We start from the raw sequence: 115343 nt of genomic DNA, 5'->3' as shown, positions 1-115343 counted from the left end.
AACAGCTGTTGATCGACTTCGACTGGGCCCAATCCGGCGCCCACAGCGTGGCGCTGCAACACCGCTACCTGCCGCAAAGCACCACGGAATGGCTGGTGGGCGCAGCCATCGACGAGCTGACCATCACCGAAGGCGGCCTGCGTTACCTGATCGACCTGGGCAAAAAGCAGAACAGCGGGCTGTTCCTCGACATGCGCTACGGCCGCAACTGGGTGCGCGAACAGGCCAAGGGCCAGCGCGTGCTCAACCTGTTTGCCTACACCTGCGGCTTCTCGGTCGCGGCCATCGAGGGCGGCGCCAGCCACGTGGTGAACCTGGACATGGCCCGTGGCGCCCTGAGCCGCGGCCGCGATAACCACCGCCTGAACGGTCATGACCTGAGCAAGGTCACCTTCCTCGGCCACGACCTGTTCAAATCCTGGGCCAAGGTCACCCACAGCGGCCCCTACGACCTGGTGATCATCGACCCACCGTCCTTCCAGAAAGGCAGCTTCCTGCTGACCAAGGACTACCAGCGCGTACTGCGTCGCCTGCCGGATTTGCTCACGGCCCAGGGCACTGTCCTGGCGTGCATGAACGACCCGGCCTTCGGCGAAGACTTCCTGATCGACGGCGTCACCCGCGAAGCACCGGGCCTGCGCTTTATTGAACGGCTGCAAAACCCGCCGGAATTTCCGGATATCGACGCGCAAAGCGGACTGAAGGCACTGGTGTTTCGCCAAGGCTGATGCCGAAACGTCCTACGCTTGCTACGCTATGTGATGCGCCGGGCGGTGAACCTTATGACCCCCTTCCCGGTCGATACCTGCATTCCCCGGCCAGACTCGACAGCGTCACGTTGTCGGCTGCCCCGTTTCACCTTTTGGAGAACCGCCCGTGATATCGACCCTGCATGTAGCCAGAATCAAAGCCTGGGGCGCCCACGGCTTTACCGCCACCGGTGTGGTATTGGCCTTCCTGGCCACCCTGGCGCTGCTGGAAAACTCACCCAAGGCCTGCTTGCTCTGGCTGGGCCTGGCCCTGGTGGTAGACGGCGTGGATGGTTCCCTGGCGCGACGGGTGAATGTCAGCACGGTATTGCCCAGCTTTGACGGCTCGGTACTGGACCTGGTGATCGATTACCTCACCTATGTGTTTATTCCGGCACTGTTTATCTACCGCTATATCGACCTGCCGGACTTTACCCACCTGTTCACCGTGTCGGTGATCCTGGTGTCATCGCTGTTCTGCTTCTGCAACGTGAACATGAAGAGCAAAGACAACTACTTCGTCGGCTTCCCCGCCGCCTGGAACGTGGTGGCCTTGTGCGTATACATCATCCAGCCGGACGCCTGGGTCACCTTGCTGACCGTGATCGGCCTGGCCCTGCTGACCGTGACGCCGATGAAGTTCCTGCACCCGTTCCGGGTCAAGCGCTTCATGCCGATCAATATCGCAGTGACCACCATCTGGTTGCTCTGCAGCTTTTTGATGGTGGTGGATTATCCCAACACCAATCCGTGGACGTTTGGGTTGTGGTCGGTGATGTCAGCGTATTTCCTCGGGATTTGTGTGTGGCGCACGGCGCTGGAGTGGATGGGGAATCACAAATAGCCAACTGACAGACCGTGGGCAAAATGTGGGAGGGGGCTTGCTCCCGATGGCGGCCTGACAGCCGACCAGGATGTTGGCGTGGAATGAGTACATATCCGTTGCTGCGGTAACGGCCGCCTATGGTTACGCCCTTACGGCGTGTCACTTTTGGAAAAGCGCCAAAAGTAACCAAAAACGCTTCGCCCCACCACTCGGTACCTCGCCTAGGCTCGGTATGCCCGAACGAAGGCTTGAATCCGTAGGCCGCCGTCATGGGCCATCCTTGGCCCAGGACGGCTAACCCGGCGTCCTGCCGGGTTACCCACGGATTCAAGCCTGCGTTCGGCCAGCGTGGTTAACGGGGCGCCTGAGATCAAGATCAAAAGCCAGAGCCAGAGCCAGAGCAGATCAAAAGATTGCTGACTTCGTCAGCGGTTAAGGAAGTAGAAGCCACACCGCGTACGCTTCAATAATCAGGTCGGCTTTAAGGCCGCCTCGCTTTGTTTTTGATCTGGGATCGCCCCGTCAAACACGCTGGCCGAACGCAGGCTTTGGAGCGTGGGTAACCCGGCAGGACGCCGGGTTAGCCGCGCTGGGCCAAGGATGGCCCATCGCGGCGGCCCACGCTCCAAAGCCGGAGTGAGGGCACACCGAGCCTAGGCGAGGTGCCGAGTGTTGGGGCGAGGACCTTTTGCTTACTTTTGGGTCCCTCCAAAAGTGAGTCGCTGTAAAAGCGAAACCATAAGTGGCCGTTACCGCAGCAACGGATATGTACTCAATCAAAAAGCCGCCCAGCTATCGCAATCCCCACATCCTGAGTCGATCCCCGCCCCCCCAGATCCGGCGTAACCACCCCTTCCGCAATCACCGCCTCAATCGCCCGCAATACCCCATCATGGGCCGCCCGATACCGCCCATCCCCATTGCCCAAGAAGTCCAACATCAACGCCCCCGACCAGATCATCGCAATCGGATTGGCAATGTTCTGCCCGTAAATATCCGGCGCCGATCCATGCACCGGCTCGAACAACGACGGAAACCGCCGCTCCGGATCCAGGTTCGCCGACGGCGCTATCCCGATGGTCCCCGCACACGCCGGCCCCAGGTCCGACAGGATGTCGCCGAACAGATTCGAGGCCACCACCACATCAAAGCGGTCCGGCTGCAACACAAACCGCGCACACAGGATGTCGATGTGCTGCTTGTCCCACGTCACCTCGGGATAGTTCGCCGCCATCAATGCCGTGCGTTCATCCCAGTAAGGCATGCTGATGGAAATCCCATTGGACTTGGTCGCCGCCGTCAGCTTCTTGCGCGGACGAGTCTGGGCCAGGTCGAAGGCGAACTTGAGAATGCGATCAACCCCACGTCGAGTGAACACCGATTCCTGCAGCACGAACTCATGCTCGGTGCCTTCAAACATCTTGCCGCCCACCGAGGAGTATTCGCCCTCGGTGTTTTCGCGGATCACCACAAAGTCGATGTCCCCCGGCGCGCGCCCGGCCAGAGGGCAAGGCACGCCGGGGAACAGCCGCACCGGGCGGATGTTCACGTACTGGTCGAAGTCGCGGCGGAACTTGAGCAGCGAGCCCCACAGGGAAATATGGTCCGGGACTTTGTCCGGCCAGCCCACGGCGCCGAAGTAGATCGCGTCAAAGCCCTTGAGCTGCTCGAACCAGTCCTCGGGCATCATCTGCCCGTGTTCCAGGTAGTAATCGCAGTGGGCCCAGTCGAGCACTTCGATGCTCAGGTTCAGGTCCCAGATCCTGGCGGCCTGTTCCAGTACCCGCAGCCCTTCGGGCAGGACTTCCTTGCCGATGCCATCGCCGGCAATCGCGGCGATTCTGAATGCCTTGCTCATGGTGCATGCCTCGCAAAAATTCAGTTCAAGCCGCCGATATGGAAGGCTTTGACTTCAAGGTATTCGTCCAGGCCGTACTTGCTGCCTTCGCGCCCCAGGCCCGATTGCTTGATGCCGCCGAACGGCGCGACTTCCATCGAGATGATCCCCGTGTTGAGCCCGACCATGCCGAACTCCAGGGCCTCGCCAAAACGCCAGGAGCGCTGCAGGTCCTGGGTGAAATAGTAGGCGCCCAGGCCGTACGGGGTGGCGTTGGCCAGGGCGAGGGCCTGGGCTTCGTCGGTAAAGCGCATCAGCGGTGCCACCGGGCCGAAGGTTTCTTCATTGGCCAGCAACATCCCGGCGAGGGTATCGCCAAGTACCGTGGGCTGCACAAACTGGCTGTCACCGCTGGGGACGGCGCCGCACAGCAACTGGGCGCCCTGGCTCAGGGCGTCGTCGATATGCCGCGCGACTTTGCTCACCGCTGCGGGGTTGATCAGCGGGCCGATGGTCACGCCGTCGTCCAGGCCGTTGCCGACCTTGAGCTTGCCCACCTCCTCCACCAGTCGCGCCGCGAAACGCGCATAGATACCCTCCTGCACCAGGATGCGGTTAGCGCACACGCAGGTTTGCCCGGCGTTGCGAAACTTGCTGAGCATTACCCCGGCCACCGCCTGTTCAAGGTCGGCGTCATCGAACACGATAAACGGCGCATTGCCGCCCAGTTCCAGGCTCAAGCGCTTGATGTGCTCGGCACTCCGGCGCATCAACAGGCGGCCGACGGCGGTGGAGCCGGTAAAGGAAATCTTGCGCACCGCCGGGTTGCCGGTCAGCTCTTCGCCAATGCCGGCGGGTAAGCCGGTGATCACATTGAACACCCCGGCCGGAATGCCGACGCGCTCGGCCAGCACCGCCAGGGCCAGGGCCGACAGCGGCGTGAGGTCCGAGGGTTTGACGATGATCGGGCAACCGGCGGCCAGCGCCGGCGCGCATTTGCGCGTGATCATCGCGTTGGGGAAATTCCATGGGGTGATGGCGGCGCATACGCCCACCGGTTGCTTGAGGGTCAGCAAACGCCGATCACCGCTGGGCGCGGGCATGGTTTCGCCGTAGACCCGGCGCGCTTCCTCGGCGAACCATTTGACGAAACCGGCACCGTAGCGCACTTCGCCACGGGCTTCGTTCAGGGGTTTGCCCTGCTCGCAGGTCATGATCAGCGCCAGGTCATCGAGGTTGTCGATCATCACCTGGTACCAGCGCTCCAGCAGCGCCGCGCGTTCGGCAGCCGGGCGTGCGCGCCAGGCAGGCCAGGCACGCTCGGCGGCTTCGATGGCGCGGCGGGTGTCCACCGCGTCCATGGCCGGCACCTGGGCAATCAAGTGGCCGGTGGCGGGATCGCGGATGTCCAGGGTGGCGCCGCTGTCGGCAGCGATCCACTGGCCATCTACGTAGGCGAGTTCAGCCAGCAGGCTGGGGTCTTTCAAGCGATTCTTGAGCATGGTCGAGTCCTGATCCGAGACACGCTCCAGTCTAGGGAGGTGCCACAAACGAGGATGCCGAAAGCGCGGTTAAAGCAGCGTGCCGTGCTGAAATTCACCCCAGGACGGCAGGCTCTGCTAGGCCGTCAGCGAACCGAGCAAGCCTTGCAAAAAGCGCTCGCCGGCGTCCATCTGGCTGATCTCGATAAACTCGTCGGGCTTGTGCGCCTGCTCGATGGAGCCCGGCCCGCACACCACCACCGGTACGTCCAGGCGCTGCTTGAACAGGCCGCCTTCGGTGCCGAACGAGACCTTGGAGGTGCCGGTGCCCGGCGCGGCGAATTGCTTGAGAAAGTGCACCGCCTCGACACTGGGGTGGGTGTCGAGGCCAGGATAGACGTTGATCGTTTCGATCTCGATGGCCGCCACGCTGGACAGCTTCTGCGCCTCACGCACGATCACCTCGGCGCGCTCGCGCATCTGCTCCAGGAACGCGTCCAGGTCGTCGGCCGGCAGGTTGCGCACTTCGAAGTCCAGGGTGCACAGGTTGGGCACGATATTCAGCGCCTTGCCGCCGATAATCTGGCCCACATGCACGGTGCTGTAGGGCACGTCATAGTCATTGTCCTGGGCACCATGGCGTTGCAACTGCTGCTGGCTGTCACGCAGGGCGGCGATAAAGTCGCAAGCCACGTGGATGGCGTTGACCGAGCGCGGCGCCAGGGATGAATGCGCCTCCTGGCCTCGGCAGTACGTGCGGTAGGACCCCTTGCCCTTGTGTCCGAGGACAAACTGCATGTTGGTCGGCTCGCCGATCACACACAGAAACGGCCGTACCGGCGCCAGGTGCAGCACGTCGAGCAAGCGCCGCACGCCGACGCAGCCGATTTCTTCGTCATGGGACAGGGCCAGTTGCAATGGGCGGTTTAACGTGTGGTCGGCGGCATCCAGCATGGCGTCGATGGCCAGGGCGATAAAGCCCTTCATGTCGCAGCTGCCACGCCCATAAATGCGCCCGTCCTGCACGGTGGCGGCAAAGGCGGGAAAGGTCCAGGCCTGCCCCGCCGCCGGCACCACGTCGGTGTGCCCGGACAGCAGCACACCGGGCTGTTCCCTGGGCCCGGTGCTGGCGAACAGGTTGGCTTTCTTGCCGCTGGGGTCCTTGACGATCAGCGAGTCGATGCCCTTGCCCAGCAGCAGGTCGCGCACATATTCAATCAAGGCCATGTTCGACGCCGATGACACGGTGTCGAAGGCCATCAGCTGTTTCAGAATCTCCAATACGCGGGGTTTCATGAGGCCTGGCTCCGTTGCTCGTCAGGTAGGGCGAACCGGGTGATGGAGAATGGCTCGATCGGGGTACTGGTGCTGCCAGTGGCGAGCAGCTCGGCCATCACATCGCCGACGCCCGGGCCAAGCTGGAAACCGTGGCCGCAAAACCCGAAGGCATAGAACAGCCCGTCAACCGTACCGCTGGGGCCCATCACCGGCAGCGAGTCCGGCAGGTAGCCTTCGATGCCGCTCCACACGCGGATGATGTTCAGGTTGCCGACGCCCGGCAGCAGGCGGCGCATCTGGCTGACCTGGTTGAGGATGCTGCGCGGTTCCACATAGGCGCGGCGGTTGAGCATGTCCGGCTTGCTGCGGTAGCCGCCGCCGATGACGATATTGCCCCGGGGAATCTGGCGGAAGTAGATCACCTCTTCGGGCACCTTGGTGTACACGCCGATCACGGTGGGCAAGGCATAAGGCACCGGCTCGGTCACGGCCATTTGCGGGCCGTGGGTGTCCAGCGGCACCGGTTCGCCGAACTGCGCCGAGAGCTTCTGGCCCCAGGCGCCGGCGGTGATCAACAGTTGCGCGGCGTGGAACTGGCGGCCGTCGGTGGTGGTGACCTGGAAGTCGGCGCCGACCTTCTGCACCTCGGCCACTTCGGTGCGTTCTTCGATCTGCGCGCCCAGGCGCCGGGCGGCACGGGCAAACGCCGGCGCGGCCAGGCGCGGGTTGGCATGGCCATCGTGGGGCGCGTAGGAGCCGCCCTTGACGTCCGGGCCGAGGAAGCCGAAGCGTTGATGCAGTTCGGCGCCACGATAAATCTTCAGGTCCAGTTGTTGCGCTTCCGGTGCGGCGGCGTAGGCCTCCAGCTCGGCAATTTCATCCTCGCGGTAACACACGCGCATATGCCCGCTGGGGATGAATTCCAGGTCGTCGTCGATCAGTTCCGGCAGGCGCTTCCACAGCGCCCACGAGCGGTTGGCCAGGGCCAGTTGGCCGAGGAAACGCCCTTGCCGGCGCACATTGCCAAAGTTCACACCACTGGCGTACTGGCCGATCTGGTCGCGCTCCAGCAGGATCACCGACTGCCCGCGACGGCGCAGAAAAAACGCAGTCGCCGAGCCCATCAGCCCCCCGCCGACAATCACCACATCGGCTTTTTTCACACTCATGACGAGACCTCCTCGGTGATCAGCATCGATAACGGTTTGACCGGCGCCTGGCCGCGCTGGCGCCCGACCGCCTGCACCGGCACGCCGGCAGCGGCGGCGATCACTTCGGCCCCGGCCTGGGAGCAATAACGCCCCTGGCAACGACCCATGCCCACGCGGCTGAACGCCTTGGCGCGATTGACTTCGCAGGCGCCCTTCTCTTTCACCGTGCGCCGCAGCTCGCCAGCGCTGATCATCTCGCAGCGGCACACGATGGCGCTGTCCGGCAACGCCTTGGCCTGTTCGCTCGGCCACGGGAACGCCTGGGCCAGGCCCAGGCGGAATTGATCCATCACCGCCAGGGCCTGCTGTTGCTCATCCCGCAGGCCGGTGTCCACCGGTTGTTGCAGGTCTTCCAGCAGCGCCAGCGCCACCAGGCGCCCGGCATGCTCGGCGGCATCGGCGCCGCGAATTTTCGCACCGTCACCGGCCGCGTACACGCCCTTCACCGAGGTGCGCCCGGCGTCATCCGTGGCCAGCCACCATTGGCTTGATGCCTCATCGAACGCCATGCGACAGCCGGCCAGGTCACCCAGCTGGGTTTCCGGGCGCAGGTGGTAACCCAGCGCAACGGCATCGGCCTGCACCGTGACGGTCTGCCCGTTGCCAGTGGTAAAGCGCACACCGCTTACACCATTGGCCGCGTCGCCCATCACTTGCAGCGGCTTGACCCCCAGGTGCACCGCCACCTTGGCGCGGTACAGTTGCGCCAATAGCTTGATCCCGGTGAACAGCACGCCAGGCCGCGCCAGCAGTTTGGGCAAGGCTTTCAGACGCAGGCTCAGAGGCGAGGTGTCGAGCACCGCCGCCACCTCGGCGCCGGCCTTCACGTACTGGCTGGCGACCAGGTACAGCAACGGCCCGCTGCCCATGAACACCACGCGATGACCGATGGACACGGCCTGGTTTTTCAAGGCGATCTGCGCCCCGCCCAGGCTGTAGGTGCCCGCCAGTTGCCAGCCCTCGATGGGCATCAGGCGGTCGGTGGCGCCGGTGCAGAGGATCAGTGCATCGTAATCCACCGTGGTGTGGCGGCCCTGGCTCACGCAGCACAGTTGCCCCGGCGTGAGGTTCCACACCAGGGTGTCGGGGCGGTAGTCGATGGCGTCGCGCAGGCGGTCGAAACTCTGGTGCAGCGCCTGGGCCTTGGCGGCCTCGCTGCCGTACAGGGTCGCGTAGTCGCGGGTGAAGCCTTCTGGCTGACGCCGATAGATCTGGCCACCGTCGCGGCGGTTTTCATCGATCAGGATCGGTTTGATTCCGGCCGCCAGCAGGGTTTCGGCGCAGCGCGCCCCGGCCGGTCCGGCGCCCACAATAACTACCCGTGCAGTGGCCATGTCGCCTCCGGTTGTGTGGTAACGATGTCCAGCCCGTCACGGACTTCATTGGAACAGGCGCGCAGGCGTTCGCCGCTGCGGGTCCACACCCAGCAATCCTGGCACGCGCCCATCAAGCAGAAACCGGCGCGGCGGCCGCTGTCGAATTCCGACTGGCGCAGCGCGTTGCCCTGGGTCAGCAGCGCGACCATCAAGGTGTCGCCCTGCAGGGCTTGGACGGCGGCGCCATCCACGGTCAGGCTGACCGTCGGCCGGCCCTGTTCGGCCAGCCTCACAAAACGCCCGTTCATGCATAGGCTCCCACAGTGAGGGTGTTGACGCCCTGCTGGGTATCCAGCAAATGGGCGCTGTCGTGGTGGCAAAGGATTTCACCACCGTCGTCAAGGCGGCGGCGCGGCGGCGCGGTGCGGTTGCACAGGCCGTCGACGCGCACCGGGCAGCGATTGAGGAAGGTGCACAGTTCCGGCCCATTGGCCCGCTCGCCGAGCGCTGGCAGCGTGTCGCCTGCAGTACCGCAGGTTTCCAGCCAGCCCTGGCGCAACTCGGGCACCGAGTGAATCAACAGGTCGGTGTAGGGATGGAACGGCGGCTCGGCAAACGCCTGGCGACTGCCGGCCTGGACCTTGCGGCCGCTATACATCACCACAATGTCATCGCACAGCGCGCGCACGGTAGAAATGTCGTGGCTGATAAACAGGTACGACACCCCCAGTTGCTGGCGCAGGTCGCGCAGCAGTTCGAGGATCGCCGCCCCCACCACGGTGTCGAGGGCCGAGGTCACTTCATCGCAGAGGATCAGGTCGGGCTTGGCCGCCAGCGCGCGGGCCAGGTTGACCCGCTGCTTTTGCCCGCCGGACAGCTCATTCGGGCGCCGTTCGGCGAGGTCACGGGGCAGGCGGACCAGGTCGAGCAGTTCGCCGATGCGGGCTTGCAGCGCCGCGCCCTTGAGGCCGAAATACATTTTCAACGGCCGACCGATGATGGCCGCCACGCTGTGCATGGGGTTGAGCGCGGTGTCGGCGTTCTGGAACACCATCTGGATCCGGCGGAATTGTTCCGGGGTGCGCTCGGCGAGGCTGCCGCCCAAGGGTTGCCCGTCGAAGGCCAGGCCGCCGAGGGCCGGGGTCAGCAGCCCAGCCACCACCCGGGCCAGGGTGGACTTGCCCGAGCCCGACTCGCCGATCACGCCGATGGCCTGGCCACGGCGCACGGTGAGGTCGATGTCTTCCAATACCCGAATCGACGGCATGCCGTGCAGGTTCTTGTTGCCGTAGCCGGCGGTGAGGCCGGTGATGGTCAGCAGCGGTACCTCCCCGGCGACGCCGCAGGGCGGGCGAATAGTGGTGTCGGGCCGTGCGGCGGCCAGCAGGCTGCGGGTGTAGGCGTGGGTCGGGGCATTGAGCAGCGGCGCCGTGGCGCTCTGTTCGAGGATCTGCCCGCCGTTGAGCACCACGATCTGGTCGGCCATTTGCGCCACCACTGCGAGGTCGTGGGACACGTACACCGCCGTGGCACCGCGCTCGCGCACCACGCGTTTGAAGGCGCGTAGCACGTCGATCTGGGTGGTCACGTCCAGGGCGGTGGTCGGCTCGTCGAGCACCACCAGCAGCGGGTCGCTGATCAGCGCCATCGCCGCCATCACCCGTTGCAGCTGCCCGCCGGAGACCTGGTGCGGGTAGCGTTGGCCGATGCGTTCCGGGCCCGGCAGCGCCAGGTCGCGGAACAGGCCGATAGCCTTGGCGTGCAGCTCGGCGCGCGTGCCCAGGCCGTGGATCAGTGCGCCTTCGATGACCTGGTCGATGAGTCTTTTCGCCGGGTTGAATGCGGCGGCGGCGCTTTGCGCGATATAGGACACACGGTTGCCGCGCAGGCCCTGCAATTGGTGTTCGCCCAGGGCGAGCATGTCGTGCTCGCCGACCTGCACCACGCCGCCGGACAAGCGACACCCGCGCCGTGCATACCCCAGCAAGGCCAGGGCGATGGTGGTCTTGCCCGAGCCGGACTCGCCGATCAATGCCAGCACTTCACCTTGTTTCAGGGCAAAGCTCACGCCCTTGACGATTTCCACCTCGCCGCGCGCGCCACAGGCGACCACGCGCAGGTCTTCGACGCGAATCAATTCAGTCATTTCAATGGCCTCCCGTGCGTCGACTACGTCGCGACGACAGATAGTCGATCAGCAGATTCACGCCGATGGTCAGCGTGCCGATGGCCAGCGCCGGAAGGATGATGGCCAGCGCGCCCTGGTTGAGGCCGCCGATGTTTTCCCGCACCAGCGAGCCGAGGTCGGCGTCCGGCGGTTGCACGCCCAGGCCAAGAAAACTCATGCCGCTGAGCAACAGCACGATGTAGCCGAAACGCAGGCCCAGGTCGGTCAATACCGGGTTGAGCATGTTCGGCAGGATCTCCACGCACGCCACGTAAAGCCGGCGCTCGCCACGGGTACGCGCGACCTGCACGTACTCCAGGGCTTCAATGTTGACCGCCATGCTGCGGGCGACGCGGAAGGAGCCGGGGATATAACTGATCACTGCCGTACAGATCAGCAACGTCACCGATGAGCCAAAGGCCGAGACCATGATCAACGCAAGCATTTTGCTCGGGATCGAGATGAAGGCGTCCATGATGCGGCTGATGATTTCGTCCAGCCACTTGGGCGAGACCACCGACAACAGCGCACACCCGGTGCCGAAGGTGCTGGCCAGTAACGCTGCCACCAGCGCCAGCCCGACAGTAAAGCGCGCGCCCACCAGCACCCGGCTGAGCATGTCGCGGCCCAGGTAATCGGTGCCGAATGGATGCGCGAGGCTGAAGCCTTCGAAGATGTTATCGGACACCACCTCCCCCACCGGGTGAGGTGCCAGCCACGGGCCGAGCAGCGCCACCAGCAGCCAGGCGACGCACACCACGCCTCCCAACAGCCCCAGCCACGACGGGCCGCTGGACACCTTGGCGAGTGCCAGGGCGGAGGAAACAGGCTTGGATTTCGCAATGAGGTTGTTCATTGGTTTCTCAGCCTCGGATTGGACAGGATCGCGCACAGGTCGGCGAGCAGCACCAGGCCCAGGTAGGCCGCGCAGAACAACATGGTGCACGCCTGCACCAGCGCCATGTCGCGGTTGGTCACGGCATCGACCATCAAGCTGGCAATGCCGGGGTAGTTGAAAATGGTTTCGACAATCACCACCCCGCCCAACAGGTACGACAGGCTCAGGGCGATGGCGTTGGCAATCGGCCCGATCGCATTGGGCAAGGCATGGCGCAGCACGATGCGGATCGGGCTGACGCCTTTGAGGCGGGCCATTTCCACATAGGGGCTGTCGAGCTGGTCGATCACGGCGGCGCGGGTCATGCGCGCCATTTGCGCGACGATCACGCAGCACAGCGTCATCACCGGCAAGGCATAGGTGCGCAGAAATTGCAGCGGTGAGCTGATGTCGCTGGCATAGGAGAGGGCCGACAACCAACCGAGGTTGACCGCAAAAATCAGCACCGCCAGGGTCGCCACCAGGAATTCCGGCACCGCGACCATCGCCAGGGTGATGAAGCTCAGGCAACTGTCGATGCGCCCGCCCCGGCCCATCGCCGAGCCGATGCCGAGCACCAGTGCCACCGGCACCGAGACCAGCGCCGTGGCGCCCGCCAGCATCAGGGTGTTGGGCACCCGGCCCGCCATCAGCTCACCGACCGGCATGGCGTTGGAGACCGACACGCCCATGTCGCCAGTGAGCAGGCTCATCAACCAGTGCAGGTAACGCAACACACCGGGCTGGTCCAACCCCAGTTTCAGGCGCAGGGCCGCCACCTGTTCAGGGGTCGCGAACTGGCCCAGGGATTGTTGCGCCGCGTCCCCCGGCAGTACCGCCGTGATCGCGAACACGACCATGGACACGATCAACAAGGTCAAGGCCCCGGCGCCGAAGCGCCGGCCGATCAACCACAGTGTATTGCTATTCATCCCACCACCCTCCTCAAGCGTCCAACCACACCTGCTCGGCAAACATGTAGCCCATGAAACCGCCCAGTGGGTTGCTGTCGTAGCCTTTGATGCGCTGGTCGACGCCGTCGATATTGCTGATGAACACCGGCACGCCGATGCCGCAGTGGTCGTGCACCAGGACCTGCATGTCGCCATACATCTTGGCGCGCTTGGCGTCGTCGGTTTCGCCACGGGCCAGCATCAGCAACTGGTCGAATTGCTCGTTCTGCCAGCCGGACTCGTTCCACGGCGCCTTGGACTGGAAGAACTGCGAGAACATCACGTCGGCATTCGGCCGCGGGTTGATGTTGCCGAAGCTCAGCGGGTGCTTCATCCAGTGGTTGGACCAGTAGCCGTCGCTCGGCAGGCGGTTCACGTCGAGCTTGAGCCCGGCCTGTTTGGCCGACTGCTGCAACAGCACGGCGATGTCTACCGAGCCGGTGGCGGCAGGCGAGGCCATCACGGGCATGGTGATGCTTTCCATGCCGGCTTTCTTCAGCAGGAACCTGGCTTTTTCCGGATCGTAGACCGTCTGCGGCAAGTCGGTGTTGAAGTAGCGCGAACCCGGCGCAATCGGGTGGTCGTTGCCCACCACCGCAAAGCCACGGAATACGGCGGACTTGACCTGTTCACGGTCGAGCAGCAGCTTCATGGCCTGGGTGAATTCCGGGCTTTTGCCGGGCAGTTGGTCCTGGCGAATGATCAAGTCAGTGTAGTTGCCCGACGGCGCGTCGACCACGCGGTGCTTGGCGCTGGCCTTGATGCGCGTGGTGGAGCGCGGGTTGACCTCGTTGATCATGTGCACGTCGCCCGACAGCAGTGCATTGACCCGCGATGGCTCGTCGGCAATCGCGATGAACTCGATCTCGTCGAGGTACGGCAGGCCCGGTTTCCAGTAGTTCTTGTTGCGCACCGCAATCGAACGCACGCCGGGCTTGAACTCGCCCACGGTGAACGGTCCGGTGCCGATGCCTTTGCTGAAGTCGCTGGTGCCCTCGGGGACGATCAACAGGTGTGACACCGCGAGGATCGACGGCAACTCGGCGTTGGCCGCGCTGAGGCGGATCTGCACTTCGTTCGGCCCGCTGGCCTTGATCTCGGCGAACTGCTCCATCAGCGGCATGACCTTGGAACCGGTCAGCGGGTCTTTGTGGCGGTTCAGGGAGAACACCACGTCGGCGGCGGTCAGGGCCTTGCCGTTGTGGAAGGTCACGTCCTTGCGCAGGGTGATGGTCCAGACGGTGGCGTCGGTGTTGTCGATGCGCTCGGCCAGTTCCAGTTGCGGCACCAGGTGCTTATCGAAGCGGGTCAAACCGTTGTAGAACATGTAGTGGCGCACATAGTCGGTGGACAGCGCGCCCTTGGCCGGGTCGAGGGTATCGGCGGTGGAGCTGGACATGCCGGCCACGCGGATCTTGCCGCCTGGCTTGCCTTTGCCGGCCACGGCGGCCTCGTCGGCGAACAGCTTGCCGGCGGCGCCGAACAGGCTGCCGGCACCGGCGGCGGCGACACCGGCCACGCCCAGCATTTGCAGGGCGTTGCGGCGCGACATGCCACGGTTGAGACGTTCGAACACCCGCAGGCTGTCCTGGCCGGAGATGAGTTCGGGGGTGTTTTTGTTGTCAGTCATAGCAAGGCTACCTGTCGATAATCGGAAGAATCGAGTGCTCACGGATGTCCGGAGCGTCCTGGAAACACAAACGACGGTGACGCAACAACGGCAACTCAGTGCAAATAGTCCTGGAAGCGGTAGTAAGCCCCCACGAACGGCAGGAACCACGGCTTGCCGAAATGCCCGGGAATCGCCGGCCATTCCAGTTCGCGCCAGGGGTTGGCGGCGGTATTGCCGGCCATGACATCGGCCATCACCTGGCCCATGTGCACCGACATCTGCACGCCATGGCCGCTGTAGCCCATGGAGTGGAACACGCCGCCATGCTGGCCGGCGCGGGGCAGGCGGTCGGACGTCATGTCCACCAGGCCGCCCCAGCAGTAGTCGATCTTCACGTGCGCCAACTGCGGGAACATGTTCAGCATCGCCGCTTGCAGTACCTTGCCGCTCTTGGCGTCGGAGACGCTGTCGGACATGGCAAACCGCGCACGCCCGCCAAACAGCAGGCGGTTGTCCGGGGTCAGGCGAAAGTAGTTGCCGATCATGCGGCTGGTCACATAGGCGCGATGTTGCGGCAGCAACTGGTCGATCAGCGTCTGGGGCAAGACTTCGGTGGCAATGACAAAACTGCCCACCGGCACAATCCTGCGGCGGTACCAACCCAGGTCGCCATGCTGGCAGGCACCGGTGGCCAGCAGGACTTGCCCGGCGTGCAGTGAACCCTTGGCGGTGTTGACCTGGTAGCCGCCGGCCTGGGCCTTCCAATCCTTGACGGGGGTGTGCTCGTAGATCATCGCACCACGCCGCGCCGCCGCTTCGGCCAAGCCGACCCCGAAGCGGCCGACATGCATCTGCACGCCGTTGCGCTGCAGCAGGCCGCCATGAAACTGCGCCGAATGGACTTCAGCACGGGTCTGTTCGGCACTGAGCAGCTCGACCTCGGCATCCACCTCCTGGCGGATCAGCTCGCAGGTGCGGGCCAGGCCTTCGTAGTGCATCGGCTTGGCCGCCAGCTTGAGCTTGCCGTTGCGCACCAGGTCGCAGGCAATGCCTTCCTGCTCGACCAGTGACACCACCGTCTGCACGGCACTTTCATAGGCCTGGTAATAGGCGCGTGCCTTGGCGGCACCGAGGCTGGCGTGCAGCCCGGCGTAATCCTGGGCCACCCCGGTGTTGCACTGCCCACCGTTGCGCCCCGAGGCCTCGCCGATCACCCGCCCGGCGTCGAGCACCACCACACTGGCGCCCTTGAGCGCCAACGCCCGCGCCGCCGCCAGGCCGGTGAACCCAGCGCCGACCACAGCCACATCGACCTGCTTGGGCAAGCCGCCCAGCCGGGCACCGGTAAACGCCGGTGCGGTGTCGAGCCAATAGGATTCACTGCCCATGTCTTGCCCTCAGAGGTGTGCGGTTACAGACCGACCAGCGCCGGCAGCCCACCGATATCGGTGATCTGCTGGTAACCGTAGAACGCGTTGCCCGGCACTTCGTGGCCACGGGCAACGAAGGCTTTGTTTTTGATCTTCATGTCATGGGCCGGCATCAGGTCGTAACGGAAGCTGGACGACACATGCAAGATGTCTTCCGGGCCGCAGCCGAGGTTGTCGAGCATGAACTCGAACGCGGCCAGGCGCGGCTTGTAGGCCTGGGCCTGCTCGGCGGTGAACACCTTGTGGAACGGCGCGCCGAGCTTGTCGACGTTGGACATGATCTGGCTGTCGCTGGCATTGGAGAAGATCACCAGGGGAATCTTGTCGGCAATTTTCGACAGCCCGGCCGGCACGTCTGCATGGGGGCCCCAGGTCGGCACGGCGTCGTAATACAGCTGGCCTTCCTCGCGATAGTCGATACCCCAGCGTTTGCAGGTACGGGCCAGGGCGGTCTTGAGGATTTCATCGTAGGGGCGCCAGTCGCCCATGACCTGGTCGAGGCGGTAGGCCGAGAAATCCTTGACGAACTGGTCCATCTGCTCGGGCTTGATGCGATCGGCAAACAGCTCGCGGGTCATGGTGCCCATATGGAAGTTGGTCAGCGTACCGTAGCAGTCGAACGTAATGAATTTGGGACGAAGAAAGCTCATTGAGTGCGGTCCTGGAGTTCGTTGAGTGTGACAAGCGTTCGCTGCCCTGGCGGCGCGTCGGCCTCGTTGCAGCACAGGTTCATTACACCACTGTGAAATCAGCATATGCCGTCTAAAACGACCTGCGCTCAATACAAACCACCGTTTTGGTGGCCGGGCTCAGCAGACTTTGCGGTGCGCGCCAGGCTTGGGCAGGGCCAGTGTTTGTGCGCTTTTAGGGGGCTTTTGGGGGTGCAGAGGCTTAAGCACGGGGGTGGGGGCGGCAGAAAGTGTGGCGGGTTGATGGGGTGTGAACGAAAGCAGGCCGAGGACTACCTGATGTATGCAGATCAAACTGTGGGAGGTGGCTTGTCCTAATGCCAGTCAGTTAAGGCTTTTTGTAGGAGCGAGCTTGCTCGCGAAAAATTCACAGGCGCCGCGTTCATTCAGGAAGCACGCGTTATCGTTGACGTTTTTCGCGAGCAAGCTCGCTCCTACAGGAGGCGACGTACGCTTAACTAGCTGGCATTAGGGCAAGCCCCCGATGGCAGTGGGTCAGCTACAGATGCATCCACTGACACGGCCTCATCGGGAGCAAGCCCCTCCCACATTTTTAACCGTGTACCCCCGCCCTACTCCAGTTGGCTCCAACGCCAACCTCATGGCATTTGCTGCTGCCCCCCAACCCCAATTAAGTAGTAACTGTGGTCTCGCCCCACACACCACGAGGAATCTACCGAATATTCCCGCCCCCCTTGCCAGCCCTCAACCCAGGTGGGATACAAGCACCCTGACGCCACAATTAACAACGCTCCGGAGGCTCGCCATGTCCGCCCTGCCACACCCCACTTATCTCTACCGCCCAATGACCGCAGCCGACCTCCCGGCCGCCCACGATTTGTCGGTGCAACTCAAATGGCCCCACCGCCTGGAAGACTGGGCAATGTTGCAACGGGTCAGCGACGGCTTCGTGGTCATGGATGGCGAGCGGCTGATCGGCAGCGCGTTCACCTGCCCCCAGGGCGACTACGCCACCATCGGCCTGGTGATCGTCAGCAATGACTATCAGGGCCAGGGCATCGGCCGGCGCTTGATGGAGAAGGCCATTGCCGCCTGCGATACGCGCACGCCGGTCCTCAACGCCACCCTCGCCGGCGCGCCGTTGTATGCCAGCCAGGGGTTCGTCGAGTTCGGGCGAGTGCAGCAACACCAGGGCCAGGCGTTGGTGCCCGCCCTGCCGACGCTTGCCGACGGCGAAACCTGCCGGGCGCTTAACGCCGATGACCACGCCAGCCTGCTCGCGCTGGCCAAGGCCGCCAGTGGTATGGACCGTCGTGAAGTGCTGCGTGACCTGCAGGTGGAGCACGCCGTGGGTATCGAACGCGACGGCCGGCTACGCGGCTTCGCCCTGCTGCGGCCGTTTGGGCGTGGGCGTTGCATCGGCCCGGTGGTGGCGGAAAATATCGAGCAGGCCAAGTACCTGATCGCCACCTTGCTGGCCCAGGTGCCGGAAACCTTTGTGCGCATCGACATTCCCGTCGCCTGTGGCCTCAGCGACTGGCTCGAACAGGCCGGCCTGAAGAACATCGACACCGTCGCGCAAATGGCCCTGGGTACGCCGCCCCAGGCCAGCCAAGGCGTACACCCCTTTGCCCTGATCACCCAGGCGATCGGCTGACTTTTCTCCCGGAGCACTCCCCATGTCATCTCCCCGTATCCTGCTGTTGGCACGCGCCGACGGCAGCCGCGTTGCCACGTCTTTCAACAAGGCCGCCTTGAGCGCGCTGGACCCGTTCGGCGACAGCCGCCAACTTGCCTGGATGGGCGACGATGGCGTGTCCGCAGGCTTGGTGTCCTTCAGCGGCGAAGCGGTGATCGAAGATTTCCCTCACAGCGAAACGCTGGTGGTACATGCAGGCCATGTCGTGCTCAGTGCCGCGGAACAGACCTTGGAATTGGACGTCGGCGCCAGCGCCGTAATCGGCTTCGGCACACGCCTCACGGTGCAGGCCAGTGCAGGCAGCGAATGGGCGTTCTGCGCGGTCGACCAGGCCGATGCCCCGGTGTGCCCCGGCCTGACCCTGCTCGATCCGCACACCCTGCTCAACCCCTCCGCCGCGCCGGAACCCCAGATACTGATCGGCCCCACCCCGCAGTGCCGCGCATTCAACCTGTTCGACGATGCCGTGACCGAGCTGCGCGTCGGCATCTGGGACTCGACGCCCTACGCCCGCCACGGCCGCCCGCACAAATTGCACGAACTGATGCACCTGCTCGAAGGCCGCGTCACCCTGCAGGGCAACGAAGGTGGCGAAGTCACGGTGAATACCGGCGATACCGTGTTCGTGGCCAAAGGCGCGCCCTGCGCCTGGACCAGTACGGTGTACGTGCGCAAGGTCTACGCGGTGAAGTGACTCAGGCCTTCAACGCCTCTTCCAGAAACGTCACCAACGCCTGTACGCGCGGGCTGCGCAGTTTGCGCGACGGCACCAGCAGCAGCACCGGTGCGCTGTCAAAGCTCCAGTCCGCCAACACACGTACCAGGCTGCCGCTGGCCACGGCGTCACTCACGTCCCACTGCGAACGCAGCACCAGCCCCAAGCCTTGCTCGGCCCAACGCCGGGCAACGCTGCCATCGTTGCTCAACAACGCAGGTTCCACGCGCAGGGTCTTGCGGCTCTGGCCTTTGCGCAGGTGCCACAGGGTCACGTCCTCATCATTTTCGCGAATGCAGATGCAGCGATGGGACGCCAGCTCATCCGGCGCAGACGGCACGCCGTGGGCGTGCAGGTAGGCCGGGCTGGCGCACAACCAGCGCTCGTTTGGTGTCAGTGGCCGCGCGGTCCACAGGCTGTCATTCAGATGGCCGATGTGAACCACCGCATCACTGTCATGGCGATCGGGCCAGGGCGTCTCGCGCAAATCCAGCTGCAAACACAGCTGCGGGTGCAGTTTGGCAAACCGCGCCAACAGCGGTGCGATGCGCTGGCGGCCATAGCCAAACGGCGCCGCCACCCTCAAGGTGCCCACCAGGGTTTCATCCTGATGCCGGAACGACTCCGGCAGCGCCTCAAGCTGCTCCAGCAACAGCGCGCTCTCCCGCGAAAACCGCTCGCCATCCGCCGTCAGGCTGAGGCGCCGCGCATCGCGATTGGCCAGGCTCAGCCCGAGCAGCGTCTCCAACTTGCGCAGGCGCATGGACAACGCCGGCGGCGACACATTCAGGGTGCGGGCGGCGGCGCTCAGCGACTCCGAGCGGGCCAGGGTCACGGCAAGGCGAAGGTCTTCGATGGAAATCATTCAATTTTACTTAATGATTGATGAGCGCTGATTGAACCACACGTTAACAACAGCTGAGTAGAGTGCAGCCTGTCCCCCGCCACACGAGTTCCGCCATGTCCACGCCGATTGCTTCCCTCGACACGCCCGCCGCGCTCGTCGACATCCCGCAGATGCAGCGCAATATCCAGCGTATGCAACAACGCATGAGCAGCCTGGGCGTGCGTTTGCGCCCGCATATCAAGACCAGCAAGTGCCTGCCGGTGATCCACGCCCAGATCGCCGCCGGGGCCAGCGGTGTGACGGTGTCCACCCTCAAGGAAGCCGAGCATTGTTTCGCCGCCGGTATCCGCGATGTGTTCTACGCCGTGGCGATGGCCCCGGGCAAACTGCCCCAAGCCCTGGCCCTGCGGCGCAAAGGCTGTAACCTCAGCCTGCTCACCGACAGCGTCCCGGGCGCCGAGGCCATCGTCGCTTTCGCACAGCAGCATGACGAACGCTTCGACGTGTGGATCGAAATCGATTGCGATGGCCATCGCTCCGGCCTGGCCGCGCAGGACCCTGTACTGATCGACGTCGCCCGCATCCTCAGCGAGGGCGGCCTGCACCTGCGTGGCGTGATGACCCACGCCGGCTCGAGTTACGAGCTGGACAGCCTTGAACCCCTGCAAGCGCTGGCCGAACAGGAACGCGCACTTTGCGTACGCGCCGCAGACATCCTCCGCGCAGCCGGGCTGGCGTGCCCCGAGGTCAGCATCGGCTCCACCCCCACGGCCCTCTCGGCGCTGAACCTGGACGGCGTCACCGAAGTACGCGCAGGTGTGTATGTGTTCTTCGACCTGGTCATGCGCAACATCGGCGTGTGCCAGGCCGATGAGTTGGCGTTGAGCGTACTGACCACCGTGATCGGCCATCAGCCGGACAAAGGCTGGATTATCACCGACGCCGGTTGGATGGCCATGAGCCGCGACCGTGGCACCCAGCGCCAGCGCCAGGACTTCGGTTACGGCCAAGTGTGCAGCGAAGCGGGCGACTGGATCGACGGCGCGCGGGTCACCGCTGCCAACCAGGAACACGGCATCGTCACCCTGGGCGCTGCCCACAGTGACGCGCTTGTCACGCGCTTCCCCATCGGCAGTCGGCTGCGCATCCTGCCCAACCATGCCTGTGCCACCGGCGCGCAGTTCCCGGATTATCACGCCGTGGAGGCCGATGGCAGCGTGCACACCTGGAGTCGCCTGCATGGCTGGTAATCGCATCCACTCGATTCATAGCACCCACGCGGCACCGCCGGGCGGGCACTATTCCCAGGCAGTGGCACACGGCGGCGTGCTGTATGTATCGGGGCAACTGCCGGTACGCGCCAATGGCGAGCACAGCGCCGGGCAACCGTTCGCAGTGCAAGCCTCGATTGCCTTGGATAACCTGGTGGCGATCCTCGGTGAAGCGGGCCTGAGCCCCGGCGACCTGCTCAAAGTGACGGTGTACGTGGTCGGCATAGAACACTGGCCCGCCTTTGATCAAATTTACGCGCGCTACCTGGGTGAACATAAACCGGCCCGCGCCGTGGTGCCCGTGCCGGTGTTGCACCATGGCTACCTGATCGAAATCGACGCAGTGGCCCGTACCGCACAGGAGCAGCCTGCATGAACCCGCAAAAAAGCGCTGTGCTGATCATCGGCGGCGGCATCATGGGCGCCTCGTCGGCGTTTTTCCTGCGCCGCCACGGCTGCTCGGTCACGCTGCTGGAACGCGACCAGATCGGTCAGTACGCCAGCGGTGTGAACTTCGGCAATGTGCGCCGCCAGGGCCGCTACCTGGGGCAACTGGAACTGGCCAACCGTTCGTGGGCGCTGTGGAAACGCCTGCCGGAGTTGATCGACGACGACCTGGAATTCATCCCCAGCGGCCACATGCGCGTGTGCTATCGCGAAGATGAAATCGCTGAACTGGAGGCCTACGCCGCCGCGCCGGAAGCCGCGCAACTGGACCTGAAAATCTATCGCGGCGCCGAGTTGCACCAGCGTTTCGGTTTCCTCGGCCCCGAGGTGAAAGGCGGCTCCTACGCGCCCCACGACGGCCACGCCAATCCTCGCCTGGCGGCACCGGCATTTGCCCGCGCCGCACAGCGCCTCGGGGCGCGAATCGAGGAAAAAACCGAAGTCGCCGACGTGGAAAAGGTCAACGGCCTGTTCCACGTCACCACCACCGACGGTCAGTTGTTTGTTGCCGAGCAACTGTTGATTACCGCCGGCGCCTGGGCCGCGCGCCTGTCCGAGCGCTTCGGCGAGCCGGTGCCGCTGGAGCCCAACGGCCCGCAGATGTCGGTGACGGAACCGGTGCCCTACGCCTTGCCCACCGTGATCGGCGTGTTCACCAAGATCAAGGAAGAGGTGATCTACTTCCGCCAGATCCCGCGCGGCAACATCATCATCGGTGGCGGTGCCCGCTGCACGCCGGACATGCTCAACCGCCGCGCGTTTTTCAAGCCCGAGAGCCTGCTCAACCAGATGCGCCAGATGAAACGGCTGTTGCCGGGCGCCGAGAAGCTGAACATCATCCGAGTGTGGAGCGGCATCGAAAGCTACACACCCGACTCCCTGCCGGTGATGGGCCCCAGCGGCAGCGTGGACGGGCTGTTTTATGCCTTCGGCTTCTGCGGCCACGGCTTCCAGCTCGGCCCGGGCGTGGGGGATGTGATGGCCGAACTGATCAGCACCGGCAGCACCAGCACCTTGATCAGCCCGTTCGATATCCGGCGCTTTACCCAACCTTCGACGGTGCCGGCAAACGCCCCCACCACAGGAAAACTCATATGAGCCTCACCCGCCTGCCGGATTCAGCAGATTATCCCTTGCAGCGTTGAATAACGGCATCTTTGCGCGGGAGCCTTTTGCTAGCTTATCCGGACACCGGGCCGTGCTGTTTGCAGCGCCTATTACCGCTCCAGGGAGCCAGTTGGATGACCACTCAATCTTCAAACAGCTACAGCGTTGATGCGCAAACGGCTCACCAGTTTTACATCAACGGTCGTTGGACGTTCCCGGCGATCCCGGCGACGCTGCCGGTGGTCAACCCGGCCAATGAAGCCGTGGTTGCCGAGGTGGCACGCGGGTCTGCCGAGGATGTCGACCGGGCCGTTGCGGCGGCACGCGGGGCGTTCGCCGGTTGGTCTGCGACCCCGGCTGCTGCGAGAGCCCAGGTGCTGGGGAAAATCCACGAACTGATCCTTGAGCGCAAAGAGCAACTGGCACAGGCGCTGTCCCTGGAAATGGGCGCGGCCATTGGCTTCGCGCGGGCGATGCAAGTGCCGCTGGCGGCCGAGCACGTGCGGGTCGCCCGGGACCTGCTGTCCAGTTATGGCTTCCAGACCGTGGAAGGCGGCACCGCAATCGAGCGCGAGCCCATCGGCGTGTGCGGGCTTATCACGCCGTGGAACTGGCCGCTGTATCAAATCACCGCAAAAGTCGCCCCGGCCATCGCCGCCGGCTGCACCGTGGTGTTGAAACCCAGCGAACTGTCGCCATTGAGCGCCCTGCTGTTTGCCCAACTGGTGCATGACGCCGGTCTGCCGCCTGGGGTGTTCAACCTGGTGAACGGCAGCGGTGCCGAAGTCGGCGCGGCCATGGCGGCCCACGTGGACATCGACATGATCTCCATCACCGGCTCCAACCGCGCAGGCGCGTTGGTTGCCCAAGCGGCCGCGCCGACAGTCAAGCGGGTCACCCAGGAACTGGGGGGCAAGTCGCCGAATGTGCTGCTGCCCGACGCCGACTTCGCCAAGGCTGTGCCGCTGGGGGTGATGTCGGCGTTTCGCAACGTCGGCCAGTCGTGCAGCGCGCCGACCCGCATGATCGTGCCGAGAAACCGCCTGGCCGAAGTCGAAGCCCTGGCGGCGGCTACCGCAAATGCATTGATCGTGGGCGACCCGCAATCGGAAGAAACGCAGTTGGGCCCGATTGCCAACGAAGCCCAGTTCCATCGCGTCCAGGCCATGATCCAGGCCGGCCTCGACGAGGGCGCCAAACTGCTGTGCGGTGGGCCGGGACGGCCGGCGGGTTTTGACAAGGGCTTCTATACGCGGCCGACGGTTTTCTCCGACGTGGACAACGCCATGCGCATTGCCCAAGAGGAAATATTCGGCCCGGTGCTGTGCATCATTGCCTATGAGACGGTGGATGAAGCCGTCGCCATCGCCAACGACACGGTCTACGGGCTGGGTGCTCACGTTCAGGGGCAGGACCTAGATGTTGCGCGGGCGGTGGCTTCGCGTATACGGGCGGGCCAGGTGCACCTGAACCATCCGGCGTGGAATCCGATGGCGCCATTTGGGGGCTACAAGCGCTCAGGGAATGGCCGGGAGTATGGGGTGCAGGGGTTCGAGGAGTATCTGGAAACCAAGGCGATTATCGGGTTTGGCGAGTGAGTGATGGGCCTTTATCAAGCTTAAAATAACTTATTGATTTTAAAGGGTTAAATTCTCACTCTAAAATCTTGAGTCTTGCATAAACAATTTCAGGCGACCGCATTCTTGTGGTGAGCGGGCTTGTCGAATCGTCGCACCGCCCGTTCACCACAGAGAGATGTGTCAGGGTTTGAAAGGCTGTGTGGATACCTATGCCCTCTCAGCGCATCACACCTTGACGTTCTGCCGGATATTCCAGCCAAACTTCACCGGCCCGCCGTCCTTGGCGCCATCGGCCTTCTGCGGCTGATAGCTGACGTCGACGGTGGCGAAGTTCAAGGCGATGCTGTCGTACAACACATCTTCGGCCGTTTCAGCGCGGGTGCTGTAGGACACCACCATGACCTCCTTCAAGGTGATCACCAGATATTCCACCGGGCTGGCTCCGCCGGCCTTGCGCACCACCAATTTGGCTTCGGGGTAATGCTTGCCGGTGGCGCAGGCCATCATCAGGTTGGGGCTGGATTTATCCAGGGGTTTGGTCAGGTTCAGGTTGGCAAAGTCGGCCTTGCCCGAACCGCCTCCCGTGCNTCGCTGTAAAAGCGAAACCATAAGTGGCCGTTACCGCAGCAACGGATATGTACTCGGTCAAAACCAACGACATGGTCGGCCCGAAGGCCGCCACGGAAACAAGCCCCCTCCCACATTTGGTTCTGCGTACATCAGGCAGGTAAGATGGCAGCCCTTCGCACAGCGTTTTGCTGCGCACTGCCAACCATAAGCACTCCCCCATGCCCTTCGAACTCAGCGTAGACCTCACCACCCTCGCCATTCTCGCCGTCGTGGCCTTTATCGCCGGCTTTATCGACGCCATCGCCGGTGGCGGCGGCCTGCTTACCACCCCGGCGCTGCTCACCGCCGGGATGCCGCCCCACCTGGTACTGGGTACCAACAAGCTCAGCTCCACCTTCGGTTCGGCCACGGCCAGCTTCACCTTCTACCGTCGCAAGCTGTTCCACCCGCGTCAGTGGGTGCATGCGATCATCGGCACGTTGATCGGTGCGCTGGCCGGTGCGGTGGTTGCCCACTACCTGCCCGCCGAAACCCTGAACAAAATGCTGCCGGTGATCGTATTCGCTTGCGGCGTGTATTTGCTGTTTGGTGGCACGCCCAAGGCGCCACTGGACGCCGACGCGCCGATCAAGAAGAAATGGCAAGGCACCCAGGGTTTCGGCCTGGGCTTCTACGACGGCGTGGCCGGCCCGGGTACCGGTGCATTCTGGACCGTGAGCACCATGCTGTTGCACCCCATCGACCTGGTGAAGGCCAGCGGCGTGGCGCGCAGCATGAACTTCGTCAGCAACGCGGCGGCGCTGTCGGTGTTTATCTTCAACGGCTCGGTGGATTGGATTGTCGGCCTGGCGATGGGCGTGTCGGTGATGTGTGGCGCGTTCTTTGGCGCGCGCAGCGCGATCAGCGGCGGCGCCAAATTCATTCGCCCGGTGTTTATCACCGTGGTTCTCGGCCTGACCGTGCGCCTAGCCTGGCAGCACTGGTTCAGCGTGGCCTAGGCGACGGGCCAGGTAGAGGTCGATCAGGTAACGCGCAATCGAGCGTGACGCCGGCAACGGCGGCAGGTCGTGGATGCTGAACCACTGCGCGTCCTCGATCTCGTCGGCCTGGGGCACGATGTCGCCACCGGCGTACTCGGCATGGAAGCCCAGCATCATCGAATGGGGGAACGGCCAGCACTGGCTGCCCATGTACTGGATGTTCCTGACCTCCACCTGCACTTCTTCACGCACCTCGCGGATCAGGCAGTCTTCGGCCGACTCCCCCGGTTCGGCAAAGCCCGCCAAGGTGCTGTAGACCCCGGTGACAAACCGTGGCGAGCGCGCCAGCAGGATCTCGTCGCCACGGGTCACCAGCACGATCATGCTCGGCGAAATCCGCGGGTAGCTGCGCAGGTCGCAGGCCTGGCAATACATCGCCCGTTCCCGTGGCACCTGGACCATGGCCTGGCCGCAACTGCCGCAGAACCGATGCTCCCGCGCCCAGGTGCCGATCTGCGCGGCGTAGCCCAGCACTTTGTAGAGGGTGTGATCACCTTGCAGCATGAAGCCGCGCAGGCCCTGCCAGCTGCAACCAGGCACTTCGCCCGCCGAGTCGAGTTCCAGCAGATACACCGGCTCACCGTCGAGGTGGCCGATGCCATGTTCGGCAAACACCGAAAGCTCCTGGCGCTTGAGCCATTCCCGAGGGAACAGCGGGCCGTTGGCGTCATGCAAAAAGCCGTCGCGGCTGCGGGCGACGGCCCAGCCGCCGGGGGCGTCGTTGTCCAGCAGCGTTGTGGTAATCCAGCCTGGGGTCATGTCAGTCAATCCACGAATTCGGGTTTCTGCTTGCTCATATGGGCCGCGATGGCCACGCGCAGGTCGTTGGATTGCAACATAGCCGAGTTCCAGGTGGCAACGTATTCCAGACCGTCATTGACCGTATGGTCACGCATGTAGCTGATCATGGCTTTGGTGCCAGTGACCGCAATCGGCGATTTGGCCGCGATTTCATGGGCGATCTCGAACACGCCGGCCAACAGGCTTTCCTGGTCGGCATACACGCGATTGACCAGGCCGATGCTGCGCGCCTCCTCGGCACCGAACGGGCGGCCGGTGTAGGCCAGCTCACGCAGCATGCCGTCGCCGATGATGCGTGGCAGGCGTTGCAGGGTGCCGACGTCGGCGGCCATGCCGATGTCGATTTCCTTGATCGAGAATTGCGCGTCTTCAGCCGCGTAGCGCATGTCGCAGGCGCTGATCAGGTCGATGGCGCCACCGATGCAGTAACCCTGGATCGCTGCCAGTACCGGCTTGCGGCAGTTGTCGACGGCATTGAACGAGGCTTGCAGCTCGAGGATCTTGCGCCGCAGCAGGCGTGCATTGCGGCCCACATCCTTGCCGAAGTCATTGGCCACCGAGGCCAGCATCATCAGGTCGATGCCGGAGGAAAAATGCTTGCCCGCACCGCTGAGCACCACGGCGCGTACGGCGTCGGTGTCTTCGATCCATTGGAAGATGTCGATGATCTCGGTCCAGAACGCGGCGTTCATCGCGTTGATCTTTTCCGGGCGGTTGATCTGCACATGGGCTACGTTGCCGCTGAGTTCGACGACGAAAGCTTGATATTCGGACATGGCAGTGATCCCTGGCTGGCGAGTGATAAGGCCTGAACTATAACAAGGGTACGTGACGGCGCATCGGCCAAAAGCGGGACTGGCAACGGCGATGGAAAAGACGCTGGATAAAAGCCCCGGCACACGCCATCCTTCGCGCTTTGAGCCGCCCCATCAGCGGCGTTCGACGTTTAAAGGATATGCCCATGCACGCCCAACCCCTCGCCCCCGCCGATTTCGAATTCATCGAAGAAACCCTGTTGAAATACGGCGACGACCATTCGGTGCTGAACCTGGCCGAACTCGACGGCTACTTCACCGCGCTGGTGTCCAGCCCGGCACAGGTGGACATCGCCGAGTGGTTCCCGGCGATCTGGGGCGGGCAGAACCCGGAGTGGGAAAACGCCGAAGAGGCCCAGCAGTTCCTTGACCTGTGCGTGCGTCATATCAACACCCTGGCCGCACAACTGGCGACTGACGCCAAGGCCTTTAAGGCACGCTTCGATGAAACCGAACACCAGGACCAAGTCGTGACCCTCGCCGAAGAATGGTGCTTTGGTTATATCCGTGGCGCCGCTATCGGCAATTGGCCTGAGTTGCCCGCGGAGCAGGCAGCGAACCTGGATAAAATCTCCTGGTGCGCCGAGCAGGACAACTTCGAGTTGCCCGCCGACCTGGATGTGAAGCTGCATCAGCAACGGGTCAGCGCTATCGAACCGGCGGCACGGGCACTGCACGATTACTGGTTGAGCAAGCGCTAGACCTCGACAAGCACCGCACCTTTGGCCGATTATTCGGGTCCGCCCGTCGGCCACTCCGTACCACCTTGCCTTGATCAGGAGCCTTGCACCTTGAGTTCGCAGAAAACCGTGACCGTTACACCGCCCAACTTCCCCCTGAATGGCAAGGTCGCGCCCCCCGGCTCCAAATCCATTACCAACCGCGCCCTGCTGCTGGCGGCGCTGGCCAAGGGCACCAGCCGCCTGAGCGGCGCCTTGAAGAGCGACGACACCCGGCATATGTCGGTGGCCCTGCGCCAGATGGGCGTGACCATCGACGAGCCGGACGACACCACCTTCGTGGTCACCGGCACCGGCAAGCTGCAATTGCCGGCGCAGCCGTTGTTCCTCGGCAATGCCGGCACCGCGATGCGCTTCCTGACAGCCGCCGTGGCTACCGTGCAAGGCACGGTGGTACTGGACGGCGACGCGTATATGCAGAAACGTCCGATCGGCCCGCTGCTGGCCACCCTCGGCCGGAACGGTATCCAGGTCGACAGCCCGACCGGTTGCCCGCCGGTGACGGTGCACGGCGTGGGCACGGTCCAGGCCAAGCGCTTCGAGATCGACGGCGGCTTGTCCAGCCAGTATGTATCGGCCCTGTTGATGCTGGCCGCGTGCGGCGAAGCGCCGATTGAAGTGGCACTGACCGGCAAGGACATCGGTGCCCGTGGCTACGTGGACCTGACCCTGGACTGCATGCGGGCCTTCGGCGCCCAGGTCGATGTGGTCGACGACACCACCTGGCGCGTGGCCCCCACCGGCTACACCGCCCATGATTACCTGATCGAACCCGACGCTTCCGCCGCCACCTACTTGTGGGCTGCCGAAGTGTTGACCGGTGGCCGCATCGACATCGGCGTGGCCGCCCAGGCCTTCACCCAACCAGACGCCAAGGCCCAGACCGTGATCGCGCAGTTCCCGAATATGCAGGCCACCGTGGTCGGTTCGCAGATGCAGGACGCGATCCCGACCCTGGCGGTCCTGGCTGCCTTCAACAACACCCCGGTGCGTTTCACTGAGCTGGCCAACCTGCGGGTCAAGGAATGCGATCGCGTACAGGCCCTGCATGACGGCCTCAATGCGATCCGTCCGGGCCTCGCCAGCATTGAAGGCGATGACCTGCTGGTCGCGGCCGACCCGGCGCTGGCCGGCACGTCGTGCAACGCCCTGATCGACACCCATGCCGACCACCGCATCGCCATGTGCTTTGCACTCGCGGGGTTGAAAATCGCGGGAATCCGCATTCAGGACCCGGACTGCGTGGCCAAGACCTATCCTGGGTACTGGAAGGCCCTGGGCAGCCTTGGGGTCGCGTTGAGCGACTGACTCAACGGCGTCGGAATGGGGAGGTAAGGATCATGACCATTCGCCAACCCTGCCCACCCGGTGCCTGTGTCTGCGAGCGTGAACAACTGCTGGAAGCCCCCGGCGCGGACCTGCGTATCCTCAGCCTGACGCGGCAGGAAGAGAAACGCCTGGTCGAGCGCCTGGAAAACCTGCAAAGCCTGCAAGACCTGGAGCGCATGCAACAGCGGATGCACGAGCTATTGGGCATCCGCGTGCATATCGCGCCGGGGCACAACGAGGTCAAGAGCATGCGCGGCATCCAGATCGTCATCGACGAGCTGCCAGGCATGTGCCGCAAGACCCGGCAAGCGATCCCGGCGGCGATTCGCCGGGGCCTGGAGAAAAATCCGGAAATTGCCTACCGCCTGCTGGACGCCCACGACCTGTTTCGCGAAGGTTGAATCAACCGGCGACCGTCTCGGCCTCGAACAGTTTCTGCCCTACCGCCCTGGCTGTTTGCAGATGCGCGGTCGCCGCGCCATCTTCCGACTCCAGCAACAACGCCGACGTCACCACTTTCGCTCCACAGTAATCAAAAATCCCGTAGTCGATCTGCGTGTGCATCGCCTTGGCGTAGCCGTGTCGGTCAAACGCGCTTTCATCGGCCGCCCCCAGGGCCAACAGGTGCACGTGCAAGTGCTGCAGTTTTTTCACCACGGGCATGTCCGGGCCGTAATCGATCGCCCAGCCGTTGACGAACACGCGGTCGACCCAGCCCTTGAGCAGGCCCGGCAGCGACCACCAGTAGATCGGGAACGCCAGCACCAGGGCATCGGCGCGGTCGATGCGTGCCTGTTCCGCCAGCACGTCGGCCGGGGGCGTGGCGCGGGTGTGGTGTACGAGGTGGTCGGCGGCGGTGTAGCGCGGGTCGAAGCCTTCGGCGGCGAGGTCGGCGATTTCGAAGGTGTGGCCCTCAGCAGTCAGCCCGGCAGCCACCTGCGCGGCCACGGCGTGGGTGAGGGATTGTGGGTCGTGATGGGCAACGACGATGAGTGCGTGCATGACTTTGACTCCCTTTGGGTTTAATCTACTTTTGGTAAGTTAACACCAACAAGTTACTTTTGGTATATAAGCATGTCAAGCCCTGAATCCCCTGCCCCACGTCGTCGCCTGTCCCGTGAAGATCGCCTGCGTCAATTACTGGAGGTGGCCTGGCAACTGGTGCGCGAGGAAGGCACCGAAGCCATGACCCTGGGCCGCCTGGCGGAACTGGCCGGCGTCACCAAACCGGTGGTCTACGACCACTTCGTCACCCGTGCCGGGCTGCTCGCCGCGCTGTATGAAGACTTTGACGCGCGTCAGACCCAGGTGTTTGCCGAAGTCCTCGACGCCAGCAGCGCGACCTTGGAAGAACGTGCCTGGGTGATCGCCTCGTGCTATGTCGATTGCGTGTTATTGCAGGGCCGGGAAATTCCGGGGGTGATTGCCGCACTGAGCAGCTCGCCGGAGCTGGAAGCGCTCAAGCGTAAGTATGAGGCGATTTTTCTCGACAAATGCCGCGCCGCGCTGGCGCCCTTTGGCCAGGTTTCACAGCCAGGATTACGGGCGATGCTGGGGGCGGCGGAAGCGTTGTCCGATGCTGCGGCGAGCGGCGAGATCAGCCGGGAAGAAGCGCAACAGGAACTACTGGCAACCATCCTGGCGATGGTCAATCGCGCACAGCGTTGAAGACTGAAGAAGCTTCTGTGGTGAGCGGGCTTGTTGTGGTGAGCGGGCTTGCCCCGCGCTGGGCTGCGAAGCAGCCCCAATAAGAGCACTGCAGTGTGCCAGGCAGCTCAGGGGCTGTTTCTGGGGCCGCTTCGCAGCCCAGCGCGGGGCAAGCCCGCTCACTACAGAAGCACTACAAAAAAGCCAAGCAGGCCAGGCTAACGCCCTGCCACAAACAGCTGGACCTTGCGTGCCAGTTGATCGAGGTGCCGGTCCCGCTGTTTCTCGGCATCCACCATCGCCCGCTTGCCGTGTTTTTGCAGCAGGTAGGTATGGATCTGGCGTACCTCCAGCGAACTGTAGATTGCCGCCACATCCAACACGCCCATCAAGCCATCGGTGCCGTAGGCCCGGGTATTCATCAACACCTGGGTGCCCCGCGCACCCCGCACTTGAAAACCCATGGCCTCGAAGGCCGCTACCTTCTCCACGGCACATGCCAACTCGGCATGGGGATAGCGCGCCACCACGTCCGCCATCATCCCGCGCGCCACACCCTGACGCCGGAAACCGGCCTGTACCGCCATAAAGGCGATGCCACAGGCTTCAGGATCATCTTTCACCGGCAGGTACAGGCAAAAGCCAATCACCTGCTCCTCGAGCATCGCCACGATCAACTCAACGGCAATCCCCTTCGACCCGCCCAATGCCTCCAGGTACAGGTGCACCTCAAAGCCGATGGCATATTGGTAGATGTTGTAGAGCAGGTTGCTCGGCGGCAGTGCGACGCTGCTGATGTCGGTGAGGTTGTCCACCACCATCTGCAGGATCTGGGCATTGATGGGCTCGGGGCACGGTGTGGTGTAGCGGGTAAGGCTGAACATGCAGATTCCTGGGGTTTCGCGTCAAGGCAGCGGCGATTGTACCTGTTGCAGGCCGTTCAGTGTCCGCACACCTCACGCACGCACCCGCGCAACCAGCGGTGGGCCAGGTCGGCATCCAGCCGCGGATGCCAGAGCATCGCCACGGTGAACGGTGCCAGCGTCAACGGCAACGCAAAGCTGTACAGGCCTTCGCGCTGATGGGCGGTGTAGCGTTCGGGCACGCAGGCAATCAGGTCGGTGTCGCGGGCCAGGGCGATGGCCGTGGCGAACCCGGCGACGATGGTGCCGATCTGCCGCGTCAAGCCCAGGGCTTCAAGCCCATCGTCGATCTGGCCGCGCTCCTGCCCGCGCCGCGAGACGTAGACGTGGCGCCCCTGGGCAAACCGCTCGGCACTGATGTCGCCCTGGCTCAGGGGATGGCCGCTGCGCACCACGCCAATCAAACGGTCGCGAAACAGCGCCTGGGTCAGCACTTCGGGGCTGGCGTCAGGGTCGACCACGCCGGTTTCCAGGTCGACGCTGCCTTGGCGCAGTAACGTGCTGTCCTTGTCGGTCTTGCTGACGAAACGCAGGCGTACACCGGGCGCCTCCCGTGCGATGCGCGCCAGCAACACGGGACCGAAGTTTTCGACGAACTCTTCACTGGTGCGCAAGGTGAACGTGCGCTCCACCTGGGCCAGGTCCAGGGCGTGTGCCGGGCGCAGCACCGCATGGGCGTCCTGCACCAGGCGGCTGACCTGCTCACGCAATGCCTGCGCCCGCGGCGTCGGCACCAGCCCGCGCCCGGCGCGGACCAACAGCGGATCGCCGGTGGTCTCGCGCAAGCGCGCCAGCGCCCGGCTCATGGCCGAGGGGCTCAACTGCAAGCGTTTGGCCGCTCGGGCGACACTGCCTTCGGCCAGCAAGACATCCAGGGTAATCAGCAGATTAAAGTCGGGCATGGGCGCTCCTTAGCAGGCGTTTGACGCAGGTATTAACTGCAAACCCTGCGTCTTCCGCCATGTTAGGCCAGGCCGTAGATTTGTGACAGTTGCGTCCACCCAAGGAATCTTCCATGCATACGTCTTCACGCGGCGGCCTTGCCAGCCTGTCGCTGTCCATGTTGCTCGCCGCCCTCGGCACCAGCATCGCCAATGTCGGCCTGCCCAGCCTGGTACAGGCATTCGATGCGTCGTTTCATGCCGTGCAGTGGGTGGTGCTGGCCTACCTGATGGCGATCACGGCGGTGATTGTCATGGCCGGCCGAATGGGCGATCGCCTGGGCCGTCGCCGGCTGTTGCTCGCCGGGCTGCTGTTGTTTGCGCTGGGCAGTGGGCTGTGTGCGGGCGCGCCCTCGCTGGGCTGGCTGATTGCCGCACGCCTCCTGCAGGGCTTGGGCGCGGCGAGCATGATGGCCATGGCGCTGGGGATGGTCGGCGACACGGTGCCCAAGGAACGCATCGGCCGGGTGATGGGCCTGCTGGGCACGATGTCAGCCGTCGGTACCGCCATGGGCCCCGCCGCTGGCGGGTTATTGCTCAGTGTATGGGGGTGGCGCGCGCTGTTTCTGGTGGGCATGCCCTTGGGATTACTCACGGCCAGCCTCGCGTGGCGCTACTTGCCGGTTGATCGACGCCAAGCAGGCTCACCTTCCAGCGTCTGGTCACCGTTGAAGGAAGCACCCTTGCGCACGAGTCTCGCGATGAGTGCGTTAGTAGCGGCGGTGATCATGGCAACCTTTGTGGTCGGCCCTTTCTACCTGTCCAAGGGGCTGGGGCTGGACCCGCAATGGATGGGCCTGGCCATGGCCGTCGGGCCCTGTGTCGCGGCGCTCAGCGGTGTACCGGCGGGGCGCCTCACCGACCGCCAGGGCTGGCGCCTTATGACTTTCGCCGGGTTGGGCATCCTGTTTTGCGGCGCATTACTGTTGTCGTTGGCCTCGGGATTGATCGCCTACCTTGGGGGGCTGGTGATTCTGACGACGGGCTATAGTCTGTTCCAGGCCGCCAACAACACTGCGGTGATGTGCGATGTAGACGGTGCGCGCCGAGGTACGGTCGCAGGCTTGCTCAACCTGTCACGCAATATCGGGCTGATCTTCGGTACCTCGGCCCTGGGGGCGGTGTTCGCCTGGGCGACCCCGGATGTCACCCGCGCCAACGCGCAATCCGTGACCAGCGGCCTGCATGCGACTTTCACCGTCGCCGTGGGCTTGATCCTGCTGGCCACCGCGATGGCAACGGGCCGTATCCGCGCCGTGAATGCCCCACAGAATACCCGTTGAGGCAAAAAAACAAAAAAGGCGTTGCGCCAGACGGGGTTACATCGCGCATCATGGGCACTTTCAAGCTCAAGGGTAACGTCCATGCGCGTTCTGTCATTGATGATGGGTCTTACGACGCTGGCCGCCAGTACGGTGTTCTGCGCCAGCGCGATGGCGAATGAAGAAAGTCAGTTGGTGCAACAGATCAACGAGTACCGCAGCCAGGTGCAGCGCTGCGGCGACCAGGGTTCCCAGGAACTGCCACCGTTGGCCAACGATACACGGCTGGTGCTGCCGGCCAATAACGTCGGCGACCTGCAGCAGGCCCTGGCCCGTGCCGCGTACCCGATGGTCAATGTGCAGGCGATCAGCCTGTCCGGGCCCAAGGACGCCCAGGCAGCCATGAAAGCCGTGCGCGAGAGTTTCTGCCGGGTGGTGCTGGACCCGCAATTCGTCGACATCGGCGTGAGCAACAGCGGCCAGGACTGGCGCATCGTGCTGGCCCGCCCGTTGCTGTCCAGCGGCCTGGGCGATTGGCAAACCGAAGGCCGCAAGCTGCTCGACCTGATCAATGCCGCCCGCACGCAACCGCGCCAGTGCGGTACCCAGGCGTTTACCGCGACCACGCCATTGTCGTGGAACGAGGCGCTGGCCGGGGCCGCCAACAGCCACACGCGCAACATGGCCAACGGCAATTTCTTCGACCACCTGGACCACGACGGCCGCACGCCTGGCGACCGCGCGGAACTGGCCGGGTATATCGCGAAGAACATCGGCGAAAACATCGCCGCCGGCCTGGACACCCCGCGCAAGGTGGTCGACGGCTGGCTCGCCAGCCCAGGTCATTGCGCCAACCTGATGAACCCGCAGTTTCGCGAATTGGGCTCGGCCTATGCCATGGACCCGAAGAGTGACGCGGGCATCTACTGGACCGCTTTATTCGGCACGCAGTAAGGGTTGGGCAATCGCCCGCCCCCCGGCCTTCGCTGTTTCAAACGAATACAGCATCAAAATGCCATCTAGCGGATAATCGTGCTGAACTGGCAGCGACCAGACAGGTCTGTAGCTTTACGCCACATCCTTGCGGGCGCGTTGAAGATTCCGGAATACAAGGTGTTCTCCCAATGATGAATTGGCTGCAAAGCAGCAGCGACATGGCTGAGCAAGTACGTCAGCATGATTGGGCCAATACGCCCCTAGGACCGCTGGAACAGTGGCCGGACGTGTTAAAGACCACCGTGGCGCTGTGCTTCGCCTCCAGCTTTCCCCAGGCGATTGTCTGGGGCCCGCAGCTGATCACGCTCTACAACGATGCGTTTATCCCGATCCTGGGCAGCAAGCCCTACGCGTTGGGGCGCCCGTTCAACGAAGTGTGGGCCGAGGTGTGGGATGACGTCAGCCCCATCGCCAACGCCGCCTTCGAGGGCCACGCCACCTATATCGAAAACTTTCCCCTGGTGATTGAACGCGGCCCGAGGCGGGAGCAGGCGTACTTCACCTTCTGCTACAGCCCGATCCGCGATCCCCAAGGCAAGGTGGTCGGCATGCTCGACACCGTCACCGAGACCACCTCCACGGTGTTCCTGGCACGCCGCCTGGCGGTGCTGGACGCCATCGGCAACGCGGTGGTCAACGCCGTCGATGCCGAAGCCATCATGACCAGCACCACCCGCTTGCTGGCCGAGCACCTGCAGGTGAGCAATTGCGCCTACGCCGACATGGACGCCGATGAAGACGGCTTTACCATTCGTGACAATTGGACCGCGCCCGGCTCGCCCAGCATCATCGGCCGCTACAGCCTGGCGGCGTTCGGCGAGATGGCCGTCAAATGCCTGCGCGCCGGCGAGCCCCTGGTGATCCACGACAATCTGCGCGAGTTGCCACCCGCAGAGTCCGCCACCTTCCAGGCCCTTGGGGTGACGGCGACGATCTGCATGCCGCTGATCAAAAACGGTCGCCTGACCGCCCTGATGGCCGTCCATGACAAAAACCCACGCGCCTGGTCACCCTACGACCTGGCCCTGTTGCGGGAAGTCACCGAGCGCTCCTGGGCGCATATCGAGCGCGTGCGTGCCGATGCCGATGTGCGCAAGGGCCTGGCGGCCTATGCCGAACTGAACACCACCCTGGAACAGCGCGTCGAAGAGCGCACCCTGGCGCTGGCCAAGGCCGAAGCCGCGCTGCGCCAGTCGCAGAAACTCGAAGCCATCGGCCAACTCACCGGCGGCGTGGCCCATGACTTCAACAACCTGCTGACCATCATCCGCTCATCGGTGGACTTCCTGCGTCAGCCAGACCTGTCGGAACAGCGTCGCCAGCGCTATATGGGCGCAGTGGCGGATACCGTAGAGCGGGCCAGCAAGCTGACCAGCCAATTGCTCGCCTTTGCCCGTCGCCAACCGCTGAACCCGGAAGTCTTCGACGTGGGCCAGCGCGTACAGAACATCGGCGAGATGCTGGAGAGCGTCACAGGCGCGCGCATTCATGTACGCGTCGAGATGCCTTCGCAGCCGTGTTTTGCGCGGATCGATGCCAGCCAGTTTGAAACCGCACTGATCAACATCGCCCTCAATGCACGGGACGCAATGGATGGCCAGGGCACCCTGACCCTGAAAGTCATCGCGGAACAGCCGTTGCCCCACATTCGCGGCGATGCCGGGTCGGGTAAGGCGTATGTCGCCATTTCGCTCGCCGATACCGGCCCCGGCATTCCCGAAGACACCGTCGAACGCATTTTCGAGCCGTTCTTCACCACCAAGGCGGTGGGTAAAGGCACCGGCCTGGGCCTGTCGCAAGTTTTCGGCTTCGCCAAGCAGTCGGAGGGCAATATCGATGTGACCAGCACGCCTGGCCAAGGCAGCGTATTCACCTTGTATCTGCCCCAGGTCGAAGCCGAAGCAGCGCCGCCCCCCTGCGAGGAAACGCTGGCGTCGTCCCACGACACATCACAGTGCCGGGTGCTGATTGTGGAGGACAATCTGGAGATCGGGCGGTTTGCCAGCCAGATTCTTCAAGACCTGGGCTACCAGGCCACCTGGGTGACCGATGCCGAACAGGCCCTGACCCTTGCGGGGCACGATGGGAGGGCCTTCGATGTGATCTTCTCCGACGTGGTCATGCCCGGTATCACCGGCGTCGCCATGGCCAAGCTGATGCGCCAGCGTCGAGCGGACCTGCCGGTGATACTGACCTCGGGCTACAGCGAAGAGCTGGCCGATAATGGCTATGACGGCTTCGAGTTCCTGCCCAAGCCTTACTCTGCCGAGCAGGTTTCGCGGGTATTGATCAAGGCCATGCACAAGGATTGAGCAGCGCCCTACTCCGCCACGGCCACTTGGTTGCGGCCCAATGCCTTGGCCCGGTACAGCGCTTTGTCGGCGCTGTTCATCAGGCCGTGCAGGTCCTCGTCCACGGCATGGGTAAACGCCACCCCAAGGCTGGCTGACAGCCCCTTGACCGGCTCGGCGGCCAAACCGGCTATAGCCTTGATCAGGTCCTCGGCAATATTGCGCGCGGTGTCCAACGACGTATTGGGCAACAACACGGCAAACTCTTCGCCGCCCAAGCGACCATACACATCGGCCTTGCGGAACGACGCACTGATCACCCCGCCAATCTGGCGCAAGACCTGATCGCCGGCCTGGTGCCCATAGGTGTCGTTGATTTGCTTGAAGTGGTCCATGTCCATCATCAGCACGCACAGCGGCTGCTGGTTATGACGGCATTGCGCATACAGCAATTGCGCATGTTCGAAAAACGCCCGGCGGTTCATCAGGCCGGTCAGCTCATCGGTCTGTGCGGCACGGGTCGAGATGTTATGGGCCCGTTCCATTTGCCGGGTCAGGCGAAAGGCTTTCTCCAGTGCATCGGACAACTTGCGCGTGGCACTGGCCACAAACGTGGAAAACACCAGGACCGCGATGCCGATACCCACTTGCATCGATGTCGGCTGGAACAACAGCCACAGGGTGCACGGCAGCAACACCAGACCGATGGACACCAGGGTCATATAGCGATAGGCCGAATAACACGACACGGCACTGACCGACATCCCCACGGTGAACAGCATCACCAGCGCCTGGGACAACCGATCATCGGGGGGCATCAGCGCGAGTGCCCCAGCCCCCCAAATGCTCGCGGACAGTACCAGCGTGACCCAGTAGCGGCGCTCCCAGCGATCCGGGGTGCGTTCGCTGTTGGGGCAGCGGAACCAGTCCAGGAACATCTTGACCCGCAGCAGCGACGACGCGCCCAGCACCACCAGCCACACCACCATGAACGTGTGATCGAAGCGCTCCCAGCACAGCCAGCAGAGCATGGCGGCTGCCATGTAGCTGCCGAAAATGGCTGCAAATGACTGGCGAAACAACTGGTGCAAACGGTCGGTTCGCACCTGTGCCTCTATAAAGCAATCCTGATCCCGCCCATGCCCAAGGCCATTCATGAAATTCGCCTGATTCGACTGCCATGACAAAGGCGCCATTGTGGCACCCTGCCACCAGCGTGGACAACTGAATCCAGCAGGGTAGAGCCTTTAACTCCCGTCAGGCCGCAAAATCAGCACCCCCAACGGCGGCAGGTTCAACGACAGTGACACCGGTTGCCCATGGCGTGGCTCATCCTCGGTGAACACGCCACCGCCATTGCCGTAATTGGAACCCGCGTAGGTATCGGCGTCACTGTTGATCACCTCGCTCCAACGCCCACCGAACGGTACGCCCACCTTGTAGGCCTCACGGGGCACCGGGGTGAAATTGGCCACCACCAGCACCGGCTTGCCGTCCTTGCTCCAGCGTAGCCAGGCGTAGACGCTGTTGATCGCGTCGTCGCCGATCAGCCACTGGAACCCCTGAGGCGCATCATCCTGCTCGTGCAGGGCCGGCTCTTCGCGATACAGGCGGTTCAAGTCACCCACCAGCTTTTGCACGCCTTTGTGCTCGGCGTACTGCAGCAAGTACCAGTCCAGTTGCTGGTCGTGGTTCCACTCGCGCCACTGGCCGAATTCGCAGCCCATGAACAGCAGCTTCTTGCCCGGATGCATCCACATGAACGCCAGGTAGGCGCGCAGGTTGGCAAACTTCTGCCAACGGTCGCCCGGCATCTTGTCGATCAGCGAGTGCTTGCCGTGCACCACTTCATCGTGGGAAATCGGCAGGATGAAGCGCTCGGACCACGCATACACCAGGCCGAAGCTCAGCTCGTTATGGTGATGGGCGCGATAGACCGGATCCTGCTGGATGTAATGCAAAGAATCGTGCATCCAGCCCATGTTCCACTTGTAGTTGAAGCCCAGGCCGCCCTGTTGGGTGGGCTGGCTGACGCCGGGCCAGGCGGTGGACTCTTCGGCGATCACCAGGGCGCCGGGCGCTTCCAGTGCCACCACGTCGTTCAAGTGGCGCAGGAAGTCGATGGCTTCCAGGTTCTCGCGCCCGCCATGGCGGTTGGGCACCCATTCGCCGGCCTTGCGCGAATAGTCGCGGTACAACATTGACGCCACAGCGTCCACGCGCAGCCCGTCAATGTGGAAATGTTTGAGCCAATGCAGTGCCGAGGCCAGCATGAAGCCGTGGACCTCAGTGCGGCCCAGGTTGTAGATCAGCGTGTCCCAGTCCTGGTGGAAGCCTTCCAGCGGGTTGGCGTATTCATACAACGCAGTGCCGTCGAATTGCGCCAGGCCGTGGGTGTCGGTGGGGAAATGCGCCGGCACCCAGTCGAGGATCACGCCGATATCGGCCTGATGGAGCGCGTTGATGAAATAGGCGAAGTCCTCCGGCGAGCCAAAACGCGCCGTCGGTGCGAACTGTGAAAGCGCCTGGTAACCCCACGAACCGCCGAACGGGTGTTCCATGATCGGCATCAATTCGACGTGGGTGAAGCCCAGTTGCTGCACATACGGCACCAACCGCTCGGCCAGCTCGCGCCAGGTGTATTGGCGCGCTACTTCGCCGGCCTCGTCCAGCTCGCACTGCCAGGAGCCCACATGCAACTCGTAGATCGACAGCGGCGCCGTGGCCTTCTGTCGCTCGACCCGCGCTTGCATCCACTCATGGTCCTGCCAGTCCACCTGCAACGGCGCGGCGACTTTCGAGGCGGTATCGGGTGGCAACTGGGTCGCCAGCGCCATCGGGTCGGCCTTGAGCGGCAGAATCCCGTGGGCGCCGAGGATTTCGTACTTGTAGGCGGCGCCAGGTTGCAGGCGGGGAATGAAGATCTCCCACACGCCCGACGGATGCCGCAGGCGCATCGGGTGGCGGCGGCCGTCCCAGATATTGAAGTCCCCCACCACCGAGACCCGCCGCGCATTCGGCGCCCACACGGCAAAACGCACGCCGTCTACGCCATCGACGCTGGTCACCTGGGCCCCCAGGCAACTGCTGAGGTCACGGTGGTTGCCTTCGGCGAACAGGTACAGGTCCATCTCCCCCAGCAACAGTTGCTGGAAGCTGTAAGGGTCTTCGGTGATCTGCTCGCCACCGGCCCACTGGATTTTCAGCAAGTACGCCTGGCGGGTGTTGAACTGCCCGACGAACAGGCCCGGCACCTGGGTCGCATCCAGGCTGCCGATCTGTTCACCGCCATCGCGGCTCAGCACCTGGACACTCAAGGCCTCCGGCAGGAACGCGCGGATAAATTGGCCGCCCTGCTCGTCATCGTGTGGCCCGAGAATGGAAAACGGGTCGTGGTGCTCGGCGCGCACCAGCGCTTCGACGTCCTTGGACGCCGGCATGGCTGTCAACTTCGGTTGCAGCGGTTCTTTATTCGTAAAGCTCATGACGTCTCCCCACCGCGTGCAGTGTTCGATTTAGATGTAATCCCGCTCAACAACCCGTGCAAGCCCCGTAGGGGCACCGGCAACCAGGTCGGGCGGTTTTCCGCTTCGTACGCTACCTCATACGCGGCCTTCTCCAGGCTGAACAACGTCAGCGCGGCGTCCTGGCCCTTGGCATCCTGCCAGTCATGCGCCAGTGTAGACGCAGCGGCCTGATAAGCCTGGATAAATGCCTGGCGGGCCTCTTTCAGGTAGCGATCGGTCACGCGCCTGCGCGCCTGGTCCGCTGCGGGCGAGTGATCCACCCCTTGTACGTTCAAGGCCATGGCCGCCGCGTAGTCAAAGGAGCGCAACACGCCGCTCACATCTTTATACGGGCTGTGCTTGCCGCGCCGTTCATGCAGCGGCCGCGCCGGTTCGCCTTCAAAGTCGATCAGGTAGGCATCGCCCTTCACCACCAGCACCTGGCCCAGGTGCAAGTCACCATGAACCCGAATGCGCAGCCCGCCCAAGGTGGCTTTCGCCAGCGCCTGGACATGCGCGCCGATGGCTTTTTTCTGCGCCAGCAATTCACTGACCAGCGCCTGATCGGCAGGGTTCAATTGGCTTTGATGCAGCTTGAGCAATTGCAATGCACGGTCGATCTGCGCCCCAACGTCCTTGGCCCAGGCTTGGGTATCCTTGGCGCTGGTCGGTTCGGGCTTGAAGTCCTTATTGGTCGTGTTGGCACCCAGTACCCCGTGCATTTCACCCAGGCGCTGGCCGAGCAGCCCGGCGAAGTCCGCCAGCTCGCCCAATGCGTTGTAATGCTGTTCCTGTTCGGAGATGGCCTCGGCCAGTTCATCGCGGATGGCACGTTCCAGGTTGTTCTGGGTCCAGCTCCATGCGTCACCCTGGTTGCTCAAGTAGCCCTGGGCGATCATCAGCAGGTTGTCCTCGCCTGCGCCATCATGGCGAATCACCGAACCCATCAGCGGCGAGATATTCGGGTAACCCGCCTGCGTCAGGTACGCGCTCATTTCCAGCTCCGGGTGCACCCCGGCGCTGACTTTGCGGATCAGCTTGAGCACCAGGCTCTCGCCCACCACCACCGAGCTGTTGGACTGCTCGGCAGACAAGTAACGTACCGGCGACTCGTCCGTCAGTTGCAGCGTGTCCAAGTGTGGCGTGGCTTCAAAACGCAGGTCGCCGTCGCTGCCGTTTAACACGGTACCGGCCTGCAGGCCTTGGATCACCGCGCGGATAAAGTGCTCCAGGCTGAAGGCGTCCGTCACCAGGCCGACCTGACGCACCCGCCGTACCCGGGCCAGGGCCAACTGTTGCGGCAAGGCGCTGGTGAACTGGTCTTCGCCAAGAAAACCGAACGGCAGCTGATAACGGCTGACCTGGCCACCGGCGGTCACCTCAAGCTCGCTGAGCAAGACCGGGTGCTGGGGGTCGCCAAAGCGCACACCGTAGGCGATGCGCACGCTGTCGATGGCGGTGTCCTTGCCGGCAAACCAACGGCGCTTGGGCAGCCAGGCGGGCAGCGAGGTCTGTTCGAGGGCGGTGCGACACGGTTCGTCGAGCAGCTCTTCCATGCGTTTTTTCAATACCAGGGTGGTGAAGTCCGGCATGCTTTGCGCCGGCTCCACGTGCCAGCTGGGCATCTGGTTTTCCGCCGCCAGCACGAACCAATAGAAGCCATACGGCGCCAGGGTCAGCAGGAAATTCAGTTGGCCGATGGGCGGGAACGCATTGCCGCCGAGCATCTCCACCGGGACCATGCCAGCAAAGGCCGACAGGTCCAGCTCGGCCGCCTGGGCGCTGCGCGAGACGTTGGCCACACACAGGATGATTTCGTTGCGCCCGTCTTCGCCGGTGAATTCGCGGGTATACGCCAGGATGCGGCGATTGCTTGGCGAGAGCATTTTCAGGCTGCCGCGCCCAAACGCCTTGGACTGCTTGCGCACCGCCAGCATGCGGCGGGTCCAGTTCAACAGTGAGTGCGGGTCCTGGGCCTGGGTTTCGACGTTGACCGACAGATAGCCGTATTGCGGATCCATGATCGGTGGCAGCACCAGGCTGGCCGGGTCGGCGCGGGAGAAACCGCCGTTGCGGTCAATGGACCATTGCATCGGCGTGCGCACGCCATCGCGGTCGCCGAGGTAGATATTGTCGCCCATGCCGATTTCGTCGCCGTAATACAGGGTCGGCGTGCCGGGCATCGACAGCAGCAGGCTGTTGAGCAACTCCACACGGCGGCGGTCGCGCTCCATCAAGGGCGCCAGGCGCCGGCGAATGCCCAGGTTGATGCGTGCGCGGCGGTCAGCAGCGTAGTAGTTCCACAGGTAGTCGCGCTCTTTATCGGTGACCATTTCCAGGGTCAGTTCGTCGTGGTTGCGCAGGAAGATCGCCCATTGGCAGTTGGCGGGGATCTCCGGGGTCTGGCGCAGGATATCGGTGATCGGGAAGCGATCCTCCTGGGCCAGCGCCATGTACATGCGCGGCATCAGCGGGAAGTGGAACGCCATGTGGCACTCATCGCCGTCATCGCCCTTGCGGTCGCCGAAATACAGCTGCGTGTCTTCCGGCCACTGGTTGGCCTCGGCGAGCAGCATGCGGTCGGGGTAATGGGCGTCGATCTCGGCGCGGATCTGCTTGAGGACGTCGTGGGTTTCCGGCAGGTTTTCGTTGTTGGTGCCATCGCGCTCGATCAGGTAAGGGATGGCGTCCAGGCGCAGGCCGTCGATGCCCATGTCCAGCCAGTAGCGCATCACCGACAGCACGGCTTTCATCACCTGCGGGTTGTCGAAATTGAGGTCCGGCTGGTGGGAATAAAAACGGTGCCAGAAGTACTGGCCGGCGACCGGGTCCCATGTCCAGTTGGACTTTTCGGTGTCGAGGAAAATGATGCGGGTGCCGTCGTATTTCTGGTCGTCATCGGACCACACGTAGAAGTCCCGCGCCGCCGAGCCCGGCTTGGCCTTGCGTGCCCTCTGGAACCACGGGTGCTGATCGGAGGTATGGTTGATCACCAGTTCAGTGATGACCCGCAACCCGCGTTTGTGGGCTTCGGCGATAAAGCGCCGGGCATCGGCCATGGTTCCGTAGTCGCTGTGCACGCCCCGGTATTCGGCAATGTCATAGCCGTCATCGCGGCGTGGCGAGGGGTAGAACGGCAGCAGCCAGATGGTGTTGACACCCAGGTCGGCGATGTAGTCGAGCTTGGCGATCAGGCCGGGAAAATCACCGATGCCGTCGTTGTTGGAGTCGAAATAGGATTTGACGTGAACCTGGTAGATCACTGCGTCCTTGTACCAGAGCGGGTCTTTGATGAAGGTGGCAGCCTTGGGTTTCTTCGCCATTGGAAACTCCTGAAATACTCGAAAAATCGTGCAGACTGAACCGGGTCAATGTGGGAGGGGTTTGCCCCCTCCCACATGTTGCTCTTCACCAGGCTCAGGAGGTGCTGATGCGCCAGATCCCGAACGGCATCTGCGGCTCCAGCCGCGTCCACTGGGTCTTGCCATACCAGGTCCAGCGGTGGCCGTTCATCAGGTCTTCGCCCTGGGTCTGCGCATCGTCCGGCAGGCCCAATTCCCACAACGGCAACTCAAAGTGGGCCTCCTGGGCATTGAACGGATCGAGGTTGACGGCTACGAGGATGAAGTTGCTGCCGTCCTCGCTGCGCTTGCCGAAGTACAGGATATTGTCGTTCCAGGCGTTGTAGAGCTTCAGGCCCAGGTGGGTCTGCAAGGCCGGGTTTTGGCGGCGGATGCGGTTGAGCTGGGCGATCTCGGCGATGATATTGCCGGGTGCGGTGAAGTCCCGAGGGCGAATCTCGTATTTCTCCGAGTCCAGGTATTCCTCTTTGCCCGGCACCGGTGCCGCTTCACATAGCTCAAAGCCCGAATACATGCCCCACAGGCCCGAGCCCATGGTGGCCAGCGCGGCGCGGATCAAAAAGCCCGGGCGCCCGGATTCATGCAGGAACCCTGGGTTGATATCCGGTGTATTGACGAAAAAATTCGGCCGGTAGCATTCGCGCCACGGCGACTCGTTCAATTGCGCCAGGTATTCGGCCAGTTCGGCCTTGGTGTTGCGCCAGGTGAAGTAGGTGTAGCTCTGGGAGTAACCGACCTTGCCCAGGCGCGCCATCATCGCCGGGGTGGTGAAGGCTTCGGCGAGGAAGATCACCTCGGGATGCTTTGCCCGTACATCGGCGATCAGCCACTGCCAAAAGGGCAGCGGCTTGGTGTGGGGGTTGTCGACGCGAAAGGTCTTCACGCCCTCTTCCACCCAGCCCACCACGATGTCGCGCAGTTCAGTCCACAGGCCTGGGATCGCATCCGCGGCATAGAAGTCGACGTTGACGATGTCCTGGTACTTCTTTGGCGGGTTCTCGGCATATTTGATCGTGCCGTCCGGGCGCCAGTTGAACCAGCCCGGGTGCTCTTTGAGCCACGGGTGGTCCTGGGAGCACTGGATGGCGAAATCCAGGGCGATCTCCAGGCCATGCTCGGCGGCGGCCTTGACCAGGCGACGGAAGTCTTCGCGGCTGCCCAACTGCGGGTGGATGGCCTCGTGGCCGCCGTCCTCGCTGCCGATGGCATAGGGGCTGCCCGGATCATCGGGGCCTGCGGTCAGGGAATTGTTCTTGCCTTTGCGGTGGCTGCGCCCGATCGGGTGGATCGGCGGGAAGTACAGCACGTCGAACCCCATGTCATGGATCATCGACAGGCGCGAGTGCACGTCGTTGAACGTACCGTGGCGGGCCGGATCGTCGGTGATCGAACGGGGAAACAGCTCGTACCAACTGGCAAATTGCGCCGCCTCGCGCTCCACATCAATCGGGTAGACGGTGCTGATGCTCAAGTAGGCGCGGTGGTCGGCCTGGGTCATCAGGTGTGCACTGTCTTCGTGCAAAAACAGCGCGACCTGCTCGGTTTCCAGCAAACCGGAGAGTTCGTGGTGCAACAGCATCAGGCGGTCACGCAGTTCGTTGTCGCTGCGTTCGGCGGCCTGCAGCACCAGGCTGCGGCCTTCCTGCAACTCCAGGCTGACCGGCACCCCGGCTTCATGTTTTTTGCGCAGTTCATAGCAGAAGCTGGCGTAGGTATCGATCCAGGCCTCGATGCAGTATTCGTGAGGGCCCTGGACGGTGACGGTAAACGCCCCTTCCCAGCCATTGTTGCCCACGTCGTTCATGACCACGCTGTGCCAGCTTTCGTCATGCAGCGGGCGCCAACGGATCAATACGGCCAGCTTGTCGTGGCCATCGGCGAATACCTTGCTGGTGACGTTGACCCGCTGGCCCACCACAGCCTTGACGGCAAATTCGCCGCCGTCGATCACGGGTGAAGTGCTTTCGATCGCGATCCTGGGCAGCAACAGCGCCTGGGACAGCGGCAATATGGAGTCTTCTGGAGCCAGTGTTTCAGCAGTCATCGAGCATCTTCCCCTTACGCCCTGTGGACGCTCTTTGCTTGATCCGAATTCCGATACGGCAGCGCTCTCCCTGAGCAGGGCCGCTATAGGTCCGAGCCTGGGCCAAGGTTAAAAGTTCAGCTGGATGTTCCGCCATTGGGCGGGGAATCAATTGGCCCCGGTGGATGGAGCAAAGCACAAAGGAGGCCACACCGATGAATATCCCTATCCCGGCTGAAACCCCGGACCCGAATATCGACAACCCGACCTTGCCCCCCACGGAGCCGGAGCCGATTCCCGAGAAGGAACCGCCGGAAACCCAACCGCCAGCGGTGGAAGAACCACCAACGACAATGCCACCGGTAATTGTAAGAACCAGCTGACGGCGACGGGAGGCTCGCTCGAAAACAAGATATCGTCCTTCGAGCGGACCTCATGAAAAACCGAAATTTCCTTCGCTATTAAGAAAATATTGCTTAAGCCCAGCTTTATATACTGACCTCGCGAAATGCTCCCCCCACCCTTTGGGATAAGGCGTTTCAGTCCATTCTTCGTGAGGTTATATATGTCGACCATCCCTCCTCAGCTGACCCCGAACTACGTACCGTCCACCCCCGTCACTCCGGCGCACACCGATGCAACGCCTCTGGCTGAGCTGAACTCGCTGTTATCCCAGCACAACATCCACTGTATTCTGCACGCCCCGAACTCCTTTCATTCCCGCACACAGCTTGACAAAGTCCGCAGACTGTTGACTGAAGACAACATCCGGTTGATGTTGCACGGTGAGAATGCTGAAGCGAACGCCAAAACCCTCGAAGCGCTCGGTAAACAGTTAAATCCGGACATGATCAGCACCAACCTGGAATCCGCCAGGCGTGATGCGGAAGAAACCCTGATCAAGGAGCTCAGGTTGAAAGGGCTTGAAAACTTGATGAAAGCATATTCTGGCAGTGACACCGCAGATCTGCTGAACGCTTATCATAAGTCGAAAGACGATGTGGAGACCCTTGGCAAGAACCATTCAGCAATGGGACGTATGGCTGGGTTCTTGACTGGGTTTGGTAGTCTGTTGAACATGCACAGGCTCGACTCTTTACGCACAGAACGAGTGCCCGCCGAACGCCAACACGGTCCTGAAACCTACAGCGTCAACATGAAGGTCCCTTATTAAGTCAGGTCTCCTTGTCCAACAGCTTGACGATCCTTGGCATCACGCTGAACACCGCCAGGGCCAGCAAGGTACTCAACACCGCCGTCGACTCGCGGCCCATTCCCGCCGCCACCCCAATGGCGGCGGTCATCCATAACCCGGCAGCGGTGGTCAGGCCTTTGACGTGCTGGCCCTCTTCATCTTCCTTGCCCTTGAGGATCGTCCCTGCGCCGAGGAAACCAATCCCCGCGATCACCCCCTGGACCACACGACTCATGGCATCCGCCTGGTTGCCAGACATCTGCGGTACCAGCACAAACAATGCGGCGCCCATTGCCACCAGCATATGGGTGCGCACACCGGCAGCCTTGCCCTTGTGCTCGCGCTCAAACCCGAGGATGCCGCCCAACAGCGCTGCGATCAGCAGGCGAACAGTGATTTGAGTGAGCTGTTTCGCGTCGCCAAGGTCGGCGAATTCGGCCTGCAGGGTTTGCCACACTTCGTGCCACCAGGCGTCCATGGATGCTGTCCTTTATTTATGGATAAAGGATGGACAGCGGCGACCGCCAGTCAGTTGCCTTGAACCCACACACCTTGCTGCCCCCTAACCTTCATACCCCATGAAAAAGGAGACCGGCATGCCCCTGCGTATCGAAAACCAACTGTGCTACTTCATGCTCGATGACAATGGCCAGGAACAGAGCGTGCCGGCGACCCGCGTCCATATCGTTACCGACACCGACAAATCCATGTCGTACGTGGAACTGGCCGCCGAGCGGATCTATATCACCGAAGCCGAGGCCGACGCCCTGACGGTGGCAGGTGCCCATGATGGGCGCCAACATGTAAAGGCTGAAGAACCTGGTTCGCTGATTTAATTGATCTGTATCAGCACGCGCCAGATCTAGCTGCACCTCCAGCGCCATGGGGTGCAGCACATTGACGCAGGCCCATGGCCAAAGCCCATCTGATCCGCTTTTTATCGCCATACCTGAGCCTGTTATGAAAACAGACCGGCGCGCATAGTTCATCGGCCTGATGGAGGCTGATGAGCGAACGACCATGAGCGAACGAATCCCAACCGTGGAAACCTTGGAGCCGATCCACCCAAAGAAGGTGAAGGCCAAATCCAGCGACAACCTGATCCATACCCGCAGTTTCACCGGCCTGTTCCGCACCTTGCGCGTGGCTGGCGCGGGCTTTCTGTTCCTGGCGTTCTTCGGCACGGTGTGGCTGAACTGGGGTGGGCGGCAAGCCGTGCTGTGGGATTTGGCCGAGAGTAAATTCCATATTTTCGGCGCCACCTTCTGGCCCCAGGACTTCATCCTGTTATCGGCTTTGCTGATCATCTGTGCCTTCGGCCTGTTTGCGATTACGGTGTTCGCCGGCCGCGTGTGGTGTGGCTACACCTGCCCGCAAAGCTCGTTTACCTGGCTGTTCATGTGGTGCGAAAAGCTCACCGAGGGCGAGCGCAACCAGCGTATCAAGCTGCAAGCGGCGCCCTGGAGCCTGAACAAACTCGCGCGACGCTCGGCCAAACACACGTTGTGGCTGGGCATCAGCGTGCTCACCGGGCTGACCTTTGTCGGCTACTTCACGCCGATCCGCCCCCTGGCCGCCGAACTGCTGACCTGGCAAATGGGGGGCGTGAGTCTCTTCTGGGTGCTGTTCTTTACCGCCGCCACCTACATCAACGCCGGCTGGCTGCGTGAAGCGGTGTGCATGCATATGTGTCCGTATGCGCGGTTCCAGAGCGTGATGTTCGATAAAGACACCCTGACCATTTCCTACGATAGCGCCCGTGGCGAGCATCGCGGCCCGCGTAAACGCGAGGTCACGCCGGCCGCTGTCGGCCTGGGCGACTGTATTGACTGCCAGCTGTGCGTGCAGGTCTGCCCCACCGGCATCGACATCCGCGACGGCCTGCAAATGGAGTGCATCGGCTGCGCGGCGTGCATCGACGCCTGCGATTCGATCATGGACAAGATGGGCTATGCGCGGGGCTTGGTGAGCTACACCTCCGAGCATCAACTCCAAGGCGGCAAGACCCACCTGCTCAGGCCGCGCCTGATCGGCTACAGTGCGGTGCTGCTGGTGATGATTGCGGCGTTGGTGGTGGCATTGGTGGAGCGGCCAATGGTGTCGCTGGACGTGACCAAGGACCGTGGCATGTTCCGCGAGAACGCCCAGGGCCAGATCGAAAACATCTACAGCCTCAAGGTCATCAACAAGACACAGCAGCGCCAGGAATACCGGGTGGAGCTGCTGGATGCAGAGGGTTTCCAACTGCAAGGCAAGACCGAGATCAGCCTGGCACCGGGGGAAATCGTCGATGTGCCGGTTTCGGTGGCATTGCTGGCCGACAAGCCGGCGAGCAGTTCGCAGACAGTGCGCTTCAAGGTTTCGGATGTGGACGAGCCGTGGATCTACAGCGCCGCCGACAGTCGCTTTGTGGCACCGCTCAACCGCTGAGACCTCGCTATCGAAAATGATGCAGATCAAATGTGGGAGGGGGCTGGACTCATATTACCTATTTGTTTAAGGCCAACATGAAACGCTACGAAAAATTCGCCGATGACATCGCAGAACTGATCCGCTCCGGCGTGCTCGGCCCCGGCCAGCGTGTGCCGTCGGTACGCTATGCCAGCCAGACCTATGGCGTCAGCCCGTCCACGGTGTTCCAGGCCTACTACCTGTTGGAGCGTCGCGGGCTGATCCGGGCACGGCCGCGCTCCGGCTATTTCGTCAACACCCATGCACCCAGCCCGTTCTCCGAACCGGTGGTGAGCGAGCAGGTGCATGAGTCTACCGAAGTCGATGTCAGCGAACTGGTGTTCTCGGTACTCGATTCGATCAAAGACCCCAACACCGTGCCCTTCGGCTCGGCCTTCCCCAGCCCCATGCTGTTCCCGCTGCCGCGCCTGGCCCGCTCCCTGGCCAGCGCCAGCCGCGAGATGGACCCGCGTCTGGTGGTCACCGACATGTCGCCGGGCAACCCGCAACTGCGTCGGCAGATTGCCCTGCGCTATATGGTCGGCGGCCTGATGCTGCCCATGGAGGAGCTGCTGATCACCAACGGCGCCCTGGAAGCGTTGAACCTGTGCCTGCAAGCGGTCACCGAACCGGGCGACCTGGTGGCCATCGAGGCCCCGGCGTTCTACGCCTGCCTGCAAGTGCTGGAACGCCTGAAGCTCAAGGCGGTGGAAATCCCCGTGCACCCGCGCGACGGCATCGACCTCAACGCCCTGGCGCAAACCCTGGAGCGCTACCCGATCAAGGCCTGCTGGACCATGACCAGTTTCCAGAATCCCATGGGCGCCACATTGCCGGAAGCAAAGAAGCAGGCGCTGGTGGAACTGCTGCGTAGCCACCAAGTGCCGTTGATCGAGGACGACGTGTACGCCGAGCTGTACTACGGGCAGCAGGCACCCAAGCCGGCCAAGGCCTTCGACAACGAAGGCCTGGTGATGCACTGCGGCTCCTTCGCCAAGAGTCTGGCGCCGGGCTATCGCGTCGGCTGGGTGGCGGCCGGGCGCTATGCGCAGAAGGTCGAGCGCTTGAAGCTGATGACCTCGCTGTGCCCTTCGATGCCGGCGCAAGCGGCGATTGCCGACTACCTGCAACACGGCGGCTATGACCGCCACTTACGTAAACTGCGCTATGCCCTGGAAGAACAGCAAAGCGCCATGCTGGCGGCTATCGCCCGCTACTTCCCGGCGCAGACACGGGTGAGCCAGCCGGCCGGCGGGTATTTCCTGTGGCTGGAATTGCCGGAGCAGACCGATTCGTTGAAGTTGTTCCAGATGGCGCTGGCGCAAGGCATCAGCATTGCGCCGGGGCCGATCTTTTCTGCGACCCAGCGCTTTCGCAACTGTATTCGCCTGAACTACGGCAGCCCGTGGACCGAGGTCTCGGAGAAGGCGATGGAGACGTTGGGGCGGATTGTGCGGTCGTTTTGAGGGATGGCGTTGCGCTTTCTGACGCCATCGGGGGCAAGCCCCCGATGGCCATGGGTATCTACACAACTTCCAGTGAATACGGAATCTATGGCAATTAGGCTTCTGTGGTGAGCGGGCTTGTCGAATCGTCGCACCGCCCGCTCACCACAGAGTTATGTGTCAGCCTTTAAGAGTTGTGTAGATACCTATGCCCCGATGGCGCCGGTACAGGCACTGCATCACTAGCGACCGCCACCCAAATCCAGAAAAGTCCCCGTGGCATACGAAGCCTTGTCCGACAGCAGCCAGATAATCGCTTCCGCCACTTCATCCGGCCGCCCGCCACGGGCCATGGGAATACCGGACTCGAGCTTGCTGACCCGGTCCGGGTCGCCGCTCAGGGCGTGGAAGTCGGTGAAGATGTAGCCGGGGCGCACCGCGTTGACGCGGATGCCCTCGCCCGCCACTTCTTTCGACAGGCCGAGGGTGAAGGTGTCGAGTGCGCCCTTGGATGCGGCGTAGTCGACGTACTCACCCGGCGAACCCAGGCGTGCAGCCACCGACGACACATTGACGATACTGCCGCCCTGCCCGCCATGCTTGGGCGACATCCGCAGCACCGCGTGCTTGGCACACAGGATCGGACCGAGCACATTGGTCTTGAGAATGTTCAGGATGCGGAACTCGGACATCTCATCCACCCGCGACTTGTGCCCCACGGTGCCGGCATTGTTCACCAGCGCGGTGACCCGGCCCAGTTCGGCGTCCACGCGATGGAACAGCGCAATCACTTCATCTTCGATACTGACATCCGCGCGCACCGCAATCGCCTGGGCACCGAGGCCGCGAACCTGCTCGAGCACGCTGTGGGCGGCTTTTTCATCGGAGTGATAGTTGATGCAGATGCGATAGCCCTCGCGGGCAGCCAGCAATGCCGTCTCGGCGCCGATACCACGGCTCCCCCCGGTGATGATGAGGACTTTGTCCATGCGTGCGGTCTCCTGATCCAACCTGGTGTTTAGGGTTGGATCCGATACTAACCGTCACGCACGGCTTTTGTCAGGCGCCGCTGCATCTTCGCCGCGCTGGATATGGGCCATGAAACCGTCCGCCGGCAACGGGTGGCCGAGCAGGTAGCCTTGCAGGGAGTTACACCCCAACCGCGTGAGAAAACTCTGCTGCACATCGGTTTCCACGCCTTCGGCGACGATTCGCAGCCCCAGCGCCTGGCCCAAGGCAACAATGGCAGACACGATGGCGGCGTCGTCGCTGTCATGCTCCAGGTCACGCACAAAACCACGGTCGATCTTCAACTCGTTGGCCGGCAGGCGCTTGAGGTACATCAGGCTGGAGTAGCCCGTGCCGAAATCGTCGATGGACAGGTCCACGCCCATGTCCGACAGCTGCTGCAACACCGTCATGCTCGCATCGGCGTCGCTCATCGCGGTGGTCTCGGTGATTTCCAGGGTCAGGCTGTTGGCCGGCAACCGGTGCCGCGCCAGGGCGCCGGCCACGCTGTTGACCAGCCCGGCGTGGCAAAACTGCAACGCCGACAAGTTCACCGCGATGCGCCAGTGCTCATAACCCTGGGCGTACCACAGGCTCATTTGGCGACAGGCTTCATTGAGCACCCATTCGCCGATGGGGATGATCAGGCCGGTTTTTTCCGCCAGTTCGATAAAGGTCGCCGGCAACAACAAGCCTTGTTGCGGATGCTCCCAGCGCACCAGCGCTTCGGCGCCCACCGGGATCCCACTGATCGCATCAAACTTGGGCTGGTAATACAGCCGGAACTGCTCGTGCTCAAGAGCATTGCGCAGGTCTTGCAGCAGCTGCAATTGCTTGCGCGCATTGGTGTTCATCGACACATCAAAGAAGCTGTAGCCGTTCTTGCCCATGCCCTTGGCATGGTACATGGCGGCGTCGGCGTTCATCAGCAGTTCCTGGGGGGTGTTGCCATTGCCCGGGAACATGGCGATGCCGACGCTGGCGGAAATCTTCAGCTCATGCTCGGCCACCTGGAACGCGCGGTTGATCAGCACCACCTGGCGTTCGGCAAGGCCGAGGGCATCGTCGGGCTGGGTCAACTGCACCAGCAATACAAACTCATCGCCGCCGATGCGCGCCAGGGTGTCGTGACTGCGCAGGTCTTCGCGCAGGCGCAGGCCGACTTCGCGCAACAACTGGTCGCCCATGTGATGGCCAAAAGCATCGTTGACCGGCTTGAAGCCATCCAGGTCGATGAACATCAGGGCAAAGCAACCGCCCTGCTCCTTTACCGCCTCGATGGCCTGTTGAATACGATCGGCCAGCAAGGTGCGATTGGGCAGGCCGGTGAGCATATCGTGCAGGGCCAGGTGGGTCAGTTCCTGGTTGGCTTGGGTCAACGAGTCGGCGAGCACCGCAGTACGGGCTTCCAGGCGCGCGTCGAGCAACGACGTCAGCAACGCGATGGCCAGTACCGCCAGGGTCGTCACCAACACCAGGTTATCCAGGCCCTTGCCGCTCAAGCCATCCAGCACGGCGGCGCAGTAACTTTCATCGGCAAAGCCTGCGGCCGCCATGCCGGTGTAATGCATGCCGACGATTGCAAAGCCCATCACCACCGCCGCACCACCACGGGCCAGGCGTACATAAGGCGTGTTGCGGCGCAGGTTGAACGCAATCAACAGTGCGGCTCCGGACGCCCCCACCGCGATCAGCAACGACAGGCCAAATAGCGTGGGGTCATAGTCGATGCCCGGCGTCATGCGCATCGCGGCCATGCCGGTGTAGTGCATGCTGGCAATACCGCTGCCCATGACCAGCGCGCCAAACGCCAGTTGCCAGGCAGGCAAACGCGCTTGGCTGACCAGCCATAATGCAAAGCCGCAGGACAATACCGCGATCAACAACGACAGCGCGGTGATACCGATGTCGAAGCCCAAGGCAAACGGCAGGCGCAACGCCAGCATGCCGATAAAGTGCATGGACCAGACGCCTACCCCCATCGCCATGGCCCCGCCGGCTATCCATAAATACACAGCGCGCCCCTTGGCGGTCGCGATGCGGCCGGTGAGGTCCAGGGCGGTGTAGGAAGCGAGGATCGCGACAAACAGCGAGATCGCGACCAGCGAGGGGGAATAGCTACCGATAAGCATGGGACTTCTCGTGGGCAACGGACCCGAAACGCCCGTACCAAGTGGCAAAGCGGGCGATTGTAGCGAGAATAATTCTTGAACAGTTGATTAATTATCAGAGGGCCATTAGTGGCAGTTTGACGCCAATCTACTGATTGAAATTACCCACACACTGCGTTCCCACACACGTGAGAACGATCGATCAATCCTTCTCGGCAATCGGCGTCTGCCCATCCCAACCACCGCCCAGCGCGGCGATCAGTTGCACGCTGGCCACCAGGCGGCTCTGCAACAGGGTCAACACGGTGCGCTCGTTACTCAGCGCCGTGGCCTGGACCGTCACCACATCCAGATAGGCAATCAGCCCGGCCTTGTACTGGTTCTGGGTCAAGCGCAGCGATTCTCGGGCGGCCTCGAGGGCTTCGTTGCTGACCACCGCCTCGTCTTCCAGCACCTTAAGCTGGACCATGTAGTTTTCCACTTCACGGAAGCCGTCGAGCACGGTCTGGCGGTACTTGGCCACGGTTTCGTCGTAGGACGCCACGGTGCGGTCGACTTCCGCCGAGCGTTGGCCGCCGTCGAACAGGGTCATGGCCAGTTTCGGCCCTACCGACCAGAAGCGGTTCGGCAGGCTGATCCAGTCGGCATAGGTGCTGCTGGAATAGCCGCCGGCCAGGCTCAGCGTCAGGTCCGGGTAATAGGCGGCCTTGGCCACGCCAATATTGGCGTTGGCGGCGATCACCGAGCGTTCGGCCGAGGCGATGTCCGGGCGCCGTTCAAGCAATTGCGACGGCAGGCTGACCGGAATCTGCGGCAGGGCCGGGATGTCCTTGCTCACCGCCAGGCTGAAGTTGGCCGGTGCCTCGCCGATCAACACGGCGATGGCGTTTTCCAGTTGGGCACGTTGCCAGATCAGGTCGATCAGGCTGGCCTGGGTGGTCTTGAGCTGGGTTTGCGCCTGGGCCACCGCGTCCTTGCCGGAAACCCCGGCGCGGTATTGGTTTTCGGTCATTTGCAGGGAGCGCTGGTAGGTGTCCAGCGTGGCTTGCAGCAGGCGGGTCTGCTCGTCCATGACCCGCAGTTGCAGGTAGCTTTGCACCAGTTCCGACTGTTGGCTCAGGCGCATCGCGGCCAGATCCGCCGAGCTGGCTTCGGCACTGGCCTCGTTGGCCTCCAGGCCACGGCGCAACTTGCCCCAGATATCGGCTTCCCAGCTCACGCCGAGCTGCGCATTGAGGGTGTCACGGATCCCGCTGCTGGAACTGCTGAGGCTGGCGCTGCTGCTGCCGGTGCCCTGGCTGGCGCGGGTTTTGCCCGCGCTCAGGTCGACGCTGGGGTAAAACGCCCCGCGTGAACTGCGCACCAGGGCCTGGGCCTGGCGAAAACGCGCTTCGGCCTGGGCCACGGTCTGGTTGGAATTATTCAGGCGCAGCACCAGGTCGTTGAGTTGGCGGTCGCCATACAGCTCCCACCAGGCGCCACGGGCCAGGGAATCACTCGGCGCGGCCTGGCGCCAGCCCTGGGCTTCCTTGAACTGCGCGGGTTCAGTGACTTCCGGGCGTTTGTAATCCGGGCCGACGGCACAGGCGCTGAGCAACAACGCCAACCCTACTGTAGGAGCGAGCTTGCTCGCGAAGGTCGTTAACGATAACGCGCCGAGCCTGAATGAACGCGGTGCCTGCCGTTTTTTCGCGAGCAAGCTCGCTCCTACAGGGATGAGTGCCGTGTCGGAAGCCCGCAGTGCATTGGCGTTGGTTGAATCGGTCATAGCGCAGTGTCCAGGGCAGCATCGGTACGCACGCTGCGCCAGGCATTGAAACGGTGGCGCGCGCGGTCGAGATAGAGGTAAACCACCGGGGTGGTGTAGAGGGTCAGGACCTGGCTGAAAATCAGGCCGCCAATGATGGTCAGGCCCAGGGGATGGCGCATTTCCGCGCCATCGCCGGTGCCCAGCAGCAACGGCAAGGCGCCGAGGATGGCCGCCAGGGTGGTCATCAGGATCGGCCGCAGACGCAACAGGCAGGCGCTGCGAATCGATTCCAGCGGGCCTAGCCCATCGTTGCGTTCCAGCTGCAACGCCAGGTCGATCATCAGGATCGCGTTCTTCTTCACCACCCCGATCAACAGGAACAGGCCGAGCAGGGAAATCAGGCTGAACTCCCCTCCCGTCAGGTAGATGGCAAGCATCGCGCCGACGCCGGCCGACGGCAGGGTCGAGAGGATCGTCAGCGGATGAATGTAGCTCTCATACAGAATGCCCAGCACCAGGTACACCGCCACCAGCGCGCCGAGGATCATGAACGGCTGGCCCTTCTGCGTGGCCGCAAAGGCATCGGCAGTGCCGGCCATCTTGGCGATCACATCTTCCGGCAGGCCGACCTTGGCAATCGCCCGCTCGATGGCCGCCGTGCCCTGCTCCACCGTGACCCCGGGGGCCATGTCGAAGGCGATGTTTTCCGAGGCGAACTGGCCTTCGTGGCTGACGCGGTCGTCCGCCAGGCTGTTCTCGTAATGGGCAATGGTCGACAACGGCACCCGCGCGCCGCTGGAGGTGATCACCTGCATCTGGTTGAGGGTGATCGGGTCCTGGGCGTATTTGGGGTTGACCTCCATCACCACCTGGTACTGGTTGAGGCTGTCGTAGATGGTGGAAATCTGCCGCTGGCTGTAGGCGTTGTTGAGCACCGCGGTGACCATGTCCATGTCGATGCCCAGGCGCTTGGCCTGGTCACGGTCGACAATCAGCGTGACCTGGGCCGCGCCGCGCCCTTCACGGGCGTCAATGGCGGTCAGTTCCGGCAGCTCACGCAGCGCCGCAACCACTTTCGGGTACCACAGGCGCAGCGCGGCCAGGTCGCCGCTTTGCAGGATGTAGGAATACTGCGCGCTGGTCTGGTCACGGCTGCCGCCGAATTGCAGGTCCTGGTCGGCCATCAGGAACAGGCGCCCGCCCGGCACCAGCGGTACATCCTTGCGCAGGCGCTCGATCACCGCCTGGGCGGACACCTTGCGTTCGCTGATGGGCTTGAGGCGGACCAGCATCACCGCGTTGTTGGTACCGTTGTTGCCGCCGATAAAGCCGGCCACGCTGAGCACCGCTGGGTCGTTGAGCACCGCCTTGCGGAAGATTTCCATCTTCGGCTGCATGACGCTGAACGACAGGCCGTCGTCCCCGCGCACAAAGCCGATCAATTGGCCGGTGTCCTGTTGCGGCATAAAGGTCTTCGGGACCACCACGTACAGCGCCACGTTCACGCCAATGGTCAGCAGCAGGCTGAGCAAGGTCAGGCGGCGATGGCGCAGCACCCAGTCCAGGCTGGTGGCGTAGCCGGCCACCATGCGGTCGTTGATCTTCTGGCTCCAGCGCTGCAGGCCGGTCATCTGCCCTTTCACGTGGGGCTTGAGCCAACGGGCGCAGAGCATCGGCGTCAACGTCAGCGACACGATCAGCGAAACGATGATCGCCGCCGACAAGGTGATGGAAAACTCGCGGAACAAGTTGGTGACGATCCCGCCCATGAACAGGATCGAGAGGAAAACCGCCACCAGCGATACGTTCATCGACAGCAAGGTAAACCCGACTTCCTCGGCACCCAGGTAGGCGGCCTTCATCGGTGGCACGCCCGCGTCGATATGCCGGGAAATGTTCTCCAGCACCACAATGGCATCGTCCACCACCAGGCCGGTGGCCAGGATCAGCGCCATCAGCGAGAAGTTGTTCAGTGAGAACCCGTACAGGTACATGATCGCGAACGTGCCCACCAGCGACACCGGCACCGCCAGGGTTGGAATCAGCGAGGCGCGGAAGTTGCCGAGGAACAGGTACACCACCAGGATCACCAGCCCCACCGCAATCAGCAGGGTCATCTCGGCTTCATGCAGGGTCGCGGTGATCACCGGCGAGCGGTCCATGGCCAGGCTGAGCTTGACGCTGGACGGCAGCACCGCCTGCAACGCCGGCAGTTGCGCCTTGATCTGCCTGACGGTCTCGATGATGTTGGCGCCGGACTGGCGGTTGATCACCAGCAGCACCGCCGAATCATTGTTGAAGAAGCCACTGTTGTAGCGGTCCTCCACGCCGTCGCTGATCTTCGCCACATCCTTGAGGCGCAGGGCGGCGCCGTCCTGGTAGCGAATCAGCAGCGGCTCGTAATCCTTGGCCTTTTCCAGCTGGTCGTTGGCCTGGATCTGCCAGTTGCGCTCGCCGTCTTCCAGGGAGCCCTTGGGCCGACGCTGGTTGGCATTGGCGATGGTGTTGCGCACGTCGTCCAGGGCCACGCCGTACTGGTCGAGGGCCTTGGGTTCCAGCTCGATACGCACCGCCGGCAGGGAGCTGCCGCCGATCTGCACTTCGCCCACCCCCGGCACCTGGGACAGGCTTTGGGAGAGGATGGTCGAGGCCAGGTCGTACAGCTGGCCCTTCTGCAACACGTCCGAGGTCAGCGACAGCACCATGATCGGCGCCTGGGACGGGTTGATCTTCTTGTAGGTGGGCATGCTGCGCATGCCGCTGGGCAGCAGGTTGCGCGAAGCGTTGATCGCCGCCTGCACTTCCCGCGCGGCGCCGTTGATATCACGGTCGGAGTCGAACGCCAGGATCACCCGGGTGGAGCCCTGGCTCGACGAACTGCTCATGGTGGTGATGCCGGCAATCGCGCCGAAGGAACGCTCCAGCGGCGTGGCCACCGTGGAGGCCATCACCTCGGGGCTGGCGCCGGGCAGGCTGGCCGAGACCACGATCACCGGGAAATCGATCTGTGGCAGCGGCGACACCGGCAGCAGGTTGAAGCTGACCCCGCCCAGCAACATGATCGCCAGGCTCAGCAGCAGGGTCGCTACCGGCCGGCGAATGAAAGGTCCGGACAGGTTCATGACTCAACCGGCTCCAGGCTTTGCGGCTCTTTGCGCCAGCGGCGGCCGAGGCGATCGAAATACAGGTAGATCACCGGCGTGGTGAACAGCGTCAACACCTGGCTCACCAGCAGGCCGCCGACCATCACCAGGCCCAGGGGCTGGCGCAGTTCGGCACCGGAGCCGGTAGCGAGCATCAACGGCACTGCACCGAACAGGGCGGCCAGGGTAGTCATCAGGATCGGCCGGAAGCGCAGCAGCGCCGCCTGGTAGATCGCGGTCTGCGGGTCCAGGCCCTGGTTGCGTTCGGCGTCGAGGGCGAAGTCGATCATCATGATCGCGTTCTTCTTGACGATACCGATCAGCAAAATGATGCCGATGATCGCGATCATGCCCAGGTCATTGCCGCTGAGCAGCAAGGCCAGCAAGGCCCCCACTGCCGCCGACGGCAAGGTCGAGAGAATGGTGATCGGGTGGATATAGCTCTCGTAGAGCACGCCCAGCACGATGTACATGGTGACCACCGCTGCCAGGATCAGCAGCAAGGTGCTCGACAGCGACGCTTCGAATGCCTGGGCAGCGCCCTGGAACTGGGTCTGCACGCCCACCGGCATGCCGATGTCCTTCTGCGCCTGGTTGATCAGCTCCACGCCTTTGCCCAGGGCAACGCCGGGGGCCAGGTTGAACGACATCATTACCGCCGGGAACTGGCCGATGTGCGCAATCGCCAACTGCGCCTGGCGCTGTTCCACATGGGCGAGGCTGGACAGGCGCACCTGGCCGCCGTCGGTGGTCTTCACATGGATCTGGTTCAGCGCCGCCGGGCCCAGGGTTTCCCCAGACTGGGCCTGCAAGACCACGCGGTACTGGCTGGCCTGGGTGTAGATGGTGGAAATCTGCCGCTGGCCGAACGCGTCATACAGAGCATCGGTGATGGTCGACACACTGACGCCCAGGCGCGAGGCCGCATCGCGGTCGATCACCAGGTACACCTGCAGCCCCTTGTCCTGCAGGTCGCTGGCGACGTCTGTGAGCTCCGGCATCTGGCTCAGTGCGTGCACCAGCTTGCCGCTCCACAGGGCCAGCAGGTCGGCGTCCGGCGAGGACATGCTGAACTGGTACTGGGTGCGGCTGACACGGTCTTCGATGGTCAGGTCCTGCACCGGCTGCATGAACAGGCGGATTCCCACCAGCTTGTCGATTTGCGGTTGCAGGCGCGTGATCACCTGGGCCGCGCTCAAGTCGCGCTGGCCGTGGGGCTTGAGGTTGATCAGCAAGCGGCCGCTGTTGAGGGTGGCGTTATCGCCATCCACGCCGATATAGGACGACAGGCTTTCCACCGCCGGGTCGGTGAGGATGATCTGCGCCAGTTCCTGCTGGCGCTGGCTCATGGCGGCGAATGAAATCGACTGCGGCGCTTCGGAAATACCCTGGATCACCCCGGTGTCCTGCACCGGGAAAAAGCCCTTGGGCACCACCAGGTACAGCACCACGGTCAGGCCCAGGGTCGCGATGGCCACCAGCAGGGTCAGCGGCTGGTGCCTGAGCACCCATTGCAACTTGCGCCCGTAGGCTTCGATCAGCCAGTCGATCCAGGCGCCGCTGGCCTTGTAGAAACGGCTCTGCTCTTCTTCCTTGGGCTCGCGCTTGAGCAAACGCGCGCACATCATCGGCGTGAGCGTGAGGGACACCACCAGGGAAATAAGGATCGCCACCGCCAGGGTGATGGCAAATTCGCGGAACAGCCGTCCCACCACATCAGCCATGAACAGCAGCGGGATCAATACGGCGATCAGTGACAGGGTCAGGGAGATCAGGGTGAAGCCGATCTGCCTGGCGCCCTTGAGCGCGGCGGCCAGCGGCGTCTCGCCTTCCTCGATATAGCGGGAAATGTTCTCCAGCATCACGATGGCATCGTCCACCACGAAACCGGTGGCAATGGTCAGGGCCATCAGCGTCAGGTTATTGATGGAGAACCCGGCCAGGTACATCACCCCGAAGGTGCCCACCAGCGACAGCGGCACGGCAATCGACGGGATGATCGTGGCGCTGACCCGCCGCAGGAACAGGAACGTCACCATCACCACCAGGGCAATGGCGATCAGCAATTCGTGCTGCACATCGGTGACCGAGGCGCGGATGGTCTGGGTGCGATCGGTAAGCACCGTCACGTCGAGGCCGGCCGGCAGGTTGTCGGTGATGCTCGGCAGCAGCGCCTTGATGCGGTCGACCACCTCGATCACGTTGGCGCCCGGTTGGCGCTGGATATTGAGGAGTACGGCCTGGTTTTCATTGGCCCAGGCGGCAAGGCGTTCGTTTTCGGCGCCGTCGACGATCTGCGCCACATCCTTGAGGCGCAGAGGCGCGCCATTGTTGTAGGCCAGGATCAGCTCGGCGTATTGCTGGGGCGACACCAACTGGTCGTTGGCATCGAGCATCGACACCCGCGTGGGGCCGTCGAAGTTGCCTTTGGGCTGGTTGACGTTGGACGCGGCGATCAGGGTGCGCACATCGGAGAGGTTCAAGCCGTTGGCCGCCAGGGCTTCGGGGTTGACCTTGATGCGCACGGCCTGGCGCTGGCCACCGGCGATGCTGACCATGCCGACGCCGCTGATCTGCGCGATCTTCTGCGCCATGCGTGTGTCGACCAGGTCATTGAGCTTGGGCAGCAGCATGGTCTTGGAGGTAATGGCCAGGGTCAGCACCGGGGTATCCGCCGGGTTGACCTTGTTGTACACCGGCGGTGCCGGCAAATCCTTGGGCAGCAGGTTGGTGGCGGCGTTGATCGCAGCCTGCACCTGTTGCTCGGCGACATCCATATTGATGTCGAGGTTGAAACGCAGGGTCAGCACCGAGGCGCCGCCGGAACTGGTGGACGCCATCTGGGTCAGGCCGGGCATCTGCCCGAACTGGCGCTCAAGGGGCGCGGTGACCGCGCTGGTCATCACATCGGGGCTGGCACCGGGGTACAGGGTCATCACCCGGATGGTCGGGTAATCCACCTGAGGCAGCGCCGAGACCGGCAACAAGCGGTAGGAAATAATGCCGGCCAAAACAATCGCCAGCATGCTCAGCGTGGTGGCGACCGGACGAAGGATAAACAGCCGCGACAGGTTCATGAACCGACCTTTTGCGCCTTGCCGGCGGTGGTGCCGGTCTCCCCTTTAGCCGCCGGCTTGCCTTGCAGGTGTTCGGTGGGCGTCGTCGGCACTTCGCTGCTGTCGTTGACCACTTCGATCTCGCTGCCGTCCTTGAGGCGGTCGGTGCCTTCCAGCACCACACGGTCGCCGGCGACCAGGCCTTCCTTGATCACAGTGTTGTCGCCATCGGTGTCACCCACCACCAGCGGCTGGACCTTGACCTTCTTGTCGCCATCGAGCTTGTAGACAAAGGTGCCGGTGTTGCCGAACTGAATCGCGGCGGACGGCGCCAGCACCACGTTGTGCAAGGTATCGGCGAGCAAATGCACGTTGACGAACTGGTTGGGGAACAGCGCCTGGTCCTTGTTATCGAAACGCGCCTTGAATTTCAGGGTGCCGGTGGTGACGTCGATCTGGTTGTCCAGGCTTTGCAGCACACCAGTGGCCTGCCGCTTGACGTCGCCACGGTCCCAGGCTTCCACGGGCAGCTTGTTGCCGGCGTGATAACGGGCGAGCACGGTTTCCAGGGTGTTTTCCGGCAGGGTGAAGGCCACGCTGATCGGTTGGGTCTGGGTGATCACCGCGAGGAAGGTGGTGTCGTTGGCCGCCACCAGGTTGCCCACATCGACCTGGCGCAAGCCGACGCGACCACTGATAGGCGCGCGGATCTTGGTGAACTCGAGGTTGAGCTTGGCGTCGTCCACCGCGCCCTGGTTGGTCTTGACCGTGCCCTGGTATTGCAGGACCAGCGCTTCGGCGGTGTCCAGGGTCTGCTTGGCGATACTGTCCTGGGTGTACAGGTCGCGATAACGCTGCACGTCGACCTGGGCGTTTTTCAACTGGGCCTGGTTCTGCATCAGCGTGCCCTGGGCCTGGAGCAAGGCATTCTGGTAGCTGCGCGGGTCGATCTCGGCCAGCAGGTCGCCGGCCTTGACCATCTGCCCTTCTTCAAAGGCGATCTTGACCAGCTCGCCACCCACCCTGCTGCGCACATTGATGGTATTGAGCGCGGTGACCGTGCCCAAGGCCTTGTAGTACACCGGGAACTCCCCCAGCACCGCTGGCGCTACACGCACCGGCACCGGGCCGGTGGACCCGCCGAACCCCGGGCGCGCCATGCCGGTTTTACCGGTATGCCCGGCCGGTGCGTCTTTGTGGGCGGCGCCGCCTGGCCAGAATTTCCAGCACAGGCCGGCGATAACCAGCAGCACGAGCAGGCCGAACAGCCAGCGGCGGGAGTTGCGGGGGGAGGATTGCATGGAGTGATCAACCATTGGGCGCGAGAGCTTCTTCTTCGGGAGGCTGAAAGATAAGCACTGGAGCGCGTTAAGAAAAGCGCCTTTACCGGCTATTTACCTTGGGCTTACAACTTTTAACTTCTGCGGCTTAGTCTGCGGGCTATTTCGCTAAACGTCTGAGCCACAAATAAAAACGGCCTGGACTAGGCCAGGCCGCAATCATGTCTTACGGGTGTTACTGCAAAACGACAGTAACGCGCCGCAACAGTTACTTCAAAACAGCCAGGGCCGCTTCGTAGTTCGGCTCCTGGCCGATTTCCGAAACCAGTTCGCTGTGCAGCACGGTGTTATTTTCGTCCAGCACCACGACCGCACGGGCGGTCAGGCCCTTGAGCGGGCCATCGGTAATCGCTACGCCGTAATCGACGGCAAAACCAGGGTCACGGAAGTCCGACAGGTTCTTCACGTTTTCCAGGCCTTCGGCGCCGCAGAAACGCGCCTGGGCGAATGGCAGGTCGGTGGAGATGCACAGTACGACGGCGTTGTTCAGCTCGTTGGCCTGGGCGTTGAACTTGCGTACCGACGTGGCGCAGGTCGGGGTGTCGACGCTTGGGAAGATATTCAGCACTTTGCGCTTGCCGGCAAAGGTAGCCAGGGTTGCATCCGACAGATCGCCGGCGGTCAGGGTGAAGTCTGCTGCTTCAGAGCCGACTTTCGGCAATTCGCCTTCAACCTGGACAGGGTTACCGCGAAGAGTGACTTGAGCCATGAACAGAATCCTTATGCTGGGTTTTGGTTAAACGAATTCGAGAGGCGGAAGTTAACCACAAAGTACCGTGGCTACCTACCGCCAGACACAAATTGTCATGCCACGCGGTTGTGGTTTAATTGCGCGCTTTGCGCCTGCCCTCCAAGGAAACCGTTTCTAATGAATCAGCCCGCCACCAAAGTCCTGGTCATTGGTTATGTCTGGCCGGAGCCCCGTTCCTCGGCCGCGGGCGGGCATATGATGCAGATCCTCGAAACTTTTCTTACGCAAGGTTGGGATATTACCTTCAGCAGCCCGGCAGCACTGGGCGAGCACAAGGCCGACCTGCTGGCGCTGGGCATCGCCGAATGCGCGATTGAGCTCAATAACAGCAGTTTCGACGATTTTATCCGCGAACTGGCCCCGGACATCGTGCTGTTCGACCGTTTCATGATGGAAGAACAGTTTGGCTGGCGCGTGGAGAAGTGTTGCCCCGACGCCCTGCGCGTGCTGGAGACCTCCGACCTGCAAAGCCTGCGCGACGCCCGTCAGCAGCGCCTCAAGGCGCACCTCAAGGCCCACCCGGGCAGCGACGACTTCAGCGCGCTGTTCGCCCCGGCCCTGGAGGAGGCGTTCCAACTGATGGCCGACACCGACCTGGCCAAGCGCGAAATCGCCGCGATTTACCGCTGCGACATCAGCCTGATGATCTCCGACGTGGAAATCCGCCTGCTCACCGAACAGTTCAAGCTGCCCGCCGCCCTGCTCCACTGGTGCCCGCTGATGATGACGCCGCCAACCGAGGCCTTCGTACCGTTCGAAGAGCGTGCACACTTCCTCAGCATCGGTAACTTCCGCCATGCGCCGAACTGGGACGCCGTACTGTGGATGAAGAACAGCGTCTGGCCAATAATTCGCCAGCAATTGCCGGGCGCCCAGCTGCATATCTACGGCGCCTACACCCCGCCCAAGGCCACCGCCCTGCACAACCCGGCGCAGGGCTTTCATGTGATGAACTGGGCCGAAGATGCCCTGCAAGTGATGAGCGCCGCGCGCATCTGCCTGGCGCCCCTGCGCTTTGGCGCGGGTATCAAGGGCAAGCTGGCCGATGCGATGCTGTGCGGCACGCCCAACATCACTACCCCCATCGGCGCGGAGGCCATGGGCGATGAGCGGCCATGGCCCGGCGCCATCGAGCAATGCGCCGAAGCCCTGGCGGCGGCGGCCGTGGCGCTTTATCAGGATCGCGAACGCTGGACCCAGGCCCAGCAGGATGGGCGCCAACTGATTGCCGGCCGTTATGACCGCACTGTCCACGGGCCTGCACTGGTGGAGTGCCTGCAACACTGCCGCAGCCACCTCGCCGCCCATCGCCGCAGCAACTTCACCGGCAGCATGCTGCGCCACCATGCGCATAAAAGTACGCAGTACATGTCCCAGTGGATCGAGGCGAAAAACCGTAGCCTGTAAACCGCGGCGCTGGCGAGGTCGTGCGCGAGGGGGCATTATCCCAAGCAGCAACCACAATAAAGCGACGGCAGCATGACCCGAGCAACGCGAATCACCGACCCTTCCTACGAGCTGATGGACGATCACAACGGCCTGTCCATCATCTATCGCCAGCATGGTTTCCCCTGCCCGCTGGTGCGCTGGCATTTCCACAAGGAATACGAGCTTCACCTGATCGTCGCCAGTTCCGGCAAGGTGTTTATTGGCGACTATATCGGCAACTTCTATCCGGAGAGCCTGTTCCTCACGGGGCCCAACCTGCCCCACAACTGGATCAGCCAGGTGGAGGAAGACGAAGTGGTGCCCAAGCGCGACATGCTGGTGAACTTCACCGATGAGCTGTTCGAGCAGGGCAGCCATATTTTTGCCGAGCTCAAGACCTTGACGCCCATGCTGGAACGCGCGCAGTCCGGCATTGAGTTTCGCTGCAAGAAAACCATCGCCCAGGCCATGACCCTGATGCAGCGTATCGAAGACGCCCGGGGCATGGCGCGCCTGGGGCACTTCTTTATCCTGCTGGAAGTGTTGAGTAGCTGTGAGGACTACCAGTTGCTGTCCGGCGTGACCACGCCGCAACTGGCGGATGAACATAGTATCGACCGCACCAACCGCGCGGTGGACTACATTTTCGCCCACTACGCGCGCGAGTTGCCCCTGGAGGAAGTGGCGGAACACCTGGGGATGAAGCCGACGTACTTTTCCCGGGTGTTCAAGCAGGCGACCGGGCGCACGTTTATCGAGTTTGTAAATCGGCTGCGCATCAGCAAGTCCTGCGAGCTTCTGGCCGATGGCGACAAGGCCGTGACGGATGTGTGTTTCGAGTCGGGTTTCAACAATATTTCCAACTTCAACCGGCGCTTTCAGCAGCTCAAGGGGATGACCCCCTCTCACTACCGCCGTTTGGCAGTTCAGCGTCTGACGGAACAAAACCTGGCCTGACCCAGCACCTAAACAGGTGCTTACAAAGCGTGTCGGCAATTCCCACCCCAAACAGGAACGTGGAACAAGCCCCAGGCCACTTAGCGAAGTGCCTCTCTCGTTTAACCAGCAAGAGGGGAACTCAATCTACGCAGGCATAGGGTAGTTCCATGATCAATGTTCGGCCGTCGCACACGCCAGGTTTCTTCATTCCAAAGGAACTGAATCTGCCCACAAAACCTGCCGGGTCAGTGACACCCCAAGTCATCGAGCTGTTTCTTAAACGCTTGAACGACGCTCAACCCATGCGGGCGAGCGCCCAAGCGAGTGATATACCCTTGCCAGACCGCACGCGCATCGAGCAGTTGCTCAGGTTTGCGGTCACCAAAGAACAGCCCAGCCTGGACGAACAAATCAGCCAGTTGATCAAGAACACACGTGAACCGCTGGCGGACGTAGCGCTGCACAATGAGGTGGGACAGCGACTCAACCAGCCCAGCACAATCAATCCGCAAAAAACCTATGCCCAGCTTATTCAGGAGATACTGGATGGCGCCTCGCCCAGTGCACCAAACACTTACCCTGCCCCGCCGCGCCTGAGCCGAAAGCGCCGTGATACTTCATCAACCTCCGCCCCACGCATTGCACCCGTTCGCCAGTTCGCCGAAGCCTTGGTTGAAAACGGTGACCGACAATTGGCCATAGGCGTCGCCAATAGCTTGATGCGCCAACGGCTTGCCGTCGAGAAAGGTCACTCCGGCGATGCCGAGGACAAGGTGACCATCCCGGCCGACTCCACCTTCGGCCACGCCTGGGCGGAACTGGCTGAAGCGCTGCACTCGGAACCGTTCAAATCGTTTGCCGAGGCCAGGAAGCTCGATCTCTCCCAACTGACCATGACTCCCGAAGGCCGCCTGATCGAAACAGGCAAGGAGCCGCCTGCCGACTTCTCCCTGGGTAACGACGCCCGCTGGGCAGCCGCGTCAGGGGCGGTATTGGCCGCAGTCAAAAGGATCGCCGGGAACACCTCGCTGGCCGTTGATTTCCATGGGCGCAATCAAGCTTCGGCCTTCAACGTCGCCGCTTTCTACGGCCTGCAACTGGGTCAAATCGAAAGCGACCACACCTTGCTTGCCATCGGACAACTGCTGAGCGAGGGCAACTTCCACGCGTTCAACACTACCGATCCGAACTACGCCACGGTTTACGCGCCGGTCAAACAGCGACAGCGAGAAGCCAGCCAACGAATCATGGATTTACCGCCGGATCAATTGAAACTGCGCCTCGAGCAGTTCACACCCTCAAGCGTGGAGCAAAAGGTCCAGGAAGCCGATCGGGCCCTGGCACAACAGTGCAGCCAGGCCATGCTGAAACTCACACCTCAATTGCGAATCGAAGGCGACGATTTCCCGCCGGTGCTCAAAGAGGTTCCGGAGTATTCGACCTTCTACCAGGTGCGCAAAAACCTCCTGGATGCGCTGACCGGCAGTGCCTTTACCACCTTTGCACAAGAAAAAAACGTTGAGGCCGGCAGCGTGCGTATCCACCCCGTCACCGGTGAGCTGACAGGCAAGGTGAATGGCAGGGACACCCTCTTTGTCCCGAACGATCTTTCGGGCTGGGGTGGCGTCTGGGCAGAAATAGCCGATGCAATCCGGCAGATGGCGGCCGGAGCGGAACGCCCCGTTCGATACCCCTCCCCACCCTCTGCATCACTGTATGAGGTCATGTGGTTTTACAAGGAAGAGATACCTCGTCAACAAAACGGCCTACCCGCCCTGGTCTCGCTTCTCGATCGAAGTATCGAGATGACCGGTAACAACGGTTTCAAGGCATTCACAGACCCCCACGCGGACAGCACCTGGTATACGGCTGTACGTGAGCGCCAATACGCCATCACCCAACAGCTTGCCGACACGCCCACTACCGGCTCTGAACTTGAAACCCTGGCGGCCGCTGTGAAGTCGGGTCTCAGCGCGACGGTGGAGAGCGCACCGTCCCCGCAAGACGCCCTGGCCAGCGCCGAAAGCGCACTGGCCACCGCCACGTATCGCGCAATGCACGGGCTGAAAAACAATCCCGCCCAAGCCTCGACGAGGATGATCGGACCGATCCCGGCTGACAGCCTGCTCGGCCAATGGCGCAGCTACCTGGACAAAGCCATCAAGGCGCGTGGTTTCACCGAGTGGGCCGAGAAACACAAGGTTGATTTGACCTCTCTGCGCTTTGACCCCGATGGCGAGGCGCTGATCGGCAAAATCGACGGCGTTGACCGGCGCTTTGGCGCCGCCGACTTTGCGAAAAACCACCCCGAGCATTTCGACGTGCTGGCGCCGGTGCTCAGCGCCGCCAGGGTATTTGCGACGCCTGGAAGGCCGTTCACACTGTCTCAAGCCAGCAGCAACACCGTGCCGCTGGACTGGGTAGGCCGCTTTTATGGCATCACTACGCAGCCCGGCAGCCAGGCATTCGACACCAGCATGACGCAGCTGGACAGTATGAAGATGTTCCCAAGGAGTCCCGACCACCCGGAACAAATGGTGAATTGGCTGAACCAGCAAAAAACCGCATTGGGTGACAGCAACGATCGGTATGCACTGATCAATCAGCTCAAGCAGGGCAACCTTTCTAACGACGACACCACGCGCTTCATTGTCGACCCGGCTTCGTCCCATCGGCCTAAAGGCGAGACGACCGTGCAGAAATTCCTCGCGGATCAGGGCTGGTTTGGAGCCACGTCGGCAGCGCAGGTCAATAACCTGTTACTGGCACTGCAGACACCTACGCCGCAAGCTCCGACATTGGGCAACAACTGGGGTTTTCTGGCCACGGACCTCCCGCTGAGCACGGCCCAACGCGAAGCCGTGAGTAGGTTCGTGAAACAATCCATCGTCCCCCATCCCAACCTCTTCAGCTACCTGAGTGCGCAAACCCCTCAGCTCAGCAGCAGCCCTGCACGCGCGCTGGAACAACTGCTGTCCAGCGACAGCGCCCTGGAACTGGCCACGAATCTGCAAACCGAGATGAAGGGTGCAGTCACTTCAACCAGTCTCAAGCAGTGGCTACTGACCGCGTGGGTACTGGAGCTTGATCCCGCGGCCGGCACGCAGCGCAATCGTGTGGCGGGTTATGACTTCATGCAGGCGCAAAACTGGGGCAGGCCTGCGCATGAAATACGCCAAGGCTTTGCACTCCACCTTGATCAGCCCGGCACCGGCGACGTGCCGTCTCAGAAGGCAATGATTGCGGCGCATTTGCTGATGTCAGGTGCCGCACCGCAGTTTCTGGTTAACGATCTGCCCCCGTCTCTTGTTCAGGGCACACCCCAATGGGCGATGTTTCATACGGCTGTAAACCGGATCGAACAAATAGCGCCCGGCGCCACGCGGCACATGAACTTCAAGCAAGTGATGGATTACCACAAGGTCAAGCCTCTCTCCTCCCATGAACAGCTGCAATTGCTCAGAGCGCAAATGAACCCTCTGATTGATTGGGGGATCATCAATGACATCATCGGCAGGAATTCAAATGACGAGTACACGCCAGAGCTGTTGCAAGCGTGTATCAAGGCACTGGGTGAACAAACCACTGCTGTGGCGCAGGCCAAACGCTATATCAAGGATAACCCTGAGCCCACACGACGAGCCCTGGCACTTGAGAACCTCGAGCAAAAATTTGGTAAGGGAATCCCCTATGAACAACGCAGCCTCTGGAGAGAGAGCGATCAGTTATACGGCACCCTGGCGAGCGTGGTCGAAGCCTATGAAGCCGGACAATTGGGGGATACGTACAAGCCAACAAACCTGATCGATAGTTTGACAAGTGGCTCGACCACTCCTGCCTGGGAAGCCAGGGATGCGCGTATCCCTATCCAGGCAATGCATGATCAGGCGAACCAATTGCCCGACGTCAATACACAGTACGACGCAGCGATCGAAAGCGATTTCGTCCCTCGGCGCGCGCACTCGATCGTGATTATCAAGGACCTGCTGTCCAGGCTCCCGGCCGAAGTCCGCAACCATCTGGCCAACGGCAGGATTGAGTACTACAGCGTTCGCGAATCAGACACCAGCATATGGCAAAACCTCAGCGCCAAAACCGGTAAAAAAGGCAGCCATGGCCTACTGATTCGTGCGACCGGACACAACGGGAACATCACCGATGTAGCCGTCTTCCCCGATGCGGGCACGGTAAAAACAATGTCGAAACTGCCGAACCCCATGCCCATAGGCGGTACGAACAAGCATTTCGGCAAGATTTATGACGGCGCCGATGAAGGCCCCCATGAATTGCCATTGGACTTCGCCGCCTTCGATTCGGCGGCGGCGCCACGAGACGGAATGATCTCCAAGGTCATCGTCGACCGCGTCACACCGAGCACGCTGGTGAATGGGGAGCTGGTAAATGACGGTCGGGCCACATTCGGCGACACCCGCTCAAACGCGGCGCCCGCGTTCTTCAATGAGCAACTCGAGAAAATCGCCACCATCTGCGTCGATTCACACTTCCTGCGCAAAGACGAGTACAAGGCGATCAATCATGGTCATAACCCTCTGGAAACAGAAGGCCCCACGTTTCTTGAACGGCTCAATTCCCTGGCGCGCATGATCCCTGGCGTCAGCAGCGTCGAAGACCTTTACGAAGGCAACTACGCCGAGGCCGGCCGGGACCTCTTATTTGATGCGCTGAGCATTGTCGTCCCTGGTGCATTAGGAAAGGTTTGGTCAGTCGCCGCGGAGGCCTTCGAACGTGCAGCCGTCAAGTTTGGAGAAACTGCCGTTGAATCTGCAGCCGAAAGAGCCGTCGCCTCAATGGCGGTTACAGACGTGACTGCCGCCAATACTGCGAAGTCGTCCGGCGCAGTCAGCCGTATGCAGGGCAGCCCTCTGGTGGAACAGACGGACGGTGAATGGAACATGGCGACCGACAGGGCCGACGGTGCGCTTATTCAATCCGGCAGTGCGCAGCAGATCAGGCTCACCGCGGTGCGGCAAGATGGAGAATGGTACGCCTACGACGCCAAGACCATGACAGCTTACGGGCCAGCCCTGGAAGGGTTCGTCTCTGATACGTCTTCAGTCGTGAGACAAGAGACCTTTTCGGACGGTACTCAAGCACTGGTCACGGAAAAACCACTGGCGGCCGACGCCTATACCCTGCCCCGTAGCCATGGCTTTGATCTGGTCAATGAGGGCAAGGTTTACCGTTACGACACCCGCACCCCTGGCGTGCTGAGCGATCTGGAGTCAGCCGATCACTTTAAGCCCCTGGAGGGTTTTGAAGCGACCTGTCCAGCCCCTCCGGTTGCACTGGGCCGGGTCAGGCGCGGGGCCAGTGATACGTGCTTTTCCAAGGAAATAGAGATCGTCGCCGAAACATCGCGCCGGGATCTTCAAGCCCTTGAACACCAGCGCCTGTTCCCCTCGACGCCAGGTTTTTTGAGAAGGGACCAAGTTGTCATTTTCGAGCGACGTCGATACAAGGTGGTCGATGGCGATATGGGCCCCCAACTGGTCCCGATGCCTCAGAACAAACCCATCGTCTACAAATCGCAGATCAGCGGCAGCCTGAAACACGATCCCAATTTTGGTTTTTCCGGCGCACACGCCAGTGATTCGTTTGCGAAGGAAACCCGGGTGGTCAAGCTCAACAAAATCAGCGATGACTGCAATGACAAGCGTGAACTTCGAGGCGTGATTGTGGAGAGGGGCGCAAGTAAAACCAAATACCTGGTGATAGAGGCTGATACCGCAGAGTTTTATTACACCAAGCTGAATGACGCCTCCACCGGCGAGCTGACGTTCAATAAATGCACGCCCCAGGATTTTCCGCTGGTAGAAGGTTACCGAAGCGCGTTCGGTATTCGTCAAGCTGTCAATGAGGCGCCCTTTGATGCCAACTTCATTGCGTTGCCCAAACTGGATTCAGCCTTTAAAGAGCTGGAGCGTTCCGGTTTCCTGAAAGAAGACATCGATCAACTAAAAGCATCGTGTAAAGGCCTTACTCACGAACAACAGCGCGAAGTGATCTATCAGTTGCAGCGGACCAGGGCGATAGGCAAACCGGATATAGCGTTGCGGCCGAACCAAGTTGCCAGGGTCAACCCACCCCGCGATTTCGCCGGTTGGACACAAGGACGAAAAAACGAGTTCTATGCAGTCCAGGCAAAAAACAGCGTGGATCGCGCCATGAAGGCAACCGGGCTGGGGCCCGGCAATATCATCCGCTCAACAGCGGACAAGGCACGCGCAGAGGCGGCAAACATGACCAATGAATGGTTACGCAGAACCGTGCCGGAACATGCCTTGAATCGCCCGAGCCTGATCTTGAAAGCCGGCGCTGGCAACTGTGGAGAAATGGCCTTGCTGTCCAAGGACATCATTGAAAAAAGCGGTGGCAGCGCTTACGAATGGAAAGCTTCAGATGCGCATGCGTTCACCGTCGTCGGAGGTCCCTCCACGCTCCCCCAAGGCACAGTAGACTTCTCGGAACCTGCTTGGGCGGATGCCTGGATTGTCGATGCATGGGCAGATATCGTCTGCCCAGCCAGCCAGTACACACAGAAATTGAGCGAAGTCATGAAGCGCTGGAGTCGTGAAAACCTGAAGATTTTGGAGGGAGGCAAATCCATTGACCCGCTGGACCCAACATGGTTGGAGAAGCTTATCGTAAAACCGAAGACCCCCTATTCTCATGGGTATATCGGCGGGTTGGCCGCGCAGGGATAGGACCCCCTCGTACGCCTGGCGTTTGGCAGCGCAGCGTTTCACGCAACAAAACCTGCGCTGACCAATCCAGGCAAAGACTTACAATCACTCAACGTTCTCACAGCCCTGCACAGGAACGCCCATCAGTCCCTTGGCCACGTATTGAAGTACCTCTCTGTATCTGTCGAGAGGCCATTCTTATAAATACGCCGGTAAAGGGGCAGTCCCATGATCAGCTTTAATCCGCCACACACTGTCAGCACCACGATTTCAAGCGAGATGAATCGGTCCACGCCCCCCATAGGCTCAGTAAGCTCTAAAGTCATCGAGTTTTTTCATAAACGCCTCCAGGATATTCAAACGTTCCCCGCGTCCGCGCAATCGAGTGATGGACTGGCGTCAGCCCGCAAACGTATCGAGCAATTGCTCAGATTCGCCGTGACAAAGGAATACCCCAGCGTAGCCGAGCGCATCAGCCAGTTGATTAAAAGCAGTCATGAGCCACTGACGGACACAGCGCTGCGCAATCAGGTGGAGCAACACCTGAACCAGCCAAGCGCCCTCGACGCGCAAAAAACCTACGCTCAACTTCTTCAGGAAATACTCGACAGTTCGGCCTCCCACACTTCGAACACTCGCCCTGCCCCGTTGCGCTTACGCCGAGATCTGCAAGCCCCTGAACCGGCTTCCGCTACGCGCAATGCGGCGGTTCGCCAATTCACCGATGCCTTGATCGACAGCGGTGACCGGCAGTTGGCCATAGGTGTGGCCAATAGCTTGATGCGCCAACGGCTTGCCGTCGAGAAAGGTCACTCCAGCGATGCCGAGGACAAGGTGATCATCCCGGCCGACTCAACCTTCGGCCAAGCCTGGGCCGAACTTGCCGAGGCGCTGCACTCGGAACCCTTTAAATCGTTTGCCGAGGCCAGGAAGATCGATGTTCGCGGATTGATGATCGACTCCAGTGGACAACTGACCGAAATGCGCGACAACGTGCCGGTCAACCTCTACCTGCATCGGGACGCGGACTGGGCAGCGGCGTCGACCCAAGTGATGAGCGCAGCCAGAAAAGTCTTTGCGGGGAAACAAGGCGTTGTCATGTTTCGCGATAGGGAACACGCATCGGCTTACAACATAGCCTCGTTTTACGGCCTGCAACTGGGCGGCATACGCAGCGACGACACGCTGTTCAGCATCGGACAATTGCTGCGCGAGGCTACCTTCCACGCCTTCAGCAGCACCGATCCGCACTACGCGACCGTTTACGCCCCGGTCAAACAGCGACAAAACGAAGCCAGTCAGCGGCTTATGAATTTACCGCCGGATCAGTTGACGCAACGCCTTGATAGGTTCACATCTTCAACTACGGCACGAAAGGTCCAGGACGCCGATCGAACCCTGGCGCAGCAGTGCAGCCAGGCCGTGATGAGGCTCGCCCCTCAAGCCCGAGTCGAAGGCGAAGCATTCCCGCCGGTGCTCAAAGAGATTCCGGAGTATTCGACCTTCAACCAGGTGCGCAAAAACCTTCTGGATGCGCTGACCGGCAGTGCCTTTACAACCTTTGCACAAGAGCACAACGTTGAGCCCGGCAGCGTTCGTATCCACCCCGTCACCGGTGAGCTGACAGGCAAGGTAAATGGAAAGGATACCCCCTTTGTCCCGAACGATCTTTCGGGCTGGGGTGTTGTCTGGGCAGAAATTGCAGATGCAGTCCGGCAGATGGCGGCTGGAGTGGAGCTACCTGTTCGATACCCCTCCCCACCCTCTGCATCGCTGTATGAGGTCATGAGGTTTTACAACGAAGAGATCCCTCGCCAACAAAACGGCCAACAAGCCGACTGGCGTCAACGCGCGCTGATATCGCTGCTTGATCGAAGTACCGAGATGACCCGTAACAATGGCTTCAAGGCACTCATTGACCCCAGCACGGGCGACAACTTCTCTAAAGGTGTACGTGAGCGCCAATACACCATCAGGCAACAGCGTGCCGACGCGCCCGCGCCCCTCTCTAAACTTGAAACCCTGGCGGCGGCTGTCGAGCCCAGCTCCAGCGCGACAGTGGGCGGCGCACGGTCCCCGCAAGACGCCCTGGCCAGCGCCGAAAGCGCACTGGCCGCCGCTACTCATCGCGCAATGCGCGAGGTGAAAAACAACCCGACCCAAGCCTCGATGAAGATGATCGGACCGATCCCGGCCGCCAGCCTGTTCGGCCAATGGCGCAGCTACCTGGACAAAGCCATCAAGGCGCGCGGTTTCATCGAGTGGGCGGAGAAACACAAGGTTGATTTGACCTCCTTGCGCTTTGACCCCAATCGCGAGGCGCTGATCGGCAAAGTCAACGGCGTTGACCAGCGCTTCAGCGCCGCCGATTTTGCGAAAAACTACCCCGAGCATTTCGACGTGCTGGCGCCGGTGCTCAACGCCGCCAGGGTATTTGCGACGCCTGGAAGGCCGATCACGCTGTCTGACGCCAGCACCACTAACGCACCGCTGGAATGGGTAGGCCGTTTTTATGGCATCACTACGCACCCCCGCAGCCAGGCATTCGAACGCAGCATGACGCAGCTGGAAAGCATGAAGAAGTTCCCAAGGAACCCGGACCACCCGGAACAAATGGTGAATTGGCTGAACCAGCAAAAAACCGCATTGGGGGATAGCAATGATCGCTATGCACTGATCAGTCAGCTCAAGCACGGCAATATCGACAACGACGACACCACCCGTTTCATTGTCGATCCGGGCTCATCCCACCGCCCTAAAGGCGTGACGACCGTGCAGAAATTCCTCACGGATCAGGGCTGGTACGAGGCGAAGTCGGCAGCGCGGGTCGACAACCTGTTACAGGCTCTGCAGACTCCCCTGCCGCAAGCGCCGACACTGGGTAATAACTATGGGTTTCTGGCCTCGGCCCTCCCGCTGAGCAAGGCCCAACGCGAGGCCGTGAGTACCTTCGTAAAACAAGCCATCAGCCCCCATCCCAACCTCCTGAGCCACCTGAGTGCCCAAGTGCCCAAGCTCAGCAGCAGCCCTGCACAAGCACTGGACCAACTGCTGTCCAGTGACAGCGCCCTGGAACTGGCCACGAATCTGCAAACCGAGATGAAAGGTGCAGTCACTTCGACCAGTCTCAAGCAGTGGCTGCTGACCGCTTTGGTACTGGAGCTTGATCCCGAGGCCGGCACCTCACGCAATAGCCTCGCAGGCTTTGATCTGATGCATAAGGATAATTGGGGGTTGGGCACGGACAAGATTCGTGAGCTGTTCAACAACCACTTGACCACAAATCGAAAAATTCCGGCAAACCTTGCGCCAGTAGCCGCGCACCTGTTGATGACGGGCGCTGCGCCCCATCTGCTGGTTAACGATGTGCCATCGACCGTGACGCTGGGCTCGACCGATTGGGTCAGCTTTATGACCGCCGTCAATCGGATCGAACTGAATGCTCCCGGTGCCGCCTCGGGTATGACCTTCGGGCAAGTCATGAACCTTCACCGGATCAGCCCCATTTCCGAACGTGAATCCCAACTGCACTCTGTCGCCCAGATGAACCCGGTGTTGGATTGGGCCATCGTGAATGGCCATATCGTGAGAAATGACAAGGACGAATACACCCTTGAACAGCTCGCCAGCAGCCAGGAGAAGCTCAAAAAACAAAATGATGACATCTCCAGTGCCAGGCACTACTTGAGTAATTTCAACCCACCAAGCAGAAGGGAAATGGCCCTGTCAGAGCTGAGGGAAAAATGGGGTACCGATACCCACTATGAGCGTCCGTACCTCACTGAAATGGTTGGCCCGTTTGGAATGTTTTCCAATACTCGGGCAAGTATTGTCGACGTCTATGAAGCTGGCCGCCTGGGTGAAAGTTGGCGCTGGGAGTCAACGAGGGGGCCCGACTTCGATGCACTTCGCGCGCGCGCCTCCGAGTTGCCTGACATCAACGCGAAATTCAATCAGGCATTTGAAGAAGACTTCGCCCTACGCAGGACCCACACCATTTCCCTGTTCAAAAACATGTTCAGCCAGCTACCGCTGGCGGACCGAGACATCGTCAACAATGGCTCTGCGACAATCCTGCAAGTGAAAGGCACCGGTAGTGGCATCCTGATGCAGTTCACCCATAAGGACCAGTCCAGAACGTTCGCGATCTATCCAGCCTATGGAAAAATAGTGCCGGTCCCCAATATCGAACAGAGAGCACCTTACCGCCAAACCACCGAAGAAACCGTCGACACAGCCGCGTTTAAAACCAACGCCCAGCCAAAACCGGATATCAAATCCAAGGTCCTCATAACACGCCTTGATCAAAACAACCTCGTCGACCCGGATCACTTTGCACACGGCAGGCGGCCCTTATATGCGGAGAACGACAAAACTGACCTTTCCAGCTATGACGGAACAAGAATACAGCACCTCGCCGAGGTGCTGGTTGACAGTGTGTACTTGAACAAGGCGGCTGCACTCGCTACGCAACGTGGGCTGAACAACGCTGTTGAAAACGGTTTGGAGCTCAGTGACTACTTCCAAAAAGGTTTGCGCTTCTTACCGGGAGGCTCGAGCCTCGTGGACATCTACCACGGTGAATATGCTAAGGCGGTAAAAGACCTGGGCGTTGATATCGCGATCTACGTATTTACCGAGGGCGTCGGCAAACTCTGCAATGTGGCCAAATCCGGCGCGGCCTGGGCGGCGGCCAAGGCCTCGGCGAAATTCGTCGAAAGGTTTGGGATCGAGGAAACAGAAAGCATTGTGCTCCAAGACCTGACTACCACCGGCGCCGAGAAGGCGTTCAGCTCAGTGAGCCGAATGCAGGGCGGCCAATATACAAAGCCAATTGGAGAGGCGTTTGTCCCGACTGCGGACATGGTTGATGGCACGGTGAGAAACGGCGATACCTCTGCACTTGTCAAATTCACGGCCATTTTCCAGGACGGCGAGTGGTATGCCTATAACCCCAAGACAATGGCGGCTGATGGGCCTGCGCTAAAAGGGTTCGTGCCCGAAAGTAACCAACGCAACGTCAATGGCCTGTTTGACTTTTTTTCCAATGCCGAACCCGATCCGGACATGCCCGCCAGATTCGAGATGAACGTCGTGAACTCGCAGCTAAGAGATGAGCAAGCCTTTAAAGCCGGCTACAACAGCTTGAAACCGGAAACTATACCGGGCTACCGCAGCGACATGGGCAAAGACCGAATCAGACAACTGATTGCAGACACCCCGCTAAGCGCCGAACAAGTGGGAAGCCTGGTTCGGCAACGGGAAAGACTCATCATTGCCGATTCCCGCATCAACATTGAGACGTTCAATCGAGAAGTAGAGGGTGCGGGCGGAACCAGTCGTGGAATGTCCCAAGGCTATTATCTTGCCCTGACACAACCAGGCTCAGACGGTGAATGTGCTGCCCTGTCCAATACGATGGCGCTCGCGCTCTCGGAGGGCACCGAAAACACGTTGATCGATAACGTGCATATGGCCATGGCCAACCCGAAGTCCGCTGGCGGTTCAAAATTCATCTCAGAGCTGTCAGCGTTGCAAGCTAACGTAGACAGACAAAGCACCTTTCAAACCGGGACCTCAGGCGTCCTCACGCCCTACAAGGATATTGGCACAACACTGGGTAACGCCGAGACTTCGAAGACCTTGCTGATCGGCGCGAAAGATCATGGCATGCTCGCGGGGGTTAGGGTCGACCCCGCCGACGCCAGCAAAAAAAGCTGGTTTTATTACGATCCCAACTATGGTTTGGCGACATTCAATTCAGAAACATCAATGAAAGCCGGGCTGGAAAAAACACTGAACAGTGGCAAAGTCGGCAAAGGACTCAACCATTTTGGCAACGCATTCACGGGACCAAAATATAACGTCGGTGTCTTTGATATCAATGCGATGGCACAGCGCAGATTTGATATTGCCCGGGTTAGAGACCTGACCCGGCCAATCAGCCTTGACACAACGCAAGCCGTCACCGACGCCCTGTATGGCCGAATCAGGCTGGGAGGCCCGATGGAAACGGTCAGGCCACTTGATGGCGAAATCCAGACATTTGTCGATACTTATGATGGAAAGCCCCGGCTCAATATTATCGGACACGCCCCTGAGCCAGAAAACCCAGGCGATCCGATAAAAATCGTCGGTGACAATGACGCACGCTATTCGGCCGCAGAGGTTAATCAAAAGCTGCTGGATCGAGGCGTAGACATTCGTGACTACGCCAATGTCCGGACATTGACCTGCTTCTCCGCAAGTGGCGGCACTCGTTCGTTCGCTAACGAGTTGAATAAGCTAACGGGCGTCCCCGTAAAGGGATTTGAAGGTCCGGTAACGACCGAATGGATGGCGGGTACAGATCTGAATGAGCAATATCAACTGCTATTAAAGCGCGCCAGGACAAAGTACCCGAAATTCAAGCAAGAAGACATCGAGTGGATCGCGGAAAATGACCTGAATAAAATCTATCATAATAAATTCAGAGTCTTTACCGTTAGAAAGGACGTGGGCACTCTTGTCGAGGCCAATATGGGAACAACGAAAAAACCGGTATATGTCACGCTTCCAGTCGATTATCGACCTGTACGTTTCGGCCCCGCCAAAGCACCCAAGGAATCCGTCACGCTTTGACCGCTGAACCATTAGCATGATGAAAGAAGCGAGGGAAGCCAATGCAACGGTGCCCCCTCGCTGCTGCCGCGTGAATACGCGACACACCACGCTTGATGGTTTCAGCTGTTTACCTAACGAGTGCAAAAAAGTATCAGTCCAAGTGCTCCCAAGGATTTGTCACAACCCCGTTTGAAGGCTGTAATCAACGCACACTCTTCCTGACTCCCCGTAGGAAGACACAACAACAATAACTGTCCTTCCGTAGCCCCTGGGCGCGGAAATGGAGTGCGCGATGAAGTTCACAGCAAAAGCTCTGCTTGCCTGTACCTGTATGACCCTCAGCGCCGTCAGCCTTGGCGCGCAAACCCTGACCATTGCCACCGTCAACAACAGCGACATGATCCGCATGCAGAAGCTCTCGAAAACCTTCGAGGCCGAGCATCCGGAGATCAAGCTGAACTGGGTGGTGCTGGAAGAAAACGTGCTGCGCCAACGCCTGACCACTGACATCGCCACCCAGGGCGGGCAGTTCGATGTGTTGACCATCGGCATGTACGAAGCCGCACTCTGGGGCGCCAAGGGTTGGCTCGAACCGATGAAGGACCTGCCGGCGTCCTACGACCTCGACGACGTATTCCCTTCCGTGCGTGACGGTTTGTCGGTCAAGGGTTCGCTGTACGCCCTGCCGTTCTATGCGGAAAGCTCAATCACCTACTACCGCACCGACCTGTTCAAGGACGCCGGGCTGAGCATGCCCGAGCACCCGACCTGGAGCCAGATCGGCGAATTCGCGGCCAAACTCACCGACAAGAGCAAAGAGCAATACGGCCTGTGCCTGCGCGGCAAAGCCGGTTGGGGCGAGAACATGGCGCTGATCACCACCCTGGCCAACGGCTACGGTGCGCGCTGGTTCGATGAGAAGTGGCAGCCTGAATTCAACGGCCCCGAATGGAAGGACGCGCTGAACTTCTACGTCGACAACATGAAGAAATCCGGCCCGCCGGGTGCTTCCAGCAACGGTTTCAACGAAAACCTGGCGCTGTTCAACAGCGGCAAGTGCGCGATCTGGGTCGATGCCAGCGTCGCCGGCTCGTTCGTCACCGACAAGACCCAAAGCAAAGTGGCCGACCATGTGGGCTTCACCTTTGCCCCCCACGAAAAAACCGACAAGGGCACGTCGTGGCTGTACTCCTGGAGCCTGGCGATCCCGACCAGCTCCAAGGCCAAGGATGCCGCCAAGGTGTTCACCAGTTGGGCCACCTCCAAGGAATACGGTGCCTTGGTCGCCAAGACCGACGGCGTTGCCAACGTGCCGCCAGGTACCCGCAAGTCGACCTACAGCGACGAGTACATGAAGGCCGCGCCGTTCGCCAAGGTGACCCTGGAATCGCTGAAAGTCGCCGACCCGACCAAACCGACCCTCAAGCCGGTGCCGTATATCGGTATCCAGCTGGTGACCATTCCTGAGTTCCAGGCGATTGGGACCCAGGTCGGCAAGTTCTTCTCCGGCGCGCTGACCGGCCAGCAAACGGTCGATGCTGCACTGACCGCCGCGCAGACCACCACCGAGCGTGAAATGAAGCGGGCGGGTTACCCCAAGTAACCCCCCGATCCTGTAGGAGCGAGCTTGCTCGCGAAAAAGGTACATCCGACGCCGCAAGGCGCCTGAAATACCTTCGCGAGCAAGCTCGCTCCTACAGGGGTTTTACGCACCTGTACCTGACTGGCCTTGACTATCATGAATACATCCGCCAAAAACCGCCTGGCCAACCCCGGCTGGTTCCTCGTCACGCCCTCGGTCGCCCTGCTGCTGCTGTGGATGATCGTGCCGCTGGGCATGACCCTGTACTTTTCGCTGATTCGCTACAACCTGCTCTACCCCGGCGAGAACCAATTCGTGGGGCTGGAGAACTTCACCTACTTCATCACTGACTCGGGTTTCCTGCCCGGCGCCACCAATACGTTGTTGCTGGTGGGCAGCGTGCTGCTGATCAGCGTGGTGTTCGGCGTGTTGATCAGTGCGCTGCTGGAGGCCAGTGAGTTCCTCGGGCGTGGCATCGTCCGGGTGCTGTTGATTTCGCCGTTCTTCATCATGCCCACCGTCGGTGCGCTGATCTGGAAGAACCTGATTTTCCACCCGGTGTCGGGGATTCTCGCGGCCGTGTGGAAGTTCTTCGGCGCCGAGCCCGTGGACTGGCTGGCGCACTATCCGTTGCTGTCGATCATCATCATTGTGTCGTGGCAATGGCTGCCGTTCGCGATCCTGCTGCTGATGACCGCCATGCAGTCCCTCGACCAGGAACAAAAGGAAGCCGCGCGCCTGGACGGTGCCGGTGCCATCGCGATTTTCTGGCACCTGACCCTGCCCCACCTGGCCCGCCCGATTGCCGTGGTGGTGATGATCGAAACGATCTTCCTGCTCTCGGTGTTCGCCGAAATCTTCACCACCACCAACGGTGGCCCCGGCTACGCCTCGACCAACCTCGCCTACCTGATCTACAACCAGGCATTGGTGCAGTTCGACGTGGGCATGGCCTCGGCCGGCGGCTTGATCGCCGTGGTCATCGCCAATATCGCGGCGATCATCCTGGTGCGGATGATCGGCAAAAACCTGACTGACAAGCCTTGAGGGCCGCGCCATGACGCTTCAACAATCCCGCCGCCTGCAAAGCCTGTTGCTCGGCACCCTGGCCTGGGCCATCGCGATCCTGATTTTCTTCCCGATCTTCTGGATGGTGCTGACCAGCTTCAAGACCGAAATCGACGCGTTCGCCACGCCGCCGCAGTTCATCTTCACGCCGACCCTGGAGAACTACCTGCACATCAACGAGCGCAGCAACTACTTCAGCTATGCCTGGAATTCGGTGCTGATTTCATTCAGCGCCACCGCCCTGTGCCTGCTGATTTCGGTGCCGGCCGCCTACTCCATGGCGTTCTACGAAACCAAACGCACCAAGAGCACGCTGCTGTGGATGCTCTCCACCAAGATGCTGCCACCGGTGGGCGTGCTGATGCCGATCTACCTGCTGGCCAAGAGCTTTGGCCTGCTGGATACGCGCATCGCGCTGATCATCATCTACACCCTGATCAACCTGCCGATCGTGGTCTGGATGGTTTACACCTACTTCAAGGACATCCCCAAGGACATCCTCGAAGCCGCGCGCCTGGACGGCGCCACGCTGTGGCAGGAAATGGTCCGGGTGCTGCTGCCGATCGCCAAGGGCGGCCTGGCCTCCACGGTGCTGCTGTCGCTGATCCTGTGCTGGAACGAAGCCTTCTGGTCGTTGAACCTGACCTCGTCCAACGCAGCGCCGTTGACCGCACTGATCGCTTCCTACTCCAGCCCCGAAGGCTTGTTCTGGGCCAAATTGTCTGCCGTCTCGACCCTGGCCTGCGCGCCGATCCTGATCTTTGGCTGGATCAGCCAGAAACAGCTGGTGCGCGGTTTGTCCTTCGGCGCCGTGAAATAACGGTTTCCTATAAAAATTCAAAAAGGAGGCCCATCCCATGGCCAACCTGAAAATCAAGAATCTGCAAAAAGGCTTCGAAGGTTTCTCGATCATCAAGGGCATCGACCTGGAAGTGAACGACAAGGAATTCGTGGTCTTCGTCGGCCCCTCGGGCTGCGGTAAATCCACCCTGCTGCGCCTGATCGCCGGCCTCGAAGAAGTGAGCGAAGGCACCATCGAACTGGATGGCCGCGACATCACCGAAGTCACCCCGGCCAAGCGCGACCTGGCGATGGTGTTCCAGACCTATGCCCTGTACCCGCACATGAGCGTGCGCAAGAACATGTCATTTGCCCTGGACCTGGCCGGCGTCGACAAGCAGCTGGTGGAGAGCAAGGTCAACGAAGCGGCGCGCATCCTCGAACTGGGCCCGCTGCTGGAGCGCAAGCCCAAGCAACTCTCCGGTGGCCAGCGCCAGCGTGTGGCGATCGGCCGGGCGATTGTGCGCAACCCGAAGATCTTCCTGTTCGACGAGCCGTTGTCCAACCTCGACGCCGCCCTGCGCGTGCAGATGCGCCTGGAACTGGCGCGCCTGCACAAAGAGCTGCAAGCGACCATGATCTACGTGACCCATGACCAGGTTGAAGCCATGACCCTGGCCGACAAGGTGGTCGTGTTGAACAGCGGGCGTATCGAGCAGGTCGGCTCGCCGCTGGAGCTGTACCACCAGCCGGCCAACCTGTTTGTGGCGGGTTTTCTCGGCACGCCGAAAATGGGCTTCCTCAAGGGCAAGGTCACCCGCGTCGACGGCCAAGGCTGTGAGGTGCAGCTGGACGCCGGCACTCTGATCAGCCTGCCGCTGAGCGGCGCCAGCCTGAGCGTGGGCAGCGCGGTGACCCTGGGCATTCGTCCGGAGCACCTGGAAATTGCGTCGCCTGGGCAAACCACCCTGACGGTGACGGCCGACGTCGGCGAGCGCCTGGGCAGCGACACCTTCTGCCACGTCATCACCTCGAATGGCGAGCCGCTGACCATGCGGATTCGCGGCGACATGGCCAGCCAATACGGCGAAACGCTGCACCTGCACCTGGACCCGGCACACTGCCATCTGTTCGACACCGACGGTGTCGCCGTGGCCCGCCCACTGCGCGCCGCCGCCTGATTTGCGAGATTTGTGATGAAACTGAATAAACAGAACCTCACCCAGCTGGCGCCGGAAGTCAAACTGCCGGCCTACGCCATTGCGAGTACCTCCCAGGGTATCGCCCATATCGGCGTCGGCGGCTTCCATCGCGCGCACCAGGCGTATTACACCGATGCGCTGATGAATACCGGCGAGGGCCTGGACTGGAGCATCTGCGGCGTTGGCCTGCGCAGCGAGGACCGCAAGGCCCGCGATGACCTGGCCGGCCAGGACTACCTGTTCACCCTGTACGAACTGGGCGACACCGACGACACCGAAGTGCGCGTGATCGGCTCGATCAGCGACATGCTGCTGGCCGAAGACAGCGCCCAGGCATTGATCGATAAACTGGCCAGCCCCGAGATTCGCATCGTCTCGCTGACCATCACCGAAGGCGGCTACTGCATCGACGACAGCAACGGTGAGTTTATGGCCCACTTGCCGCAGATCCAGCACGACCTGGCTCATCCGTCGTCGCCAAAAACCGTGTTCGGCTTTATCTGCGCGGCATTGACCCAGCGCCGCGCGGCCGGCATCCCGGCGTTTACCGTGATGTCCTGCGATAACCTGCCCCACAATGGCGCTGTCACGCGCAAGGCACTGTTGGCGTTCGCCGCCCTGCACAATGCCGAGCTGCATGACTGGATCAAGGCCCATGTGAGCTTCCCGAACGCCATGGTCGACCGCATCACGCCGATGACCAGCACCGCCCACCGCCTGCAACTGCACGATGAACACGGCATCGACGATGCCTGGCCAGTTGTTTGCGAACCCTTTGTGCAGTGGGTACTGGAAGACAAATTCGTCAACGGCCGCCCGGCGTGGGAAAAGGTTGGCGTGCAGTTCACCGACGATGTGACACCCTATGAAGAGATGAAGATCGGCTTGCTCAACGGCAGCCACCTGGCCCTGACCTACCTGGGTTTTCTCAAGGGCTATCGGTTTGTGCACGAGGCCATGAACGACCCGCTGTTCGTGGCCTACATGCGCGCCTACATGGACCTCGACGTCACGCCAAACCTCGCGCCGGTACCGGGCATCGACCTGACCGACTACAAGCAGACCCTGGTGGACCGCTTCTCCAACCAGGCGATTGCCGACCAGTTGGAACGGGTGTGTTCGGATGGCTCGTCGAAGTTTCCCAAGTTCACCGTGCCGACCATCAACCGCCTGATTGCCGACGGCCGTGAGACCGAGCGTGCAGCACTGGTCGTCGCGGCCTGGGCCTTGTATTTGAAGGGTGTGGATGAGAATGGCGTGAGCTACACAATCCCCGATCCGCGCGCCGAGTTCTGCCAGGGGCTGGTGAGTGACGATGCACTGATCAGCCAGCGGTTGCTGGCAGTGGAAGAGATTTTCGGTACGGCTATTCCCAACTCGCCTGAGTTTGTGGCAGCGTTCGAGCGGTGCTATGGGAGCCTGCGTGATAACGGCGTCACCACTACCCTGAAGCACCTCCTGAAGAAACCGGTTTAAATGTGGGAGGGGGCTTGCTGTGGTGCGGGCTTGCTGTGGTGAGCGGGCTTGCCCCGCGCCAGGCTGCGAAGCAGCCCACAAATCTGTGGTGAACCCGTCGGGGGACAAGCCCCACTCACCACAGCAAGCCCCCTCCCACACTGGACCGGGTTGCCAATCCAAAAAAATAACACCGCTGAGCACACCCTCATGACCCAGCAAAACCTGTTCCTCGGCATCGACTGCGGCACCCAAGGCACCAAGGCCATCGTCCTCGACGCGTCCAGCGGCAAGGTACTGGGCCTGGGCGCCGCCGCGCACACCCTGATCAGCGGCGCCAATGGCCGTCGCGAGCAGCACACCCAGGAATGGCTGGACGCCTTTACCGAAGCCACCCACCGCGCCTTGCAACAGGCCGGCGTGGACGGCCAGGACATCCTCGGCATCGGCGTGTCCGGCCAGCAGCACGGCCTGGTGTTGCTGGATGACAGCGGCCAGGTGCTGCGCCCGGCCAAGCTGTGGTGCGACACCGAAACCGCGCTGGAGAACGAGCGCCTGCTGGCCTACCTGGGCGGCGAAGGCGGCTCGCTGGAACGCCTGGGCGTGGCGATTGCGCCGGGCTACACCGTGTCGAAACTGCTGTGGACCCGCGAGCAGCACCCGGATGTGTTCGCGCGCATCGCCCATGTGCTGCTGCCCCACGACTACCTCAACTACTGGCTCACCGGCCGCGCGGTCGCGGAATACGGCGATGCCTCGGGCACCGGTTACTTCAACGTGCGCACCCGCGCCTGGGATATGGCGCTGCTCAAGCACATCGACCCCAGCGGCCGTCTCGAAGCTGCGCTGCCGACATTGATCGAAGCCGATCAAAGCGTAGGCACGATCCTGCCGGCCATCGCCGAACGCCTGGGCATCAACCCCAATGCCAGGGTGTCCAGCGGCGGCGGCGACAACATGATGGGTGCCATCGGCACGGGCAATATCGCCCCCGGCGTGATCACCATGAGCCTGGGCTCGTCCGGCACCGTGTATGCCTTCGCCGACCAGCCCAATGTCAGCCCGCAGGCGTCGGTCGCAACCTTCTGCTCGTCCAGCGGCGGCTGGCTGCCGTTGATCTGCACCATGAACCTGACCAACGCTACCGGGGTGATTCGCGAGTTGTTCGAGCTGGACCTCAACGCCTTCAACGCACTGGTCGAGCAAGCCCCGATTGGCGCCGATGGCGTCAGCATGCTGCCGTTCCTCAATGGCGAACGCGTACCCGCCCTGCCCCACGCCACCGGCAGCCTGCATGGGCTGACCATGACCAACCTGACCCGTGCCAACCTGTGCCGCGCGGTGGTCGAAGGCACCACCTTCGGCCTGCGCTACGGCCTCGATCTGCTACGCCACACCGGCCTGCAAAGCCAGAGCATCCGCCTGATCGGCGGCGGCTCGAAAAGCCCGGTGTGGCGGCAGATGGTCGCCGATATCATGAACACCGAAGTGATCTGCACCGAACAAAGCGAAGCCGCCGCCCTGGGCGCGGCGATCCAGGCGGCGTGGAGCCAGTCCGGAGAGTCCCTGGCCAGCCTGTGCGACAAATGCGTGAGCGTCGACCCGGCCAGCCGTACCCTGCCGGTGGCGGCCAATGTCGGCGCCTATCAACTGGCTTACGAACGCTATCAACAGCACGTGGCAACCCTTTAAGAGCGAACGACTATGTATCTGGTGTGTGGTGAAGCGCTGTTTGATTTTTTCAGCGAGGAAGATGCCAGCGGGCAGGCCTCCAAGGTCACTTACAAGGCGATTGCCGGTGGTTCACCGTTCAACGTCGCGGTGGGTTTGCGCCGCCTGGGCATTGAGGCCGGGTTGTTCGGCGGCCTGTCCAGCGACTTCCTCGGACGGCGCCTGTTGCAGGTGCTCAAGGATGAAGGCGTCAGCGAGCGGTTCCTGGTGGAGTTCGCCGCGCCGACCACCTTGTCGATGGTCGCCGTGGGCGCCGATGGCTCACCGCAGTACAACTTCCGTGGTGAAGGCTGCGCCGACCGACTGCTGGAAGTCGCGCATTTGCCGGTCCTCGGCGATGAGGTGCGCGGGCTGCATATCGGTTCGTTCTCCCTGGTGGTGCAACCGATCGGCGACACCCTGCTGAGCCTGGTCAAGCGCGAAAGCGGCAAGCGCCTGATCAGCCTCGACCCCAACGTGCGCCTTAATCCGCAGCCGGATATCCAACTGTGGCGCGACCGCGTCGCCGAGTTGGCCAAGCATGCCGACCTGATCAAGGTCAGCGACGAAGACCTGCACCTGCTCTACCCCGGCCAGTCGCCGGAAAGCGTGCTGCAGGGCTGGCTGCAACACCGTTGCCAGCTGGTGTTCCTCACCCGTGGCGGCGATGGCGCCAGTGTGTTCAGCCGTCAGCATGGCACCTGGTCGCAACCGGCACAGCGCGTGGTGATGGCGGATACCGTGGGTGCCGGGGATACCTTCCAGGCCGCGTTGATTGCCTGGCTGACCGAGCACCAGCTGGACTCGGTGCAAGGCCTGCAACAACTGACCCGCGTGCAGATCGACGCCATGCTCGGTTTTGCCATCCGCGCTGCGGCACTGACGTGCGGCAAGACCGGGCCGGACCTGCCGTATCGCCAGCAGCTTGGATGAAGGTTTTGTCAGCCAGGGCAAAATTAATCGATGGTTAATCCCGCAAGTCGAGAGTGAAATTCCACTCACTTGCGGAGCACCACCATGAAACTGCACACCTTAATGCTCGGCGGCGCCCTGGCGCTGGCGGCAGTGTCGGGCCTGGCCCAGGCTGACGATCAAACCCAGGCGGTCAACCCCGTGCCTTATCATTACGGCATGCCGATGAACATTGCCAAGGTCCTGGCCATGAACGAAACCCCAACCGGCGACTGTAAAGTCATTGATGCGGATATCAAGTTCCTGGACAAGGCGGGCAAAGTGGAAGACGTGAGCTACCGGAAGATGTCCGAAGCCTGCGATTTCCAGAATTGATGGGCAAACATACACAGCATTGGGCCTGGCATTTACCAGGCCCACCGTTCATAACCAACGATCAGTAGTAACCGCGCCCTCCAGCCCGCTGCTGGACAGGTGCATGGCTGTGCTTGAGGTCTTCACGCAACCCGGTAATGAGGTTGCAAATAGCTCGACTGCTGTCGAGTTTGTCAGCATTGATACCTTTGACCTCCAAATCCACCCGGTCACGGTCGCGGTCGTCATAGACCTTGATCGTCAGCGAAGCATCTTCGGCTTTGGTGCATTCGCACCGTTTAGGCAGGAAACTTCCTTCAATAATGCTGCGAAGTTCTAATTCCGAAAGCATGGCCAACCTCTCCTTTTTTGAGACTGCCAATCGATTGTTATAGGTCTGCAGGCCCGTGCCTGCCACGTCTCGCCAGCCCTGGAAGACGCTTACCTTTACCAGCCTACTCGGCAAATTCCGTTTTTGTTGTAACTTTTCTTCATAAGCAATGTAGGAATTTATATAGCTTAGGTCACCCCAGTTAAATCATCGTCGAACCGCTTCGATTAATCGTTTAACCCCACGCTTCGAATTAAACTGCAGCTTGTGCCGCCACTCTTTCAGCAACATATCGCAAACTATCAAAGTTGATATTTGCGCCTGAATTAACTGCGACCAAGGTCTGCCCACTCACCCCACGACTGGCCACGTACTTGCGAACCCCCGCCACCGCCAACGCACCGGAAGGCTCGGTGATGGAACGCGTATCGTCATAGATCAACTTCATTGCGCTGCACAGTTCGTCATTGCTGACGGTGATCACCTCGTCGACCCAATCGCGGCAGATCTCAAAGCCATAGGCGCCGATCTGCGCGACTGCGGTGCCATCGGCGAACCCGTCGACACTTGGCAACACCACCCGTTCCCCGGCCTGCAGTGCGGCGAGCAGGCAACTGGAGCCTTCGGGCTCGACCCCGATGATGCGCACTTCGGGCCGCAGGTATTTGACGTAGGCCGCAATGCCGGCGATCAGGCCGCCGCCGCCCACGGGCACGAAGATCGCGTCCAACGGGCCTTGTTGCTGGCGCAGGATTTCCATGGCCACCGTGCCCTGGCCGGCGATCACCTCCGGGTCATCGAAGGGCGAGACGAAGGTGCAGCCGGACATCTCGGCCAGTTGCAGCGCATGGGCCAGGGCAAACGGGAAGCTCTCGCCGTGCAGCACCGCTTCGGCGCCCCGGGAGCGCACGCCCAGCACCTTCAATTCCGGCGTACTGCACGGCATCACGATCCGCGCCTGGAGCCCCAGCGTCTTCGCCGCCAGTGCCACGCCTTGCGCATGGTTACCCGCCGACGCCGTCACCACACCGCGCGCTTTCTGCGCGCCGGTAAGCTGCACCAGCTTGTTGTAGGCGCCGCGAATCTTGAAGGAAAAGGTCGGTTGCAGGTCTTCACGCTTGAGCAGCACCTGGTTGCCGAGCATTGCCGAGAGTGCCGGTGCGGCTTGCAGGGGCGTCCGCACCGCGAGGTCATAGACCGGCGCGGCGAGGATCTTTTTCACATAGTGTTCAAGCAATGCCGTATCAGCGGTAGACGGGGCGGGGCACGTGCTCATGGGGTGTCTCCTGGTTTTTAAAGGCCCTGGAGACGGAACAAACAAAACCCGCCTCTAAGGCGGGTTGGGGTGCAGCCGTGTGCTATCCCGCCAAATGAGGAATGGCGGTAATAATGCTTGGCTGGCTGCGGAAGGCTGGGTAGGTCATGCCTGGAAATTAACCGGCCATCCGGATCAAGTCAACATCATGTTTACTGACGACATACGAAACATATACGATTCGTATATCCAACCACTACAGTGAACCTCATGGGCATCGTCAAGATCAGCGACCAACTGCACGAACAACTGCGCCTGGCCAGTGCGGCCATGGACCGTTCCATCAACGCCCAGGCCGAGTTCTGGATCAAGGTCGGCCTGCTCGCCGAACTCAATCCCAGCCTGCCCTACCACGAGCTGATCAACAAACTGTTGCTGGACAAGCCCGACCTGATCCGGGGGCGCAGCTGATGATCAAGACCGCCGCCCAACTGGCTGTGATGCGCGAGTCCGGACGCCTGCTGGCCCAAGTGTTCGACATGCTCGACGGGTTTGTCGCCGCCGGCCGTTCCACCCTGGAACTGGACAGCGCCGTCGAAGCCTTTATCCGCAACGAATTGAAAGCCCGCCCTGCCAGCCTCGGGCAATACGACTACCCCTTCTCCATCAACACCTCGATCAACGAAGTGGTGTGCCATGGCATGCCCAGCGCCAAGGAAATCCTCAAGGAGGGCGACATCGTCAACATCGACATCACCCTGGAAAAAGGCGGCTTTATCGCCGACTCCAGCAAGATGTACATGATCGGCACCGTCGCGCCCAAGGCGCGGCGCCTGGTGGATATGACATTCGAGGCCATGTGGGCCGGGATCCGCCAGGTCAAGCCCGGCGCACGCCTGGGGGATATCGGCCATGCGATCCAGAGCCATGCACAGGCCAATGGCTACAGCGTGGTGCGTGAATACTGCGGCCATGGCATCGGCAAGCAGATGCATGAAGAGCCGCAGATCCTGCACTTCGGCCGCCCTGGCACCGGGCTGGAACTGCGTGAAGGCATGGTGTTCACCATCGAACCGATGCTCAACCAGGGCGGCGCCAAGGTGCGCAGCCTGAAAGACGGCTGGACGGTGGTGACCAAGGACAACAGCCTGTCGGCGCAGTGGGAACATACGGTGGCAGTGACGGCGGATGGCTTTGAAGTCCTTACCCTGCAAACCCGCCCTTGATTCACCCACCGCCGTAGATACCGCCTTATGCAACACCGCGCAAATCCGTAGCAGCTGTCGAGCCCCGGCGAGGCTGCGTTGGCCGCGACTCGGTCCTGAGTCGGCAGCGCGCCTGACGCAGCCTCGCTTACGCTCGGCAGCTGCTACGGGGGTGGGGCCGTGATGTGATTGGCGTTCGTAGCAGCTGTCGAGCCTTGGCGAGGCTGCGTCGGCCGCGACTCGGTCCTGAATCGGCAGCGCGCCTGACGCAGCCTCGCTTGCGCTCGGCAGCTGCTACGGGGGTGGGGCCGTGAGGTGATTGGCGTTCGTAGCAGCTGTGGAGCCCCGGCGAGGCTGCGTTGGCCGCGACTCGGTCCTGAATCGGCAGCGCGCCTGACGCAGCCTCGCTTGCGCTCGGCAGCTGCTACGGGGGGGAGGCCTTGACGTGATTGGCGTTCGTAGCAGCTGTCGAGCCTTGGCGAGGCTGCGTCGGCCGCGACTCGGTCCTGAATCGGCAGCGCGCCCGACGCAGCCTCGCTTGCGCTCGGCAGCTGCTACGGGGGTGTGGCCTTGACGTGATTGGCGTTCGTAGCAGCTGTCGAGCCCCGGCGAGGCTGCGTCGGCCGCGACTCGAGCCTGAATCGGCAGCGCGGCCTACGCAGCCTCGCTTGCGCTCGGCAGCTGCTACGGATGTGCGCGGTTAGCTACGCGGCGCGACTTTAAACACCTGTGGCATGCACTCAGCCACTCACCAGACCTGGCCCTGGCGTTTCAACTCCAGGCGCCGCACAAACTCTTCCAGCACCAGGCTGTACAGGTCGTCCTGCAAGTAGGCGTCTTCGATGCCGGCATCCAGGTTGGGGTTGTCGTTGACCTCAATCACCACCACCTTGTCGCCGGACTGCTTGAGGTCCACACCGTAGAGGCCGTCGCCGATCAGGTTGGCGGTCTTCACCGCCAGTTCCACCACCGCCCTGGGCGCTTCATGGACAGCCAGGGTGCGGCATTCGCCGTTGATGGCCTGGCCAATGGCCTTGTGGTTATAGATCTGCCAATGGCCCTTGGACATGAAGTATTGGCAGGCAAAGATCGGCTTGCGGTTGAGTACGCCGATGCGCCAGTCGTACTCGGTGTAAAAGAATTCCTGGGCCAGCAGCAGCACCGAATGCTCGAACAACTCGGCAGTGGCCTTGAGCAAGGCTTCCTGGCTTTCGACCTTGATCACGCCACGGGAGAAACACCCGTCGGGAATCTTCAACACCAGAGGAAACCCGAGGCGCTCGCCGACCCGCTCGAAGTCCTGCGGTCGTTCCTTGTAGAGAATCTCGGTGGCAGGCATACCTAACTGATGGCTGTTGAGCAGGTCGGTAAGGTAGACCTTGTTGGTACAACGCAGGATCGATGCCGGGTCGTCCATCACCACCAGGCCTTCGCTTTCGGCTTTTTTGGCAAAGCGGTAGGTATGGTTGTCGACACTGGTGGTCTCGCGGATCAGCAAGGCGTCGTATTCGGCCAGGCGCGCGTAGTCCTTGCGCTCGATCAGCTCCACATCGATGCCCAGTCCCTTGCCCACGCGGATGAAATTCTCCAAGGCACGGGCGTTGGACGGTGGCAACTGCTCCTGTGGATCGTGCAGGATCGCCAGGTCGTAACGGGCCAGTCGCCGCGAACGAGGTTGGCGCCAGATCTTGCGGCTGAAGTTATCGAGGGCGTGGGCGAATTGATCTTCCTGGTCGTCTCGTAACTTGTGCAATACGCCGGACTTGACCCCTACGATATGCCAACCGTTATGTTTTCTGAACTCAACTAACAAGATCGGACATGGGAATGTTTCAAACAACTGACGGGCCAATTCCTGCAACGGTTCTATATTGGTCCTGCCGAAGTAAAGTGTCAGGGTAAACCCTTCGGTATTACTGTAGAGGTGATGACTCAAGGCTTTATCAAGGGTTTTATCCAAGTCATCCAGCGCCAGGCCGTACAGCGACTTTTTAGTCAGCTCACTGATGGTGCGCACCGAAGGAATCACCTTGTGTCCGCGCGCTTCGGCCAGCAACGAGCAGTAGTAGCCGTGCCCCAGGTACTTGTAGCTGCGGCACAGGTTGATCACCTGCACCCGCTTGCCTGACTCGTTCTGCCGGGTTTGCTCCAGGTACTCCTGGGCGGTGACGATGTCTTCGCTGGGAAAGTAGGAGGCCCAATCTTCCTTGCGTTCAACAATGATCACCACTTGACTGTTACTTCGAGGCGGCGCAGAAAAAAAGTCCTTCGATGTTATTGTCGCCGCGACGATTTGCTCGGATACTTCACGCCAATGACCTTGTACCGCCGACATAATATTTGATCCGCTTTAGAGAACTCGACCTTTTCTATTAAGCACGATCTTTTAGGGAAGTCCCGTTTCGTTACGCAACTTTTACGGCGGTTATATGGCTCTTTTCTCTCGCATTGCATTACCCGGCGATATACCGGCATTAGTCGCATTGGAGCACCCGTGTTTCACCACAGACCGGCTCTCATCGCGCAGTTTTCACTGGATGATCAGCCGCGCCCACGGCCAGTTGCTGGTGGCGGAACAGGACGGGCAGTTGCTCGGTTATGCGCTGGTGCTGTTTCGTCGTGGCAGCGTGTTCGCGCGCCTGTATTCCATCGCCATTGCCGAGCACGCACGCAGCCTCGGGCTGGGCAAGCAGTTGCTCAGCCATGTCGAGGCCTGCGCGGTGACGCACGGTTGCACCCACCTGCGCCTGGAGGTACGCACCGACAACCCCCGCGCCCTGGCGCTGTATGAACGCAACGGCTACCGGCGTTTCGCCCAGGTCAACGACTACTACGCAGACCACACCCCGGCCCTGCGCCTGGAGAAAACCTTGGTCAGGCCACCTGCTTGATCCCGGCCTTGGCTTCCAGCTCGCGCACCAGCGGCAACACGCGCTTGCCGAAGTACTCCACTTCTTCCTGGAAGTGCAGGAAGCCCGCCAGCACCAGGTCCACGCCCACCGCCTTGAGCGCGACGATGCGCTCGGCAATCTGCTGCGGGGTGCCGATCAGGTTGGTCTTGAAGCCATCGTTGTACTGCACCAGGTCTTCAAAGCTGGACTTGGCCCAGTTGCCCTCGCCTTCGGGGGATGCCTTGCCGGCCTGCCTGGCCGCGTCGCCAAAGGCGTTCACGGCCTCCGGGTCGGCCTTGTCGATGATCTCTGCGAGCACGGCGCGGGCTTCTTCCTCGGTGTCGCGGGCGATGACGAACGCATTCACGCCGACCTTGACCGAATGGTTGTTCGCGGCAGCCTTGGCGCGAATGTCATCGACCTGGGCCTTGATGCCTTCCGGGGTGTTGCCGTTGGTGAAGTACCAGTCCGACACGCGCGCCGCCATGTCTCGCGCGGCTCGCGAACTGCCGCCCTGGAACACTTCCGGCTGGCCCAGGGGCTTGGGCTTGAGGGTGTAGTTGTTGAAACGGTAGAAGTCGCCCTTGAAAGTAAAGTCGTCCTGGGTCCAGATGCCTTTGAGGGCGCGGATGAATTCTTCGGAACGGCGATAGCGCTCGTCGTGCTCCAGCCAGTGTTCGCCGATGGCCTGGAACTCGCCCTTGAACCAGCCACTGACGATGTTCACCGCAATGCGGCCATTGGTGAGCTGGTCGATGGTCGCCAGTTGCTTGGCCGCCAGCGCCGGTTGCCACGGGCCGGGCAGGATCGCGGCGATAACCTTGAGCTTGGTGGTCGCGGCCAGCAAGGCATGGCTGAACGCCACGGACTCATGCTGGTTTTCCGCGCCGTAGCCGGCGGTGAAGCGGATCTGGGTCAGGCCGTATTCGAAGCCGGCTTCCTCGGCCAATTGCGCCAGTTTGCGGTTGTAGTCGATGCCCCAGTGGGTGCGTTGTTCGATCTTGCTGACCACCAGCCCACCGCTGACGTTGGGCACCCAATAGGCAAATTTCACGGCTTGCTGACTCATCGAACGGTACCTCGCATAAAGGAATGTACCGAGGTGTGGAGCAGCAAGCGTGCCAGGCGGAGGCAAACGCCCGCGCCACAAGGGGTGCGGCATGTATTCAGGGCTGGGAGGCGTTGAATGCCGATGTCAGGGATTGCGACGGTTTGTCGATTTGCTGTTGCCAGGGCAACAGTAGACAGCATGCATCCCCCGTAAACATTGGCCCTGGCACCCGGCACGGACTGTGCAATCACTCCCTGCACCGATCACTGCCCCGGAGCCCTGCTCATGACCGAACACCACGTTATCAACCCGTTGTCTGTCGGCGTCGACTACCCCACGCTGGCGGCGCGCTTTCGCCCGATTTTCCAGCGCATCGCCGCTGGCGCAGTGGAGCGCGAACAAACCCGCGCCCTGCCCCACGAGCCGATCCAGTGGCTCAAGGAAGCCGGCTTCGGCGCGGTGCGGGTGCCGGTGGAATATGGCGGTGGCGGTGCTTCGCTGCCGCAGTTGTTCGAACTGCTGATCGAACTGGCCGAGGCCGACTCCAACGTGCCCCAGGCCCTGCGCGGGCATTTCGCCTTTGCCGAAGACCGCCTGAATGCGCCGCCCAGTGCCGGCCGCGACCTGTGGTTCAAACGCTTTGTCGACGGCGACATCGTCGGCTGCGCCTGGACCGAAATCGGCACCGTGGCCATTGGCGACGTTGTCACCAAGGTCAGCCCGGACGGCGAGCAGTGGAAACTCAACGGTGAAAAGTTCTACAGCACCGGCAGTATTTTCTCCGACTGGATCGACGTGTACGCCCAGCGCAGCGACACCGGCGGCGATGTGATCGCCGCCACCCGCGCGCGCCAGCCCGGCGTGGAACACAGCGATGACTGGGACGGCTTTGGCCAGCGCACCACCGGCAGCGGCACCTCGCGCTTTACCGATGCGGTGGTGGAGGCGGAAAACGTCATCGACTTCGCGACCCGCTTCAAATACCAGACCGCGTTCTACCAACTTGTCCTGCTGGCCAGCCTCGCCGGTATCGGCCGTGCCGCATTGCGCGATGTGGCCCACCAGGTGCGCAGCCGCAAGCGCATCTACAGCCATGGCAATGCCCAGCACGTCAGCCAGGATGCCCAGATCCAGCAGGTGGTGGGCGAAGTCGCCGCCCTGGTCTACGCCGCCGAAGCCAGCGCGCTGAGGGCTGCGGTACCGGCACAGCGGGCGTACCTGGCGCGTTTCGGTGGGGATGAGGGGGGCGAGCGCGAAGCCAACGTGGCCGCCGAAATCGAGTCGGCCACAGCGCAGGTGGTGGTGTCGGAGCTGATCCAGCGCGCCACCAGTGAGTTGTTCAACGCACTGGGGGCCTCGGATGTGCGCCAGGGCAAGTCCCTCGACCGCCATTGGCGCAATGCGCGGACCGTGTCGTCGCACAACCCGGTGATCTACAAGGCGCGGATCGTGGGGGACTGGGTGATCAATGGCACCGAGCCGCCGTTTGTGTGGCAGATCGGTAATGGCCCGGCGAAAGCCTGAATCAAGGTTGGTCACAGTCAAAATGTGGGAGGGGGCTTGCTCCCGATGGCGGTTTGTCAGTCGCCTCATCAGTTGACTGATCCACCGCTATCGGGAGCAAGCCCCCTCCCACATTTGGCCCCTGCCTGTGTAGTTGAATCCCGTGTGCGCCTCAAAAGGCCAATTTGTAGCCGATGGTCATCAACATGATCGCCAGGCACGGGCGCAATACGCCGTCCGGGACCTTGCCGGTCATGTGGCTGCCGAAGTAAATGCCCGGCAGCGACCCCATCAGCAGGAAGCCCAGCAGGTGCCAGTCCATATTGCCCATGCCGGCATGGCCCAGGCCCGCCACCAGGGTCAGGGGCACGGCGTGGGCGATCTCGGTGCCGACCAGGCGGCGCGTGGCCAGGAACGGATAGAGGATAAACAGCGCGACCGTACCGAGGGCGCCGGCGCCGATGGAGGTGAGCGCAACCATGGTCCCCAGCACCGCACCGGTCACCACGGTCAGGGCATTCAGGTTGCGCGGGTTCATATGGTAGTGATCGCCGGCGTGGCGCTGGGCGAACGCCAGCAGGCGTTGCTTGAACAGGATCGCCAGGGCGGTCAGCAGCAGCACCACGCCGAGGGCCTGCTTGATCACCGCGTTCATGGCGCTGGGGTCGGTGTGCAGGCTGGCGAGGAACCACAGGGTCAGCAACACCGCAGGCACGCTGCCCAGGGTCAGCCAGCCGGTGATGGTCCAGTCGATGTTCTTGTTCTTGCTGTGGACCAGCACGCCACCGGATTTGGTGATGGCCGCGTACAGCAGGTCAGTGCCCACGGCCGTGGCCGGGTTGATGCCGAACCACAACAGGATCGGGGTCATCAAGGAGCCCCCGCCGACACCGGTCATGCCGACGATAAAACCAACGATCAGGCCCGCAATTACAAAACCAAAGTTACCCACTTCCATCAACGCTACCCGCGGCCTTATAAATTTCTGGCCGCAGGATAGCGATTTTTCTTATAACGACTTATATCAATATGATCTGACTTTATGCCTTTTATGGCAGTCGACGACAGACATACGCCTGGGTCTGATAAGGAAACGCCACCGTGTCGCGGCCCTTCAGGGCTGGATGGCTGGCGATCAAGCCACGCAACTGCTCGGTCACGAGGGCTTTTTCAGCCTCGGGCAACGCAGCAATAAAGCTCACGGAGAGGAAGCGATCCATGATCACTTCCTGTGGGCTGCCGACGTGGCTATAGGGGAAACAGGTCATTTCGGGGACTGAAAAGTACTTGCCGTCGAAGGCTTCACGCCAGCGTCCGGAGTGAAAACGCGGGGTGTCACCCTCGTAGGGCGTGATGATCGCAGTGATCGCCGCCACCCAGTCCACCGACTCATCGCGCACATTCCACACCAGCCCGAGGCGCCCTTCGGGCTTGAGCACGCGGTGGATTTCCGCCAGCGCGGCCTGGGTGGAGAACCAGTGAAAGGCTTGCGCGCAGACCACCGCGTCGGCGCTGGCGGTTTCCAGGGGGATGGCTTCGGCGGTGCCGTTGACCAGGCGCACATCCGGCAACAGCCGGGTCAACTGCGCACCCATGGCCTGCACCGGTTCGACGGCGATCAACGTCGGCGCCAGGGTGCTGAGCAGGCGCGTGAACTTGCCGGTGCCGGCGCCCAGGTCGATCACCCGTGAGTGCCCATCGACGCCGAGCACATCCGTGAGCCAACCGGTGAGCTGCCTGGGATAATTCGGCCGGCCTTGGGCGTAAGTGACGGCCTGGGTAGAGAAACCTTGTTGAGCAGACGTGTGGACACCAGTCATTGCCAATCTCTCCTCGGGTAAAGCGGGGGCACAGTGTGCGCCTTCCCCGGGAGATTTTCTAATCGGCAGCCGTGGGCAACCACACCCGGAACCGTGCGCCGCCCAACGGCGAGGCCAGTGCGGTCAGGGTGCCACCTTGGGCCTCGAGGGCTCGCCGGCTGATGGCCAGGCCCAGGCCAAAGCCACCGGTGGAGCGGTCGCGGCTGCGGTCGAGGCGGTAAAAGGGCTCGAAGATACGCTCGCGCTGGTCCAGCGGAATGCCGATGCCATCGTCATCCACCCAGATTTCACAGCCTTTGGCGCAGACCTTGACGCCCACCTGAATGCGCTTGTCGCAGTAACGCGTGGCATTGCGCAACAGGTTCTGCAAGGCACGGGCGGTGAGGCGCGGGTCGAGGCTGAAGCGTTCCACAGCGCAGTCGAGTGCCACATCGATGACGATCTCGGGGTTTTCCAGCTCGTCATCGACGCTGCCCAACACGCTGTCGATAAATTCATCGAGCACCACCTCCACACGCTCGGGCAATTGCGTCGGGTTTTGCAGGCGACTGTAGGACAGCAACTCCAGCACCAATTCATCCAGCTCGCGAATATGCGCAACCAGGCCATGCAGGCGCTCGCGACTGGCCTCCGGCAAGTCCTCCGACAGCGCCAGGGCCAGGCCGAAATCCAGGCGTGTAAGGGGTGTGCGCAGTTCGTGGGAGACCGCGTTGAGCAGGTCGCGTTGCTGGTTGAGCAGGTGTTCGATGTCGTCGGCCATGGTGTCGAACACCGACGCCAGGCTGCCGATATTGGAGCTGGGCGGAATGTGCGTGCGCTCGGCCAGGTTGCCCTTGCCCAGTTGCGTGGCGGTGCTTTTCAGGCGTTCGAGATCGCGCCAGTGCGGACGCAGCCAGAACAGCAGGCAGGCCAGCAACGCCGCACCGATCAGCACGTTCATCGACCAGTACAACAGGTTCATGTCCAGCGGGTCTGGCGGAATGGTCAGCTTGACCACGAACTGCTCGTTGAGCGGCGAGCTGATGTCCTCCATCCAGCCAAACTCCCCCAGGTGAATCACGGGGTTGCCCTGCTCCAGCAGTTTGGCTTCCTGCGTGGTGTAGCTCGCGTCCTGGCGCAACAGCAATTGCACTTTGAGGGGCGCGAAGTCACTGCCCAGTTGCTCGGTCACCTGGGACCAGCGCTCCACCGGCGCGCGCAGGTACTGCTTGACGATCAGCTTCTGCATGCCCCGTGACTGCTCGACGTTGTAGTCCAGGTAGCGGTGTTCGAACAGTTGGATCACCAGCTTGGGAATCAGGAAGATCGCCGCGCTGTAGGTGACGATGGTGATCAGGTAAAGACGTAGCAGCACACGAAACATCGATCAGCATTCCCACTCGGAACGGCTGAACAGGTAGCCCTTGCCCCACACGGTCTTGATCTTGCGCGCTTCACCGGCGTGGTCGTCGAACTTGCGGCGCAGCTTGGAAATGGCCACGTCCACCGAACGGTCGGTGCCGTTGAACTCGATACCGCGCAGCCGTTGCAGGATCTGGTCGCGGCTGAGCACTTCGCCGGCATGCCGGGCCAGCACCACCAGCAGGTTGTATTCGCCGCTGGACAACTCCACCGCCTGTTCGCGCCAGGTCACCGTGCGTTCCGACAGGTCGATGCACAGGTTGCCCATCAGGATCTGGTCATTGGCCACCTGGGGCTCGGACAAACTGCTGCGCCGCAGCAAGGTGCGCACCCGCGCCAGCAGCACACGCGGCTCGCAGGGTTTGGTCACGTAGTCGTCGGCGCCCATTTCCAGGCCCAGCACCTGGTCGTGGCTGTCGTCGCGGGCGGTGAGCATCAGGATCGGCAGGCCCGCCGAGTCGGCGCGCAGCAGGCGGCACACTTGCAGGCCGTCGAGGCCGGGCAGCATCAGGTCGAGGATCACCAGGTCCGGCGGGTCGAGGCGCGCGCGCTCACGGACGTGGTCGCCACGGCTGAGCACACTGACGTGGTAGCCGTTGCGTTCCAGGTAGCTGGCAATCAGCTCGGAGAGTGCGGCGTCGTCTTCCACCAGGAGGATGTTGGGCATGGTGTTTCCAAATAATGCGGTTTGTTGGTGTGTTGCAGGATTGTGCAAGGATATACGCCCTCGGCGCCCCGCGCGCCGCACCTTACATTTCTTCACAGACGACCTACATAGCTTCACAGCACCACAGCGCCGGTGCCCTTAGGATGCGCCAGTCAATATTGGGATAAGAGCATGTCGAAGAATCTGTTTGCGCCATTTTGCCTGTTGGCCCTGATGCTGGCCCTGAGTGCCTGTGACCAATCGGCCGACGAAGCGCCGCAAATGCCCCTGGCCAAAGTGCGCATCGAAACCCTTGAGGCCAAGCCCCTCTCCATCACCAGCGAATTGAGCGGACGCATCGCCGCGCCACGCATTGCCGAAGTGCGCGCACGGGTGGCCGGGGTGGTGATGCAACGGGTCTTCAAGGAAGGCCATGACGTCAAACAGGGCGACGTGTTGTTTCGCATCGATCCGGCACCGTTCAAGGCTGACCTGGACAGCGCCCAGGCCAACCTGAGCAAGGCCGAGGCCAATGCGTTCCAGGCGCGCCTGCAGGAGCAGCGCTACAGCCAACTGGTGGAAGGCAATGCCATCAGCGGCCAGGACTACGACAACGCCCGCGCCAACCTGCGCCAGACCAACGCCGAAGTCGCCGCCAACAAGGCCGCCGTCGAGCGCGCCAGGTTGAACCTGGGCTATGCCACCGTGACCGCGCCGATTTCCGGACGCATCGGCCGCGCCCTGGTGACCGAAGGGGCACTGGTAGGCCAGAACGAAGCCACGCCCCTGGCGATCATCCAGCAACTGGACCCGATCCACGCCGACCTCACCCAGTCCACCCGCGAGCTCAACGACCTGCGCCGCGCCTTCCGCGCCGGCAGCTTGAAGCAGGTCGGCCAGGACCAGGCCAAGGCCACGTTGATCCAGGACGACGGCAGCCTCTACCCGCTGCCGGGCAAGTTGCTGTTCGCCGAGATCAGCGTCGACCCGGGCACCGGGCAGATCATCCTGCGCAGCGAGTTCCCCAACCCGGACCTCGACCTGTTGCCCGGCAGCTTCGTGCGGGTACGCCTGGAGCAAGCCGTCGACAAACAAGGCATCAGCGTGCCGCAACGCGCCATCACCCGCGACAGCGCCGGCATCCCCATGGTGCTGCTGCTCGACGCCGAGCAGACCGTCAGCCAGCAGCCGGTGGAACTGGGTGCGGTGATCGACGACCGCTGGGTGGTCAGCCATGGCCTCAAGCCCGGCGACCGTATCGTCGTCGAAGGCCTGCAGCACGCGCGCCCCGGTGAAAAAGTCGAGGTCGATGACAGCCCCACACCCGTTGCCCAGGCTTCCGGCCAATAAGGATCTTTGACAATGCCGCAGTTCTTTATTGACCGCCCGATCTTCGCCTGGGTGGTCGCCCTGTTTATCCTGCTGGCCGGCTTGCTGGCCATCCCGCAGTTGCCGGTGGCCCAGTACCCCAACGTCGCGCCGCCGAAGGTGGAAATCTACGCGGTGTACCCGGGCGCCTCGGCCCAGACCCTGGATGAAAGCGTGGTCAGCCTGATCGAGCAGGAGCTCAACGGTGCCGATCACCTGCTGTATTTCGAATCCCAGAGCAGCCTCGGCTCGGCAACGATTACCGCCACGTTCCAGCCCGGCACCCACCCGGAAATGGCCCAGGTCGATGTGCAAAACCGCCTCAAGGCGGTGGAGCCGCGCCTGCCCCAGGCCGTGACCCAGCAGGGTTTGCAGGTGGAGAAAGTCTCCGCCGGCTTCCTGCTGCTGGTGACCCTCACCTCCAGCGACGGCAAGCTCGACGACGTGGCGCTCAGCGATTACCTGGCGCGCAACGTGATGAACGAGCTCAAGCGCCTGGACGGGGTGGGCAAGGCCCAGCTGTACGGTGCCGAACGCGCCATGCGCATCTGGATCGACCCGCAGAAACTGATCGGCTTCAACCTCACGCCGGCCGACGTGAATGCGGCGATCAGCGCACAGAACGCCCAGGTTTCGGCCGGCAGTATCGGTGACTTGCCGGGTACCAGGACCCAGGAAATCACCGCCGCGATCCTGGTCAAGGGCCAGCTGTCCACGCCGGCGGAATTCGCCGATATCGTGCTCAAGGCCAACCCGGACGGCTCCACCGTGCGCATCGGCGATGTGGCGCGGGTAGAAGTGGGCAGCCAGGAATACCAGTTCTCCACGCGCCTGAACGGCAAGCCGTCCACCGCCGTCAGCGTGCAACTGGCGCCTGGGGCCAATGCGCTGAACACCGCGACCCTGGTACGGGCGAAGATGGACGAGCTGTCGCGCTACTTCCCGGCCAATGTGGAGTACAAGATCCCGTACGACACCTCGCCGTTCGTCAAGGTCTCGATCACCAAGGTGGTCTACACCCTGCTCGAAGCCATGGCCCTGGTGTTCGCGGTGATGTTCCTGTTCCTGCAGAACGTGCGCTACACCCTGATCCCGACGCTGGTGGTGCCGATCGCGCTGATGGGCACCTTCGCCACCATGCTGTTGCTGGGCTTCTCGATCAACGTGCTGACCATGTTCGGCATGGTGTTGGCCATCGGCATCCTGGTGGATGACGCCATCGTGGTGGTGGAGAACGTCGAACGGATCATGGTCACCGAGGGGCTGTCGCCCAAGGACGCGACGAAGAAAGCCATGGGCCAGATCACCGGCGCCATCGTCGGCATTACCCTGGTGCTGGTCGCGGTATTCCTGCCGATGGCGTTCATGGCCGGCTCGGTGGGGGTGATCTACCAGCAGTTCTCGCTGTCGATGGCCACCTCGATCCTGTTCTCGGCCTTCCTCGCCTTGACCTTGACCCCAGCCCTGTGCGCCACGCTGCTCAAGCCGATTGCCAAGGGCGAGCACCATGCCAAGGGCGGGTTCTTTGGCTGGTTCAACAAGCGCTTCGAGCAGCTCACCGACCGTTACGAAGGCTGGGTCGCCTATGCCCTCAAGCGCAGCGGCCGTTACCTGCTGATCTACCTGGTGCTGTTGGTGGGCCTGGGGCTGATGTTCAGCCGCCTGCCCTCCTCGTTCCTGCCGGTGGAAGACCAGGGCTACACCATCACCGACATCCAGCTGCCGCCCGGCGCGAGCAAGAACCGCACGGTGCAGGTGGCCGAACAGATCGAAGCGCATAACGCCGGCGAGCCTGGGGTGGGCGACACCACCATGATCATGGGCTTCAGCTTCTCCGGTTCCGGGCAAAACGCGGCGTTGGCGTTTACCACGCTCAAGGATTGGTCGCAACGCGGCAGCGATGACTCCGCCGCCTCGATTGCCGACCGCGCCAACATGGCCTTCAGCGAGCTCAAGGACGCGATCGCCTATGCGGTCCTGCCGCCTCCCGTGGATGGCCTGGGCACCTCCAGCGGTTTCGAGTTCCGCCTGCAGGACCGCGGCGGTGTAGGCCATGCAGCCTTGATGGCGGCACGTACCGAACTGCTCGACGCCGCCGGAAAAAGCCCGATCCTGGCCAACGTGCGCGAAAGCGCCCTGGCCGAGGCGCCGCAAGTGCAGTTGGAAGTCGACCGCAAACAGGCCAACGCGCTGGGCGTCTCGTTTGCGGATGTGGGCAATGTGCTGTCTTCGGCCATCGGTTCGGCCTATATCAACGACTTCCCCAACCAGGGCCGCATGCAGCGCGTGGTGGTGCAGGCTGAAGGTGACCAGCGCAGCCAGGTGGCGGATTTGATGAAGATCCACGTGCGCAACAAGGATGGAAAGATGGTACCGCTGTCGGCGTTTGTCGAAGCCAAATGGACCCAGGGCCCGGCGCAACTGACGCGGTATAACGGCTACCCTGCCATCGCCATTTCCGGCGAGGCCGCACCCGGCCACAGCACCGGCGAGGCGATGGAGGAAATCCAGCGCCTGGTCAGCCAATTGCCGGCAGGCCTGGGCCAGGAGTGGACCGGGTTGTCGCTGCAGGAACGTTTGTCCGGCTCACAGGCGCCGATACTGTTGGGGCTGTCGCTGCTGATCGTGTTCCTGTGCCTGGCGGCGCTGTATGAAAGCTGGTCGATCCCGACGTCGGTGTTGCTGGTGGTGCCGTTGGGCGTGCTCGGCGCGGTGCTGGCGGTGACCTTGCGGGGCATGCCCAACGATGTGTTTTTCAAGGTCGGCCTGATCACCATCATCGGCTTGTCGGCGAAGAACGCGATCCTGATCATCGAGTTCGCCAAGGACCTGTATGACCAGGGCGAAGACCTCATCGACGCCACCCTGAAAGCCGCACGACTCCGGTTGCGCCCGATCATCATGACGTCGCTGGCGTTTATCCTCGGCGTGGTGCCCTTGGCGATTGCCACCGGTGCCAGTTCGGCGAGCCAGCAGGCGATTGGTACCGGGGTAATCGGCGGGATGATCACCGCGACCCTGGCGGTGGTATTTGTGCCGGTGTTCTTTGTGGTGGTCATGAAGCTGGTGCGCAAAAAGCGCTAAGGCTTTTTGGGGGACACTGTAACGGTGGCGGGCCCGCTTGCCACAACAAAAATGCGCTAAGGTGCTCACAGGTAACCATCTGTGAGCTGCCATGCCTTTTCTAGCCCGTACCCACCCTCGCCTCTCCGCCGCCGCTGTGCTCGGCCTTGCCGTCGGCATCCTGGCGCCGGCCGCCACCCTCGCCAGCAAAATCCTCATCGGCTGGAACGCCGGGGTCTGGACCTACCTGGTACTGATGCTGTGGTTGACCAGCCGTGCCAGGGCCGACGATGTGAAGCGCATCGCCGAAATCGAGGACGAAAACGCCGGGCTGGTGCTGTTCACGGTGTGCATCGCCGCCATCGCGAGCCTCGCCACCATCACCTTCGAACTGGTGGGCAGCAAAGACCTGGCCACTTCCGAGCGCCTGCTGCACTACGGGTTTACCGGGCTGACGGTGATCGGTTCATGGCTGTTGATCGGGGTGATTTTCAGCGTGCATTACGCCCGCCTGTATTACACCTGGAACGGCAAGGAACCGGCGTTGCGTTTTGCCGAAGGACTGTTGACGCCGAACTACTGGGACTTCCTGTATTTCTCCTTCACCATCGGCGTGGCGGTGCAAACCTCTGACGTCGGCGTCGCCACCCGCGGCATGCGCAAGGTAGTGCTGGGGCAATCGCTGATCGGTTTTCTGTTCAATACGGCGATCCTGGGGTTCTCGATCAACATCGCCGCCGGGCTGTTCGGCTAGGCTGCACAAACCTTCTAGACGCCCTGGTGCCGTTGGGCGCTAATACCCTTACACATTCCGTCCCGGTGTTTTATGGCTGCGCATAATTGGATCGATCTGTCCCAGGACGCCGACACCGGCATCGAGACCCTGCGCGCGCATTTCGAGGGTCACGCCTATGACCCCCACTGGCATGACAGCTATCTGGTCGGCGTCACCGAACAAGGCGTGCAGCAGTTCAACTGTCGCCGCGCCCGCCACAACAGCGTGCCCGGCCAGGTGTTCCTGGTGGAGCCCGGTGAATTGCATGACGGCGACGCGCCCACGCCGGACGGCTTTACCTACCACATGCTGTACCTCGACCCGCAGTGGCTGGCGCGAGAAGTGAGTGCGGTGTTCGAAGAGGCGCCGCCCCATAGTCAATTGAGCTTCGCCACCACCTTGACCAGCGACCCGCGCCTGGCCCTGGTCACCAGCCAGGCCTTCCAGACGCTGCACAGCGGCGAACTGCGCATCGTGCGCCAGCGCGCCATGGACCAATTGCTCGAACACCTCACCGGCCAACTGTATTGGCGCAGCCGTTACCGTGAAGACCCACGCCTGCCGCAGGTGGCTCACAAGGCCCGGGAGTACCTGCACGCCCACCTGCATCACGATGTCGGCATGGACGAACTGGCCCTGGCCTGTGGCGTCGACCGCTTCCGCCTGAGCCGCGCGTTCAAGAGCGCCTTTGGGTTGCCGCCCCACGCTTACCTGGTGCAATTGCGCCTGGCCCGCGCCCGGCACGCATTGGCCAGGGGCGAGCAACCGGCCGACGTAGCGATGGCCCTAGGTTTTGCCGATCAAAGTCACCTGGGCCGCTGGTTCGTGCGCGCCTATGGACTGACACCGGCGGCCTACCGCAAGCGCTGCTCAAACCTTCCAGACAGGTAAGCCACAGGCTTGTGAAGATGGACAGCCCTGATCTGTTCATTGGAGTCCGCCTGTATGCCATCCACCTTCCTGCCCTTCCTGTTATTCGCCTTCGTTGCCTCCATCACCCCCGGGCCCACCAATATCCTCGTACTCAGCAACAGCGCGCGTCATGGCCTGCGGGCAGCCGTGCCGATCATCCTCGGGGCGTGCGCCGGTGCGGCGGGGATCGTGCTGGCGGTCGGTTCAGGCATCGGCGAATCACTGGTCCATCTGCCGCAAGTGCAAACCGCCATGCAATGGATCGGTATCGCCTGGCTGAGTTACCTCGCCTGGCAGATATTCAGCGCGCCGGCCCAGGCCATTGACACCGATGCCCCACAGAAACGCCTGGGCCTGCTCGGTGCGGCCAGCCTGCAACTGGTCAATCCGAAGACGTGGATGATGGCGTTGGCGGTGGTCAGTGTGTTTGCCGGGCAGGGAGAGGGGCGTGAGGCGCGGGTGTTGGCCTTGTCCCTGGTGTTTTTTGCGGTTTCCCTGCCATGTCTTGGGATGTGGGCGTTGCTGGGCGCAGGCTCCGCCCGCTTAGTGGGGTCGGCCAAGGCCATGCAACGCTTCAATCGATGCATGGCGATCCTATTGCTGGCATCTGCCTGGCTGGGGATGTGGCACCCGGCGTAGACAACCGACGAATGGCACGGGGAACCTGTTAGTTCTGACAGTTGTGCGTTCGGCGCAGATGGCGCTGAATTGAGTCGCACACCACAGCAACCCATTTAAAGGGCGCGGGGGTTGATTCATGTCAGAACAACCGATGATCAATAATCTGGTTCTAAATGGCACCTTCGCCAGGCACGGGACCTCCTGGACCGCCACGGCCACCGCTCCAGGCCGGGTGGATTTTTCACGTCAACACTGCATCATCACTGCCACGGGACGCGCGGAACAGGAGGTGCCTGCTTCCGGCGGCACCTCCTACACCTTCAGTGCCTATACGTTGATTACCTATGAGGGTGCCGGTTCTGCCCGGCTGACATTTCGACCGTCGGATACAAGTGAATCCATCGGGCTGACGGGGAACCACGGCTGGACCCACCGATCGATCACGTTCAACACCCCCGCAGGCACGACCGGTATCACCGTACAACTGATCGGTGACGCCGGGGAAGTGTGGTTCGATAACGTCAGGCTGGTGGAAGATGAAGGCACCGTCATCCCCATCGAACTGATCCGCAATGGTGATTTCGCCGAAAACGGCACGGGCTGGACGGTCACGCTGCCTGTCGGCTCAAGCGTCACCTTTCATGACAACAGGTGCCAGGCAAATCTGGGTGGATTCATTGAGCAGGTGATTACCGTCACACCAGGACAAACCTACGATTTTTCCATTGAGGCAATGACCCCCTCAGGCGGTCATGGATTCGCAATATTCGAGCTCACACCGGACAACGTGCAGCAAATAGAACTTCGCGGCGGCGGCGGCTGGGACACTTACACTCACTCGTTGACCATTCCGGAAGGAATACCGGAGTTCACGCTACGGATTCTGGGCGAGACCTTCCTCGTGGTCGACAACCTGTCCCTGAAATTATTCACCGCCTCAGCAAACACACCCAATTAGCGCGCTCATCACACACACGGGTACAACCCATCGCAGGAGAACTCAATCATGACCACTGCAACCGCACGAAAAGCTAAATCCGAAGAAACGACTAAGCAATATTTTCAAGGCAAAATTGGACGTGAGGATTTCAAGGCAGACTTTATTGAGCATGAATGGAAAAACAACTTTTGGCTGACTGAAGGCGCCATGAAAATTCCACCGGGTGAAACATCGAGACAAAGGGTGATTTTCAAATACCACAGCGAAGACTTGCCGTCCGGTCGTTATTCAATTCCAGACACCCAATCCCCCTCTCGATACTCGGTGATTCTCATGACCGTCAACGACACGCCTGTCCCGGCTTATCAGGCACACCGGGGTACCATCGAGTTTTTTCACGACCCTAACGGCAATACGGTCGAGGGCGCACTCAACGTTTACCTCAAGGATATCGACGACAACGAAATAAATATGCAAATCCTGTTCAACACAAAAAATACGTCAGATGAGTCCTGACAAAACGCCCCGGATCCGGGGCGTTTTGTTAAACCTGCTTAAAGCGTACCGCCACTGTCGGATTACCAGTTATAGCGCACGCCGACATTCGCCCCCCACGGTTGATCAACATGTTTGCCCTGGCCGTAGTCGAAGTCGGCATGCACCTGCAGGTTCTGGGACAACGAGACCGAGAACCCCGCCCCCACTTCGATGCGGGAACCTGAGAGGTTATTGTCGAAAGTCTGGTTGTTGACCATGACTTTGTTGTTCTTGACAAATTCATGGGCCACGCCGGCGCGCAAGTACGGCTGAAGCACGCTGCCATCGTCCAGTACGAAGTCACGCCCCACCGTTACGCCCAACTTGCCCAGTACCGAGTCGGTGTGATCGTTCTTGGCTTTCAGGCCGTTGTCCAGGCGATAACTCTTGCCTTGTACCGTCACCACGGAGGCCTGGGCGAACGGTTCGACAAAGAAGTCATCGTCGAGTTTGATATGACGACCGACCTCCACGGACGCACCCAGCGCATTGGTGCTGTAGTTACCTTTGGTTTGCTTGCCGTCACTCAAACCGACCTTGGCATTGTTGTTCAGGCGGTTGGCCTTGACCACCCCATCCAGGTAATACCCGCTCTCTTCATCCAGCCAGGTGGCATACAGGCCCGCGTAGTAACTCTGCACCGTACCCGAGGTACCCCGGCTGAGATCCAGGTCGGAAGTACTGTGACCGGCCATCACCCCCAGCAACCATTGCCCGTCGCCTACCGGTGTATCGGCACCCAGAGAGAAACCGCGCTGGTTTTGATCGTAGGCTCCGCCGTCCCCACCGCTGATTTCGTACTTATTGCCGTAGGCACGCAGCCAACCGCCGGCTTCGACACCGCTATAGCGAAGGTCTCCCATGCGGCTGCGCAGGGAAGTCATTTCGCCATACCACACGGTCGGCGCAGTATTGAACAACGCCAGTACCGAGCGGGTACCTGGGCTGACGGTACGATTGTTCGGGTCGAGGAACCAATCGTTGCCTTCCTGCTTGAGTCCATAAGACCAGGCCCCAACGTCCACCGCCCCGCCCAGCAACTCGAACTGCGCGTCACCGCCACCGGTATGGACGATATGCACCGCGCCAGGATTGCCGGGCTCTGCACCGCTACTGGCGAGCAACAGGCCATGATGACCGGTGGCCTCACCGCTGATATTCAAAAAGTCAGTCAGGCCCCGGGCAAAATCAGTGCCCATCGCAAAGGTGCCCTGGCCCGACAGGCGCTCCAGGTCCAACCGATAAAAAGCGTCATCGTCGCCGAACTTGACCACGCCGTCGGCCAGTCTCAGATCGCCGACCTGACTATGGCCGGTCATGATCCACAGGGACTCATCACCTACTTCCAAGGATGAAACATTCTCCATGCGGCCGATCAATGAGGCCCGATCATTAAGCTTGAGATGAGCCTGGCTGCCGGACTCGACAATGACATCACCTTGAAGCCGGCTGTTCTCGACCCTCATGTTCGCCGTGGAGTTGCCTTTTACTTCCAGCAAATTGCCATTGCCGCCGGTAAGGGTCGAGCCATTGCGTACCACAATATCCGCCACGGCGCCCTGGCCCCTGGCCCCCTGTACCAGCAGCGCAGCACCGGTGACGCCGGTCACGTGGGTTTGGTCCAGAAGCAGCGTATTGGCCCCCGGCGCATATCGGTCATAAGACATTTCCACGCCGTTGCGCCCGCCAGTGATGTTGCTTTGATAGGCACGCGCCGTGGCGCTCTGCAGGCTCAACCCGAAACTGTCCGCGCCGGTACCGACTACCTGGCTATTCACGGTTTCCAGCAGGCTACCGCCGGTAACCGCGGCACCACCGGTTGCGCCCACGATGACACTGCCGTTTGCGGTTGCCGTGGACGCCTGGGTTGAGGTGGTAAATTTACCGACCACCATCCCGTGGTACTCAGCACTGGAAATCACACTGTCGTTGATCTGTGCTGCGCTGCTGAGCAAAGTGATGCCGGTCTGGAACGCGCCGGAAGCGGTGACGCGGCTGGCGCCTACATTCACATTCGAGCCGCCCTGGGCGACGACAGTGCCCATGATCAAGCTGTTCTGGCTGACATTCAGGCTCGAAGCATTGGCATAAACGTCCAGTGTCCGTCCGTCTATTACGTTGAGCGTGGCATTTTGCAGCTCAAACGTATCGATATAGGCGTCATGGTCAATGGTTTCAGTGCCATTCTCGATGAGCCTGGCATGGGCCCCAGGTGCCAGAAACAATAACGTTACAACAGACGGCACCTGCATCATTGCAACTAACGGTTTTAACTTGAAAAACGAATTGATATTCACAACACACCACTCATTCAACAGACATTCCGCGACGGAACGGTTCGGCCTATTTCCAGAGGGTTGGAGCCAGGCCACTCAAGGCCGCAAAACTACAGATTGGAATTACCTGCATATGTAGGACTAATCCCAATCTATCTGTATGAATGAATGCTTGCCCCATGAGCGTGTGCACTGGGATATTGGAACCGAGGGGTGCGCAAACACCCCCCGTAGACTTTTTAGGCCACGCCATCCTCTTGGGTGGTAGGGGGTTGATTTTCGCAGAACACGCCATTCAAGTCCGTGAACCGAGTGCGGGTCCACGCTCTCACGGAGGGTTGCTCTCCCTCTCCGGGGATGGGAACGAAGTAGTGAAAGTCCGCCGAGTTCCGGACCGCTGGCCGTATGACAGCATAGGGGACAGTTATAGTGAATCCGTTGGCCACCATGTCTGGCGTCAATGGCGGCGAGTGGATCGTCGTGGTCTCGCCCAGCTGGTTATCGCCGGTGATATCGCTGAACACCCGCACCTCACAGCGGATCACCATAAACTCCCTGAAGTAAGTCATATTTCCGGGAACCCTGACAGTGCCCGCAAACGTCGTGCGATTGAGATCGGTACACGACCAGAATGCGGTCGCCTTGGAAAAGGTTGCCGGCTCCAGTACGACCTTATTGGCATTGACAACCACCGGCTGTGGCGCAGAGCGCTGGATGTTGTCGTTGGTCGCCCACTCCAGCGTGTAGAAGACGTTGACTATACCGTTACCGACAGCACGAATTATCGACCAGGGGACGCTCATTGAAACCGTATCCCCCGGTCCTTCGGTCGTGATCGGCACAACGTCGAACGCATATTCAAAACTGCCCCAATACCCCCTCAGCACCGTGCCTGGCGCCGGAATAGGCGTGTCCCACAGTACGATTTCAACCGTAGCTTCCTTCTCGAAGTCATCTTCGGTCAGCTCGTTTTCCGCGTCTGGATCAGAGCCGTAGACCAGCACGGGATTGAGCAGCGAATTCTCCGGGTCGGTTCCCGGCGTGGGACCTGGCGCGGAAAAATCAATTTTGATGTCATGGGTAGGCGCATCGAATGGACTGCCGTTACGGTCGATAAAATAATCAATCGCGGTATCCAGTTCACCTGTGCTCGTACCGTAATGGGCCAGAAGTGTCGCCCTGCTGACGGGAAGCATTAACGGAAAGGGCAAATAAAAATTAACCGCGAAACGCTGTGGCGGCTGGCTACCGAGCGTCAGTTCGATTACATCGATCGTCGGCAGATTGTTGGCATATTCGCGAATAGCGACGTAAACCCCGGTCGGCTCATAAAGGTCCTCCAAGTCAAGCAGGCCATCATCAGGCAGAAGCGCCAAAGGTACATACGCTTCCAAGGGCTCTGGTTCAGCGGTCAGATTCAACTTAACGCGCGCAGGGGCTGAGTCTTTGCTGATGTTGCCGGCGAGATCGATCAATTGGTAAAACAGGTAGTTGAGTCCCGCGCGGTTGCCGGTAATCAACGCCCACGGCACGGTAAAACTCAACGCAGCGGTTATGGGATAGGTGTCAATCGGCTCAGACAATTGTGAAGAGAAGTCGGGAGAAAAATACACGGCGATGCTAACGCCCAACTCGGCACCACCCGGAGCATCCGGAAAGGTGCACACCAGACCGTCCGGGTTGTCTTCAATATGTTGCTCAGTGATTTCATCTGTCAAATAGCCCGGAAAACTGGGCGCAGGCGGATAGTTGGGGCGTAGAGGCTCGGTTCGGTCGACCTCCAAGGGCGCCCCCACCCTCAGCGGCGTGGGGGATGCGCCTTCATAAAGGATGTAGCCGATCTCATGCTGCCCTTCCGTCAGCCGGGAGACAGGGATGTCCCGGATAAAGGGTTCGTCAATAGGCTGGCGATCAGGGAATGTGGGGGTTTGGAATTGCACGCTATACATCGCCGCCCCCCAATTCGTGGAGCCTTTGCCGCGCATATGTATATCGAGTCGGGTGGTTGCCGGATCAAGATCTTCTTCCTCCGCCAACTCTGAAATATCAAACGTTACAGGAAGCGGTTTTCTCGCATCGATCTCCAAAATCAACCCGTTTTCATTCAGAGAGTCAAAGGTAGGCAGAGGCAGCGCCAAGCCCCCTGCTCTACGCCGGGACAAGAGTTCTTTATTAACCTCGCGCGATTGAATGGCAGCCTTCTGCTTTTTACTTAACGTTGTCATCTGTATTCTCCTTTTGCACTTGAAGTCACTCTTACAGCCGGATAAACCATTGCCTCACATGACACTCATCAAGTCGCACAGCTGCTTCATCGCCACCACCAAACGCCGCAATTCATATCAGCCATCACTTTAAAGTGCCCTACACTACTTGCCCGCCGAATCCTCTCCGTCCGGACCGCAGTAACTCCCTCCCGAGTACTTCTGGTCAATCTTCGCGTAGCGTTCCCTTGACGAGCCTATGATTCTTTTCTTGCGCCACAAGGTATACGTGACGCCCACCGAACTCCCCGGACTGTTGGGGTGCGGTGACCTGATCGGTTTGATTTTTTCTTCATAGTTGGATTGCTTGAACGTATATCCCTCTTGGGCCTGCTGCTCCGTCAAGCGGTGCGTCAGGGTGTCCGCAGTCAATGTTATGGCCTTGCCACCGCCTCCGAACTCTTCATAGCCCTGCCATGTCACCACAAGATCATCGTCTTTCCTGAAGGCGCCCTCAGGAAGAATCCGAATGGGAATGTGATCCCACATCGCCGGGCTGGAGCCACAGTTAATAAACATGTTGTCATTGGCGCTGGGGTACTCGACACGCTGAAACACCAGGGGAGGCACTACATCGACATTGACTTCAGTAAAGTTGGAAAGCTGTTCATTAACGCCATTAAATGTCGTGTAGTACACCTGCATCTTTTCCTCATTGCCGGCACCGACAATAACTTCCCACGGAATATCACTGAACTCCACGCGCACGCCCTCGGCATCACCCTTATCGGTATCGACGACATAGTGCGCAATCGGGTTATCCATGCTGGGAAAGTCCCCCCAATACAATTCCAATACTTCGCCAGTGCGCGGTTGGTGATACAGCGGGACACTGGCATACACGCGCTTGCCCTCATCACGAATATCAATGTGGTTTTCAGCCATGGAGCCTTCACCCCATACCGTCACCCTGGGCAGGTTAAGGTTGAGCAGTGCGGGGGCATCGAGATGGTCCTGCCCGGCGACTCTGAAGTCCCAGCGGATCAATGCCGGCGGGCTGGGCGGGGTGGGCGTGTCGCTACCGGACCGGGTAATGGTGTAAGTGGCCACGCCTTCTGCGAGTCCCAGGCCCCCCTCTATCAACCTGGGCCACGGGATGACGACATCGAAAGGCAACTCGGGGACGGACTGGCGGGTAAGCACGGTTTTCCCCCATCGGACTGTGACCCGGTCACCGGCTTGCCAATTGTCGTATTGC

84 protein-coding genes and 2 pseudogenes (2 of these 86 only partly in view) are annotated in these 115343 nt (G+C 61.7%); 44 read left to right on the top strand and 42 right to left on the bottom strand.

All coding sequences use genetic code 11. From position 1 onward, the window contains the following. Together PspCFBP13509_RS18290 and pcsA are read left to right on the top strand one after the other, a co-directional pair. Positions 1-728, top strand: the 3' portion of a protein-coding gene (locus PspCFBP13509_RS18290) for a class I SAM-dependent methyltransferase (RefSeq protein ID WP_137212457.1). Its footprint begins 199 nt before the window's first position; only the last 728 of its 927 coding nucleotides appear in the window; its start codon lies off the left edge, out of view; its stop codon occupies positions 726-728. 148 nt (positions 729-876) lie between these two features. Continuing rightward, the gene (gene pcsA, locus PspCFBP13509_RS18285; protein WP_065948625.1) at positions 877-1593 is read left to right on the top strand and encodes a phosphatidylcholine synthase; all 717 of its coding nucleotides are present in this window, start codon (positions 877-879) and stop codon (positions 1591-1593) included. 754 nt (positions 1594-2347) lie between these two features. On the opposite strand, the gene PspCFBP13509_RS18280 is transcribed toward pcsA, so the two are convergent. From PspCFBP13509_RS18280 to PspCFBP13509_RS18225, 12 genes are all read right to left on the bottom strand, one after another. Beyond that, positions 2348-3433: a tartrate dehydrogenase gene (locus PspCFBP13509_RS18280; protein ID WP_137212456.1), complete on the bottom strand. Its 1086-nt coding sequence runs from the start codon at positions 3431-3433 to the stop codon at positions 2348-2350. Positions 3434-3453: 20 nt separating this feature from the next. Next, positions 3454-4914 (bottom strand): NAD-dependent succinate-semialdehyde dehydrogenase, encoded by a 1461-nt coding sequence (locus PspCFBP13509_RS18275; RefSeq protein WP_137212455.1) that lies wholly within the window; start codon positions 4912-4914, stop codon positions 3454-3456. Positions 4915-5031: 117 nt separating this feature from the next. After that, positions 5032-6189 (bottom strand): acetylornithine deacetylase, encoded by a 1158-nt coding sequence (gene argE, locus PspCFBP13509_RS18270; protein WP_065923806.1) that lies wholly within the window; start codon positions 6187-6189, stop codon positions 5032-5034. Then, positions 6186-7340 carry an NAD(P)/FAD-dependent oxidoreductase gene (locus tag PspCFBP13509_RS18265; RefSeq protein ID WP_065923805.1) on the bottom strand — a complete coding sequence of 385 codons (1155 nt, stop codon included), beginning with the start codon at positions 7338-7340 and terminating at the stop codon, positions 6186-6188. The genes argE and PspCFBP13509_RS18265 overlap by 4 nt, the downstream gene beginning before the upstream one ends. Next, positions 7337-8716 (bottom strand): FAD/NAD(P)-dependent oxidoreductase, encoded by a 1380-nt coding sequence (locus PspCFBP13509_RS18260; protein WP_065948063.1) that lies wholly within the window; start codon positions 8714-8716, stop codon positions 7337-7339. Before PspCFBP13509_RS18260 ends, PspCFBP13509_RS18265 begins: the two co-directional genes overlap by 4 nt. Next, entirely contained in the window at positions 8698-9006 is a 309-nt protein-coding gene (locus tag PspCFBP13509_RS18255) for a (2Fe-2S)-binding protein (RefSeq protein ID WP_053138839.1), read from the bottom strand. Before PspCFBP13509_RS18255 ends, PspCFBP13509_RS18260 begins: the two co-directional genes overlap by 19 nt. Next, positions 9003-10844: an ABC transporter ATP-binding protein gene (locus PspCFBP13509_RS18250; protein ID WP_065923817.1), complete on the bottom strand. Its 1842-nt coding sequence runs from the start codon at positions 10842-10844 to the stop codon at positions 9003-9005. Before PspCFBP13509_RS18250 ends, PspCFBP13509_RS18255 begins: the two co-directional genes overlap by 4 nt. Position 10845: 1 nt before the next feature. After that, positions 10846-11721 carry an ABC transporter permease gene (locus tag PspCFBP13509_RS18245; RefSeq protein ID WP_027607459.1) on the bottom strand — a complete coding sequence of 292 codons (876 nt, stop codon included), beginning with the start codon at positions 11719-11721 and terminating at the stop codon, positions 10846-10848. Continuing rightward, positions 11718-12674 (bottom strand): ABC transporter permease, encoded by a 957-nt coding sequence (locus PspCFBP13509_RS18240; RefSeq protein WP_053138848.1) that lies wholly within the window; start codon positions 12672-12674, stop codon positions 11718-11720. The genes PspCFBP13509_RS18245 and PspCFBP13509_RS18240 overlap by 4 nt, the downstream gene beginning before the upstream one ends. 13 nt (positions 12675-12687) lie before the next feature. Further along, positions 12688-14325 carry an ABC transporter substrate-binding protein gene (locus tag PspCFBP13509_RS18235; protein WP_065948061.1) on the bottom strand — a complete coding sequence of 546 codons (1638 nt, stop codon included), beginning with the start codon at positions 14323-14325 and terminating at the stop codon, positions 12688-12690. A gap of 95 nt (positions 14326-14420) precedes the next feature. Then, positions 14421-15695 carry an NAD(P)/FAD-dependent oxidoreductase gene (locus PspCFBP13509_RS18230; RefSeq protein WP_065924409.1) on the bottom strand — a complete coding sequence of 425 codons (1275 nt, stop codon included), beginning with the start codon at positions 15693-15695 and terminating at the stop codon, positions 14421-14423. Positions 15696-15718: 23 nt separating this feature from the next. Further along, positions 15719-16387 carry a haloacid dehalogenase type II gene (locus PspCFBP13509_RS18225; protein WP_065924408.1) on the bottom strand — a complete coding sequence of 223 codons (669 nt, stop codon included), beginning with the start codon at positions 16385-16387 and terminating at the stop codon, positions 15719-15721. Between the two features lie 805 nt (positions 16388-17192). Here PspCFBP13509_RS18225 and PspCFBP13509_RS18220 point away from each other — a divergent pair. Both PspCFBP13509_RS18220 and PspCFBP13509_RS18215 read left to right on the top strand, forming a co-directional pair. Then, positions 17193-18044, top strand: coding sequence for a GNAT family N-acetyltransferase (locus PspCFBP13509_RS18220; RefSeq protein ID WP_137212454.1), 852 nt, complete (start codon positions 17193-17195; stop codon positions 18042-18044). A 22-nt stretch (positions 18045-18066) separates the two neighbouring features. After that, complete coding sequence (locus tag PspCFBP13509_RS18215) at positions 18067-18780, top strand: cupin domain-containing protein (RefSeq protein WP_137212453.1); 714 nt, start codon at positions 18067-18069, stop codon at positions 18778-18780. Between the two features lies 1 nt (position 18781). Here the strand turns inward: PspCFBP13509_RS18215 and PspCFBP13509_RS18210 are convergent, their stop codons facing one another. After that, on the bottom strand, positions 18782-19666 hold the full coding sequence (locus PspCFBP13509_RS18210) for a LysR family transcriptional regulator (RefSeq protein WP_065948055.1): 885 nt from the start codon (positions 19664-19666) through the stop codon (positions 18782-18784). Between the two features lie 95 nt (positions 19667-19761). Between PspCFBP13509_RS18210 and PspCFBP13509_RS18205 the strand changes: the two genes are divergently transcribed. The 4 genes from PspCFBP13509_RS18205 to PspCFBP13509_RS18190 all read left to right on the top strand — a co-directional run bounded on the left by PspCFBP13509_RS18205 (position 19762) and on the right by PspCFBP13509_RS18190 (position 24071). Next, on the top strand, positions 19762-20898 hold the full coding sequence (locus PspCFBP13509_RS18205; RefSeq protein ID WP_137212452.1) for a DSD1 family PLP-dependent enzyme: 1137 nt from the start codon (positions 19762-19764) through the stop codon (positions 20896-20898). Continuing rightward, positions 20888-21295 (top strand): RidA family protein, encoded by a 408-nt coding sequence (locus tag PspCFBP13509_RS18200; protein WP_065948053.1) that lies wholly within the window; start codon positions 20888-20890, stop codon positions 21293-21295. The genes PspCFBP13509_RS18205 and PspCFBP13509_RS18200 overlap by 11 nt, the downstream gene beginning before the upstream one ends. Next, complete coding sequence (locus PspCFBP13509_RS18195) at positions 21292-22464, top strand: NAD(P)/FAD-dependent oxidoreductase (RefSeq protein WP_065948052.1); 1173 nt, start codon at positions 21292-21294, stop codon at positions 22462-22464. Before PspCFBP13509_RS18200 ends, PspCFBP13509_RS18195 begins: the two co-directional genes overlap by 4 nt. 143 nt (positions 22465-22607) lie before the next feature. Further along, on the top strand, positions 22608-24071 hold the full coding sequence (locus PspCFBP13509_RS18190) for an aldehyde dehydrogenase family protein (RefSeq protein WP_137212451.1): 1464 nt from the start codon (positions 22608-22610) through the stop codon (positions 24069-24071). A 207-nt stretch (positions 24072-24278) separates the two neighbouring features. Here PspCFBP13509_RS18190 and PspCFBP13509_RS18185 read toward each other — a convergent pair. After that, positions 24279-24640 (bottom strand): annotated as a pseudogene (locus PspCFBP13509_RS18185) (Hcp family type VI secretion system effector); the annotation flags it as partial. Between the two features lie 201 nt (positions 24641-24841). Between PspCFBP13509_RS18185 and PspCFBP13509_RS18175 the strand changes: the two are divergent. Further along, positions 24842-25621, top strand: a complete 780-nt coding sequence (locus PspCFBP13509_RS18175; RefSeq protein ID WP_065927824.1) for a TSUP family transporter — start codon at positions 24842-24844, stop codon at positions 25619-25621. Here the strand turns inward: PspCFBP13509_RS18175 and nudC are convergent. Further along, positions 25589-26422 carry an NAD(+) diphosphatase gene (gene nudC, locus PspCFBP13509_RS18170; RefSeq protein ID WP_065927825.1) on the bottom strand — a complete coding sequence of 278 codons (834 nt, stop codon included), beginning with the start codon at positions 26420-26422 and terminating at the stop codon, positions 25589-25591. The genes PspCFBP13509_RS18175 and nudC overlap by 33 nt on opposite strands. A 5-nt stretch (positions 26423-26427) precedes the next feature. Continuing rightward, a complete protein-coding gene (locus PspCFBP13509_RS18165) occupies positions 26428-27240 on the bottom strand; it encodes a crotonase/enoyl-CoA hydratase family protein (RefSeq protein WP_027606371.1) in 813 nt (270 codons plus the stop codon). A 185-nt stretch (positions 27241-27425) separates the two neighbouring features. Here PspCFBP13509_RS18165 and PspCFBP13509_RS18160 point away from each other — a divergent pair, with 185 nt between their 5' ends. The 3 genes from PspCFBP13509_RS18160 to PspCFBP13509_RS18150 all read left to right on the top strand — a co-directional run bounded on the left by PspCFBP13509_RS18160 (position 27426) and on the right by PspCFBP13509_RS18150 (position 29749). Continuing rightward, entirely contained in the window at positions 27426-27980 is a 555-nt protein-coding gene (locus tag PspCFBP13509_RS18160; RefSeq protein WP_137212449.1) for a UPF0149 family protein, read from the top strand. 90 nt (positions 27981-28070) lie between these two features. After that, positions 28071-29327: a 3-phosphoshikimate 1-carboxyvinyltransferase gene (gene aroA / locus PspCFBP13509_RS18155; protein WP_137212448.1), complete on the top strand. Its 1257-nt coding sequence runs from the start codon at positions 28071-28073 to the stop codon at positions 29325-29327. 32 nt (positions 29328-29359) lie between these two features. Then, positions 29360-29749: a hypothetical protein gene (locus tag PspCFBP13509_RS18150; protein WP_074846491.1), complete on the top strand. Its 390-nt coding sequence runs from the start codon at positions 29360-29362 to the stop codon at positions 29747-29749. 1 nt (position 29750) lies between these two features. Here the strand turns inward: PspCFBP13509_RS18150 and PspCFBP13509_RS18145 are convergent, their stop codons facing one another. Continuing rightward, positions 29751-30350 carry an NAD(P)H-dependent oxidoreductase gene (locus PspCFBP13509_RS18145; protein WP_137212447.1) on the bottom strand — a complete coding sequence of 200 codons (600 nt, stop codon included), beginning with the start codon at positions 30348-30350 and terminating at the stop codon, positions 29751-29753. Positions 30351-30422: 72 nt separating this feature from the next. On the opposite strand from PspCFBP13509_RS18145, the gene PspCFBP13509_RS18140 reads away from it, so the two are divergent. Next, positions 30423-31016, top strand: a complete 594-nt coding sequence (locus PspCFBP13509_RS18140; protein ID WP_137212446.1) for a TetR/AcrR family transcriptional regulator — start codon at positions 30423-30425, stop codon at positions 31014-31016. Positions 31017-31213: 197 nt separating this feature from the next. On the opposite strand, the gene PspCFBP13509_RS18135 is transcribed toward PspCFBP13509_RS18140, so the two are convergent. Both PspCFBP13509_RS18135 and PspCFBP13509_RS18130 read right to left on the bottom strand, forming a co-directional pair. Further along, entirely contained in the window at positions 31214-31879 is a 666-nt protein-coding gene (locus PspCFBP13509_RS18135) for a GNAT family N-acetyltransferase (RefSeq protein ID WP_065927831.1), read from the bottom strand. Positions 31880-31935: 56 nt separating this feature from the next. Then, the gene (locus PspCFBP13509_RS18130) at positions 31936-32820 is read right to left on the bottom strand and encodes a LysR family transcriptional regulator (RefSeq protein ID WP_065927832.1); all 885 of its coding nucleotides are present in this window, start codon (positions 32818-32820) and stop codon (positions 31936-31938) included. A 113-nt stretch (positions 32821-32933) separates the two neighbouring features. On the opposite strand from PspCFBP13509_RS18130, the gene PspCFBP13509_RS18125 reads away from it, so the two are divergent. The 3 genes from PspCFBP13509_RS18125 to PspCFBP13509_RS18115 all read left to right on the top strand — a co-directional run bounded on the left by PspCFBP13509_RS18125 (position 32934) and on the right by PspCFBP13509_RS18115 (position 37429). Beyond that, the gene (locus PspCFBP13509_RS18125; RefSeq protein ID WP_065948630.1) at positions 32934-34142 is read left to right on the top strand and encodes an MFS transporter; all 1209 of its coding nucleotides are present in this window, start codon (positions 32934-32936) and stop codon (positions 34140-34142) included. An 81-nt stretch (positions 34143-34223) separates the two neighbouring features. Next, the gene (locus PspCFBP13509_RS18120) at positions 34224-35075 is read left to right on the top strand and encodes a CAP domain-containing protein (RefSeq protein WP_065927834.1); all 852 of its coding nucleotides are present in this window, start codon (positions 34224-34226) and stop codon (positions 35073-35075) included. Between the two features lie 170 nt (positions 35076-35245). Continuing rightward, positions 35246-37429: a GAF domain-containing protein gene (locus PspCFBP13509_RS18115; protein WP_137212445.1), complete on the top strand. Its 2184-nt coding sequence runs from the start codon at positions 35246-35248 to the stop codon at positions 37427-37429. Between the two features lie 8 nt (positions 37430-37437). Here the strand turns inward: PspCFBP13509_RS18115 and PspCFBP13509_RS18110 are convergent, their stop codons facing one another. The 4 genes from PspCFBP13509_RS18110 to PspCFBP13509_RS18095 all read right to left on the bottom strand — a co-directional run bounded on the left by PspCFBP13509_RS18110 (position 37438) and on the right by PspCFBP13509_RS18095 (position 46320). Beyond that, positions 37438-38604, bottom strand: coding sequence for a GGDEF domain-containing protein (locus PspCFBP13509_RS18110; protein ID WP_065948632.1), 1167 nt, complete (start codon positions 38602-38604; stop codon positions 37438-37440). A 51-nt stretch (positions 38605-38655) separates the two neighbouring features. After that, positions 38656-40893, bottom strand: coding sequence for a 1,4-alpha-glucan branching protein GlgB (gene glgB, locus PspCFBP13509_RS18105; RefSeq protein WP_065927837.1), 2238 nt, complete (start codon positions 40891-40893; stop codon positions 38656-38658). Then, positions 40890-44237 (bottom strand): maltose alpha-D-glucosyltransferase, encoded by a 3348-nt coding sequence (gene treS / locus PspCFBP13509_RS18100; RefSeq protein ID WP_065948634.1) that lies wholly within the window; start codon positions 44235-44237, stop codon positions 40890-40892. The genes glgB and treS overlap by 4 nt, the downstream gene beginning before the upstream one ends. 94 nt (positions 44238-44331) lie before the next feature. Continuing rightward, the gene (locus PspCFBP13509_RS18095) at positions 44332-46320 is read right to left on the bottom strand and encodes an alpha-1,4-glucan--maltose-1-phosphate maltosyltransferase (RefSeq protein ID WP_065948635.1); all 1989 of its coding nucleotides are present in this window, start codon (positions 46318-46320) and stop codon (positions 44332-44334) included. Between the two features lie 194 nt (positions 46321-46514). Here PspCFBP13509_RS18095 and PspCFBP13509_RS31525 point away from each other — a divergent pair, with 194 nt between their 5' ends. After that, positions 46515-46682, top strand: a complete 168-nt coding sequence (locus PspCFBP13509_RS31525) for a hypothetical protein (RefSeq protein ID WP_162844262.1) — start codon at positions 46515-46517, stop codon at positions 46680-46682. A 182-nt stretch (positions 46683-46864) separates the two neighbouring features. Beyond that, positions 46865-47473 (top strand): hypothetical protein, encoded by a 609-nt coding sequence (locus tag PspCFBP13509_RS18090; protein WP_065927840.1) that lies wholly within the window; start codon positions 46865-46867, stop codon positions 47471-47473. A 1-nt stretch (position 47474) separates the two neighbouring features. Here PspCFBP13509_RS18090 and PspCFBP13509_RS18085 read toward each other — a convergent pair whose 3' ends face one another. Further along, entirely contained in the window at positions 47475-47972 is a 498-nt protein-coding gene (locus PspCFBP13509_RS18085; RefSeq protein WP_065927841.1) for an MgtC/SapB family protein, read from the bottom strand. Between the two features lie 118 nt (positions 47973-48090). Between PspCFBP13509_RS18085 and PspCFBP13509_RS18080 the strand changes: the two genes are divergently transcribed. From PspCFBP13509_RS18080 to mapR, 3 genes are all read left to right on the top strand, one after another. Further along, positions 48091-48330 carry a DUF3203 family protein gene (locus tag PspCFBP13509_RS18080; protein ID WP_027606388.1) on the top strand — a complete coding sequence of 80 codons (240 nt, stop codon included), beginning with the start codon at positions 48091-48093 and terminating at the stop codon, positions 48328-48330. 184 nt (positions 48331-48514) lie between these two features. Beyond that, a complete protein-coding gene (ccoG, locus tag PspCFBP13509_RS18075) occupies positions 48515-49924 on the top strand; it encodes a cytochrome c oxidase accessory protein CcoG (protein ID WP_137212444.1) in 1410 nt (469 codons plus the stop codon). Between the two features lie 77 nt (positions 49925-50001). Then, positions 50002-51411, top strand: coding sequence for a GntR family transcriptional regulator MpaR (gene mapR / locus PspCFBP13509_RS18070; RefSeq protein ID WP_065927972.1), 1410 nt, complete (start codon positions 50002-50004; stop codon positions 51409-51411). A gap of 221 nt (positions 51412-51632) precedes the next feature. On the opposite strand, the gene PspCFBP13509_RS18065 is transcribed toward mapR, so the two are convergent. From PspCFBP13509_RS18065 to tpx, 7 genes are all read right to left on the bottom strand, one after another. Further along, positions 51633-52379, bottom strand: a complete 747-nt coding sequence (locus PspCFBP13509_RS18065) for an SDR family oxidoreductase (protein ID WP_065927843.1) — start codon at positions 52377-52379, stop codon at positions 51633-51635. 54 nt (positions 52380-52433) lie between these two features. Next, complete coding sequence (locus PspCFBP13509_RS18060; RefSeq protein WP_137212443.1) at positions 52434-54530, bottom strand: putative bifunctional diguanylate cyclase/phosphodiesterase; 2097 nt, start codon at positions 54528-54530, stop codon at positions 52434-52436. Positions 54531-54711: 181 nt separating this feature from the next. Further along, positions 54712-56277 (bottom strand): efflux transporter outer membrane subunit, encoded by a 1566-nt coding sequence (locus PspCFBP13509_RS18055; protein ID WP_083244951.1) that lies wholly within the window; start codon positions 56275-56277, stop codon positions 54712-54714. Further along, a complete protein-coding gene (locus PspCFBP13509_RS18050; protein WP_137212442.1) occupies positions 56274-59381 on the bottom strand; it encodes an efflux RND transporter permease subunit in 3108 nt (1035 codons plus the stop codon). The genes PspCFBP13509_RS18055 and PspCFBP13509_RS18050 overlap by 4 nt, the downstream gene beginning before the upstream one ends. Continuing rightward, a complete protein-coding gene (locus PspCFBP13509_RS18045; protein ID WP_065927846.1) occupies positions 59378-62479 on the bottom strand; it encodes an MdtB/MuxB family multidrug efflux RND transporter permease subunit in 3102 nt (1033 codons plus the stop codon). Before PspCFBP13509_RS18045 ends, PspCFBP13509_RS18050 begins: the two co-directional genes overlap by 4 nt. Then, complete coding sequence (locus PspCFBP13509_RS18040; protein WP_065927847.1) at positions 62476-63774, bottom strand: MdtA/MuxA family multidrug efflux RND transporter periplasmic adaptor subunit; 1299 nt, start codon at positions 63772-63774, stop codon at positions 62476-62478. The genes PspCFBP13509_RS18045 and PspCFBP13509_RS18040 overlap by 4 nt, the downstream gene beginning before the upstream one ends. Positions 63775-64006: 232 nt before the next feature. Beyond that, positions 64007-64507, bottom strand: coding sequence for a thiol peroxidase (gene tpx, locus PspCFBP13509_RS18035; RefSeq protein WP_065927848.1), 501 nt, complete (start codon positions 64505-64507; stop codon positions 64007-64009). 159 nt (positions 64508-64666) lie between these two features. On the opposite strand from tpx, the gene PspCFBP13509_RS18030 reads away from it, so the two are divergent. The 12 genes from PspCFBP13509_RS18030 to PspCFBP13509_RS17975 all read left to right on the top strand — a co-directional run bounded on the left by PspCFBP13509_RS18030 (position 64667) and on the right by PspCFBP13509_RS17975 (position 89307). Further along, positions 64667-65956, top strand: a complete 1290-nt coding sequence (locus PspCFBP13509_RS18030; protein ID WP_137212441.1) for a glycosyltransferase — start codon at positions 64667-64669, stop codon at positions 65954-65956. Positions 65957-66028: 72 nt separating this feature from the next. Beyond that, entirely contained in the window at positions 66029-66934 is a 906-nt protein-coding gene (locus PspCFBP13509_RS18025; protein ID WP_027606399.1) for an AraC family transcriptional regulator, read from the top strand. Positions 66935-67083: 149 nt separating this feature from the next. Continuing rightward, entirely contained in the window at positions 67084-73641 is a 6558-nt protein-coding gene (locus PspCFBP13509_RS18020; RefSeq protein ID WP_137212440.1) for a hypothetical protein, read from the top strand. A gap of 207 nt (positions 73642-73848) precedes the next feature. Then, complete coding sequence (locus tag PspCFBP13509_RS18015; protein WP_137212439.1) at positions 73849-80241, top strand: hypothetical protein; 6393 nt, start codon at positions 73849-73851, stop codon at positions 80239-80241. Between the two features lie 274 nt (positions 80242-80515). Further along, positions 80516-81826: an ABC transporter substrate-binding protein gene (locus PspCFBP13509_RS18010; protein ID WP_027606401.1), complete on the top strand. Its 1311-nt coding sequence runs from the start codon at positions 80516-80518 to the stop codon at positions 81824-81826. A gap of 135 nt (positions 81827-81961) precedes the next feature. Continuing rightward, complete coding sequence (locus PspCFBP13509_RS18005; protein WP_051429369.1) at positions 81962-82852, top strand: carbohydrate ABC transporter permease; 891 nt, start codon at positions 81962-81964, stop codon at positions 82850-82852. Between the two features lie 10 nt (positions 82853-82862). Further along, positions 82863-83693 (top strand): carbohydrate ABC transporter permease, encoded by an 831-nt coding sequence (locus tag PspCFBP13509_RS18000; RefSeq protein ID WP_027606403.1) that lies wholly within the window; start codon positions 82863-82865, stop codon positions 83691-83693. A 37-nt stretch (positions 83694-83730) separates the two neighbouring features. Next, positions 83731-84834 (top strand): ABC transporter ATP-binding protein, encoded by a 1104-nt coding sequence (locus tag PspCFBP13509_RS17995; protein WP_065927852.1) that lies wholly within the window; start codon positions 83731-83733, stop codon positions 84832-84834. Between the two features lie 15 nt (positions 84835-84849). Next, on the top strand, positions 84850-86331 hold the full coding sequence (locus tag PspCFBP13509_RS17990) for a mannitol dehydrogenase family protein (RefSeq protein WP_137212438.1): 1482 nt from the start codon (positions 84850-84852) through the stop codon (positions 86329-86331). A gap of 189 nt (positions 86332-86520) precedes the next feature. Next, the gene (gene xylB / locus PspCFBP13509_RS17985; protein WP_065927854.1) at positions 86521-88002 is read left to right on the top strand and encodes a xylulokinase; all 1482 of its coding nucleotides are present in this window, start codon (positions 86521-86523) and stop codon (positions 88000-88002) included. 12 nt (positions 88003-88014) lie between these two features. Next, positions 88015-88953 (top strand): carbohydrate kinase family protein, encoded by a 939-nt coding sequence (locus tag PspCFBP13509_RS17980; protein WP_065927855.1) that lies wholly within the window; start codon positions 88015-88017, stop codon positions 88951-88953. Positions 88954-89037: 84 nt separating this feature from the next. Then, positions 89038-89307: a DUF2790 domain-containing protein gene (locus tag PspCFBP13509_RS17975; RefSeq protein ID WP_027606408.1), complete on the top strand. Its 270-nt coding sequence runs from the start codon at positions 89038-89040 to the stop codon at positions 89305-89307. A gap of 61 nt (positions 89308-89368) precedes the next feature. Here PspCFBP13509_RS17975 and PspCFBP13509_RS17970 read toward each other — a convergent pair whose 3' ends face one another. Then, positions 89369-89638 (bottom strand): DUF1652 domain-containing protein, encoded by a 270-nt coding sequence (locus PspCFBP13509_RS17970; protein ID WP_027606409.1) that lies wholly within the window; start codon positions 89636-89638, stop codon positions 89369-89371. A gap of 232 nt (positions 89639-89870) precedes the next feature. After that, positions 89871-90893 carry a threonine ammonia-lyase, biosynthetic gene (ilvA, locus tag PspCFBP13509_RS17965; RefSeq protein WP_074846461.1) on the bottom strand — a complete coding sequence of 341 codons (1023 nt, stop codon included), beginning with the start codon at positions 90891-90893 and terminating at the stop codon, positions 89871-89873. Between the two features lie 249 nt (positions 90894-91142). On the opposite strand from ilvA, the gene PspCFBP13509_RS17960 reads away from it, so the two are divergent. Together PspCFBP13509_RS17960 and map are read left to right on the top strand one after the other, a co-directional pair. Beyond that, on the top strand, positions 91143-91343 hold the full coding sequence (locus PspCFBP13509_RS17960; RefSeq protein ID WP_027606410.1) for a ParD-like family protein: 201 nt from the start codon (positions 91143-91145) through the stop codon (positions 91341-91343). Then, positions 91343-92098, top strand: a complete 756-nt coding sequence (gene map, locus PspCFBP13509_RS17955; protein WP_065927856.1) for a type I methionyl aminopeptidase — start codon at positions 91343-91345, stop codon at positions 92096-92098. Before PspCFBP13509_RS17960 ends, map begins: the two co-directional genes overlap by 1 nt. A gap of 727 nt (positions 92099-92825) precedes the next feature. Here map and PspCFBP13509_RS17950 read toward each other — a convergent pair. Next, positions 92826-94412, bottom strand: a complete 1587-nt coding sequence (locus tag PspCFBP13509_RS17950) for a RimK family protein (protein WP_137212437.1) — start codon at positions 94410-94412, stop codon at positions 92826-92828. Positions 94413-94506: 94 nt separating this feature from the next. On the opposite strand from PspCFBP13509_RS17950, the pseudogene PspCFBP13509_RS17945 reads away from it, so the two are divergent. Further along, positions 94507-94956 (top strand): annotated as a pseudogene (locus PspCFBP13509_RS17945) (GNAT family N-acetyltransferase); the annotation flags it as partial. On the opposite strand, the gene sfnG reads toward PspCFBP13509_RS17945, so the two are convergent. After that, positions 94952-96037: a dimethylsulfone monooxygenase SfnG gene (sfnG, locus tag PspCFBP13509_RS17940; RefSeq protein ID WP_137212436.1), complete on the bottom strand. Its 1086-nt coding sequence runs from the start codon at positions 96035-96037 to the stop codon at positions 94952-94954. The pseudogene PspCFBP13509_RS17945 and the gene sfnG overlap by 5 nt on opposite strands. 267 nt (positions 96038-96304) lie before the next feature. Between sfnG and PspCFBP13509_RS17935 the strand changes: the two genes are divergently transcribed. Further along, positions 96305-97543 (top strand): acyl-CoA dehydrogenase family protein, encoded by a 1239-nt coding sequence (locus tag PspCFBP13509_RS17935; protein WP_065948646.1) that lies wholly within the window; start codon positions 96305-96307, stop codon positions 97541-97543. 151 nt (positions 97544-97694) lie between these two features. Here PspCFBP13509_RS17935 and PspCFBP13509_RS17930 read toward each other — a convergent pair whose 3' ends face one another. From PspCFBP13509_RS17930 to PspCFBP13509_RS17915, 4 genes are all read right to left on the bottom strand, one after another. After that, a complete protein-coding gene (locus PspCFBP13509_RS17930) occupies positions 97695-98480 on the bottom strand; it encodes a sulfite exporter TauE/SafE family protein (protein ID WP_027606416.1) in 786 nt (261 codons plus the stop codon). 91 nt (positions 98481-98571) lie between these two features. Continuing rightward, entirely contained in the window at positions 98572-99342 is a 771-nt protein-coding gene (locus PspCFBP13509_RS17925; protein ID WP_065927861.1) for a class I SAM-dependent methyltransferase, read from the bottom strand. Positions 99343-99400: 58 nt separating this feature from the next. Then, positions 99401-100705 carry an ATP-binding protein gene (locus PspCFBP13509_RS17920; protein WP_065927862.1) on the bottom strand — a complete coding sequence of 435 codons (1305 nt, stop codon included), beginning with the start codon at positions 100703-100705 and terminating at the stop codon, positions 99401-99403. A 3-nt stretch (positions 100706-100708) separates the two neighbouring features. Beyond that, a complete protein-coding gene (locus PspCFBP13509_RS17915) occupies positions 100709-101410 on the bottom strand; it encodes a response regulator transcription factor (RefSeq protein ID WP_027606419.1) in 702 nt (233 codons plus the stop codon). 171 nt (positions 101411-101581) lie between these two features. Between PspCFBP13509_RS17915 and PspCFBP13509_RS17910 the strand changes: the two genes are divergently transcribed. From PspCFBP13509_RS17910 to PspCFBP13509_RS17880, 7 genes are all read left to right on the top strand, one after another. Next, on the top strand, positions 101582-102739 hold the full coding sequence (locus PspCFBP13509_RS17910; protein ID WP_065948647.1) for an efflux RND transporter periplasmic adaptor subunit: 1158 nt from the start codon (positions 101582-101584) through the stop codon (positions 102737-102739). A 12-nt stretch (positions 102740-102751) separates the two neighbouring features. Beyond that, a complete protein-coding gene (locus tag PspCFBP13509_RS17905) occupies positions 102752-105841 on the top strand; it encodes an efflux RND transporter permease subunit (protein WP_065927864.1) in 3090 nt (1029 codons plus the stop codon). A gap of 91 nt (positions 105842-105932) precedes the next feature. Next, positions 105933-106574, top strand: coding sequence for a DUF1345 domain-containing protein (locus tag PspCFBP13509_RS17900; RefSeq protein WP_074846450.1), 642 nt, complete (start codon positions 105933-105935; stop codon positions 106572-106574). A 72-nt stretch (positions 106575-106646) separates the two neighbouring features. Next, positions 106647-107486, top strand: coding sequence for an AraC family transcriptional regulator (locus tag PspCFBP13509_RS17895; RefSeq protein ID WP_065927865.1), 840 nt, complete (start codon positions 106647-106649; stop codon positions 107484-107486). 54 nt (positions 107487-107540) lie between these two features. Continuing rightward, positions 107541-108146: a LysE family translocator gene (locus tag PspCFBP13509_RS17890; protein WP_065948649.1), complete on the top strand. Its 606-nt coding sequence runs from the start codon at positions 107541-107543 to the stop codon at positions 108144-108146. A gap of 118 nt (positions 108147-108264) precedes the next feature. After that, positions 108265-109086, top strand: coding sequence for a hypothetical protein (locus PspCFBP13509_RS17885; protein WP_137212435.1), 822 nt, complete (start codon positions 108265-108267; stop codon positions 109084-109086). A 48-nt stretch (positions 109087-109134) separates the two neighbouring features. Then, positions 109135-109584 (top strand): hypothetical protein, encoded by a 450-nt coding sequence (locus tag PspCFBP13509_RS17880; protein ID WP_065948651.1) that lies wholly within the window; start codon positions 109135-109137, stop codon positions 109582-109584. A gap of 62 nt (positions 109585-109646) precedes the next feature. On the opposite strand, the gene PspCFBP13509_RS17875 is transcribed toward PspCFBP13509_RS17880, so the two are convergent. From PspCFBP13509_RS17875 to PspCFBP13509_RS17865, 3 genes are all read right to left on the bottom strand, one after another. Further along, positions 109647-111857, bottom strand: coding sequence for an autotransporter outer membrane beta-barrel domain-containing protein (locus PspCFBP13509_RS17875; protein ID WP_137212489.1), 2211 nt, complete (start codon positions 111855-111857; stop codon positions 109647-109649). A 263-nt stretch (positions 111858-112120) separates the two neighbouring features. Further along, positions 112121-114106, bottom strand: a complete 1986-nt coding sequence (locus PspCFBP13509_RS17870) for a hypothetical protein (RefSeq protein ID WP_137212434.1) — start codon at positions 114104-114106, stop codon at positions 112121-112123. Positions 114107-114250: 144 nt separating this feature from the next. After that, positions 114251-115343 carry the 3' portion of a hypothetical protein gene (locus tag PspCFBP13509_RS17865; protein WP_137212433.1) on the bottom strand. Its footprint extends 860 nt past the window's final position, so only the last 1093 of its 1953 coding nucleotides appear in the window; its start codon lies off the right edge, out of view — the gene reads right to left on this strand; it ends in the stop codon at positions 114251-114253.

This window comes from Pseudomonas sp. CFBP13509, assembly GCF_005233485.1.
Taxonomy (GTDB): Bacteria; Pseudomonadota; Gammaproteobacteria; order Pseudomonadales; family Pseudomonadaceae; genus Aquipseudomonas; species Aquipseudomonas marginalis.
Note: the sequence above shows the minus strand (reverse complement) of the source record. Positions and strands in the feature narration are given on the sequence as shown.

Excerpts from the sequence above, each read along its gene's own strand:
- PspCFBP13509_RS18280 (WP_137212456.1), bottom strand. The coding sequence starts at position 3,433 with ATGAGCAAGGCATTCAGAATCGCCGCGATTGCCGGCGATGGCATCGGC.
- PspCFBP13509_RS18275 (WP_137212455.1), bottom strand. The coding sequence starts at position 4,914 with ATGCTCAAGAATCGCTTGAAAGACCCCAGCCTGCTGGCTGAACTCGCC.
- argE (WP_065923806.1), bottom strand. The coding sequence starts at position 6,189 with ATGAAACCCCGCGTATTGGAGATTCTGAAACAGCTGATGGCCTTCGAC.
- PspCFBP13509_RS18265 (WP_065923805.1), bottom strand. The coding sequence starts at position 7,340 with ATGAGTGTGAAAAAAGCCGATGTGGTGATTGTCGGCGGGGGGCTGATG.
- PspCFBP13509_RS18260 (WP_065948063.1), bottom strand. The coding sequence starts at position 8,716 with ATGGCCACTGCACGGGTAGTTATTGTGGGCGCCGGACCGGCCGGGGCG.
- PspCFBP13509_RS18255 (WP_053138839.1), bottom strand. The coding sequence starts at position 9,006 with ATGAACGGGCGTTTTGTGAGGCTGGCCGAACAGGGCCGGCCGACGGTC.
- PspCFBP13509_RS18250 (WP_065923817.1), bottom strand. The coding sequence starts at position 10,844 with ATGACTGAATTGATTCGCGTCGAAGACCTGCGCGTGGTCGCCTGTGGC.
- PspCFBP13509_RS18245 (WP_027607459.1), bottom strand. The coding sequence starts at position 11,721 with ATGAACAACCTCATTGCGAAATCCAAGCCTGTTTCCTCCGCCCTGGCA.
- PspCFBP13509_RS18240 (WP_053138848.1), bottom strand. The coding sequence starts at position 12,674 with ATGAATAGCAATACACTGTGGTTGATCGGCCGGCGCTTCGGCGCCGGG.
- PspCFBP13509_RS18235 (WP_065948061.1), bottom strand. The coding sequence starts at position 14,325 with ATGACTGACAACAAAAACACCCCCGAACTCATCTCCGGCCAGGACAGC.
- PspCFBP13509_RS18230 (WP_065924409.1), bottom strand. The coding sequence starts at position 15,695 with ATGGGCAGTGAATCCTATTGGCTCGACACCGCACCGGCGTTTACCGGT.
- PspCFBP13509_RS18225 (WP_065924408.1), bottom strand. The coding sequence starts at position 16,387 with ATGAGCTTTCTTCGTCCCAAATTCATTACGTTCGACTGCTACGGTACG.
- PspCFBP13509_RS18220 (WP_137212454.1), top strand. The coding sequence starts at position 17,193 with ATGTCCGCCCTGCCACACCCCACTTATCTCTACCGCCCAATGACCGCA.
- PspCFBP13509_RS18215 (WP_137212453.1), top strand. The coding sequence starts at position 18,067 with ATGTCATCTCCCCGTATCCTGCTGTTGGCACGCGCCGACGGCAGCCGC.
- PspCFBP13509_RS18210 (WP_065948055.1), bottom strand. The coding sequence starts at position 19,666 with ATGATTTCCATCGAAGACCTTCGCCTTGCCGTGACCCTGGCCCGCTCG.
- PspCFBP13509_RS18205 (WP_137212452.1), top strand. The coding sequence starts at position 19,762 with ATGTCCACGCCGATTGCTTCCCTCGACACGCCCGCCGCGCTCGTCGAC.
- PspCFBP13509_RS18200 (WP_065948053.1), top strand. The coding sequence starts at position 20,888 with ATGGCTGGTAATCGCATCCACTCGATTCATAGCACCCACGCGGCACCG.
- PspCFBP13509_RS18195 (WP_065948052.1), top strand. The coding sequence starts at position 21,292 with ATGAACCCGCAAAAAAGCGCTGTGCTGATCATCGGCGGCGGCATCATG.
- PspCFBP13509_RS18190 (WP_137212451.1), top strand. The coding sequence starts at position 22,608 with ATGACCACTCAATCTTCAAACAGCTACAGCGTTGATGCGCAAACGGCT.
- PspCFBP13509_RS18175 (WP_065927824.1), top strand. The coding sequence starts at position 24,842 with ATGCCCTTCGAACTCAGCGTAGACCTCACCACCCTCGCCATTCTCGCC.
- nudC (WP_065927825.1), bottom strand. The coding sequence starts at position 26,422 with ATGACCCCAGGCTGGATTACCACAACGCTGCTGGACAACGACGCCCCC.
- PspCFBP13509_RS18165 (WP_027606371.1), bottom strand. The coding sequence starts at position 27,240 with ATGTCCGAATATCAAGCTTTCGTCGTCGAACTCAGCGGCAACGTAGCC.
- PspCFBP13509_RS18160 (WP_137212449.1), top strand. The coding sequence starts at position 27,426 with ATGCACGCCCAACCCCTCGCCCCCGCCGATTTCGAATTCATCGAAGAA.
- PspCFBP13509_RS18150 (WP_074846491.1), top strand. The coding sequence starts at position 29,360 with ATGACCATTCGCCAACCCTGCCCACCCGGTGCCTGTGTCTGCGAGCGT.
- PspCFBP13509_RS18145 (WP_137212447.1), bottom strand. The coding sequence starts at position 30,350 with ATGCACGCACTCATCGTCGTTGCCCATCACGACCCACAATCCCTCACC.
- PspCFBP13509_RS18140 (WP_137212446.1), top strand. The coding sequence starts at position 30,423 with ATGTCAAGCCCTGAATCCCCTGCCCCACGTCGTCGCCTGTCCCGTGAA.
- PspCFBP13509_RS18135 (WP_065927831.1), bottom strand. The coding sequence starts at position 31,879 with ATGTTCAGCCTTACCCGCTACACCACACCGTGCCCCGAGCCCATCAAT.
- PspCFBP13509_RS18130 (WP_065927832.1), bottom strand. The coding sequence starts at position 32,820 with ATGCCCGACTTTAATCTGCTGATTACCCTGGATGTCTTGCTGGCCGAA.
- PspCFBP13509_RS18125 (WP_065948630.1), top strand. The coding sequence starts at position 32,934 with ATGCATACGTCTTCACGCGGCGGCCTTGCCAGCCTGTCGCTGTCCATG.
- PspCFBP13509_RS18120 (WP_065927834.1), top strand. The coding sequence starts at position 34,224 with ATGCGCGTTCTGTCATTGATGATGGGTCTTACGACGCTGGCCGCCAGT.
- PspCFBP13509_RS18115 (WP_137212445.1), top strand. The coding sequence starts at position 35,246 with ATGATGAATTGGCTGCAAAGCAGCAGCGACATGGCTGAGCAAGTACGT.
- PspCFBP13509_RS18110 (WP_065948632.1), bottom strand. The coding sequence starts at position 38,604 with ATGGCGCCTTTGTCATGGCAGTCGAATCAGGCGAATTTCATGAATGGC.
- glgB (WP_065927837.1), bottom strand. The coding sequence starts at position 40,893 with ATGAGCTTTACGAATAAAGAACCGCTGCAACCGAAGTTGACAGCCATG.
- treS (WP_065948634.1), bottom strand. The coding sequence starts at position 44,237 with ATGGCGAAGAAACCCAAGGCTGCCACCTTCATCAAAGACCCGCTCTGG.
- PspCFBP13509_RS18095 (WP_065948635.1), bottom strand. The coding sequence starts at position 46,320 with ATGACTGCTGAAACACTGGCTCCAGAAGACTCCATATTGCCGCTGTCC.
- PspCFBP13509_RS31525 (WP_162844262.1), top strand. The coding sequence starts at position 46,515 with ATGAATATCCCTATCCCGGCTGAAACCCCGGACCCGAATATCGACAAC.
- PspCFBP13509_RS18090 (WP_065927840.1), top strand. The coding sequence starts at position 46,865 with ATGTCGACCATCCCTCCTCAGCTGACCCCGAACTACGTACCGTCCACC.
- PspCFBP13509_RS18085 (WP_065927841.1), bottom strand. The coding sequence starts at position 47,972 with ATGGACGCCTGGTGGCACGAAGTGTGGCAAACCCTGCAGGCCGAATTC.
- PspCFBP13509_RS18080 (WP_027606388.1), top strand. The coding sequence starts at position 48,091 with ATGCCCCTGCGTATCGAAAACCAACTGTGCTACTTCATGCTCGATGAC.
- ccoG (WP_137212444.1), top strand. The coding sequence starts at position 48,515 with ATGAGCGAACGAATCCCAACCGTGGAAACCTTGGAGCCGATCCACCCA.
- mapR (WP_065927972.1), top strand. The coding sequence starts at position 50,002 with ATGAAACGCTACGAAAAATTCGCCGATGACATCGCAGAACTGATCCGC.
- PspCFBP13509_RS18065 (WP_065927843.1), bottom strand. The coding sequence starts at position 52,379 with ATGGACAAAGTCCTCATCATCACCGGGGGGAGCCGTGGTATCGGCGCC.
- PspCFBP13509_RS18060 (WP_137212443.1), bottom strand. The coding sequence starts at position 54,530 with ATGCTTATCGGTAGCTATTCCCCCTCGCTGGTCGCGATCTCGCTGTTT.
- PspCFBP13509_RS18055 (WP_083244951.1), bottom strand. The coding sequence starts at position 56,277 with ATGACCGATTCAACCAACGCCAATGCACTGCGGGCTTCCGACACGGCA.
- PspCFBP13509_RS18050 (WP_137212442.1), bottom strand. The coding sequence starts at position 59,381 with ATGAACCTGTCCGGACCTTTCATTCGCCGGCCGGTAGCGACCCTGCTG.
- PspCFBP13509_RS18045 (WP_065927846.1), bottom strand. The coding sequence starts at position 62,479 with ATGAACCTGTCGCGGCTGTTTATCCTTCGTCCGGTCGCCACCACGCTG.
- PspCFBP13509_RS18040 (WP_065927847.1), bottom strand. The coding sequence starts at position 63,774 with ATGGTTGATCACTCCATGCAATCCTCCCCCCGCAACTCCCGCCGCTGG.
- tpx (WP_065927848.1), bottom strand. The coding sequence starts at position 64,507 with ATGGCTCAAGTCACTCTTCGCGGTAACCCTGTCCAGGTTGAAGGCGAA.
- PspCFBP13509_RS18030 (WP_137212441.1), top strand. The coding sequence starts at position 64,667 with ATGAATCAGCCCGCCACCAAAGTCCTGGTCATTGGTTATGTCTGGCCG.
- PspCFBP13509_RS18025 (WP_027606399.1), top strand. The coding sequence starts at position 66,029 with ATGACCCGAGCAACGCGAATCACCGACCCTTCCTACGAGCTGATGGAC.
- PspCFBP13509_RS18020 (WP_137212440.1), top strand. The coding sequence starts at position 67,084 with ATGATCAATGTTCGGCCGTCGCACACGCCAGGTTTCTTCATTCCAAAG.
- PspCFBP13509_RS18015 (WP_137212439.1), top strand. The coding sequence starts at position 73,849 with ATGATCAGCTTTAATCCGCCACACACTGTCAGCACCACGATTTCAAGC.
- PspCFBP13509_RS18010 (WP_027606401.1), top strand. The coding sequence starts at position 80,516 with ATGAAGTTCACAGCAAAAGCTCTGCTTGCCTGTACCTGTATGACCCTC.
- PspCFBP13509_RS18005 (WP_051429369.1), top strand. The coding sequence starts at position 81,962 with ATGAATACATCCGCCAAAAACCGCCTGGCCAACCCCGGCTGGTTCCTC.
- PspCFBP13509_RS18000 (WP_027606403.1), top strand. The coding sequence starts at position 82,863 with ATGACGCTTCAACAATCCCGCCGCCTGCAAAGCCTGTTGCTCGGCACC.
- PspCFBP13509_RS17995 (WP_065927852.1), top strand. The coding sequence starts at position 83,731 with ATGGCCAACCTGAAAATCAAGAATCTGCAAAAAGGCTTCGAAGGTTTC.
- PspCFBP13509_RS17990 (WP_137212438.1), top strand. The coding sequence starts at position 84,850 with ATGAAACTGAATAAACAGAACCTCACCCAGCTGGCGCCGGAAGTCAAA.
- xylB (WP_065927854.1), top strand. The coding sequence starts at position 86,521 with ATGACCCAGCAAAACCTGTTCCTCGGCATCGACTGCGGCACCCAAGGC.
- PspCFBP13509_RS17980 (WP_065927855.1), top strand. The coding sequence starts at position 88,015 with ATGTATCTGGTGTGTGGTGAAGCGCTGTTTGATTTTTTCAGCGAGGAA.
- PspCFBP13509_RS17975 (WP_027606408.1), top strand. The coding sequence starts at position 89,038 with ATGAAACTGCACACCTTAATGCTCGGCGGCGCCCTGGCGCTGGCGGCA.
- PspCFBP13509_RS17970 (WP_027606409.1), bottom strand. The coding sequence starts at position 89,638 with ATGCTTTCGGAATTAGAACTTCGCAGCATTATTGAAGGAAGTTTCCTG.
- ilvA (WP_074846461.1), bottom strand. The coding sequence starts at position 90,893 with ATGAGCACGTGCCCCGCCCCGTCTACCGCTGATACGGCATTGCTTGAA.
- PspCFBP13509_RS17960 (WP_027606410.1), top strand. The coding sequence starts at position 91,143 with ATGGGCATCGTCAAGATCAGCGACCAACTGCACGAACAACTGCGCCTG.
- map (WP_065927856.1), top strand. The coding sequence starts at position 91,343 with ATGATCAAGACCGCCGCCCAACTGGCTGTGATGCGCGAGTCCGGACGC.
- PspCFBP13509_RS17950 (WP_137212437.1), bottom strand. The coding sequence starts at position 94,412 with ATGTCGGCGGTACAAGGTCATTGGCGTGAAGTATCCGAGCAAATCGTC.
- sfnG (WP_137212436.1), bottom strand. The coding sequence starts at position 96,037 with ATGAGTCAGCAAGCCGTGAAATTTGCCTATTGGGTGCCCAACGTCAGC.
- PspCFBP13509_RS17935 (WP_065948646.1), top strand. The coding sequence starts at position 96,305 with ATGACCGAACACCACGTTATCAACCCGTTGTCTGTCGGCGTCGACTAC.
- PspCFBP13509_RS17930 (WP_027606416.1), bottom strand. The coding sequence starts at position 98,480 with ATGGAAGTGGGTAACTTTGGTTTTGTAATTGCGGGCCTGATCGTTGGT.
- PspCFBP13509_RS17925 (WP_065927861.1), bottom strand. The coding sequence starts at position 99,342 with ATGACTGGTGTCCACACGTCTGCTCAACAAGGTTTCTCTACCCAGGCC.
- PspCFBP13509_RS17920 (WP_065927862.1), bottom strand. The coding sequence starts at position 100,705 with ATGTTTCGTGTGCTGCTACGTCTTTACCTGATCACCATCGTCACCTAC.
- PspCFBP13509_RS17915 (WP_027606419.1), bottom strand. The coding sequence starts at position 101,410 with ATGCCCAACATCCTCCTGGTGGAAGACGACGCCGCACTCTCCGAGCTG.
- PspCFBP13509_RS17910 (WP_065948647.1), top strand. The coding sequence starts at position 101,582 with ATGTCGAAGAATCTGTTTGCGCCATTTTGCCTGTTGGCCCTGATGCTG.
- PspCFBP13509_RS17905 (WP_065927864.1), top strand. The coding sequence starts at position 102,752 with ATGCCGCAGTTCTTTATTGACCGCCCGATCTTCGCCTGGGTGGTCGCC.
- PspCFBP13509_RS17900 (WP_074846450.1), top strand. The coding sequence starts at position 105,933 with ATGCCTTTTCTAGCCCGTACCCACCCTCGCCTCTCCGCCGCCGCTGTG.
- PspCFBP13509_RS17895 (WP_065927865.1), top strand. The coding sequence starts at position 106,647 with ATGGCTGCGCATAATTGGATCGATCTGTCCCAGGACGCCGACACCGGC.
- PspCFBP13509_RS17890 (WP_065948649.1), top strand. The coding sequence starts at position 107,541 with ATGCCATCCACCTTCCTGCCCTTCCTGTTATTCGCCTTCGTTGCCTCC.
- PspCFBP13509_RS17885 (WP_137212435.1), top strand. The coding sequence starts at position 108,265 with ATGTCAGAACAACCGATGATCAATAATCTGGTTCTAAATGGCACCTTC.
- PspCFBP13509_RS17880 (WP_065948651.1), top strand. The coding sequence starts at position 109,135 with ATGACCACTGCAACCGCACGAAAAGCTAAATCCGAAGAAACGACTAAG.
- PspCFBP13509_RS17875 (WP_137212489.1), bottom strand. The coding sequence starts at position 111,857 with ATGCAGGTGCCGTCTGTTGTAACGTTATTGTTTCTGGCACCTGGGGCC.
- PspCFBP13509_RS17870 (WP_137212434.1), bottom strand. The coding sequence starts at position 114,106 with ATGACAACGTTAAGTAAAAAGCAGAAGGCTGCCATTCAATCGCGCGAG.